The organism is Mesorhizobium sp. M0701, assembly GCF_040320365.1.
In the GTDB taxonomy this organism is placed as follows: domain Bacteria; phylum Pseudomonadota; class Alphaproteobacteria; order Rhizobiales; family Rhizobiaceae; genus Mesorhizobium.
On sequence record NZ_JAMYPO010000006.1, the window covers coordinates 109,429 to 220,549 of the forward strand.

The window sequence follows — 111,121 nt, forward strand, 5'->3', positions numbered from 1 at the left end:
GCGCGGTGAAGAATTCGCCGGCGCCGGCGGCGTAGGCGGCTGCCGGATCGCCTGGCGCGGCGGCTTCCAAAGCGGCAAGAGCGCTGTCGCGTTCGGCTACGATTTTTGCCTCAAACAGGGCCGCCGCTTCGGGAGCCGCGGCGCTGGGTAAAGCCAGCGGCAGGAGAAGAATGATGGCGCACGCCACCAGCCTGGAAAAACGCTTCATCGTGATCGCCCCTTTTGTCGCTCCGCAGTGGATCATACACGCATTTGGTTCGCTGCGCCTGTGGCCCTGTGGTTCACCCACAACAGTCGACGCTTCAATCAATCCGGCGGACGGTCTACACAAGGCAAACGATTGGGCGTCGCGTGTCGAACTATCCGCTTTCCTACAAACTGTCCTGGCTGCCACGCTTCCTCCGGCCTTCGCTCGATGGCGACGCGCGCGGCTTTGCGCCTGCGGCAGCGACCCTGATCGAGCCGCCGCCGGCACGGGTGGTGCGGTTGGCTTTCGTCGGCGATATCTCGGCGGTGGCCAATCGCAGCGCGCCGGACTGCGATCCGGCGATCGCGGCACTGCTTGCCTCGGCCGATCTGGTGGTCGGCAATTGCGAAAGCCCGGTGGTGGAGCGGCCGAGCGCTGTTTTGGGCACCAGGCTTGGTACGCACCACGCGATGAGCGAGCGGTTCCTTGCCGAGGCGCTGGCCGCCGCCGGCATTTCGCGTGAAAAACTGGTGCTGTCGCTGGCCAACAACCATGTGCTCGACCAGGGTATTGCCGGCTTCGACGAGACCGTCGCCGCGCTGGAGCAATTAGGCATCCGCACGATAGGCACTGCGGCTCCGGTCGAGCGGTTTGCGGTTGGTTCGCTGACCATCGGTCTTGCCGCCTTTACCTTGTGGCGCAATTCCGACGCGGCCCAGTTCGCGGGCCGAGTCTCGATGCAAGCCGATCCGACGCAATGGCCGCACGCTGCCGCTTCGGGTGTCGACCTCCTCTGCGCGGTGCCGCATTGGGATTGGGAATTCCGGCATTTTCCGCGTGCGAAGACGCGGGCACTGGCGCGGCTTCTGGCCGAACATGGCGTCGGCCTGATCGCCGGACATCATGCCCATGTCGTGCAGCCGATCGAGCGGATCGGTAAGACGCTCGTTGCCTATGGGCTCGGCGATTTCATCGGCACCGCCTTCGCGCGGCAGCCATGGCCCGGCCGCATCGGCGCCATTCTCGTCGTCGAGATCAGCGACGATCCCGGCACGCGCGGGGCCATCGCCGCCTACCGGCTGCATGCCTTCATGCGGCTGCGCGCCGGCGATCACGAGCGGCTGGTCCCGGTTGAAACGCTGGCGGGAAAATCCAGGCAAAGGGTTCTAGCCCGCCTCGATGCGGTCTTCGGTGCCGTGCGCTGACGCAGTCCACCAAACCGGCTATCATGCCCGGCGCGGGCAGGCTTGTGGCGGCGGGTGGGTGATGGAAACTGCGGATTTCATGCCGAGCGAAGCGGTGATCGCCGGCCTCAGGAAGAACATCGAGGCCTATGAGGCGCAACGAGCTTCGGCCCATCGCCGGACGCGCTGGCGGGTGCCGCTGTTCGTCGGATTGGTGCTGGTGTTCGTCGCGTTTGTCGCCTGGCTCTTCAACGGGGTTGCCGACCCCAACGAGCAGTGGGTCTCGACCCCGCATGTGTTTCTCTACATCGGCGGCTTCCTGGCGGCGATCCTGCTCTATTTCCAGGCGATCAAGCCGGCGCGCAAATTGCAGCAGTCGTTCCGCAGCACGCTGTTGCCGATCATCTTCGGCTTCATCGAGGAGATGCGGTATCGGCACAACGTCAAGCCGAATTCGTTCGACCGGCTGCCGCGCGAGATGGTTGGTCCGTTCAACCAGCAGTCTTTCGACGATGTTTTTTTTCCGGCCGTTATGAGGGGTTTCCGTTCGAGCTTTACGAAGCAGATCTCCGGGAAGGGACGGGCAAGAGCACGACGGCAGTGTTCAAGGGCGTCATCGTCGCCTTCGAGATGATCGTGCCGTTCCCCGGCACATTGGTGGCCGCGCGCCGGACCAACAAAGTCCTCGGCTTCTTCCGCGGCATCTTCGGCAGCAAGATGCAGGAACTATCCAGCGGCGTACCCGAACTCGACGCCGCCTACGAGTTCCGCACCGACAATATCGAGGCGGCGCGGCCGCTGGTGACCGGCCGGCTGGCGCAGGCACTCGAATGGCTTGGCGAAACATGGCCGAAGGAACCGGCACGCGTCGCGCTCAACGGCAGCGACGGCTTTCTGCTGCTTCCGCAGACGAAGAACTTCTTCGAGCTGCCGGACATCTCTGTGCCGCTCGACTATGCCAATCATGTCGCGCCGATGATCGCCGACATGGGCACGATCCTGGCGACCGCGGCGCTGGTGCGCAAGATTGGGGCGCAGGACGAGGAGGCGGGGTAGCGGCTAAAGCGCCTCGCGCTCGGACATCAGCAGTCGAAGCCGTAATTGTCGCGGAGATAGTCCGCGTCTTCCTTCGACATCTTCTTGAGCATCACACAGACGGTAAAGCTGCCCACCTGATGGCCGTTCTTGGTGTATCCCCAGTCCGAAATTTCGTCCCGGGTGAATTCGATCTCCTGGCCGGCGACGACGTTGTGCACTGCCTGCGGCTCGTTTGCTAAAATTCCGGCAAATCCGCTCGCCGTTCGGTGAAAGGGAATGATCCAGAAATGTTCCGTCGCGGTTCCGTCTTCGATCCTTACCTTCAATTTGAACGTGGCTGTTCCAGACGGCGGCGCCTCGGACAGGATCAGGAAGTCATCTAGGCTGGCGCGGGCCTGCTCAATCGCCGCCGCCATCTCCGGATCGTCCCTTGCCACACCGAGGACTCCCTTCTCACCGCTTTGGGCGTCGGCTGAGACCGGAGCAAACGCGAGTAGCAGGGCAATCGTGGCACGGATGGCAAGCTTCATGGTGCGGCTGCTTTCGACGCTTTCGCCAGAACGACTGTGATCATCATTTGCCGAACGTCTGATGGCAACTGGTTTTTGTCTCCATCAGGCGCTATTCCTGGGACAGTGGGGTGGGGCTATGTTCGAAGAACGCAAGGGGTTTCGCCTGTCGCGGCGGCTGCTGTTGGGTGCGGCGGTGGTCGGCGGGGCGATGCTGTGGGGCGGGACAACCGTGGCGCGGCTGGCGCGCGGTCCGTCGGGGCAGAAGAATTCCGGACGCATCGCCGACCTTGATGGAATTGACCTGGCGCAGAAGCCGCTGGAGGGCCCGCCAGCCTACGATCCGTCGCTGCCATGGCTGACCAAGGGCGGCGACATCAATGATGCCAGCGGCCTGTCGATGACGCCGGTCTACGGCGTTATCGAAGTCAGCGAGGAAGACCACATTGCGAGCGCGCTGGCCTTTGCCCGCACCAATGGCCTGAAAGTCTCGGTCGCAGCGGTGCGCCATTCGATGGGCGGACACGCTTTCGACGACAACGCACTGGTCCTCGACATGCGCAAGTTCAACAGGGTCAGCGTCGACCCGACGGCGAAGACGATCACCTTGCAGCCGGGCGCGCGCTGGCACGACATCCAGAACCTTTTGCACCCGCGCTTCGCGGTGAAGGCGATGCAGTCGACCGATATCTTTTCGGTCGGCGGCTCGCTGTCGGTCAACGCGCATGGCATGGACCACCAGGCCGGCTCGGTCGCCGGCTCGATCCGATCGATGCGGGTTATGCTGGCCGACGGTTCGGTGACGACCTGCTCACCGGCCGAAAATACCGAGCTGTTCCGCCACGTCGTCGGCGGCTACGGCCTGTTCGGCGTGGTGCTGGAGGCGACACTCGACATCGTCGACAACGCCGTCTACCGGACCTCGCGCGAGATCATCAAATCGGACGATTTCCCGACGTTCTTCGCCGAGGTTCTGGAGCCAAACAGGGCGATCGGTCTGTTTTATGGGCATCTGTCGACTGCGCCGGGCAATTTCCTCGAGGATATGATCGTCTACCGCTATGACAAGGTGGCCGACCAGCCGCCGGCCGACCAGCCGGCAATCGGTGAACCGGGTTCGGTCGGGCTCAAGCGGATGATCATCAACCTGGCGAAATGGGGCAGCCTGTTCCAGGAGCTGAAATGGTTCACCGAAAAGACGCTGGAGCCGCAATTCGAGAGCTGCACGGTGGCGCGGACGACGGCAATGGCCGAGGGCGAGGCCTGCCTCGTCACGCGCAACAATCCGATGCACGATTCAGTGCCCTATCTGTTCAACGATCTGCTCGATGAGACCGACATCCTGCACGAGTATTTCATCCCGCGGGCGGCCTATAACCCGTTCATCGCGGAAGCGCGCGAGATCCTGCGCAACCAGACCCTGCCGGTGCTCAACGCGTCGGTACGCATCGTCCACAAGGAGGATGTGGCGCTGAATTATGCGCCGGAGCCGGCCTATTCGCTGGTGCTCTACATCAATCAGCCGACAGACTCCGACGGCAATGCCAGGATGCGGGCGCTGACAAGGGCGCTGATCGACGTGACGATCAAGCATGGCGGGCGTTTTTTCCTGCCCTACCAGCTCCACTACACAGGCAAGGAACTGCTTGCCTCCTATCCGGAACTGCCGTCCTTCCTGGCGAAGAAGCTGCAATACGATCCGGGCGAGCTGTTTTCGTCGATTTTTTATCGCGCCGTCAAGGCACTGATCGGCACGGCCTGAAGCGGCGGCTACAGACCGTCAGGCAGCTTCGCCGCCAGCCAGTTCGCCGAACGCCTGGCGATGCCGATCGTTGCCGATGCGGCGCGGCCGAGATCGGTCTTGACCACGGCGTAGCCGGCCTTCGTGCGGTAGAGCAGGGCGCTGCCGCCATCGACCGCCGCTTCATAGGCGACCGGCCGGACGGCTTCCGTTTCCGTCGCCGTGGCCTGCGTTCCGACCGCAGCACTGGGCCGATGGCTCAGTTCCGGTGGCAGCGGGTCTGTCGCTGCGGTGCTGGCCGTCGTCAATTCAGGCTCGGAACCGGTCGCAGCGAGCTGCGATGACGAAGACGAGTTCTGTGTCCGGCAGATGCCGGAGACCAGCGGATAGTCGAAATTGCGCTCGTGCAGCATCTGGCTTTTCATCGCCGCTTCGCATTCGGCGATGGTCGACCATTTGGCAGGCGTCTCGCCGATATATTCGCAAAGCCTGGCGTCGCAATCGCAGCCGACGATGGTCATGGCGACAAGGGCGGTCTTGATCACGGTCGTGTCCCTCCGAGTTGCCTGGCACATGTGCGCAAGACAACGTGTCTACGGCATCATCAATCGTTGCGGAACAAGGCGGGATTTGGCCGCGATTGTGGAATGAGCGTGACGGAGCATCACGCAACGTCCTGCCGAGGCCGGCTGTGACCGAAAGGCCTCAGTAATCGTAGACATGCTCGAGCCTGGCGCCCGCCGTCATCAGCGCCGGCAGAACGATGTGCAGCTTGCGCACGGCGACGGTCAGGCCGGTGCGGCGCGTCGAAGGTTCCGCCGGAAGCGGGTAGCTGAACAAGGTGCGTGCACCTTCGGGAACATTGATCTCGTCATTGGAAAGCATGGTGACCATGATCTCGTCATTGCCGCCGATCTCGACGAAGGAGACGCCCTTGCCGATCAGGCGCGGGATCATGTCGGTGAACACCTGATAGCGTCTGGTGACGAAGATCGCGCCGTCGGCGCCGAGATCGCGCTCAAGCAAGGTGTCGGGTTCGTTGCGCGTCACCTCGCCGACCGGACCCTTGGCCCAGACATGAATATCGAGCAAGGCGGGATCGGTGGTGGCGGCGAGCGCCGACTTGATCAGATCGGCATAGCCCTGCTTGATCGTGTCGGCGAGGCCGAAAGCGAGCTTGCGTTCGCTGGTGCGGACGGCGCTGTCGTCCGCTGCCGGCTGGACGGCAAACAGGCCGGCACGCTTTTCGGCATAGGGAAACTGGTACCACGGCACCTGGTCGAGAAAACCGGCATAATCGGCCGCCACCTTGGCCTGGTAGATGTCGACGGCGGTGCGCTTGCCGGCTGTCGCTTCGGTGACGCGGCCGATCGTATTTTCATAGGCCCACTGGATGGCGTGCTCGATCGTGTGACTGGTGCCGATGACCACCAGCATCTGGTGGTTGTCGAGGTTGAACTTGTAGGTGGAGCTGGCGCGGATGACCATCGCATAGTCCTGCCAGAAGCGGCCGATATGGGAGAGATAGGGAAAACCGCTCGGCTGGTTCTTGTCGACGAAGCCGGCATATTCGCGGGCGGCGTAGACGATGGCCCATTCCGGATAGGTAAGAAAGGTCGATTCCTCCGGCCGCTGGTAGCCGGGAATCTCGGCACGGATCTTGTCGGCCAGCGCCTTTGGCGGGGCACCCTCGGCGACGCCCGGCAATGGCGTTGTGTCCAGCGACGGCGTCGTGAGAAAGCCGTAGGCCAGCCCGGCGATCGGGATCAACACGACAATGACGACGAGCCAGAGGATCGCCTTGATGATGCGCTTCAGCCAGCGGAACAGGAACATGGCCGGTCAGGCCGTGGCGAAATGGTCGTACACACGTTTCGACATCCAGAACCCGACGTAGACGGCGAAGCCGCCGATGACGATGTGCGGCAGGTTGGCGAAGAAGCGGGCCGGGAATTCGATGTCGTTCAGGGAGCGGAAGCCGTTGATGAAGATGCCGCCATCGAGGCAGCCGGAACCGGTGACCAGCCCGAGCACGCCGTCGAACAGATAGACCGAGCCGAACAGCTTGAAATAGAACACCGCCTGGCGGTGCGAGATGAAGGCGGCGGCCAGCGCCCAGACGCCGGAGAAGGCGTGCAGCAAATCATCATACCACTGCAGCGAGAACAGGCCGAACAGATTGCCGCCGGCATCGTTGAAGGCCGGCACATAGCCGATGGCAACAACACCGAAGAACAGGAAAGCATAGGCAACAGCAAGCTTTTGGATGAGCGTCATGAAATGTCCCCCTGCCGTCAGCCCTTTCAAACGGCCCCCGACGGCCAATGGATAGTAGCTGATTTTGGCGTGGGGTGAAGCGTCGCCGGCAAAATCGTCAGGCGGAGCCACAAAGACAGTCGGCGCCGGGATTTCTCCCAGCGCCTCCCTGTCAGATCAGGACACGGTCGCGGCAGCAACTCCCGAAAGATGTCGCGCCATGCCGGCCTTGATTTTGACGGTCCTGCCAGTCGCCGCCCGAGGGCAGCGTCCGTTCCGGACCACGCCGGTCTCCACTCTTGCGAGCTTTGCCCAGCGCGCCATCGAAGGTTTTTGCCGTCCTTCATGGCAGCATCGGTCCGCCGTCGGCGTTCGCACGCTTTCCGCGGCCCCGTAGGTCTCGGCTTCCATCCCTCCAACAGGCAAGCCTGTTCTCGTTCAGGGCCGTACGGGCCTCAGGAAATCCGCCGTTCCGCTTTGCCTTTCGGCGTGGCGATCGGTAGCCGCCTGAGATGGGTTTAATGTACGGGGGATAAGCGTTTGGCGAAACTGCCGCAAGCCTGTGAATAGCGGGATTATCGGGGACTGACCCTGCCAAAATAGCGACTTTCCGATCTCTGCCGCCGCCGGCCGGGATTTGCCGCCTCGATGCGGAAGCCGCATTGTCGGACATTCGATCTTGCCCCGCGGGCCGGCGCGGGCTTCAATGCCGGCAAATGATTGGAAGGCGTGTTCGATGGCCTTGGGGAGGCAGGCTTGAAGGTCGCGGTGGTTCTCAATCCGATCGCCGGCGGCGGCAGGCTCAAGCGGCATTGGCCCGAGGTTGCGGCTTCGCTGAAAAGACATTTCGGCGATTTCGAGCTGCGTGAAACGCAGGCCGAGGGCGATGCCGAACGGCTGGCGCTCGACCTTGCCGCCATCGGCTTCGAGCTGGTGATCGCGGCCGGCGGCGACGGCACCGCCAGCGAAGTCGCCGACGGGCTGCTGAAGGCTTTCCGGGAAAGCGGCCGGACGGCCGAACTCGGGCTGCTGCCTTGCGGCACCGGCATCGACTTCGCCCGCGGGCTCGGCCTGTCGAACAATGTCGATCTGACGCTGAAGCGGATTGCCGGGGCCAAGCCGCGCAAGGTCGATGCCGGCTGCATCAGCTATGTCGACGACCATGGCGCGCTGGCCAGCCGCCATTTCATCAACATCGCCAGCCTGGGGCTGTCCGGCGCCACCGACCGCGCGGTCAATGCCGACAAGCGCAAGGGCAAGGTTTCGGCCAAGGCGCTGTTCTACTGGCGCACGGTTTGGGAATTCCTCCGTTACCGCTTCCAGGACGTTGCGATCACCATCGACGACGGTGCCCCGGTCGAGGTGCGCATGGCGCTGGTGGCGGTGGCCAACGGCAAATTCTTCGGCGGCGGCATGATGATCGCGCCCGACGCCGAGCTTAACGATGGCGAGTTCGACATCGTCATCCTGCGCGCCGCCGGCAAGCTGAAGCTGATCTGGGACATCCGCCTGCTCTATGGCGGGCGGCACCGCAACCATCCTGCGATCACCATCCTGCGCGGCAAGAAAGTGGTTGTCGAGCCGCTCGGCGATGTGCAAAAGAACGCCGCGCTGATCGACATAGACGGCGAATCGCCGGGTCGCATACCAGCGACTTTCGAGATCCTGCCCGGCGCATTGACGCTGAGATATTGAATCAAGCTGTTAAGACTTTGATTCAGTTGACTGCGGCTCTGGTTCCGGCGATCTCTCCAATCGACTGAAATCGATTGATAATCCGGCCAATATCAACTTGCGAGTTTAGCCGGGAAACCGGGTGCGCGCAGGTCGGTGCCGACGGCATCCTCGAGCAGTTTCACGATCATCGTCGACCAGGCGCTGCCGCCATAGGCCTGCTTGCCTTGCCTGAAGATTGCGTCGACGCGCGAGGCAATCTCGAGCGGCACGCCGAATTTTTCACCCATGCCGAGGGCGAAGCCGAGATCCTTCAACGCCAGATCCATGGTGAAGCCGATGTCGTAGGAGCCGTTCAGCACCAGCTGGCTTTCGGTCTCATGGACGAAGCTGTTGCCGGAGGAGGCGACGATGGCGTGATAGGACTGGGCAAGGTCGAGCCCGCCCTTTTTGGCCAGCATCAGCGCTTCGCCGGCGGCGACCAGATGGATGAAGGCCAGCATGTTGGTGATGACCTTGATCACCGCCGCCGAGCCGACCGGACCCATCAGGAACGAGCGCGCGCACATCGCCTCGACGGCAGGGCGGTGGCGCGCATAAAGCGCTGCGTCGCCGCCGACCAGCGCGGTGATCTGTCCGACGGCTGCCAGATGCACGCCGCCGGTGACCGGGCATTCGAGCGTCTCGACGCCTCTTGCCGAGGCGAGGGATGCAAGGCGCACGATCTCGTCTTGGCTAGTGGTCGACATCTCGATCCAACTGCCGCCTGCGGGCAGGCCTTCGAGCAATCCGCCGGGGCCGGCCAGCACCGCCTCGCTGACTTTTGGCGAGGGCAGGCAGGTGATCGCATTGCCGGCGCGGCCAGCGGCATCAGCCGGGCTGTTGGCGGCATCGGCACCAAGCATCACCAGCCGCTCGACGGCCGCCTGGTCGCGGTCGAATACGGTGACGGCAAAGCCGTTGTGGATCAGGTTGGCGGCGAGCTGGCCGCCGAGATGGCCAAGACCGACGAAGGCATAGCTCTGACGCGCGCTCACGGCATCAACGGCGTCTGCAGCATCTGCAAATGCAGGTCCTTGCCGGTCCAGGGATGCGCCTCGCAGACGGCTTCGTCGAGTTCGACACCGAGGCCTGGCTCCTTCGACGGGATGACGTTGCCGTCCCGCCATTCGATCTTCTTCTTGAGCAGCTTCGCGTGAAAACCGTCCCACTGTTTCAGCGATTCCAGAATGAGGAAATTGGGCAGCGTCACCGCAAGCTGGATGTTGGCGGCGCCGACGATCGGTCCGCAGTAGCAGTGCGGCGCGACCTGGATGTGGTAGGCTTCGGCCATGGCGGCGATCTTTTTGGTTTCGAGAATGCCGCCGGAGCGGCCAAGGTCGGGCTGAAGAATGGTCGCCGCACGGTTCTCGATGACGCGGGCGAACTCAAATTTGGTTGTTAGCCGCTCGCCGGTGGCAATCGGGATCGAGGTCGCGCGGGCGACCTGCGCCATCACCTCGGGCATGTCGGGCGGCACCGGCTCCTCGAACCACAGCGGATCATAGGGCTCGATGGCGCGGGCGAGGCGCAGCGCGCCCGATGCGGTGAACTGGCCGTGCGTACCGAACAGGATGTCGGCCCTGGTGCCGACCGCCTCGCGGATCGCCTTGACCATACGGGCGGAGAGGTCGATGTCGACGAGGCGCGGCTGGTGGCCGTCGAAGGCGGTGTAGGGACCGGCCGGGTCGAGCTTGACCGCGTTAAAACCCTGCTCGACATATTCGAGCGCGCAGGCGGCGGCCAGATCGGGGTCGTTGTAGACGTTCTTGCCGCGGGCGTCCTCCGAATGGACGCTGCCGCTGTGCGGGTAGAGGTAGGTATAGGAACGCAGCGTTTCGTGAACCTGGCCGCCGAGCAGCTTGTAGACCGGCTTGCCGGCCTCCTTGCCGATAATGTCCCAGCAGGCGATTTCGAGCGCCGAAAAGCATCCCATCCCGGACACGTCGGGGCGCTGGGTGAAGCCGGACGAATAGGCGCGGCGGAAGAAATTCTCGACGTCGTGCGGATCGCGGCCGATCAGATAGCGTTCGGCCATGTCCTCAACCATTTTCGCCGTGACATGAGCCGAAAAGGTGGCGTTGTAAGCTTCGCCATAGCCGACGACGCCGCCATCGGTGGTGAGCTTGACGAAGATGAAATACTTGCCGCCGATGCCGGGCGGCGGATTGCCGACCACCCAGGTCTTGACGTCGGTGATTTTCATTTCTGATCCTCCAGAACCAGTTCGGCGCCCTTCCATCCGGTCATGATCGCGGCGGCGTTGGTGTTGCCGGTTATGTTGTCGGGAAAGATCGAGGCATCGATGACGCGCAACGCCTGGATGCCGTGCACCTTGAGGCGCGGATCGACGACGGCGCGCGCCGCGTCCGGCCCCATGCGGCAGGTCGAGACCGGGTGATAGACGGTGCCCGAGCGCTTCCTGAAATCCTGAATGAGATCCGCATCGGAGGTGATCGAGGGACCGGGCAAAACCTCTTCCTCGATAATCTCGGCCATCGCCGGCATCGAGGCGATCTTCCTGACGAATTTCACCGCCGCCAGCATTTCAGCGACGTCCGCCTCGGTCGAAAAGGCATTGGCGACGATTTTGGGATAATCGCGCGGATTGGCGGAACGGATCATGATTTCGCCGCGGCTCGACGGACGGCAATTGGACAGCCCGATGGAAAAGCCCGGCCATGGATCGGGCGTCAGGATCGGGCGTTCGCCGCTCTTCGGAATGACGGTCGAAAACGCCTGGAAATAGAGCTGCATGTTGGGCCGCGCCGCGGCCGGATCGGTGCGGAAGAAGCCGCCGGCATTGTTCATCGACAGCGACAGCGGGCCTGAGCGCAAAAACACGTATTGCATGCCGACCAGCAGCTTGCCCCACCATGGGTGCAGGATCTGGTTGAGCGTCGGCAGCCTGCCCTTGAAAGTGTAATTGATGCCGACATGGTCCTGCAGGTTTGCCCCGACATTCTCGTTGGCGTGAACGACAGGAATGCCCAGACCAGCAAGAAGCGCCGATGGACCGACACCGGAGAGCTGGAGAAGTTGGGGCGAATTGACCGAGCCGCCCGACAGGATGATCTCGCGGCCGGCGCGGGCGGTTTTCGTCTCTCCATTCTGGAGGTACTCGACACCGACGGCGCGTTTGCCCTCGAACAGGATTTTTGTCGCCAGCGCGTTGATCTCGACGCGGACGTTTTTGCGCTTCATCGCCGGGCGCAGGAAGGCGCGCGCCGCCGACATGCGGCGGCCGTTCCTGGTGGTGATCTGGTAGACGCCGGCGCCTTCCTGCGAGGCGCCGTTGAAATCCGGGTTGAGCGGCAGGCCGGCTTGGTTGACGGCGGCGAGATAGCGCTTGGTGAGCGGATGGACGGAGGTCGAGCAGTCGGTGACATGCAGCGGCCCGCCGACGCCGCGCCATTGGTCGGCGCCGGCCTGGTTATCCTCCAGCGCCTTGAAGGCGGGCAGCAGGTCATCGAAGCCCCAGCCGGGATTGCCGGCCGCTGCCCAAGCGTCGAAATCCTCGCGCGCGCCCCTGATCCAGACCATGGCGTTGATCGAGCTCGAGCCGCCGAGCAGCTTGCCGCGCGGCCAGTGGTCGGCATTGCCGGCCAGGCCGGGATCCGGCTCGGCCTTGTAGTTCCAGTTGACCGCCGGGTCGAAGAAGGTCTTGCCGTAGCCGAGCGGCATCTGCACGTAGAAGCGACGGTCGCTGCCGCCGGCCTCGAGCACCAGCACCGAGAAGCGGCCGGAAGCCGACAGCCTTTCGGCCAGGACCGAGCCGGCCGAACCGGAGCCAACGATGATGAAATCATAGGTCTGCATGGTGGCTGCGGCTGGCTCCGGAATTCGGCTCTAACCTAGGCTTAGGCGCGACGCGGCGTCGCCGGGTCTTCCGGCATCCGTTGTGAAAAAAGCGACCGGGGATATTCAGTCTGAATGTCAGCCTGTGCCTGCTGCCCGAGTTCAGTCGTGTTCGCGCCCATCCGGGTCGAACAGGGCCGCCGCCTCATTGGCTTCTTCCAGCAGGAAGGTGAACACGCTTGAGTAGGACTTGGTCGAACCGGACAGAGGATCATCACTCTCCCAGCGAAAGACCCCCCCGTCCGGATTCATGCCAATTAAATTCCTATTATCCCCGAGTGAACCAATAAAGAGAACATCGTCTGGTGCATTGCCTGGCCGTCTCTGTACATTCGGTTCCAGTATGGAGAAGGGTTGTTGACCCGCCTCCACCAAATTCGTGCGTGACCAGCTACGTCGCAGCCCATAGACGCTTATATAATTCGCAAACAGACCTATCCCGTTGTGGAGCATGAGAAAGCAACGGAAATTATCTGGGAGTCGACGCGAAATTTCAGACTCCATCTGCCCAATTCCGATGGCGTCAAGTGGTGCGTACAGCTGACGCAAATACGCTTGAGGCGCTCGATGTGGGGTATGGCCAATCCACTCGGTTCCATCCGGATAGGTCTTCTGCCCGAGGCGTTTCCATTTATCGACCAATGCTCGGATTTCTCTGTATGCACGAGCGTCTTCTTCGCTTGACCATTCTTCCTGCTTAGGCATTTCCTTAATAGGCTCCATTTACCCAGTTCGACGGGTCCGTAGGGTCTACCTTATCGAGCTCATCCATCGCATCCAAAGCTTTACCAAGTGGCTCTAGCGACCGGCCGGAAGCCGACAATCTTTCGGCCAGGACCGAACCGGCCGAACCGGAGCCAACGATGATGAAGTCACAGGTCTGCATGGGGGCTGCGGGCGGCTCCGGAATTCGGGTTCCTAACCTAGATTTGAGCGCGGCGCGGCGTCGCCGGGTCTTCCGGCATCCGATGTGAAAAAAGCGACTGGCAACTTCGTTTGAGTTTCGACTTTCAGCGCCAAGAAGATTGATGAAGACCTAACTTGCCCACGCATCGAGTTGATTGAGGACAGCAATGGCTGGATAGGATTTTCGGTTGGGATAAGCACGCCTGTAATAGGCATTCCAATAGCTTGTGGCCTTGCTGCGCATCGCACGCATTACGTCTCGGTTCTGTCGGACAAAACTGGCATAGGCTGAAGCGTCCAGATCAGGTACTGCGGCGTAGATGTCTTCGGCGATTTCGACGACATATTCGCCCAACAGCAGAACGACGAAGGCGATGCTCCAACTTTCATTCAGCGAAAGGATCACCCTGGCTGATCTCTGCCGCAAAAAGCCATCTGTCGATCGTGTCAGCAGACAATGCGACGGAAACGAAAAGCCGAGGTGATGCTCTCGCACGCTTGGTAGAAAATGTAACCGATCAGGAATATAGATGCCCGCTCCATCAGAAATGAGACGTCTGGACGGCGTCCGATAAGTGTCGTCGACAAAGGGCGCAGCTCGTCCTCCGCCACGGTGGCCAACGTGCTGACTGGGAAAGCTGACTTCGCAGCGCCCGAGAACGGCTTGCGTCGTGTGAAGTAATCCACGTTGTGCCTCTGACCAAAAGTTGAAAACGATCCGGCTTCATTTCGAAGTGCCTGCGCTTGCTCGACAAGCGATCCAAGCATTACAGGCGATGATCGGCAATCTGCTTGAAATCATAGCGCATGATCGGGCGGGCCGGCGTTCTGCGAGCGACGACCCTGAACCCGGCGCGCGCGAAGGTGGAGGCATATCCGCTGCCGGAAGCGCTCGGCGATACGTCCGCGTCGAAAGGATAGGCTTCGAGCGCAGGAGCATTTGCGCGCCTCGCGAGTTCCAGTGCCTCTGCTATCAGCTGGAATGTTACGCCCCGCCTGCGGTATCGTTTTCGCACGTACAGGCAGGACAAGGACCAGACCGGCGCATCATCCACACGCTTGAGCTGCCACAGCCGATCGAGCCAGGGCAGGGCATCTCGCGGCGTCACCCGGCACCACCCGACAGCCACATCGCCGTCGAAAGCAAGCAAACCCGGAGGCGGACCATGCTGGACGGCTTGCCGGAACGCTGCCTTGTTTTCCTCGCCGGGTCGCTTTCGATAAGAACTGCCGATCCGTCCGTACATACACCAACAGCGACTGCAGACGGCGCTGTCACCGAACAGGTCCTCGAGCGCCGGCCACAGATCGGGCGTTAATGGGCGAAAGCCAAGTTCCATGTCAGCCGTCATCCGCTACCTACCTTGCCCAGTCTAGCCTGAGCTACGCGTTAGTGCATCATAGGTTGCGGTCCATGCGGGTGATGTTCGAAACGGAGCCACTCAGCATCCCCGTCATGCACCAACTCAGCGCAGAAAACCGAGCACGGCCTCCATGAATTCGGCGGGGTACTCGACGTTCGACAAGTGAACCGCGGGCAGAACAACCAGTTTCGCGCCGGGCACCGTCGCCGCGATCAGCTCGCTATGGCTGGCGGCTGTCACAGTGTCGTGCCGGCCGGCGATCACCAGCGTTGGCCTGGAAATCAGCGCTATGGTTCGGCGAAGGTCCGCATCGCGAACCGCCGCGAACAAACCAGCCAAGCCTTGCCGGTCGATAGCCAGCAGCATGGCGCGAAATTCTTCGATGACGGGCCCGTTGGCCGCCAGCATTTTTTCAGGGAACCAGTTGCCCAGGAACATCTCGGCGATTTCGGACATATCCGGCGCCTGCAGCACGGCGGCAATCCGCTCGTCAAACTGCTTTGCCGGTCCGAGGTAGGATGAGGTGTTGCTCAGGATCAAGCGCTCGATCCGCTCGGGCGCGTGGATGCCGAGCCACTGCCCGACGAAGCCGCCCAACGACAGACCGAGGAAGTGTACGCGTTCAATGCCCAGGGTGTCGAGCAACTCGATCACGTCGCGGCCAAGCCGGTCGAGCGAATAAGCGCCGGCCGGAACGCTCGACCCTCCGTGGCCGCGAAAATCATAGCGCAGAACACGGAAATGGTTCGACAGCTCGTTGACCTGCATGTCCCACATCCGCAGTGTGGTGGCGATGGAATTCGACAGCATCAGCACGGGCTTCCCGGCGTCGCCGTCGATGCGGTAGGCGATGCGTGTGCCATCGCCGACGGTCACGAAATCCAGCTCATTCATGGTGAATACACCTTCCGGAGCGTTGAATGTGGCAAAGCCTAGCTGCGGCGCGCTTTTGATGATATTACAAAGATAGGACTATCTCTGTAATAAAAGCTGACATGGCCGAATTCACCCTGCACGACCTGCAATGCTTCGATGCCGTGGTCCGCTGCGGCGGCTTTCAGCCTGCGGCGGCCATGCTGCATCGCTCGCACCCGGCGGTGTTCGCAGCCGTTGCAAAGCTGGAGCGGCACCTCGATCTCGTTCTCCTGGATCGCAGCGGCTATCGCGTGCGCCCCACCGAGGCAGGGCTGTCGTTCCATCGCAGGGCACAATCGCTGCTGCGCGAGCTCGAGGGCTTGCGGCTTCATGCTGCTCAGCTGTCAATGGGCGAAGAAAGCGAGATCCATGTGGTGATCGGCGACCTTTGCCCGCGCCCGCAGGCATTGGGCATGCTCGGACGGTTCTTCGCCCAGTGTCCGGGCACACGCCTGCATCTGCACTTCGAGGCGGTGGGCGGCCCGTGGGAGCGCCTCTTCGATGACGAAGCCGATTTGATCCTGCACTGGATCGACAAGAGCGATCCGCGGGTGGAATGGATCGATCTGTGCAAGGTGCCCTTCGTCCCAGTAGTGGCGTCGGGCTTTCTGCCGGAGCGCATCAAGCACCCCATCACGCCGGATCAGATGCACGCGTTCACCCAATGTGTCATGCGCGACACGGCCCGCCATTCACCGCAACAAGACTACTTCATGATCGAGGGTGCGCCTCAATGCATGGTGGCCGATCAGGGCATGAAGAAGGAAATCATCCTGCAAGGCCTCGGATGGGGCCACATGCCCCGCTTCCTGATTGAGGAGGAACTGCGCGACGGACGCCTGCAATCCGTCGCCGGCCGTCATCTGCCAGGCCGCACCGAGGAGTTGGTGGTGGCGCGCCGCCGCGACCGGCCGCACGGGCCGATCTCGAACCGTCTGTGGGATTATATCGAGCAAGAGGCGCCGACGTTGCGCCGAGCGCTCGAACCCCGGCAACCTGTCCAGTAGGCGAAGCCAGGGCTCGGCGAGGCCGTTTAGCGGACGGCCGAACCAGCAGCCTTACCCGCTTAATTCGATTGCTGCATAAGCTGCAGCAGTGAACTGCATCCCATCGCTATTCCCGCTGTTTATGAGGCGGATTATTGATGTCGCAAGGAGTTGGCCATGAACCGCGCCGACCCCCGCCCAAGAGTGGTCCGAGCGGTCGGCATCCGCCCCGGCAGCGACGACGTAGTCTGGGACTAGCTTCATCTGCAATTCGAAGGACAAGACCATGAATATCGACCGTCGAACGTTCGGCATCGGCACCTTTAGTGCCGGTGCCCTGCTACTTTCCCCGATCAGCCTCTTTGGGAGCAACGCTGCGGCTATCGCCGCCCGGTCTCCGGCTTCGCTTGCGAGCGCCCACAGGTTCATGCTCGGCGACCTCGAGATCACAGCACTGAGCGACGGCTACCTCAATCTCGGCCTCGAACTCTTCCCTTCCGCAGATACGGCTGCCGCCGAAGCGCTGCTGGCAAAGGCATTCCTGCCAAAACCACTCCCGACCTCGGTCAATGCTTACCTTGTCACCAAAGGCGACAGACGGGTGCTGATCGATACCGGCACGGCATCGGCGATGGGGCCTATACTGGGACATATACCCGAGGCGCTCGCCGCCGCTGGCGTCAGGCCGGAAGAAATCGACACGGTAATCATCACCCACCTCCATCCCGACCATGCCAACGGCCTTGTCGGTATCGGCGGCAAGGCCGCCTTTCCGGCAGCGGAGGTCGTGGTTGCCGCGCCGGAATTCGCTTTCTGGCACGATGACGGGATCCTATCCAAGGCGCCCGACCAGATGAAGCCATACTTCGAAATAGCGCGCAAATCGCTGGTGCCTTACCATGGCAAGGTCCGGAAGATCGAAGGCGAAGTCGAGATCGCGCCCGGGATCAGGGCATTGCCTGCGCCCGGACACACGCCGGGGCATCTCGCGCTTCGAATTGGCTCTGGTGACGCCAACCTGCTGCTCTTCACTGACGTAATCCACGCCTCCGCGCTGCAATTTGCGCATCCGGAATGGGCAATCGCCTTCGACGTGGACCAGCAGGCCGCAATCGCCACACGCAAGAAGGTGCTCGACATGGTGTCGGCGGATGGCCTGCTCGTCGCAGGCATGCACCTGCCCTTTCCAGGCATCGGTCATGTTATTCGCGAGGGCAACGCCTATGCCTACGTCCCGACGCCCTGGCCCGCTTTGTGAAGCACGCCTATTGGTAAGCTTTCTTACCTCGGCCATGGAATGCAATCCTGCTGGTGCGCTCGTCTAGCTCCGCACAGCATCTTTTCAATACTGTCGACCGATAGCCGAACCTCAGGCCGCGACCTGTTCAGTGGCGCGTTGACCTGTCCGTGCCATGACGATACGGGATCGGGACAATCGGCTTCGAGAGGATTGGCCAAATGGTGCATTACGCGGACGGGCGGCCGATCGGCGATCTGACGCTGCGCACGCTGGCCATGCCTTCCGACGCCAATGCGGCAGGCGACATTTTTGGCGGCTGGGTGATGGCGCAGATGGATCTCGCCTGCGGCATCCGCGCCGCCGAGCGCGCCAAGGGCCGCGTGGTGACGGCGGCGGTGAAGGAAATGTCCTTCGCCAAGCCGATGAAGATCGGCGACACGCTGTGCATCTATACGCATGTCGAACGCGTCGGCCGCACCTCGATGACGCTCAAGGTCGAGGCCTGGGCGCAGCGCTATCTCTCCGACCTGATGGAGAAGGTCACCCATGCCGACTTCGTCATGGTGGCGCTGGACGGCGAAGGCAAGCCGAAGGCGGTTCCGGCCGAAGGCTGACCCGGCCTGATTCCAGAAGACGGATTTAAACAGCCGTCTCTCCCGCGCGGGGGATGCGGACAGCGATCCCGCGTGGTCTTTGGCTAACGGGTTCCCGCATGCGCGCCTGCAGCGCGACCGACGGGATCTTGGGAGGAAAGACAATGCGTCAACACATGCTGAACGCTGCCCTGGCGGGTGCCTTTGCAGCCTTGCTCTGCCTGTCGTCCGCAAGCGCTTTTGCCGAGGTCAAAAAAGGCGATCCAGGCGCCACCTGCACGTCGGAAAACCGCACCATCAACGGGCAGGCGGCCAAGTGCGAGATCTGCTCGGCGACGAAATGCGACACCAGCGGCACGACGGTGAGCAATTGCCGCAAGGAGACGACCACGACCTGCACAATTGGCGGCAGGGTGGTCAGTCCCAACCCGAAATGGAACCGGATCGAGAAGCTGCCGAAGAGCAAGATGCAGTTACAGCAGTAGCGCTCATCCGAGGCTCCCCGACAGGTTCAAACCCTTGCAGCGCAAGGGTTCAGCTGTGCATGGCGTCGAACTTCTCGCGCGCAGCCTTGACGCGCTGGGTGTTCTTGCGCGCCCATTCGCCGAGCGCATCGACCGGCACCAGCAGTTCGTAGCCAAGATCGGTCAATTCGTAGTCGACCCGCGGCGGGATGGTCGGGAACACGGTGCGGGTGACGAAGCCGTCGCGCTCGAGCCCGCGCAAGGTCGTGGTCAGCATCTTTTGCGAAATGCCGCCGACGGCGCTGCGCAACTCGTTGAAACGCAGCGGCCCGTTGCCAAGCTTGCCGACCACGAGCACCGTCCATTTGTCGCCGACGCGCTGCAGGATTTCCGAGATGGCGCGGCAGTCCTCGGTGCGGTGCGGGTGCCTTGGTAACAAAAAAGTGCCTCCTTGCACATTGAGCGGCCAGTTACTCATATAGCTCAGGTATCTAAACGATACCAGTATTCCCGTAAGGAGAGCCCCCTCTATGTCAAAACCCAAAATCGCCATCATCATTGGTTCAACCCGCGCGGCCCGCTTTGCCGACGTCCCGACCCAATGGATTGCCAAGATAGCCAAGTCGCACGCCGACATCGACGTTGAAGTCGTCGACCTGCGCGATTTCCCGCTGCCGTTCTTCGATGAGGTCGCATCCTCCGCCTGGGTGCCGTCGCAGAACGAAGTGGCGCAGCGCTGGCAAAAGAAGGTCGCCGGATTCGACGGCTTCATCTTCACCGCCGCGGAATACAATCATGGCCCGACGGCCGTGCTGAAGAACGCCATCGACTACGCCGCCAACGAGTGGAACAAGAAGCCGGCCGGCTTCGTCGGCTATGGCAGCGTCGGTGGCGCGCGCGCGGTCGAGCAGCTGAGGCTGCATGCGGTCGAGTTGCAGATGGCGCCGGTGAAGTCCGCCGTACACATCGCCTGGGCCGATTTCCTTGCCGTCAAGCAAGGCGACAAGAAGCTCGATGAGTTCGAGCACCTCAACCAGGCGGCAACCGCGCTGGTCAACGACATTGCATGGTGGGCCAGGGTGCTGAAGACGGCGCGTCAGGCCGATGCCGTCGCCGAGGAAGTCAAGGCGGCCTGAGCACAGGTTCGAGCAGTCCTCCCAAGGATTAATTCTCCCAAGCGTTGGGGCGGCGCACGCGCCGCCCCTTTTGTTCACACGGCATGGGCGTCCTGCGCTTGCCGTGGTCTGATGATGCAATCGGCAAGGCGGTCCATCTCATTCAGCTCGTCGGCGTGATGCTGGCCCCACTGGCAAAGTGCCAGCAGGATCGGCTCGAGGCTGAGGCCGAGCCGCGTCGCCGAATATTCGACGCGCGAAGGTATCTCGGCAAAGATCTCGCGGCGGACGAGGCCGTGCTCTTCCATTTCGCGAAGCTGCTGGATCAGCACTTTCTGGGTGATATCGGGCATCAGCGCCTGCAGCGCCGACAGCCGCCGGGGCGCGTCGAAGAGATGGTACAGGATGACCGCCTTCCAGCGGCCCGAAATCACTTTCAGCGCGCGCTCCGCCGGCAGCGTCGGCAGTCTCTTGATCAGCTTGGCCATGGTCACCTCCCGGTCAGCAGCGGACAAATCGGTGTGTAGTCGAAGCCAGGCAGATAGTGGCAAACAGCGGCCGATGCCAACAGCGATCGGTGCATGCGATGAGAGCCATTCAACTGAGCCGCTTCGGCGGGCCCGACGTTCTCGACGTAGTCGCGGTGCCGAAGCCTGAGCCGCAAGCCGGCGAGGTCTTGGTCCGCGTTCATGCGGCCGGGGTGAATTTCTTCGAAGTGCTGATGCGCGCGGATCGCTATGCGGTGACGCCGCAACTGCCGATGATCCCTGGCGTCGAGGCCGCCGGGATCGTGGAGGCGCTTGGGCAGGGGGTGGACGCTTCCTTGCTCGGCACGCGCGTCGCCGCGCCGTTGTTCGCCTCGAGCCGCCCGTTTGGCGGCTATGCCGAGTATGTGACGATCGACGCAAGCCTGGCCGTGCCCTTGCCGGATTCGCTCTCGTTCGAAAACGCGACGGCATTGATGGTGCAAGGACTGACGGCATTGTATCTATCGCGGCAAAGCCCGCCGGCCGGCAGATCGGTGCTGGTCGCCGCTGCCGCGGGCGGCGTCGGTTCGTTGCTCGTCCAGCTTGCCAAGCGCGCCGGCGCAAGCCGTGTCATCGCGGCAGCCGGCAGCAAGGCCAAGCTCGACCTTGCTTTGTCGCTGGGAGCCGATGCTGCCGTCGACTACAGCAACACGGATTGGCCGGTGCACGTCCGGGCAGCGACAGACGGCGCCGGCGTCGACATCATCTACGACATTGTCGGCGGCCCGCTGACGGCGGTTGCGCTGGAGGCTCTGGCACCTCGCGGAGAGTTGGTGTTTGCAGCACTTGGCAGATACGCGCTCGGCGCCCCGGAGATGGAGGCGATGATCGGCCGCAACCAGTCGCTGAAGGGTTTTGCCCTGCTGCCGTTGCTGTCTACGGACGGGCTCCGTGACGGCCTTTTGAAGCTTTTCGATCTGGCCGCTGGTGGTCAGCTTGTGGTGACCAAAGGTGGCCGCTTCCCGCTCGACCAGGCCAGCCACGCACATCGCCTGCTGGAGGACCGCGGCGCGACCGGCAAAGTCGTCTTGATACCTTAGTAGGTGCTCCGCAAGGATCCGGGATTGTGCCGTACAGGCCGTCAGCGAACCCGGTAGAACGGATTTGGCAGCAGGAACAGCTTCTCGGCATGCCCGCCGAACAGGTCGGATGGCTGGTCACCGACATTGGCAATTATCGTGTAGCCGGCCTTTTCGATTTCGGCCCTTATGGGTGCCTTGAAATCTGCGGCGGAGCCGTATTTGGCCCCAGGCTGGACCATGTAAAGGTGCTCGTAGCCGGCATAGCCGGCCGACTGCAGGTTCTGTTCGGTTGCCTGACGCTGGTCCTCCGGACGTCCGGTGATGAAGAACACCGCGACTTTCGCCGTTCGCGCCTGCCGGAAAACCTCCAGCACGGCGTCGATGGCCGGATCCTTCGCAAGCTGATCCCAGGCGGCCCAGCCACAGGGACCATCGATTGCGATGTCGCAGGGGCCGCCGATCGGGCGGCCGAAATTGTCACGTGTGATCACTTCCCAGTTGGCCAAAGCCGTCTCGTCGATATCGAGCACCAGTGCGGGGCGAGGCACCTCCATTGCGCGCTTGATGACCCAGTCGCCTGCCTGCTTCGCCACAGCGGCAAGGTCGCGGTCATAGTCGCCGGAATCATGATAATTGGCAGCCGCCAGCATCGCATCGCCGACATTGGCTGGCTGGGACGGGCTTGTGAGAAGGAGCGAGTCGGAACGTGCCGGCGCAGGAACATTTGTGCCAATCATCAGCACGATTGCCCCGGCACGCGCAATTCTATTCCAACCAATCGCCCGCATCACGAGACTTTGCTGTCACGAGAAGTCGGCTGTCAAGCGAGGTCTTCCAAAGGTAGTGTCTCAGTTTGAAATTTGAAATATGCGAAAGCGCCTATCCCGGTTTGCTCGCCTAGGCGAAACCGCCTATGTGCTCAGCGGAAAGCATGGAAGGCACCCAATGTCAGATCCGATTCAGTTGCTACCATTCGCCTTGTTGACAGTCCTCACAGCAATCCCCGCGTGGGTGCTGTTTGGGCGACTAAGAATGTCTCGGGCGTGGGTGCTTCTCTCTGTGGTCCCGTTGGGAATGATAATCATTCTCTGGGTCGTCGCGTATAAGCGCTGGCCAATTCAGGAGGCAGCAATTGCCCACCGGACCTAAAGGCCAGAAGCGCCCCGCCGATGTGATCGGCAACGCCGTCCGCGTCATGCGCATGCAAGACTCCTGCGAGGAAGTCGTGCTTCGGTGGCCAGGCACGCCGCCACCGCCTGACTACGATGGACCGTCGTCTTAATTTCAAACTGAGACACTACCCTTCCACAGGTCCTCGAGACCGCGACGCTGAATTGGACATTCCAGATGCCGAATGTCTCTATGGGTTGCTGCACGCTACACGATTTCCGCCGTCGCGGTCTTTGCCTCCAAACAGGTGACGCACCGCCGGAACCGCCGGTCGAAATGCGTCACCCGAAAATCATGGCCGTCACGCGCTTTGCCGTGCCCTACGCCGCCTGAACGATCTCGACCAGTTCAACGTCGAACACGAGATCGCGCCCGGCCAACCGATGATTGCCGTCGAGCTTGACGCTGGTGTCGTCCACGCCGACGACTGTTACCGGCATCGGGCGCCCTTCCGGGGTTCTGACCTGCAGTCGAGCGCCGATATCGACATTGATGTTGTCTGGTACGCGGGCGCGGTCGACGGTCATGACCGCTTCGGGGCGGTGGGGGCCATAGGCGGCGTCGGCGGGAATGGTGACGGTGCTTTTCGCGCCCACCTCCATACCCTCGACATGGGTTTCGAGACCGGCGATCACTTGTCCTTCACCCAACGTGAATTGCAGCGGTTCGTTGCCGGAAGAATCGAACTGAGTGCCGTCAGCCAGGCGGCCATTGTAATTGATGCGCACGGTGTCGCCATTCTTGGCCTGTGTCATGATAGCCATCCTTTGAAAGTTTCGAGGGGCCGGCCAGAGCTCACGGTCCCGTCCTCGATCATCCACACACTTAGGTGCGCGGCGCGAAACGCTAAAACTAGGGACCTGGCTGCCGATGTAAACCCCGATTGCGCGACGCCGGCATGACCCGCCGGCGTTCGTCGCCTTCGGCAGCAGTGCACCGGTCTAGCAGTCATGCCGGCTCAGCCCATCCAGGCGGCGTGCAAATGGCGGCTAGATCAGGTTATGGCCGCCATCGATGCGGATCGTCTCGCCGGTCGTGAAGTCGCTTTCCATGAGGTAGAGGTAGGCGGCGGCGACGTCCGCAGCGGTCGGAATTTTTCTCGATGGCAACCGGGCAGCCATGTCGGCAAAGAAGCTGGATTTGGCTTCTCCAACAATGTCCCACATCGGTGTATCGACCCATCCGGGCGACACGACATTGACGCGCGTCGGGGCCAGTTCGAGCGCCAGGGCGCGGGCGAAGTAGCTGAATGAACCGGCAATCGCGGAGACGACCGAGCCTCCCGGCACCGGCGGCCGATCCTTATTTATTCCCGAGGTGAAGGTCATCGAGCCGCCGGCTTTCAGGGTGCGCACAGCATGCTTGGAGAGCATGACAGCGCCAATCAGCTTGTTATCGACGAAGCCTCGCACAGCCTCCATGTCGGTACTGCCGATCGGATCGCCGGGCGGCAGTGTTCCGGCGGTCGATACGAGGTGATCGAAGGGACCGACCTCGTCGAACAGGCGAGCGACGTCCGCTTCGTCGGTCATGTCGGCGACCACGCTGGTCACGCGGCCCGCATTGAGCGTCCGTTCGGCAGCCAGCAGTTTCTCGGGCGAGCGTCCGACGATCACGACCTTCGCTCCGCCGTTGAGAGCAGCTTCCGCGACGCCGAGACCGATGCCGGAACTACCGCCGACGACGATGACTTTCCTGTCCACGAGCGATGTCATGAGGGTTCTCCGTTCGTTGCGATTGCGGTGAGGGTCAGGCCTTGCCGGCATAGGCGGCTTCGAGGTCGGCGATGATGATCTTGCGCATCCCGTACATCGCCTGCCGGACGCGGTTGGCCTTTTCGCGATCCGGATCGGCACTGAGCCGCGGCAGGATTTCCGGGATGACCTGCCAGTAGACGCCGTATCTGTCGGTGAGCCAGCCGCAGGGTTGTGCCTTGCCGCCGCCGGCGGTGAGCGCCTCATAGTAGTAGTCGGTCTCGGCCTGGTCCCTGGTCTCGATGTAAAGCGAGAGCCGCTCGTTGAAGGGCGGCTGCGGCCCGGCATTGAGCGCAGTAAGGTGCAGTCCTTCGAGCTCGAAATCGAAGGTGGCATGCGGGACCGTCTTGTTGGTTCCGGACACCCAGTCGGTGTATTCGATGGTCTGGAGCGCTTTGCTGTTCTTGAAGACCGAGAGATAGAAATCGCGGGCTTGCTCCGCGTCGGTGTTGAACCAGAGGAATGGGTGGATGGTGGCCATGTCCGTTCTCCATTAATTCCTTGCGACAGCGATCTTTGGCGAAGAGCCTGTCCGCTGTTGCTTTCGTTCAGGCTAGCGGTGGTCCGACGGCCGATAGACCGAACCGTCCCAGTCGCGGGCAAACCCGAGGTCTTCGAGCCGGCGGGTCGAGAAGCGTGCAATCTGCCGCCCGGTCCGGCGCCGGCTGCTCGAGGCGAAAATGCGGCCGGCCATGCCGGTCAGGACGTCGACGATGGGTTCAACTCGTTTGGCGTTCATGGTGCTCTCCCAGAGTGGCGGCAGTTTTGGTTTCAGCAGTTGCCCCGCGACTTTCGTCAGCGAGAGTATCAGTCACATCAAACTCGCCTTTTGCAGCGGCGGTGAATGACTGATTACGCGAGCAAACATGCCGGCTTCTGGCCTGGACGACAAACGACTTATCGGCGACAATCTATGAGCATCACTCACACGTACAGGTATCGATCCATGCCCCGGAAGCTGCCTCCCCTCACCACTTTGCCAAGTTTCGAGGCCGCGGCGCGCCTGTTGAGTTTCTCCAAGGCGGCAGAGGAACTTCATGTCACCCACGGTGCGATCAGCCGGGCGATCAAGAATCTTGAGGATCAGCTCGGTGTGCAGCTGTTCGAGCGCGGTACGCGTTCGGTGAGTCTGACAGCCGTTGGCGAGCCCTATGCGCGGGCGGTGCGCGAGGCGCTCGCCCAGTTGGCCACCGCCACCGCGGCAGCAACAGCCCGCTATTCGAGCTCGACATTGAACGTCAGCACCTCCGATGGCTTCGCGGGCAGATGGCTGGTGCCGCGCCTCTATCGCTTTCACCGTGCGCATGGCGACGTCGATGTGCGGGTTTCGACAAGCGGGAAGCTGACCAACTTCCTCGGCGACGGCATCGATGTCGCCGTCCGTTATGGCAACGGAAACTATCCGGGGCTCACGTCAGAGTTCCTCACCGGCGAGGAGGTGTTTCCAGTGTGCAGCCCAAAGCTTCTTGAGGGTGCACATCCGCTCCGCACGCCTCAGGACCTCAAACACCACACGCTGATCCGCGACAGCTTTCCGATCGACTGGGCGACCTGGCTAGCAAGCGCCGGGGTCGAGGGCGTGGACCCGCAGAGCGGGATTACCTTCGACTCTGCCACCTTTGCCATGGAGTCGGCCGCACAAGGCGAGGGGGTGGTGCTCGGCCGGACCATGCTCGTTGCGGCCGACCTTGCCGCCGGGCGACTCGTCCGCCCCTTCGGCCACGCCCTGAAATCCCCCTCCAGCTTCTATTTCGTCTACCCGCCAGAGGCGATCCGTCAGCGCAAAGTCAAGGCTTTTCGGGATTGGCTGCTCTCAGAAGTCACGCCGCAAATGGACTGACGGGAAGGCCGAGAGAACAGGATCGTCTATATCGCGCAGTCACCATCGGCCCGCCCGAAACGCGGTGACGATCCAGGCACGCGAGTTGAAAAGCACACCGTCCGCGGTCAAATGCGCGTCGAGCAGATCGCGCAACCGCCGCAGCGCCGCGTCGACATCCACATCCGCGCGGGCGAGCGGATCCTTGACCAGTTGCAGGCCAAGCAAAGCGTCATAGGCCGCATCGACATCCTGGCCGTAGAAGACCGGCTCATGCACTTCGGCAAAGTCGACCGAAACAAAACCGGATGCACGCAAGATTTCCGCGGTGATGGCGGGGTCGCCAAGCGAAAACGGGGTGGCGGCGCCCCTCGATATGGCGGTCCCCGGCGCAATTGCCCGCTGAATGGCAGTTGCCCATTCGTTACGGTCCTGGCATTGCCATACCATCCACACAAGACGTGCCCCTGGTCGCATCGCCCGGGCGATATTGGCGAACGCCGCCGCCGGATCGGCAAAGAACATCACTCCAAATCGACTAATGCACAGATCGAAGCGGGCAGGCGGAAATACCAGCAATTGCGCATCGCCGCGCTCAAAGGCGACGTTTCGCAATCCCTCTTTCGCGCTACACTTCCGGGCGATCTCGAGCATCTGCGCCGATACGTCCACGCCGAGCACGCTGCCTTCCACCGCGACACGGGCAGCATCACGAGAGGATTGTCCCGAACCGCATCCGATATCGAGCACGCGATCGCGCGTTCCCACCTTGACCGCAGCCCTGAAGACCTCGTTGTGCCGTCGCAGTTCGGCGTCGTAAAACGCAGCGCAGTTCAGCACCATCGCACGCCTGCCTGGAGATGATAGGCCGGCAGCATTTCCGGCCGCTCTGCCCTGATCTTTTCGCGTCGGGCCACCCCCGAACTGTCAGCCGCGCCGCGCCGCCTCGATCGCTGCAACGTCGATTTTCTTCATCTCCATCATCGCCTCGAATGCGCGCTTTGCTTCATCGCCGCCGGCGGCCATCGCTTCGGTCAGCACGCGCGGCGTGATTTGCCAGGAGATGCCCCATTTGTCCTTGCACCAGCCGCAGGCACTTTCCTGGCCGCCATTGCCGACGATGGCGTTCCAATAGCGGTCGGTCTCCTGCTGATCGTCGGTGGCGATCTGGAAGGAGAAGGCTTCGTTGTGTTTAAACGCGGGCCCGCCATTGAGGCCGAGACAGGGGATGCCGGCGACCGTGAACTCGACCGTCAGCACGTCGCCTGCCTTGCCGGACGGGTAGTCGCTGGGAGCGCGGTGGACGGATTTCACCGAACTGTCGGGAAAAATCTCGGAATAGAAGCGGGCCGCAGCCTCGGCGTCCTTGTCGTACCAAAGGCAGATCGTGTTCTTGGCGATTGTCATTGCTGGTCCCTTTGCTTTCGAAATCAATCTGGGCTTTTGAAATCAACCCGGGTTTTTCACAGCTGGCCTCGGCGTTGCACCGGACATGGAAATGCGCTCGTGCCATCGACGTTCCGACAGCAGCAGCTGCCCGGAATAAGGTACCACGGCTGGTGCTTTCAGGACCAGATGCGGGCAGTGACTCGAACCGGCGATCGTCCGCCTGGTCCGACTGGCGGCCTCACTCTTTGCGTAGGGCAGCGCCGCTTTGCTCAAGGTCGCGCTGGCTTTCCGTTGGCGCGCCGTTGCCTCAGAAGGCGCATGAGCAAGTTCCGTCTGTCCTTGCGCGGGACGAGTTCGATATCGCTGACAAGTTTTGCCCCGCCCTTGTGCCGCTCCAATGTGATCTTGCGGCTATGGAAGGCCTCCAGCTCGGCGCGGTGCGCTACGCTTATGATGGTGACCTTCGGCAATTCGCGAATAATCATCTCCATCATCTTGTCCTGGCTCTTCTCATCGAGTGCCGACGTTGCCTCGTCCAGCACGATGATATCGGGGCGGTGCAGCAGAAGACGCGCGAAGGCGAGGCGCTGCTTTTCGCCACCCGACAAGATCTGGTCCCATGGCGCGTCCTCCTCGATCCGGTCGTTGAGGTAGTCGAGTCCCACCTTGTCGAGGGCAGCCTTGATCTTATCCAGCGTCCAGTTGTCGGCGGCGCCTGGATAGGCGACAGCGCGGCGAAGCGTCCCGGTCGGGATGTAGGGCCGTTGCGGCAACATAAACAACCGTCTGTCGGCGCGGATGTTGACGCTGCCGCTACCCCATGGCCACAGACCCGCGACGGCCCGCACCAGCGTACTCTTGCCCGAGCCGGATTCGCCGGCGACGAGCACCCGCTCGCCTGGTTCGATCACGACCTCGGTTTCCTTGACCACGGCGGTGCCGTCGTCGAGCGACACGGAGAGATTGTTCAGGCTGAGCATCGCATCGCCGCCGGTCTCGCCGCGCTTTATGCGTCCCAGCGTGTTGCTCTGTTCCGCCCGCTCGAGCCCGTCGAGCGACATCATCAGCGAGGCGATGCGCCGTGCACAGGCGTTCCAATCGGCGAGACGGGGATAGTTGTCGACCAGCCATCCGAACGCGCCCTGCACGATGGCAAAGGCCGAGGCAGCCTGCATGACCTGTCCAAGTGTCATGCTGCCTTCGAGGAACTTTGGAGCGCAAAGCAAGACCGGCACGACAGGCGCAAGCAGGCTCGACCCCTGAGACACCAGCGCCGTGCGCATGTGCTGACCTGCAAGGAGCGCCCATTGCCTGAGCACATGGGCAAATGTCTTGTCCACGCCGCTGCGCTCCTCCTCCTCGCCGCCGAGCAATGCGATGCTCTCGCCGTTTTCCCGCACGCGCGTCAGCGTGTAGCGGAACTCGGCTTCCGCCTGATTTTTTCCCTCGGAGAGGTGGACGAAATGGCGGCCAATGACCGCCATCGAAGTGGACGTGATCGCGGAATAGAGCACTGCGGTGATGACCAGGAAGCCGGGAACGGTGACGGTCGAACCTGCAATCGTCAGGGTCAGGGCGCCGCCGATCGTCCAGAGCACCACGATGAAGGTCGAGGCCGACAGAAATGCGACGATGACACCGGCGATGAAATCGACGGGCGATTCGGTGGCAATCCGCAAATCCTCGGCGATGCGGGCTTCGGGGTTGCTATGATCGCCGCCGACGAGGTTCAGCTGATAGTAGCGGCCGCTTGCGAGCCAGCGCGCGATGACCGCGGTGGTGAGCCAGGAACGCCAGCGGCGCTGTATCCTCATGCGAAAAAAGACTTGTGCCACCACAAGGCTGGCGCTTCCGAGCACGAGTGGCACGAAAACGGCGCTCAGCCAATATACGGTGTGGGCATTGCGTTGCTCAATGGCGTCGAAAATTGCGCGATTCCAGACATTGATCCCATACTGGAAGCCGACATTGGTGACGATCAGACCCAACAGCCCGATCGTCAACGGCCAGGCGACCTTGTCGCCACTGCCGCCCCAGTAACCGCGCGCGCTGATCCAGAAGCGCTTGAGCAGGTATCTCTTGCGCGCCCGCTCGGCCTCTTCAGGTGTCAGCTCAGGATCGGGTTCGGTGACATCCGGCGGCGCGGGCTCGCCGACGACCTCGGACGCGACTTCGACAGGCGATTGTTTCTCGTGGCGCGACTTCTCGGCATCGCGCGATTGGGCGCCGTCAACCGATTTCAGCTTAAATTTAGCCTCGGGCATCCGGCGATAACGGCTTAAAAATCAGAAGGTTTCATAGCGTCCGCTCGAGATCCCAGATGCCAACAACGCCAAGGCTTCTCAGCTGTTCCGGTGCTCGCAGCAGCCTATGGTCGTTCTCGATGACAGGCTTTGATCGTTGCGGGGCAGACCGCCGAGCGTCGGCTGCGGGTCAGTCTGCAACAAAGCATCACCTGCTGCGATCTCGACAATTCGCTTCAGGCTCTCAAGATTTGTCCGCATGCTGCATTCGAAGAGGCTGGACGCAAGCGGCGCGAGAAGTGCCATCGGCCGAGTCAACAGGATCGAGGAGGAGAGGTCATCTCGATTGCGATTGCGAGCATCTGCTGCCCAGCCGGACCGCGCCAGCCCCGAATTCCGGAACAAGGGTGCGATTTTGCCGTTGAGCCAGAAACCGGAAGCGACCCGCATGTCCGAATTGCCGAATGAAGAGATCGAAGGGCGGCTGAACGCCCAGCGCGAGACTCTGGCGCTGGTCGTTGCGCTGCTTGCCAGCAAGGATACGGCACCCGAGCGAATATGGGCCGAACTGGAGGCCCGTTTTCAGTTTCAGAACAGTCAGGAGGACCCTGGCGTCCTGCCAAGCCGCGCATTCGCCATCGAAGCTGCGAAGATGCGGGAGTTCAAGCTGATCGCCGAAGAGGCGCAGGCGCGCAATGCGGAATGGAACGGCAGGGACAAGCCACAGGGCGCCAGCTGAAACCCCGGAGAGTGGATGCAGGACCGGCTATGACTGAGCAAGCGTCAGCTTTGCTGCAAAAGTGTACGTGCCAACTCTTGCCATTCCTCGTCAAGCGTTAAGGTCGACGGCGCCGCGTTGCTGCGGCGATACCAATATTCCGCATTCGACTGGTCGCCTTCCTTGCGGTGGAGATAGGCATGCACGTGCATGCCCGCCGTATCGTCGCGCTGCTGCGCGCACTCGTGCGCCTTAGCCCAATCGCCCTTTGCATCCCACCACAGCCCCTGCAGGGCAGGGCTCAAGCCGGCTGGCGGCTGTGGTTTTGCAATCGAATCCCTGAAGGCTTGCAGATCCATTTTTCCACCTCGGTAACATGCAGAGCGCCGATAATACCCGCACCGGCAGCCGACCGAAAGCGTGCTTTGGGCGGGATGACCGGAATGGGGGGACGTCCGATAACCGCGCGGCCGGAGGCTTGATTCGATGACGTGCATGAAATAGTGCGCGCCACGACACCATGATGCCTGAGACAACGAGGATGAGTAGCGAGCCGATGACAGCCTCAGACAAGCCGCGCCAATTCTACCACGGCACCCGGGCCGACCTTAAACCGGGAGACCTGATCGAAGCCGGTTACAGCTCCAATTACGGGGCGCGAAAGCAGGCAGCCTGGGTCAATCTAACCGGCACTCTGGATGCGGCTATCTGGGGTGCAGAACTGGCCGCCGGTGACGGACGCGAAAGGATCTACATCGTGGAACCAACCGGCCCGATCATGGACGACCCCAATCTTACGGACAAGAAATTTCCCGGCAATCCGACGCAGTCCTATCGCACCCGCGAGCCGCTCAGGATCACCGGCGAGGTCACCGAGTGGCAGGGCCACTCGCCCGAGCGGCTGAAAGAGATGAAGGACCATCTCGAACGGCTGAAGGCACAAGGCATCGAGGCAATCGATTGATCGCTGAGTCCTGCGATTGCCAAGCTTGGCTCTGACCTACGGTCGGCGGCAGTCCCCGCGAAATACGGCTCCACGTCCGCAATGGGTCCGCGAGTTGTCGTTGCTTGCAGGGCTGGAGAGCGGATGCTCCTTTTCATCTCGTCGCGAACGTGATGATCTCTGGGCTCGAAGGGCCAAGTGGTCTGCCGTCAAAGCCGCCGAATTGCTGTTCGATCCGTAGCCCCGCGTTCCCCAGCAGGCTCGATAAGGCGTCCGTCTCGAGGAATCGCAAGGTGCTGCGACTAACTTGCGGAAGGCTCGGATGCTTTCCGCCGAACCTGTGGGTGAATGTCACCGTCTGTCCATCGAACGGCGTGATCACCTCTGTTGTGATCTGCACCAGCGACCCGTCAGGCAGCTCAACGACCACCGCATTTTCGGGTGTCCAGTGCTCCCACGCCCGCACCGAAGGGTTCCGCGTTTCGAACGCGAAGCATCCGCCTGGCACAAGGGCGTGTCGGACAGCCGCCATGAAATCCCTCAGGTCTTCGTCGCTGACAAGGGCCTGGAATGCGTGCCCCGTCATCACAATGAGATCAAACTCGGCTGTCCAGCCGGCCGATTGGAGATCGCCGAGAACCCATTCGATATCCGCGCGCGTTCGTGCGCGATCCAACACGCCGGGTGCTGGGTCGATGCCGCAGAGCCGCCCTGAATGTCCGGCCAGGCGTGCCTCGTGAAGGAGGGTGCCCGCTCCACATCCGACGTCAAGCACCGCGTCTGCTGTTAGAATGCGGGGCAGGTAGAAATCATAGTCGTCGCGCGCAGATCTCGGGTGCCAGGCATCGTAGACGGCAGCGAGATATGGGTCGGCGAAAAGGTGGTCGACCATAGGCGGTATTCCCAATCAACTTTGACTGTGCGAGCGGTGTCGCCGCGAGCATATAGCCCATAAATCGCGTCGATCGTTACCGCACCACCTCGCGGTGGCGGCCGGGCAGGCGGGTGGCGATGAGCTTGTCGATGCGGCGGCCGTCGAGGTCGACGACCTCGAAGCGCCAGCCTTGCGCGTCGACACATTCGCCGGTCGCCGGCAGATGGTGCAAATGCGACAGCACATAGCCGGCGACGGTTTCGTAATCGCGGCTCTCAGGTAGGTCGATGCCGAGGACCTCTGCCATCTCGTCGGCCTGCATATAGCCGGCGAGCAGCCATGAGCCGTCCTCGCGCTTGACCGCGTTTTCCTCGTCGCCGGCATCGAGGTCGGAACGGAAGACGCCGGTGATCGCTTCCAGAATGTCGGCCGGGGTGACGATGCCTTCGAAATGGCCGTATTCGTCATGCACCAGCGCCATCGGCACGTCCGATTCCTTCAGCGTCGCAAGCACGTCCAGCGCGTCGGCCTGGTCATGCACGATTGGCGCGGCGCGCACGTGCCGGCGCGGGTCGAGAGCGCGGCCGCCGAGCATTGCGGCCAGCACGTCGCGGGTCTGGACGACGCCGATCATGGCGTCGACGCCGCCGTCGCCGGCCGGCAGGCGCGAATGCTGGGTGTCCATCAGCAGCTTCCTGATGGCCGCCTCATCGGCTTGCAGATTGATCCAGTCGACCTCGGTGCGCGGCGTCATCACCGCGCGCACGGCACGGTCGCCGAGCCGCATGACGCCGGCGATCATCCGCCGTTCGTCGGATTCGATGGTGCCGTGGTGCTCGGCTTCGGCGACCAGCATCTTGATCTCCTCGTCGGTGACCTTATCCTCGCTCTGACCGCGCTGGCCAAGCAGCCACAGGAGGGCGCGGCCGGAAAAATCGAGCAGGAAGACCAGCGGCGCCGAGACGCTGGCGAGGATGGTCATTGCCGGCGCGACCCTGACGGCTACCCGTTCGGGGTCGCGCAATGCGATCTGCTTGGGCACCAGTTCGCCGATGATCAGCGAGCCATAGGTGATGAGGGCGACGACGATGCCGACGCCGAGCGGATCGGCGAGGCTTTCGCGGATGCCGGCCGACGCCAGGGAGGTGGCCAGCCGCTCGCCGAGCGTGGCGCCGGAAAAGGCACCGGACAAGACGCCGACCAAAGTGATGCCGATCTGCACCGAGGACAGGAATTTTCCCGGATTGGCGCCGAGCGCCAGGGCCCGGCCGGCGCCCTTGACGTTGCGGTCGATCATCGTCTTGAGGCGCGCCGGCCGCGACGAGACGATGGCGAGTTCGGACATCGACAGAAGGCCGTTCACGCAGATGAGGACGACCACGATGGCAATTTCAGCATAAAGCATGCCGGGTCCATAGCATTGCCGCGCGGTTTTCGAAAATAGGACGGTCGCGCTTTTTAAATTTAGCGAGCCGGGCAATCAGGCGGCACCCATGCCGCATCCCAGGGCGGCGCGGAAAAATGCTCGATCAGGGCGTCGACGACGACGCGCACCTTTGGCGCGAGATTGCGTGTTACCGGCCAGATGGCATGCACCAAGGTGTTTTCGACAAGACAGTCCGACAGAACCATTTCGAGCTCGCCGCGCCTGATGCTGTCGGCCGTCAGCCATGTCGGCAGGTAGACGATGCCGCAGCCGGCCAGTACCGCATCGAGCATCGGTTCGCCGTGGCCGAGCACCAGCCGCGCCTTGGGCACGAATTTTTCGAGACGGCCGTCGACATGCCTGACGGTCCAGGGATGGACCGTGCCGTCGCGGCCGTAGCCGATGAGGCTGTGCCTGGCCAGGTCCTCCATCGATTGCGGCCTGCCATGGGCGTCGAGATAGGCGGGGGCGGCGCAGATGGCCGAACGTTGGGCATAGATGCGGCGCGCGGCGATCGACAAGCTGTCGTCGAGGTCGCCCATGCGCACCGCCAGGTCGATGCCTTCCTCGATCAGGTCGACGCGCCGGTCGTTGAACGAGATTTCCATCGTCAGGTCCGGGAATTTTTTGGAAATGTCGAACAGAACCGGGGCGACGCACCGCCGGCCGAAGGCCAAAGGCAGGTCGACGCGCAGCCGCCCGGAAGGCACCTGCTTGCGCGAAGCCAGCAGTGACTGCGCGGCTTCGATCTCGGCCAGTGCCCTGACGCAGGCTTCGTAATAGCTCAGGCCCTCGCTGGTCGGGCTGAGGCTGCGGGTGGTGCGGTTGAGCAGGCGGACGCCCAATCGCTGTTCCAGCTGCGCGATCGACTTGCCGACCGCCGATTTGGTGACATGCAGCCGTGCGCCAGCGCCGGTGAAGCTGCCGGCCTCCACCGCGTGAACGAATGCGACGATGCCTTGCAAATTGGCCGATTCCAATGAAGCGCTCCTATTGTAGAGTTTTGCTCCTTAATCTGTTGCAGAACATGCCACATGGAAGCACTTTTCTCCATAGTGAAACGGCGTAAATGTCTCGCGCAATCATCAACCACGGAGCGCGAACCAAATGAGCACCGAAAACAGATCCTGGCAGATGAACGGTTTCGGCCTGTCCAGGTTGAAGCCGGCTGGTGGAAAGCTGCCCCAACCCGGGCCGCATGATCTTCTGGTACGCGTCACAGCGGTATCGCTGAATTACAAGGACAGGATGATCGTCGATGGCGTGTTGATACCGGACCTCAGCTTTCCGTTCGTGCCGACATCGGACGCGGTAGGCGAAGTAGTCGCCACCGGCAGCGAAGTCAGCCGCTTCGGCATCGGGCAGCGCGTGCTCGGCCAGGTGATCGCCGACTGGCCGGACGGCGACGCCCCGCCGGTGCTGCACAAGCATACGCTTGGTTCGTCACTGCCCGGCATGCTGTCCGAGCATGTGCTTTTTCATGAGGATGCCGCCGTGGCGGCGCCGCCGTCGCTCAGCGACGTCGAGGCATCGACGCTGCCGATTGCGGCGCTGACGGCGTGGTTCGCGCTGGTCGAGGCGGCCAAGCCGATCCCGGGCGAAACCGTTCTCATCCAGGGCACCGGCGGTGTGTCGCTGTTTGCGCTGCAGTTCGCCGCCGCCTTCGGCCTGCGCGCCATCGTCACCTCGAGCAGCGACGAGAAGCTCGAACGGGCGAAGGCGCTCGGCGCCTGGCAAGGGATAAACTATCGCAGCCCGACGGCGTGGGACGAGGCCGCGCGCGAGCTGACAAACGGGGCCGGCGTCAGCCATGTGCTGGAAATGGTCGGCGGCGACAATGCGCGGCGTTCGCTCAATGCGCTGGGCGCCGACGGCCGGCTGTCGCTCATCGGCCTTCTCGGCAGCATGGAGCTCAGTTTCCCGATCATTCCGTTCCTGCGCAACCGGATCGTCGTACAAGGCATATCGATCGGCCACCGCCGCGCTTTCGAGCGAATGAACCAGGCGATCGAGACGCTTGCCATCAAGCCGGTGATCGACAAGGTGTTTGGCTTCGACGAGGTGCCGCAGGCATTTGAGCGTCTGGAGACAGGACCGTTCGGCAAGATCGTGATCACCGTGCCCTGAACCCGTCGGGACGAAATGGCTGTCAGACGGGAAGGCCGATTGCGCGCCTACGGCAGTTGCAGCAGGACCCCGATGATGGCCTTGCCGTCGGTGAAATAGGGATCGCCTTCGCCGTTGCGCCCGGTCTTCGTGGCGCCGACGCCTGGTATCTCGCTGGTCGAGATCAGCATGCCGGCGGCGGAGAGGTCGCGCATCAGCCCGTCGCGCTCGGCGTCGATGTCGGGGCCGATATGATGGGTGATCGCGCCGGTGTCATGGCTGAGGCCGACGCCGCGGTCAAAGCTTGCAGAGCCAAGCCAAAGCGGCCGGCCGTCGTCTCCGGTCGCATCGGTCTGCCAGAAGCGGACGTGGTGGCGCCGATCGGCGCTGTCGCCGACCGGCTTTTCGAAGGCTAGGTCCTGGGCGCGGCCTTCGAACAGCAGCCGGCTGACCGGCGCGTCGGGATAGGGGCGGTTAAACAGCACGCTTTCGCCGATCTCGATCGCCGTCTTCAGCGTGATCGCGTCTGCCGTATCCCAGCCGGCGACGGCAAAAGCATGGACAAGCTCCTTCTTCATGCCGACCAGGCCGACATTGATCGGATCGCCCGGAATGCCTTGCGGCGTGTGCGTCACCATCTCGAATTGCTGATTGCGAAAATTGCGGTCCCGTAACGTCCAGAACTCAGGCGCGGCGAAATAGGCGAGCGAAAGATAAGCGGCACAGCATGCCACCAGCCAGGTCGTTGCACGTCGTCGAAGGCTTCGTTGGCTCAAGAGGCACCACCCAAGCGTCTGCGCACCATCTTAACCGGCGCAGCAAGTCTTGGGCAGGGGCTGCAATCAGCGGCAGGCGCGATAGCCGTTCTTGCGGTTCTTGATGTCGAAATGGAAATGGTTGCGGTGGTCGTAGTTGTAGCCGGGGCCGAGCACGGTGGTGAAATACTGGCAGCCATCGGCGCGGACATTGTTGAGGAAGCCGCGCGTGCGGAAGGCGAACAGGCCGGGCTTGCGGACGTCGATGTCGTCGCCATTGTTAAGCTCGATGCTCATCACGTCGAGCGCATTGCCCTTGCCGTGTTCCGACAAAACACCTTCGCCGGCAATCCTGCGGCAGGAATAGCTCGAGCCCTGGTGGATGGTCTTGACGCCTGAGAAATAGCGCCAGCGGGCCGACGGCACGAGTTCGTTCCTGGTCCAGCCGGCAAAGGTGGCGGCCATGTCGCAGGTCAGCGTCGCGGCCGGCTTCATCTCGACACTGCCGATGGCCGAGACCTTGACCGGATAGTCGATGCCGCACTGGCCTTCATGGATCGGTGCAACGTCGGTGTAGACGACGCCGAGGCGTTTCAGCTCCTTTCGGCAATCGATCTCTGTGGCCGGCATCTGTTCGGCCGGCGACATCGGGTTGTCCAGGCGCGGATAGGCGGCCGTCATAAAGGGATTGGACGGGACGAGGCGCTGCATACCCGAATATTGCGGCCCGGAATCTTGCGCGCCGGAATATTGCGGGTCGGAATTGGGCGGGACGGCAGCGGTCTGGCTGCCGACATCGACGGCCGGCTGCAGCGACAGCACGCTGCCGGTATTGCAGGCGGAGACCCCCGCAATGGCAAGCAGGGCGGCAAGCCTGCCGGCTATGCGCGCGCATTCTGTGTGCCGCACAGCGGCAAGCGCAGCGCGAAATAGCCCGGCCATCGGAAGGGTTCCTGTCCCTAGATGGCACAGACTCTAAACCTGAAGAGTAAAGGAAAAATCAGCGGCGCCGTTCACGCCTGCGGCCAAATTGCGGCGCCCCCATAGGCAAGGTCATTGGCAAAACGTGCCGCCATTGCGGCGCGGTTCGAGATCGAAGTGGAGATGCAGCGAATGATCGGCATCGCTGCCGGGGCCAAGCACGGTCTTGAACGGCCCGCAGGCCGCCTTGCGCACTGTATCCAGGAATTTCGCGTCCTTTTCCGGCGGCGCGGGGCCGACATCGATCTCCTTCCCGTCCGAAAGCTTGAAGCTGGCGATATCGAGCGCGTTGCCGAAGGCGTGCTCCGACAATTTGCCGCCGCCATTGCGCGACCGGCAGACAAAGGCGGAGGCCTGGCCGATCGATTTAATATCCGCGCCGAACTCGGCCTTTGCGGCAGGCTGGATGACCGAAGCAGCAAAGCGTGCGGCCGCTTCCGCCATCTGGCAATTCAGCTCGGGCTCCGGGCCGATGGCGATGGATTTGCCGAGCGTCCTCAGCACGATCGGGTAGGGGATCGAGCAACCGACCGCCGTATCATGCTCGGGCTTGCGCTCCTCGAAATCGACGCCCATTGATTTCAGCCGCCTGCGGCAGGCCAATTCCTCGGCCGGCATTTCTTTCCCGGCAATGGCGGCCGATCGAGGATCAGGAAGGATTTTTTGCTCCGCCTTCTCGTCTGCCTCGGCCGGGATTGGTGGCGCGCCTGGTGGGCTTGCCGGCGGCTCAGCCCGTGCCGGCTTTTCGGGCGGCTGCGGTGCAATCGCCGGCGGCTCCGGAGCATCCTCCGGGCGCGGTTCGGGGACCGGGATCTCGGTTGGTGGGGGCGGAGTGACTTGCTGGTTGAGCTGCGGAACCGGTGCAGTTTGCGGTAGGTCGGGTGCCTTGGCTAAAACGGGTCCCGCCAGCGGCGTAGCCGCAACGGCCAGCAGCAATCTGCCCAATCTGAAAAAGCCAAACGCCGCCATTACATCGCAACGGCCAGAATGCAGGGAAGTTGCCTTGAGCGAGGGGGCCGCCGATCACAATCGGTAACCGCGCCGTCACGCGCCGATCGCTTCCAGGCCTTCCTCGAGCCAGTCCGCCAGCAGCGGCATGCCGAGCAGATATTTTGCCGTGCGCTTGTTGGCGCGCTCGCGGGCGGCGGACAGCGCGTCCGTCCATTCCGTCGCGTCATAGTCGCCGCGGCCGACCCAGGCCAACGCAATCAGTTCAGCCGCTTCGTCGACATTGAGATCATCGATCAGCTCGCGCAGTTCTTCTTCGGTGAGATCTTCGGAGCTTTCCTCGGCAAGGCCGTCATGATGGTGGTTGTCGTGCGCGTTGCCGTCGAGCTCTACCTCGTGCTCGGCGCCATCGGCATAGTCTTCGTTGACGGCGGCGCTGAGCGCCTTCGCCTTCAGGATGAACAGGCGCACGGTGTCGGGACCGATCGAAAGCTCCCAGTCTCGTTCAACGCGTTGCTGCACCGGCCGTCTCCCTGCTTCGTGCTCGGTCGGCCCGATGATAGCGGATTTGCAGCGCTCGTCACATTATCTTGCGCGGCGGCGTTGATCGTGAAGCATGATTTCCGATGCCCTCTCTTCCCGGGATAAGATGGCCTTGCTGGGAGAGATCGCGGTTTTGAGATAGGATGACGTTTTCCGGGACGAAACGGCGTTGGCCCGGCGTTAGTGTTGCATTGTCAGGTTCAAAGGAGAATTCGATGCGCAGACGATTGCTGATTTATGCCATGGCCATCGCCGCCCTGCCGCTGATTGCGGCTCCGGCGTTTTCGGCTGGTGAAGGCGGGGGAGGTGGCGGTGGCGGCGGCAATGGCGGCGGCCAGTCCCAGTGCAAGAAGGGGGAGGCGTGGGACAAGAAACAGAAGAAATGCGTCTCCCCGAAGCAAGGCATGCTGGACGACGACAGCATCTACGATGCCGGTCGCGCGCTGGCGATGGATGGACGCTACGACGAGGCGATCGCCGTGCTCAGCCTCGCCGCCAACAAGCAGGACCCGCGCATCCTCAATTATCTCGGCTATTCGCACCGCCATTCCGGCCGCGTCACCGTCGGCCTCGGCTATTACGAGGAAGCGCTGCGCATCGACCCGAATTACACGCTGGTGCGCGAATATCTCGGCGAGGCGCACCTGCAGATCGGCGATCTTGCCGGCGCCCAGGAACAGCTCCGCGAGATCGAGAAGCGCACGGGCAAGGGGTCTCGCGAATACGGCATGCTGTCGGAGCAGATCGATCATTTTATGAGGAGCTGATCCTCCGGAACGCTCCTCATAACCGGCTGTGAGCGATCGCAGCCGGTTTTTTGCTGTGCTGCACATGTTGGCCACAACCGAGATTTGGCATCACGGTACACGATACGATCTTGGAAACCCCCGCTTGACGTGGGGTCAGCCGCGCAATCGGTGGATGATTTTTCAAAATCCGACTTTTTGGACGTGAAAAACCCGCGAAGATTGCTATATCTTGCAAGATTGTGGTGAGACGGTTCCGTTAGCGAGGCTGCCGGACCGTTTTCTTTTTGTACCATCGACAAGGTCGCTCCCGATTGCGGGGGCGGCGGCAGGAAAGGTCAGGCATTATGAACAAGGTCCCGATGACAGGCGAGGGGTTCGCGTCATTGAAGGAAGAACTGCGCTGGCGCCAGCAACAGGAGCGGCCGCGTATCATCGAGGCGATTTCCGAAGCGCGCTCGCATGGCGACCTCTCCGAAAATGCCGAATATCACGCGGCAAAAGAGGCACAGAGCCTCAATGAGGGCCGGGTCAACGAACTCGAGGACCTGATCGCGCGGGCCGAGGTGATCGACGTCACCAAGCTCAGCGGCGACAAGGTCAAGTTCGGCGCCACCGTGGTGCTGGTCGACGAGGATACCGAGGAGAAAAAGACCTACCAGATCGTCGGCGACCAGGAAGCGGACGTGAAATCCGGCCGCATCTCGATCTCCTCGCCGATCGCGCGCGCCCTGATCGGCAAGGAAGTCGGCGACGCCATCGAGGTCAACGCACCGGGCGGCGCCAGGGGCTACGAGATCGTCCAGGTGCAGTTCATCTAGGGATTGGCGCTGCTCTGCCTTCTCCCCCTGTGGGAGAAGGTGGCCTCGCGAAGCGAGGTCGGATGAGGGGTGTTCCAGCTTGGCTCCCTCCGCACTCCGTCCAACACCCCTCATCCGTCTCGGCGCTTCGCGCCGATCCACCTTCTCCCACAAGGGGAGAAGGGAAGGGGGCAGCGCTGACCTTCCGATTGAATTGATTGAGCAAATCAGCGGCCACCGGCCTGATCAAGCGTCTGGCGCTCCACAAGCCTCTCGGCTTCCGCCATCACCTCCGGCGGGGTGACGCTGTCACCGGGCCTGGCCAGCAGCGTCGATGAGAATGGTCCGCGCGGGCCGGTCAGGCCGGGCTCGGTAGCGAGGAATATCGCCACCGTCGGCAGGCCGAAAGCGCTGGCGAGATGGGTCAGGCCGGTGTCGGCGCCGATGACCAGCGTCGAGCCGCCGATGACGGCGGCGATCTCGGCTAGCGACGACCTGGGAACCACCACGGTCTGCGAAACGGCACCGGCGATCGCCTCGGCAACCGCCTGTTCCCGGTCGTTCGACCAGGTGGTGACCGGCGTCATCCCCTTGTCCACCAGCAGGCGGGCGGTTTCGATCCAGTCATCGACCGGCCATTTCTTGTCCTCGCGGCTGGTGCCATGCAGCAGGAAGGCGGTCTTTTCACCGACAAGAATCGATCTTCCGGCCGGCGGCACGATGCCCGATTCAAGCCGGGAAAAATCCGGCTCGTAGCCGAGCGCCAGCCCGAACAGGCGTCTCGTGCGCTCGATGGCGTGCAGGCCGCGCGGCACGGCGAAGCGATGGCCATAAAACAGGCTTGCCGAAGGCTCGCGGGCGCTCGACCGATCGAACCCGGCGATCGGTGCTGCCGTCAGCCGCGCCACCAGCGCCGATTTCAGCAAGCCTTGTGCATCGAGGACGAGGTCGTAGCGGCAATCGCGCAAGGCCCGGCGCAAGCCGACCACTTCCCGCCATGTGCCGGGCTCGAGCAGCTTCCTGCGCCAGCGCCGGATCGCCACGCTGTGGATGGTTTGGATGGCTGGATGCAGCGCCACGATGCCGGCAAATGCCTCTTCGACACACCAGTCGAAGGAGATATCCGGCCGAGCGCGGCGCGCGTCCTCGATCGCCGGGAAGGTGTGGATGACGTCGCCCATGGACGATGTCTTGACGATCAGCACTTTCATGCGGCGGCCGGCATTTCCAGCAGCCGCTCCGCCGCCGCCACGACGCGTTCGACCTCCAGCGTCTTCAGGCAGTTGAGATGACCGAGCGGGCAGATTTTTTTGTGGCAGGGCGAACAGGACAGGCCGAGCCAGACCAGTTCGCGGCGCTCGGCGAGCGGCGGCGTGTTCTGCGGCGAGGTCGAGCCGTAGACGGCGACGACCGGCGTGCCGACGGCGGCGGCGACATGCATCAGCCCGCTGTCGTTGGAGACGGCGAGCCTCGCCGCCGCGATCAGGTCGATGGCATCCTCGAGCCGCGTCTGGCCGGCAAGATCGACGGCGCCCGGAGCCAGCGCGGCGATTTCCGCCGTCACCTCAGCGTCGTTCTTCGACCCGAACAGCGCGACGCCAAACCCTTTCGCCATCATCTCGCGGGCAAGGCCGGCATAGTGTTCGCTCGGCCAGCGCTTGGCCGGGCCGAATTCTGCGCCGGGCATGACTGCCACGAATTTCGCCGCCGTCAGCCCGAAACGGCTGAGCAGTGCCGCCTGGCTGGCTTGATCGACGGCGAGCTTCGGCGCCTGGAAGGCGCCACCACGGGCAAGGCTGAAATAGGCCTGCGCGGTGCGCCGTTTCAGGCGATCGGGCAACGGCACGATGTCGGTCAGCAGCCCGTAACGCATTTCCTTGAGATGGCCGACACGGCGCGGAATGCCGGCAAAGAACGGGATCAGCGCCGACTTCCAGCTTCCCGGCAGGACAAAGGCCGTGTCGTAGCGGCCGCGCAGCAGGCGGCCGAAGCGCCTTCGGATGCGGAATTCGAACGCGCCGGATTGCAGCGGCAGGTCGATCTGCTGGCGGATTTCGGGCATGCGCTTGACCAGCGGTGCTGCCCAGGCCGGCGCCAGCACGTCGATGGCGGCATCCGGATGAAGCTCCCTCAGCGCCTGGAACAGGCACTGCGCCATCACCATGTCGCCCACCCAGCGTGGGCCGATCACGAGGATCGTTGGGCTTTCAGCCATTCGACATAGTCTCTAACGCCGGTTTCCACTGTGCGGAACTGGCCATTGTAACCGGCTGCGCGCAAGCGGGACATATCAGCTTGCGTAAAGCTCTGGTAGTTGCCCTTGAGGTGGTCGGGAAACTCGATGAATTCGATCTGGCCTTGGCCGAGCGTATCGATCACCGTTTCGGCAATGGCGCGGAACGGCTGGGCCTTGCCGGTGCCGCAGTTGAAGATGCCGCTCGAGCCGCGTTTCCACAGCCACAGATTGACGTCGGCGACATCGCCGACATGGATGAAGTCGCGGCTCTGCTCGCCGGGCCCGAAACCACCATAGGCGCCGAACAGTTTCGGGTTCTGGCCTTGCTCGACCTGGTTGAACAGATGGAAGGCGACAGAGGCCATGGCGCCCTTATGCGCCTCGCGCGGTCCATAGACGTTGAAATAACGCAGGCCCGCGACCGGCGAGTGATCGGTATCGAAAACGGTGCGGCGGACATAGTCGTCGAACAGTTTTTTCGAATAGGCATAGACGTTCAGCGGCCGTTCGCATTGCGGCTCCTCGCGGAACTCGGCGCCGCTGCCATAGACCGAAGCGGAGGAGGCATAGAGGAACGGCACGCGCAGGGCCAGGCAGGCGTGCAGCAGGCGCTTCGAATAGGCGTAGTTGACCTCCATCATGAACTTGCCGTTCCATTCGGTGGTGGTCGAGCAGGCGCCCTGGTGGAAGACCGCCTCGATGCGGCCGAGGTCACCGGCCTCCATCCGCGCCAGAAAATCGTCCTTGTCGAGATAATCGGCGATCTCGAGATCGGCGAGGTTGGCGATCTTGTGGCCGTCGGTGAGGTCGTCGACGACGAGGATGTCGCTGAAACCGTCGGCGTTGAGCGCGGCGACGATGTTGGAACCGATCATGCCGGCGCCGCCCGTGACGATGATCATGAAAGCCTCTGGTCTCGCTTGTCGATTCCGGCCCTTATAGGGGAGGTCGATAGGGCTGTCGATAAAGCAGCAGAGAGCAATTGCTTCGGGTGGATGCAGTTCCAACTTCTGGCGGAGACATCGATTATCTAGTCGGCGCCGCCCCTCACCTGCCTGCCGGCATCCTCTCCCCGTATAGTGACGGGGAGAGGGGCGCTCTCGTCGACGGTTTCGCCGATCGCCAACATTACAGACGAGCGCTGAGATCGCGGGCAAGCCCCCCTTCTCCCCGTCACTACACGGGGAGAAGGTGCCGGCAGGCGGATGAGGGGCGGCGCCGACGCCTGCAAGAAGGGCAAGGGGGCGATTGCCCTGCGCCACAGTGAGGCCGCAAAGTTGCCGCTTCAGTCGATTCGCTACCCGGTGAGATCGTCAGGGACAAAGAATGCCGTCAACCGAACTGCTTGTCGCCTTTTTCGCCACCACGGCGATCTTCGCCTATATCCCCGGCCCCGCCATGCTCTATGCCGCCGCGCAAACCATGGCGCGCGGCCGCTGGTCCGGCCTGATGGCGGCGCTCGGCATCCATCTCGGCGGCTACGTTCATGTCTTCGCCGCCGCCGTCGGCCTGTCGGTGCTTTTCCATGCCGTGCCGGTGCTTTACATGGCGGTCAAGCTGGTCGGCGCGCTGTATCTGATCTGGCTCGGTGTTTCGCTGTTTCGCGCCAAGGCGCAAGGCGACGTTGTCTTGCCGGGAATTCAGCCGAAATCCGCCCGCCGCGCCTTTTTCGAGAGCATTGCCGTCGAGGTGCTCAACCCAAAAACGGCGATTTTCTTCATGGCGTTCCTGCCGCAATTCATCGATGCCTCGGCAGCGTTTCCGGTCTGGGTGCAGTTCGTTGTGCTTGGAACAATCGTCAATTTGATGTTCTCGTCGGCCGACATTGTTTGCGTGATACTGGCCGGCGCGGTGATCGCCAGGCTGCGGCGCTCGAGCCGGGCGCAGCGCCTGATGCGGCGCGCCGGCGGCGCGGTGCTTGTCGGACTGGGCGTGCATGTCGCGTTGCAGAAAAGCTGACGCACTGTCTCGCCGCGGCGATCGGTCGAAGGCCTGCCGTTGCGTCGGCTGAAATTGCGGTATATCGGCATCGCCATGAACGGCCGGCCCTGCCCATCGAATCCCCCGTCACTGAAAATCGGCTCTCCCACGCGTTGACATGATCAAGCTGCCCTCTCCCGAACCTCTTCACCGCGCCATTTCGCGCTTCGGCGGCGCCACCGTGCTGGTGGTCGGCGATTTCATCCTCGACCGTTTCGTCAACGGCGTGATCGAGCGCATTTCGCCGGAAGCGCCGATCCCCGTGCTGCACGGGCGCGGCGAAACGCTGGCGATGGGCGGCGCCGGCAATGTCGTCGCCAACATCGTTTCGCTCGGCGCTGCCGTCATACCGGTCTCGGTGATCGGCGCTGACGAGGCCGGCAAGAACCTCGTGCGCATGCTCGGCGAATTTGGCGTCGACACCGGCGGGCTGGCGCAGGATGCCGATCGCATGACGTCGTCCAAAAGCCGCTTCAGCGCGCTCAACCAGCAGGTGCTGCGTTTCGACGAAGAGGAAATCAAGCCGCTGGGCGATGCCGAGCGCGCGACATTGGTCGGGCATTTTCGCGAAGCGCTGGCACGCGCCGACATCGTCATCCTGTCCGACTATGGCAAGGGCGTGCTGCTCGACGGCGTCGCCGGCGAGCTGATCTCGATCTGTCGGCAAGCGGGCAAGCCGGTGCTGGTCGACCCGAAGGGCCGCGACTATGCGCGTTATGCCGGCGCGACGGCAATCACGCCCAACCGCAAGGAACTCGGCGAGGCGGTCGGCCGCGCAGTGTTTGCCGATGACGAAATCGAGGCGGCGGCACGCCAGCTGATTTCGGCGCACGGTTTCGATTTCGTCGTCGCGACGCGCAGCGAAAAGGGCATGAGCGTCATCGGTGCGGACGACGCCCGCCATATCGCCACGCAGGCGCGCGAAGTGTTCGACGTTTCGGGCGCCGGCGACACGGTAATCGCGACCTTCGCGCTGGCTCTTGCAGCAGGGGCTGATCGTGTCATGGCCGGATCGATCGCCAACGCCGCCGGCGGTGTTGTCGTCGGCAAGCGCGGCACGGCGCGGCTGACGATCGAGGAACTCACCGGTGCGCTGTTTCGCTCGCATGGTCCGGTCGCCCACCTGGATGCGATCCTCGATGCCGCCGCCGCTGCGCGGCTGGTGGCGGGCTGGAAAGACGAGGGCTTGAGCGTCGGCTTCACCAATGGCTGTTTCGATATCCTGCATGCCGGCCATGTCAGCCTGTTGCATGCGGCGCGCAGCCAGTGCGACCGGCTGGTGCTCGGCCTCAACAGCGATGCCTCGGTGCGCCGGCTGAAAGGGCCGGGGCGCCCGGTCAACGACCAGCATGACCGGGCCTGCGTGCTGGCAGCACTTGCCTCGGTCGACGCCGTCGTCATCTTCGAGGAGGATACGCCGCTTTCGCTGATCGAGGCGCTGAGCCCCGACATACTGGTCAAGGGCGCCGACTATACGGTCGATCAGGTGGTTGGCGCCGATGTCGTGCAGAAGGCCGGCGGGCGCGTCGTGCTGGTCGACCTCGTCGCCGGCAAGAGCACGACCGGCACTATCGGCAGATTGCGCGCCGGGAACTGAGGGTTTCATGTCCGAACTGAACGATTACCTGGCCCGCTCGGCGGCCGCGATTTCGGCGATGGTCGAGCGCGACCTGACCAGCGAGATGGAGCGGGCCGTGAGCGCCGTCGTCGCCGCGCTTTCGCAGGGCAAGGCGCTGCTGATAGCCGGCAATGGCGGTTCGGCCAGCGACGCCATCCACATCGCCGGCGAGCTGGTCGGCCGCTTCCTCAGGGAGCGCAAGGCCTACAACGTCATCGCGCTGCCGGCCAACGCGGCGGTGCTGACCGCCTGGGGCAATGATTATGGCTTCGGCACGGTGTTTGCGCGCCAGGTCGAGGCGCATGGTTCGGCGGGCGCCGTGCTGCTCGCCATCTCGACCAGCGGCAATTCGCCAAGCATCCTCGCCGCCGCCCAACAGGCGCGCATGATGGGCATGACGGTGGTCAGCCTGACCGGCGACACCGGCGGCAAGCTGAAGCCGCTCTCCGACATCCTGCTCAACGTACCCTCGACCTCGACGCCGATCATCCAGCAGGGGCATTTGTGCCTCTACCACCATTTGTGCGAAATGGTCGAAACACGCCTCTGCGACGCAGGGTGATCCTCGAACTCTCAGGACCTGGGTTCCTCGCCCTCCGCGAGGCGGCCGGAGAGGGGGCTTCGTAGAGCGCGGTTCCCCTCTCCGTCTCGGCTTCGCCGAGATACCTCTCCCCACTTTCGTGGGGCGAGGAACCCAAGCTGGCATGAAGCCGCATTCTAACGCTGAAGGCGCAATTTTGTTCTTGCTTTGTGCCGGCAGCTATGCTAATAATTTGGGTATGGTGATGATTTCCACCGACGATCCCGCCCGCCGAGGCGGGTTTTTTGTTTCGGGTTTTTGTTTCGCAGCCGCTTTGCTGGTCTCTCAGGCCGAAAACGCCACCAGCCCTTCGTCCTTGACTCGGCGGATGGTCAGCGCGGTTCGCACCGTATCGACATTGGGGGCCGAGGCCAGTTCCTCGATGACGAAGGTCTGGAAGGTGCCGAGATCGCTCGCCACACAATGCAGCAGGAAATCGGACTCGCCCGACACCATCCAGGCGTCGCGCACGATCGGCCAGCCGCGGGTGCGCTCGGCGAAGGTCTTGAGTTCGGCGTCGGCCTGGTGATGCAGGCCGATCAGACAGAAGGCGACGACGTCGAGGCCGAGCGCCGGAGCGTTGAGCAAAGCGCGGTAGCCGCGGATGATGCCGGCCTCTTCCAGCCGCCTGACGCGGCGCAGGCACGGCGGCGCCGAAATGCCGACGCGGCTCGACAGTTCGACATTGGTCATGCGTCCGTCCTGCTGAAGCTCGCGCAGGATCTTCCAGTCGATGGCATCGAGATCGGCCTTGATCGGCATGGTGGCTTCCGTGGTGACGCGAAAGAATCTTTCGCGACTTTGTAATTAAACGACTTTGCTGTCTATTCCATCCGCTGGATCGAGGATTTTCGCATCATCTTGCTGCGGGTTGCTTGTCGCCGTCGCCGGCGCCGAAGCTTTCCGGGGACGAACGGCAACTTGCCTTGCTGGCGTCGCAGGCAACACTTACATTACGCGCAACAATCGACGAGAGTTCATGCCACAATCCATGGCTGCTCCCCGCAGAGGTTTTTCATGATCACCAAGCATGCGCCTGTTCTCATCATCGGCTCCGGCCCCGCCGGCTATACGGCGGCGATCTATGCCGCTCGCGCCATGCTCAAGCCGATGCTGGTCGCCGGCCTGCAGCAGGGCGGGCAACTGATGATCACCACCGATGTCGAAAACTATCCGGGCTTCGCCGAACCGATCCAGGGTCCATGGCTGATGAGCGAGATGCTCAGGCAGGCCGAGCATGTCGGCACCGACATCGTCAACGACATCATCACCGAGGTCGACCTCAACGTGCGGCCGTTCCGCGCCAAGGGCGATTCCGGCACGATCTATACCGCCGACGCGCTGATCATCGCCACCGGCGCCCAGGCCAAATGGCTGGGCATCCCGAGCGAACACACCTTTATGGGATTTGGCGTCTCGGCCTGCGCCACCTGCGACGGCTTCTTCTACCGCGGCAAGGACGTCGCGGTGATCGGCGGCGGCAATTCGGCGGTGGAGGAAGCGCTCTATCTCTCCAACCTGGCCAAGAGCGTCACCGTCATCCACAGGCGCAGCGATTTCCGCGCCGAGCGCATCCTGCGCGAGCGGCTGCTGCGGAAAGACAATGTCCGCATCATCTGGGACACGGTGGTCGACGAGATCACCGGCAGGCCCGGCAAGGCGCCGCTGCCGCCGTCGGTCGAAGGGCTGAAGCTGCGCAACGTGGTGACCGGGCAGGAGATGCATCTGGTGGTCGACGGCGTGTTCGTGGCGATCGGCCACGCGCCGGCGGTCGAGCTGTTTGCCGGCAAGCTGAAGCAGAAGCCGAACGGCTATCTGTGGACGGCGCCGGATTCGACCCGCACCGACATGCCGGGCGTGTTCGCCGCCGGCGACGTGACCGACGACATCTACCGCCAGGCGGTGACGGCGGCCGGGCTCGGCTGCATGGCCGCGCTCGAGGCGGAAAAATATCTGGCGGGGATCGAGGTTCACCGCGAAGCGGCGGAGTGATTGTTCGATAAGCGGCTGAGAAAAGCCGCGCAAAAGCCTGATTTTTCATTCAGACGCCGAAAACAGGCGGACGCCAGAAAACAGGACGAGGGGAAATCATGGCGTTGGATTGGGACAAGCTACGCGTGTTTCACGCCGCGGCGGAAGCGGGGTCGTTCACCCATGCCGCGGAAACACTGCATTTGTCGCAATCGGCGATCTCGCGGCAGGTCAGCGCGCTCGAGCATGACGTCGGCGTGCCGTTGTTCAATCGCCACGCCCGCGGCCTGGTGCTAACCGAGCAGGGCGAGATGCTGTTCCGCACGGCGCACGACGTGCTGATGAAGCTCGAAACCATCAAGTCGCGACTGACCGAAACCAAGGACCGGCCCTCCGGCGTGCTCAGGGTGACGACCACGGTCGGCCTCGGCGCCGGCTGGCTGACCGAGCGCGTGCAAGAGTTCATCGAGCTCTATCCCGAGGTCAGCCTGCAGCTCATCCTGGCCAATGAGGAGCTCGATCTCACGATGCGCCAGGCCGACTGCGCCATCCGGCTGCGCCAGCCGCAGCAGCCCGACCTCATCCAGCGTCGCCTGTTCACCGTGCATTTTCATCTCTACGCGGCGCCATCCTATGTAAACAAATACGGCAAGCCGAATTCGATCGCCGAGCTGAAAACCCATCGCATCGTCACCTTCGGCGTGCCGGTGCCGGCGCATCTGTCGGAACTGAACTGGCTGGAGACGGTCGGCGATTTCGAAGGCGGGCAAAGGGTGCCGACGCTGCAGATCAACGACATATTGTCGATCAAGCGGGCGGTGCAGGGCGGCGCCGGCATCGCCATGCTGCCGGATTACGTGGTCAGCAAGGATTCCGGACTGGTGCAGTTGCTGCCCGAGACCGAAGTGCCGTCCTTCGATACCTACTTCGCCTATCCCGACGCGATGAAGAACCAGGCGAAGCTGCATGTCTTCCGCGATTTCATCATCGCCAAGGCGCGCAGCTGGTCGTTTTAGTTTCTAGATTCTGTCGACAAGGTATCCTTTTTGCCGTGATCGCCCAAGTAGACGGCACCATACGGGTTGAATTTGAAGTCGTCTTCTTCGTACGCTTCGATGGGTAGCAGTATCCCATTGTTACGGACTAAACTCAGCCCGACGCCTTCGGTAAACATCTCATCGGCAACACGGTCGATTATCGAGCTGAGCACCAGCTCATCGTCGGAAAGACTCCTTGGCGCGAAGACCTCTGGCAGACCGACGAGATGGAAACCGACGCTACAGAGGAACTTTCCGTCACTTAACGGCCGCTTGCTGAAGGCAAGGCGGCAAGTACGGGCTAAACTCGGGCCGTCCTCGGCGTTTTCCGCATCACGGCCAAGTTGTTTCCATCGAGCCGCACCGTGCGCAATGCCAGCACTCTCGCCTTTTGCGGCAATAGCATCACTGTTCAGCGCATGCACGATTAAGCGAAGGGCGATTGCCGACGTCCCAACGGTACTTTCGATATCCATATGGGGACCAAGTACATAAATCACGCAACCGTGCTCATGGACGGCCGCTTGGTCCTCTTTAGTCCGTCCCCCCTTATGTACCCGATCCCAAGACACATCGAACGACTCAACCATGCGATCATCCGGCGCGTCCTGCGAAAAGTGCGTATCAATTTCAAACCCCGGGGCGAAATTGTCGATTGCCGACTGAACTGAGCGACACAGCTCAGAATATCCACCCTGCCTTCCCAGCATGCAGAGCACATGGCGTGGCTGAAATTCTGAAAAGCTCATTTATGTCGACCCTACAACACTCCAAAGAGCGATCGGCGAAAGCGTCCTTCTCCCCGTCACTATAACGGAGAAGATAGCGGCAGCCAGAAGGGGCAGCACCAGCCTTTTTGTCTGATGTCGTACTTGGTCTGCGATTGCTAATGCATGTCGCGCAAAAGCGTGCAGCGGTTTTGCGATAACGACATGCATCAAACAAGAACCTAAAGCGCGTCGCATCAGGTCGGTCGAACGCAACGCGCTTTAGGAACGCGTATCCGCCAGCGTGCTGGCGCCGTAGCGCAAACCGTCGACCAGCAGGGCAACCATGCGCCGCGCCTGGGCGGGGCCGCCGCCATGTGCCGGCATGGCAAGGCTGGCGGCCGCCCCCAACAGGTCGCCCGGCTCGATATCGGCGCGCACCTCGCCGGCCGCGGCCGCTGCCTCCAGCAATGTTTGGAGCGCGGGCCGGAGCCGTTGGTTGAAATAGGCAGGCAAAGTGTCGAAGGCCGGATTGCCTGAGTACAAGGCTGCCGCGAGGCCGCGTTTTGCCGTGATGAAATCCACATAGCGCTGCATCCACAGGGCCAGCGCTTCACCGGGCTCATGCTTTCTGGCCAGGATCGGCGCGGCGTCCGCACAGGCGTCAACCTCGTTGCGGAAGACGGCCACGATCAGGTCCGAGCGCTGTGGAAAATGGCGGTAGACGGTGCCGACGCCGACGCCAGCCTTTTCCGCGATCTCTCGCACCGGAGCCTCCACGCCGGAGGTCGCGAACACCGCCATGGCCGCCCGGAGCAACGCGTCGATGTTGCGCCGTGCGTCGGCGCGCACGTGCCGATCCGAGCGGTCGCGGGGTTCCAGACCATCGCCTTGATCCGTTTTGCCGTTCGGCGTGTTTTCGCCCATCAAATTACCTCTTGCAAACGGAACCTTGTTCCGGATATATGTGGAACGTGGTTCCGCTTGACTTGTATCTAGCACGGCAAACCGGTGTTGGCCACACATCGGTGCAAAAAAGGAGATTACCATGCAGGACAAACCCGTCGCCCTGGTCACCGGGGCCAACAAGGGCATCGGTCTTCAGATCGCCAAGGACCTCGCGGCGAACGGCCTTACCGTGCTCGTAGGATCGCGCAGGCTCGAGCATGCCGAGGCAGCCGCAAATAGCATCGGAGAGGATGCCCACGCCCTGCAGCTGGACGTCACCGACCAGGCGTCGATCGCCGCCGCGGCAGAGCGCATCCGCATCGAACTCGGCCGCCTCGACGTGCTGGTGAACAATGCCGGCATCTCCCATGCGGGAAAGCCCGGCACGTCGTTCGAGGAGATCATCAACTCGGGCCGCCCGAGTGTTGCCTCTCTCGACGACGTACGCGCGGTGTTCGAGACGAACGTGTTTGGCATCGTCGCCGTCACGCAAGCGATGCTGCGGCTCCTTCGTGAGGCGCCGGCGGCGCGTATCGTCAACGTTTCGAGCGGCGCCGGCTCGCTGACATTGAACGCGGATCCGGCCTTTCCGTACCGCACGTCGTTTGGCGCCGTCTACAACCCGTCGAAGACGGCCGTCAACGCGATGACGCTCGCCTTCGCCATCGAGCTCGAGGAGACCGGCATCAAGGTCAACGCTGCCTGCCCGGGCTACACCGCGACGGAGCTGAACAACTTCGAAGGTTCGCGCACCGTCGAACAGGCCGCGCGGGAGCCGGTGCGCCTCGCGCTTCTCGACGCGAACGGTCCGACGGGCACGTTCTCGAACGAGGACGGCCCGCTGCCGTGGTGACGTTGCCTTGGAGCCTGCTTCAGCCGCGCCAAGGTGTCAGGCGGGGCAGCCAGCCTGGTACGGCACGGCGGTAGGCCTCGTATTCGTCGCCGTAGCGGCGGGCAAGCGTCGGTTCCTCATATAGTCTCACGAAGGAGATCATGGCGGCCGCGGCGATGACTAGGCCGTAGACTCATTAGCGCGAAGCCATAGCCTGATCGAAGCGAGCTGGATCATGGCGAGGAAGTTGGCAGCCAGCTTGTCGTAGCGGGTGGCGACGCGACGGAAGTGCTTCAGCTTGGAGAAGAACCGCTCGATCAGGTTGCGCTCGCGATAGAGCCGCTTGCTGAAGCAGGGTTTCCACTCCGGTTGCGCTTGGCCGGGATGTTCGGCGTGGCACCCTGCTGCTGGATCAGCTCCCGGATGCGGTCGGCATCATAGGCCTTGTCCGCCAGCACGATGGCGCGCGGACCGAGGTGGTCGAGGAATGTATCGACGATCTGCCCGTCATGGGCTTGCCCTGCTGTCAGGCCGAGCCGGATCGGCAGCCCGCACGCATCGACGACCACGTGGATCTTGGTCGTGAGCCCGCCTCGGGAGCGGCCGAGACATTGATCTGCATCCCCTTTTTTCCTGTCGCAGCCTGCTGGTGCGCCCGGATAGAAGTGCTGTCGATCATCTGGATTTCACCGTCATGCGCGGCACTGACAGCGTCCATGAGCCGATGCCACACGCCTGCTTTTCGCCATCGCACGAAGCGGTTGTAACAGGTCGTGCGCGGTCCATAACGCTCCGGCAGGTCGCGCCACGGTGCGCCTGATCGTAGCACCCGAAGATGCCGTTCAGCACGCGGCGGTCGTCCACGCGCGGCACGCCTCGCGGCTTGTTGGCAGGAGCGGTTGGATCACGCGCCATTCGAAGTCGGTCAGATCATATCGGCTCATACAGCCGCTGAATCACATCAGCGACGATATTGAAAGGCCGGCTTCAGGGTGCCTGCTGTTCTGAGAAGGGAAGCGCTATGTCGTGCTCCAGCAGTGTAACCTTATAATGGTTGAGATATGACCACAGAGCGTTGCGAAGATCATTCAGTTCGTCGTAACCCGGCGAACCTCGCCCGACTTCCTTGCAGGCCAGATCCGCTCGCTGACACAGAATATAAAGGCTGTCACCCTGAACGAGAACGCCGGGGAAGGCCCGACCAGGATGCCGCATGACAGCGGCATTGGTCTTGTCCGATAGTATCTCGACGTTCTCGCTACGCATCAGTGTCTCGCGGATCGGCTTGCTGCACCGTCAGAGCATGAGCCCGCTCACTCCGCAACCCTTTATGGGTTCACGACCTAGATAGGCGGCGACCGTCCAGCTCGAAAACAGCAATGCCTGGCCGAGGACGATCGACAGCACGGCGACGTACATCGGATTGCGGACGTGGCGGCAGATGCCACCGACGACCAGCCTCTCGGTCGGCGCGACCGGGGCGGGGGTACCCAGGCCCTCCAGGGCAAACCGGGCAAAGGCGTGCAGCAGTATGGCTGTGCCGGCGACAACCAGCAGCCAGCCCACAGGAACGAAACCGGGCAGTCGCGACCAGGGCAGGCGATAGCGATCGGTCAGCAGCCAGGGCAACAGTCCGGCGACCACGCCGGGCGCTACAGCAAGGAAGATGACGCTGCCGGCGATCGCCGAAGTGGCTCGCATATAGCTCTCCTTACGGGCGCGGCCTTGAACGGTCTCCTGCAACGCGCTTCAGGTCTTGTCCGGCATGTAACCCAAACCGCTGCACCCTCAGGTCAAGCTCGATGGCGGGCTTTTGGGCGGCATGCACCAGCAAGGTCTGGCTGCCGAAAAAACAAACGCGTGCTGCACGATTCCACGTCATCCTGCGTTTTTCGATTTTCCGAGCAGGAATCGCTGCTGATTCGCGGCCGTGGATCGATTTTTGCCTTGCCGCAGGCTGTATTTCAGCGATTCAACTGGTCCTATTGCGCTTCGGGACGGATTAGACCACAGCCGGCGCCTTTTTGCATGTGAGTGTTGCAAAATAGATGCTTGTTTCTTGGGCATGAAGAGCACATATATAGATCATCTCCTGAGCGCGTTCTCCTCCCATTAGCGCTCTCGAGTGTTCCCCTCTGGAGGTTAGCCCTAACAGGCACTTCCAATCAAACTCAGCCGGGTCTTCATTGATCCGGCTTTTTTGTTGCCCGAAACCAACACATCGCCAGAAAATCGACCGGAACGGTCGCGTAACAGTGACATGTAACCTCGGGTAACATGCCGCGGGCGCGCCAAATCGATTAAGCAGAGTACAGGACGCGGTGTGGCTCGTCCGGGGGATGGGGGCATCACTCGGACGACCCGGGCTCAGGCAGCTACCGCGTCCGAACCTTCCTCCGCCAAAACACCGGCGGCAAGCATGCGGCGGACCTGCCGTTTCGCCTCCCACGAAGACGGTCCGCAAGAAACGGCGCCCGAATGATCCGGGCGCCGTTTCCTGTTGGGCCGCAAAGGCAGCTCAGGCGGCCTTGCCGTTGGCGTTCAGCGCTTCGTCGGCCAACCGCCCGGTGAGTTCGGCCATGTGGTCGAAGACGGCCCGGTAGCTGGCGACACCCGCCGTGGCCGAGCGCAGCTCGATGATGAGGTCGCCGATCTCGGCTTGCGGCATGGTCGCCTCGACGACGTCCCATCCGGGCCAGTCGGGCCGCGCGTCGTAGCCGAGGATCTGGCCGCGCCGCTGCGGGATCAGCGCAATGATCTTCGACGTCGCGTCGGACGGCGTGACGATCTCGACCTTCATCACCGGCTCGAGCAGCACCGGCGAGCACGCGGCCATGCCTTCTTTCATCGCCAGCTTCGCTGCCATCTGGAAGGCCATGTCGGAGGAATCGACCGCATGGTAGGAGCCGTCGGAAAGGTTGACGGCAACATCGACGACCGGGAAGCCGAGCGGCCCGGACTTCAGGTAGTCACGCACGCCGGTCTCGACCGACTGGATGTAGGTCTTCGGCACGACGCCGCCGGTGATCGTATCGGTGAACTGGAAGCCTGACCCGCGCGGCAGCGGTTTGATCTCAATCACGACGTCGCCGAACTGGCCGTGGCCGCCTGATTGTTTCTTGTGGCGGCCGCGCTGCTGCGTCGCTTTGCGGATCGTCTCGCGGTAGGGCACGGCCGGCACATGGCCTTCGACCGGGATCTGGTTCTTGCCTTCCAGCCGCTCGCGCACGACGCGCAGATGCATCTCGCCATGGCCGGACAGCACGGTTTCGGCCGAATCCTGGTTGTGATGCAGGTTGAGTGAGGGATCTTCCTCGGCCAGGCGCTGGATGGCCGCCGACATCTTGACCTCGTCCTTGCGCTCTTTCGGCCGCAGCGCGAAGGCGAAGACCGGTTGCGGCGGCGCCAGCGTGACCAGCGGCTGGATGCCGCCCTTGGTCGAGCTCAGCGTCTGGCCGGTCCTGACGGCGTCCAGCTTGCCGAGCGCGACCGTGTCGCCGGCCTTGGCCGAAGTCAGCTTGACCTGGTCCTTGCCGAGCATCTTGTAGATGCCGGAGACCTTTGCCGTTTCGCCATTGGAAAGGAACAGCTCGGCGGCGTCGGCGACCTGGCCGGACAGGATGCGCGACACAGACAGCTTGCCGCCATGCGCGGTGTGGATGGTCTTCATCACCTGGACCACGGTGGCATTGCCATCGGGAGCGCCGAGGCGCTGGCGCGTCGCCTCGATGTCGGGTGCGTCGTGACGGATCGCCTTCAACAGGCGCAGCACGCCATTGCCCTTCTCGGCGGTGCCGATCAGCACCGGCGTCACCATGCCGTCGCGCAGGTCGGCGGCAAGATCGTCGAAGATCGCATCCTTCGGCGGTTCGATCTCGTCCAGCAATTGCTCCATCAGCCGGTCGTCATGGTCGGCGAGCGTCTCCAGCATGGAAAAGCGCGCCTCGAGCTCGCGCGCCTTGTCGTCGCTCGGGATCTGGGCGACCTCGCTCTCGGCATATTCGCGGTAGATGTAGGCACGCTCCAGAGCGAGGTCGATCGAGCCGATGACGACGCCGTCCTTGCGCAGCGGGATCTGGCGCAGCAGTAATGGCACCGAGCTTGCCGGCTGCAGCATCTTCAGCGTGTCGCGCACACCTGCTATCGCCTTGTCGACCTTGTTCAGGAACAGCATGCGCGGCACGCCGAGCTCGTCGAGCTTGCGCATGATCAGCTGCAGGGCAGGGATCTTCTTCTCGTCGGCCTCGGCAACGACCACGGCGACGTCGCAGGCGGCCAGCACCGGCTCGGCTTCGAAGGAGAATTCGATGGAGCCGGGACAATCGACGAAGGTGAACGGCTCGCCCATGAAATCGGTGGTGGCGAAGGTCGCCTCGACGCTCATGCCGTGAGCGCGCGCCTCGGGCGAATGATCGGAAACGGTATTTCCGGACGAAACGGGATTCTGGCGGGGAATGGCGCCTGTACGGGCGAGTATGGCTTCGAGAAGTGTCGTCTTACCGCTTGCGAAGGGACCGACTATGGCAATGCATTTCGGTCCCGTGCGTCGTCCTCCGGCGCGAGTACCCATGGCTGACCTCCACTCAGGCGTTTCCCTGTAAGCGGCGGCCGGCCTGTCGGCCGTCGCGGGCGAGGCTTTTTTCAATTTGCCACCTACCCAAAGGGCATCGTCCCACGGGCAGGCCGGGAGGGCAAGGGATTTGAGGTTGAAGGGATTTGAAGTTGAGGCCGGTTCAGCCGGTGCCGGTTCGGCGCGACGCCAGTGGCGTTGCGTCCACGCGCTGCACCGCCACCGTCTCGGCAAAGCGCGCGAGCAACGGATTGAACAGGTCCGCACGCTCCCAGAAAGGCGCATGCCCGGCGCCGGCGATGATGTGGCAATGCTCCCACAGCGAGCCGTATGCGAGTGTCTCAAAATAGCCGAGCCGGACGAACGGATCGTTCTCGCCATTGACGATAGCGACCGGAAACGCGGCTTGCTCGACCACCTGTCTCTGGTCGGCGCCCTTGCCGGTGAGCATGCCGCGCGTCACCGCGGCGCGCAGCCGGCCGTCGGTGCGCAGGATGGCTTGGCGAAAGGACGGATCGGCGGTGTCGCCGAAACACAGCGTCTCGAAGCGCTCGGCATCGCGTTCGGAATACGTCTTTTTGGACGCCAGCAGCATGTCCCAATGCGCGTGGAAGCCGCGCAGCATGCCGAAAGGACCCTTCGATACCGGCGGCGCGCCGGTCAGCATCAGCCCGCCGACGGCGCGGTGAAAACTCGCGAGTTCGATTGCCACGTGCCCGCCAAGCGACCAGCCGAAGACGACGGCGCGGCCGATGCCCAAGGCATTGAGGAGCTGAGCCGCCGATTGGGCAAGGCCGGCGATGGTGTAGTCCGTCGCCGGATTGCGGGCGTCCGACGATTCGCCATGGCCGGGCAGGTCGAAAGCAATCAACCGATGGGCAGCGGCCAACGGGCTGTCGAACTGGCGGGCGAATACGGCGCGCGAACTGCCCGAGCCGTGGATCAGGACAAGCGGGATGCCGGGTCCCGACGACTGGCTGAGGCGCAAATCCGCTTGCGGCGTGCGGATCGTGCGGTGGGAAACGGCCATATCTGGTTTGGACCTTGGGATTGTCTCCAGGTCAACATCGCATGCCGAGGTCACCATGTTGTTTAGAACGGTGGTTAAGAAATGATTTCTCGGCTTGCGCCGGGTATGATGAACGAATCCACCACAGCTAACCCCCGGAGCCTGATGATGGAATCCACGCTCGACCTTCTCGTCTCGATCAGCAGCATCGCGACGCTCGGCCAATATGCCTGGTCGATGCGCGCGCATTTCCAGTCGCAGACCATGTCTCAAGGCGCGATGATCATTTCGGCCGTCGTGGTCGGCACGGCGCTGTTCTTTCTTGCGCTGCTGTGGATCGAGCGGCAGCCGGTGGCGGCGAAGATCGGCGGGCTCGCCATCGAACTGGCAAGCTCGGCGCTGTTCTGGTGGGCGATCTCGGTCTCCCGCAAGGCGGGGCTGCGGTTCGCATTCGATCCTGACAATCCCGACAGCCTGGTGACCGAAGGCCCTTATCTCCATGTCCGGCATCCGTTCTACACGTCCTACATCATCTTCTGGATCGGATGGGGTATCGCGACCTGGTCGGTCTGGGCGGTGGTGCCGGTCGCCGGCATCGTTACGATCTACGTGATCGCAGCCTTGGACGAAGAGCGAAAATTTTCGCGGACAAGGTTGGCCGATGCCTACGACGCTTACCGCACGCGGACCGGTCTGTTCTGGCCGCGTTTTGCCCGCAGCCGGCAGGAGATGCAGCCGGCATCGGACGAAAGTGGTAGGGTCTAAGACACTGGATTGAATCGAGGACTTGCGACGATGAAGATTATTGCCTGCGGCAGCGTGCCGACGATTGTTGCGCCGGAAAAATACTTCACTGGCCGGGTTTTGCAGACGCCGATCATCGAGAAAGAGGCACCGGCGCGGCTCAGAGCCACGCTGGTCAGCTTCGAGCCCGGCGCCCGCACCCACTGGCACACGCATCCGCTTGGCCAGACGCTCTATGTCACGTCCGGTGCCGGTCTCGTGCAAAGCTGGGGCGGGCCGCTGCAGGAGATCAGGGCCGGCGACGTCATCTCCTTTGCGGCCGGCGAAAAGCATTGGCACGGCGCCGCGCCCAAATCGGCGATGACCCACATCGCCATGCAGGAGGCGCTCGAGGGTGTGCATGTCGATTGGCTGGAGAAGGTGAACGACGAGCAGTATGGCGGCTGAAACGTCTCAGACCAGCGCGGCGGTAAAGCGCTGGATGCGGGTGCAGGCCTCTTCGAGCAGAGCCTCCGACGTGGCGTAGGAGATGCGGAAGTTCGGGCCGAGGCCAAAGGCCGAGCCGAAAACAACCGCCACGCCCTCGGCCTCGAGCAGTTCCGAACAGAAGGTTTCGTCGCTGTCGATCACCTTGCCGCTCTTGGTCTTCCTGCCGATCAGCTGGGCACAGGAGGGATAGACGTAGAACGCACCCTCCGGCGATGGGCAGGTGATGCCGCGCGCCTGGTTGAGCATCGAGACGACGAGATCGCGCCGGCCCTGGAAGATCGCCTTGTTCTTCGGGATGAAATCCTGCGGGCCGTTCAGCGCTTCGACCGCCGCCCATTGGGCGATGGTGCAGGCGCCGGAGGTCTGCTGGCCCTGGATCATGTCCATCGCCTTGATCAGCGGCACCGGGCCTGCCGCGTAGCCGATGCGCCAGCCGGTCATGGCATAGGCCTTCGACACGCCGTTCATCGTCAGCGTGCGCTCATAGAGCTTAGGCTCGACCTCGGCGATGGTCTTGAAGACGAAGTCGCCATAGGTCAGGTGCTCGTACATGTCGTCGGTCAGCACCCAGACATGGGGATGCTTCAACAGCACGTCGGCCAGGCTCTTGAGTTCCGCTTCGGTGTAGGCTGCGCCCGAAGGGTTCGACGGCGAGTTCATCAACAGCCATTTGGTGCGCGGCGTGATCGCCTTTTCCAGCACGGCCGCCGTCAGCTTGAAGCCGTTGTCGATCGAGGTGTCGGCAAAGGCCGAGGTGCCGCCGCAGATCGCCACCATTTCGGGATAACTCACCCAGTAGGGCCGCGGGATGATCACTTCGTCGCCGGGGTTCAGCGTCGCCATGAAGGCGTTGAACAGGATCTGCTTGCCGCCGGTGCCGACGATGGTCTGCTCCGGCCGGTAGTCGAGATTGTTCTCGCGCTTGAATTTTTTTGCGATCGCATCGCGCAGCGGCACGATGCCGGATACCGGCGGATACTTCGTCTCGCCGCGGCGGATGGCCTCGATCGCGGCGTTCTTGATGTTGTCGGGGGTGTCGAAGTCCGGCTCGCCGGCGCCCAGCCCGATCACGTCGCGGCCGGCGTTTTTCAGCTCGCGCGCCTTCTGCGTCACCGCGATGGTCGCGGAAGGCTTTACGCGGGAAAGGACGTCGGCAAGAAAGGCCATGACAGATATCTCCAGAAAAGACCGGCGGGCGAAGGCGCCGCGGCGCCTCTCATGTCGCATCATCTGGTCAAGCGCAAGCCCAGCGCAGGCATTGTCGAATGAGCCAGCGCGCAATGCTGGAAACAATAAATTCACCAACGATCGGTAAAAGCTAGAACGGCAGGGACCGTAGCCGGTCCGCCAGTCTCGCACAGCGAGGAACCGTGACGCGCAGCATCGGGCTTGCCCATATCATCCGCCATGATGACGGCACCGCCAGCGGTGTCTGGGGGGTCTATACGCTGCAAAGCGCGTTCCAGCCGATCTTCGCCTTCAACAAGGGCAAGCTTTCCGTCGTCGCGTTCGAGGGGCTGATCCGGCCGTTCCGCGAAGGCGAGCCGCAGCCGCCAATGAGTTTCTTCAACAGCTGTCCGGCGGTCGACCGCCTGCATATCGAGGCGCTGACACGGACGCTGCACCTTCTGAACGCCGGCGCCTGCCTGCCGCGAGACGCCTCCATCTTCATCAATTTCGATCCATCGGTGTTCACCGATCGCAGCATCGCCGACAAGGCGCTGCGCGACATGCGGCTGGTGCTGCACGAGGCCGACATCGATCCGCGCCGCGTCGTCTGCGAGGTCACCGAGCAGAAATCGGCGTCGCAGGAAACGCTCTACAATTTCGTCGAGGCGCTCAGGGGCAATGGTTTGCGCATTGCCGTCGACGATTACGGCGCGGACGAATCCGACATCAATCGCATCAAGGAACTCAGGCCAGACATCGTCAAGTTCGACGCCGACTGGATCATGACGCTGATGGAGTCCGGTGCCGGCTTCGCCTTGCTGACCGCTATGGTGACAAGCTTCGAAGAGCAAGGCATCCGTACGGTATTCGAGGGCATCGAGACGGGCTGGCAGCTCGAGCTCGCCGAAAAGTCGGGCGCCTCGATGGTGCAAGGCTTCGTGCTGGCACGCCCCGAGCTTGCACCGACCAGCTTTCACGTCTTCGACAAAGCCGGGCAAGCATCAGCGGTGTCGCCCGATAAGGACAAAGTTCCCGCGGCCGTTTCGCCATCGCGGCGGCCGATGCGGGCTTTCGGGCGCAGGGTGGTATCGTGACCGGGCGGGCCGACATGCGGCGCAAGGTCGGCGAAGCGATCTTTGCCGACGAGGTCGGCATCGAATATGGCGTCTACGGCGCATTCCGGCTGAGGAGCGCCTACCAGCCGGTCTTCGCGCCGCGCGGCAGGTTTCTCGCCGCCGTCGCGGTCGAGGGACTGATCGAGCCGCATCGTGCAGGCAGGCCGGTGGCGCCGCAAATCTTCTTCGAAGGTGTGCCGGCAGCGGATCGGCTGTTTGTCGAAACCATGTGCCGGGTGCTGCATTTGCGCAACTTCCGCAACATCGGCGTCGACGGGCTCGACCTCTTCTTCAACTACAATCCGCTGATCAACGATGACCCCGCACGGGCGCTGGCCGAAATCAGGCTGATGACCAGGCATCTGGCGGATTTCGGCCTGCATCCCGGCATGCTGGTCTGCGAGATTACCGAGCAGGCGGCCGGCGACAAGGTGCTTGTCAGCCTGGCGCGCGAGATGCGGCGCGACGGCGTCCGCATCGCCATCGACGATTTCGGCACCGGGCATTCGACCGAAGAAAGGGTAGCGCTGGTGCAGCCCGACATCGTCAAGATCGACGGCACCTGGTTCGCAGAATTCTGCCGCCATGCCGCCGCCGAGCGGTTTTTCCGGCCGCTAGTTTCGACGCTGCACGACCGTGGCGCCAAGGTGCTGGTCGAAGGCGTCGAGAACGCCACGCATCTGCGCGTCGCGCTGGATGGCGGCGTCGACCTGCTGCAGGGCTTTTACCTTGCCCGGCCGGCGCTGGCCGGTACGCTGTTCGACGAGGAGCCGCTGTCGATCGACAGGCTGCTTGGCAGGGACAACAACGTCATCCCCCTATTCGGCTAGGATATGTCGAGATTCAAGTGATGCCGGCCTGCGAACGGCGGTTTCCTGCGCTTCCGGTGCTCACGTACCCAAAGTACGCTCCGCTCCGGTTCTCGGAACCCACCCTTCTCGGCTCGGCCTGACTTGAATCTCGATATATCCTGAAATGCATCAGCGGCGCTGATGGTTACGCCAAAACAAATCACTGGATGAAGCCGCCGCTGCCGCGATAGAGGCTGGATCAAGCCCTGAGACGGGTGGTTGCGAGCAAGGGGGAGCACCGATGATACTCTATGGAATGATCGACAGCGGCAATTGCTACAAGCCGCGCCTGTTGATGGCCAAGCTCGGCATCGCTTTCACCAATGTCGAGGTCAGCTCGCATACCGGCGACACGCGCAAACCCGACTATGTCGCGAAAAATCCGAACGCCATGGTGCCGCTGCTCGAACTCGACGACGGCCGCCGGCTGGCCGAATCCAATGCCATCCTGCTTTATCTCGCCGAAGGCACGCGGTTTCTGCCGGCGGACAAATACGAACGTGCGCTGGCCTATCAGTGGCTGTTCTTCGAGCAATACAGCCACGAGCCTTATATCGCCGTGCGCAGGGCGCTGCTGACCTTCCCTGAAAGAACCAACGATGCGACGCCGGAGCGGCTGGCGGTGACGCTGGAGCGCGGCAACAAGGCGCTTGGCGTCATGGACAAGCACCTGGCCGGGAGCACGTACTTTGCCGGCAATGTGCTCAGCGTCGCCGACATCGCGCTCTATGCCTATACGCACACGGCCGAGACGGGCGGGTTTCAGCTCGACGCCTATCCGGCGGTGGCCGCCTGGCTGAAAAGGGTCGAGGCCGACCCGGGGCATGTGCCGCTGGAGTGGGTGGGTTGAGTGCAACTCGCCGACTTTGCTGAGCAACGTTGACAATTGGCGAAAGCTTCGGCGAAAGCGTCCTTCTCCCCGTCACTATACGGGGAGAAGGAGCTGTATCGCCGGTTTCGCCAATTGTCGGCGTTTAAAATCCAGACAGCAAAAAGGCGGGACAAAATCCCGCCTTCCCATGCTTGGTAGCCTGATCGGGAGCGTTTTGGCCGGGCCGGCAGCAATCTGCTGCTTCGGCTTGTCGGGGTCTTTCGCTCCGGCGCGCTTCTCGCGCGACCGCCAGTACATCCGTGACTTGCCGCGCGCCCCGGGCAATCGCCCGGCGCGCGCCATTCGCAAAATCAGGCTGCCTTGCTCAGAGATCCAGCGGACGACTTGCCAGTGCGGCGGTCCTGCTCGATCTCGAAGTTGATCTTCTGGCCTTCCACCAGGGTCGACAGTCCAGCACGCTCGACTGCGGAGATGTGAACGAAAACGTCCGCGCCGCCGCTGTCAGGCTGAATGAAGCCGAAACCCTTGGTGGAATTAAACCACTTGACCGTACCTGTTGCCATTTCGATAGTCCTTTACGTTTGCTTTAGTTTGACTGGACCGAAATCCAGCCGGTTTGTATCGAGATTTTGGAGATAGAACGTCAGCAAACGCGAAGATCGCGAGGCCCGGATCGATCGGCCGAAATATCAATGGACGGCATATAATATGCTTTCGCGCAAAAAACAAGACGGGGCGGAAAATGGCGCCGCGGCAACGCTGCCCAACGGCCGCCCCAATCGCGTGAGAGCGTCGTCGCTGCGCGCCTGACCCGGGAGGATCGCGTCGGCTTCGGGCGCGACCGGGTTTTGGGGAGAGGGACATGAAAATCGTTCTGCTTGCCGCTTGCCTGACGCTGGTGGCCGCCGAGGCGCAGGCGAGCTCGCGCTACGACCCGACCCGCATGAGCTGCGGCAAGGTGCAGGCGACGATCGCGCGCGAGGGTGCGGTCATCCTGCGCTACAGATCGGCGCGCGTGCCGGGGCTGGCGCTCTACGACCGTTACGTGCGGAGCCAGCAATTCTGCGACATCGGCGAGGTCAGGGCGCGGGCCTCGGTGCCGAGCGCCGATACGAATTCATGCACCGTCTACAAATGCAAGCGGGTGGAAATCGATCGGCGCTTCCGCCGGCGCCTGCTTCCGGATTAGAGTGGGACGAAATGGTGCGCCGGGTGCCGGCCTCGCCTGAATATCAGCACACCTAAAACCCGAACGACACCTGCGCCGGCGGCGGCGGGCCGACGCGTACGCCTTCCATGGCCAGCATCTTTTCCTTGGTGGCCGAGCCGCCAGGGGCCGAAAAGCCGCCGATCTTGCCGCCGGCGGCAAGGATGCGGTGACAGGGGATGACCAGCGGCACCGGGTTGGCGCCGAGTGCGGCGCCCGTCTCACGTGCCAGCCCGGCATGGCCGGCCCGTTTGGCCAGTTCGCCATAGGTGGTGGTTTCGCCGAAGGCGAGCTTTCGCGCCGCGTCATAGATCGCCAGGCGGAACTCGTCGACGCCGCTGAGATCGACCGGCACGCCGGAGAAATCGACGTCATCGCCGGCGGCGTAGGCCTTGATCGACGCGATCAGCTCGGCAACCCATTGCGGTTCGGGCTTCGCAGGCTGCTCGGCGGCGGCATGGCGCAGCAGCCGGCGCTCGACCGCGTCGCGGTTGCGCTGCGGCAGGCAGAGCCGGGTCAGCCCGGCTTCGCTCCAGGCGATGCCCATGAAGCCGAGCACGGTTTCGAAGACCGCGTGGCCGGCGGTGGCATGAGAGGCGTCCATGGCGTGCTCCTTTCCGGAATCCTTCGAAGTACAAATCCAGAACAATATCGCATTTCCCGGCCCGGCTCGCCACCCGAAAACCGCCGGCTACCGCGGATTGCCCGGGGAAAGATGCTGGTGTAAGGACTTCTTAACACCCGACGAACCGGACCCGAGCGCCGCTTGCCAGCAAAATTCCTCTTTCCCGTCGTTGCGGCGGTGTTGGCCGTGGCCGCTCTCAGCGGTTGCACCTCGACTTCGCCGGTGACCCCGACGCCGGCCTTCACCGAAAATACGGCCAATACCGATGCCGGCTTTACGTTGGCGCTGCCCGATACAGTTTCGGTGCTGCCGGAGCCGTCCGGCGTCGCCCAGACGGCTGCGCTGCCGATCGAGCCGGCCGCCGCGTTTGCCGGGCCGACGCCGCTGGCGGCAACCACCCCCGCCGTCATGACCACCAATGCCCAGCCAGCCATCGCGACGGCCGCTGTCGCCATGCCGGTCACCGAACAGACCGCCGCTATGCCCGGCGTTCAGCCGGTCTCCTACACGGTGCCGCAGAACCCGGCCGTTCTGGCCGCGACCGACCCCACTGAAGGCCAGTCGAACGCCCGCGGCCGCAGCGAGATCGAGCGGCTGATCGAGAAATATTCCGCGCTCTACCAGGTGCCGGTCGATCTGGTGCGCAGTGTCGTCAACCGCGAGAGCACCTTCAACCCGAAAGCCTATAATCACGGCCATTGGGGGCTGATGCAGATCAAGCACGCGACGGCGCGCGGCATGGGCTATGACGGCCCGGCGAGCGGCCTGTTCGACGCCGAGACCAACCTGAAATACGCAGTGAAATATCTGCGCGGCGCCTGGCTGGTCTCGGGCGGCAACCCCAAGCGCGCCGACCGGCTATACCAGAGCGGCTATTATTACGACGCCAAGCGCAAGGGGCTGCTCGGAGAAACCGGCCTCGGCAGCGACAGCTTGCGGCGCCGCATGCAGCCCGATGCCTGAGCCGCGTCCGCCGGCGCCAAACGACATCCGCCTGCGCAAGATCCTCGACGACACGCTTTTTCCGCCGCGCTGGCCCGAAGGTTTTTTCATGCGCGGCTTCGAAGCCGCCGATGCGCTCGCTTTGCACACGCTTTTGGCCGCGGTGTTCGACGACGGCGCCGATGGGCCGTTCGACCAATGGTGGCCGCGTATTTCGGCCGACGCGGAGTTCGATCCCGTTTTGTGTTTCCTGGTTATCGACGGCAAGGGCCGGCTGGCGGGCGCGGCGCTCTGCTGGGCGACGGGGTTCGTCAAGGATCTTGCCGTCCATCCCGAGGCGCGGAGCAACGGCATTGCCGAAGCGCTGATGCGGCACGCGTTTGCGGTGTTTCGTGCGAGGGGTGCTGCGCATGTCGATCTCAAGACCAATACGGTGGGGAACGCGGCTGCGGTCAGGCTCTATCAACGGCTGGGGATGGTCGAGGTGGATTGGGCGGGGTGAGAGGTCGGGGCAAGCGGGCGCTCGACCGTAGAAGTCGGCGCCGCCCCTCATCCGGCTGCCGCCACCTTCTCCCCGTACAGTGACGGGTAGAAGGGGCTGGCCGCAACGCCGGCACGCCCTCTGCCGCGCCGGAGATTGGCGAAACCGTCGGCGAAGGCACCTTTCTCCCCGTCACTATACGGGGAGAAATGCCCGGCAGGGCAGTGAGGGGCGGCGCAGACCTCATGTGATTTGACGCTGCGGCGCGCTGACCTACTCTCGAATGCCGAACCGAGGAGACGAGCGATGCAGTCACGTTTCAACCGGCGCGTCACGCTGGCAGCGGCGGTGGTCCTTGCCGCTGCCACCGCAGCTATGCCCATCACGGCTGGTCGTGGACGCAGGACGGGTTTTTCGAACTCCGGGGCAGGATCACGGCCATCTATATCGGCAACCCGCACGCCACGCTGGATGTCGACACCGAGGGAGCGGTCTGGCGGGTGGAGATGGCGCCGCCGTCCCGCACGATCGCCGCCGGCTTCTCGGAGGAGGTCGCCAAGGTCGGCGACGAGGTGACCGCGATCGGCCATCGCTCGCGCGACGAGAGCGAAAAACGCATGAAGGCGGTCCGCGTCATCGTCGGCGGCAAGACCTATGACGTCTATCCCGAGCGCGTGCCGCCGGCCTGAATGGACGGGTTTTTCGCCGGCATCGAGCAACTCGCTTTGGTGCGGGGACTGAAGGCCTCGTTCGTCGCCTATCCCGTAGTCAATGCGCTGCACATCATGTCGATCGGCGCGCTGCTGACCAGCGCCTGGCTCATTGACCTCAGGATCATCGGCGCCTTCCGTTCGCTGCCGCAGGCGGCGTTCGTGGCGCTGCTGCGCCGTACCGGATTTGCCGCGTTCGGCGGTGCGCTGGTCACCGCGCAAAAAGGCGGTGAGGAACCGGCCGGCAGAGTCGCGGCCATGCTGGCGGTGCTCTCGCTGGTGCTGTGGACGCCCGTGCTTTTCGCCGGACGGTTTATCGGTTTTCTCGGACTGAACCGGGCGTCAGCGCTGGTCTTCCCACCGCAGGGAGATAAGCTCGCTGCAAACGCAGGGAGATCGTCATGAACAAGGAAATCGTCGAAGTGCCGGTGCTGTCGGCGGCCGTACGCGCCCTGGGCGTGCCGTTGTCGCTGGTGACTAAAGGTGCGGGGCTGGTCTTCGTGTCCGGCACGCCGCCGCTCGATATTTCGACCGGCAAGCTGATCAAGGGCGACATCGAGGTGCAGACCGAGGCATCGCTTGTGGCGCTGAAGCACTGCCTGGAAGCGGCGGGTACCTCGCTCGACAACGTCCTGATGGTGCGCATCTACGCCGCCAACTCCGGCTTCTACAACGCGATCAACCGGGTCTATGCCAACTATTTCAGCGTCAACCCGCCGGCGCGCAGCTTCGTGCCGGTGGCGTCATGGCCGATGGAGTTTGATATCGAGATCGAGTGCGTGGCGGTGGCGGGCTAGATGAGGCTCAATGCGCGGAGAGGACCATTTCATTGGCACGGCATCGGCGAGTCGGGCTTGTCTATTTCGGGCTTACGGGAGAGTTCGGTTTTGGGCTTACGGGAGTGCCGGGCACGGCAGCGGGCGCGCCTGGCTGGTCGGTCTTCTTTTTTGCTTCTCGCATCTCGATCTCCAATGCCAAGATGCGATCTTGCGCCTGCCGAATATCGCTTTGAACGGTAGTTTGCGCGGCAAGCGTAAAAGATTGAACGCCTGCGTATAGTGACCATGCAGTCAATAGAAGGGCCAGTATTCCGATAAATCCTCCAAATGTATACAGATCTAAAAGTGTCTTCGTTGATCGAAGTTGGTTTTTTGCATCGGTAAGTACCGGGCCGATTGAGCTTTGGGCGGGGCCATTTGATGTGGCTTCATCCAGATAATTATCAAGGGTCTTGCGCTTATTCTTCGAAGAAGGAAAGGGCGGCTGAACCTCAATAGCGTCTCTGACCCAAGCAGGAAGTGGTGTTAGGTTCGGTGGGTTCTTCCAGCTTAGTTTCGTAAATTCGAAATAGACAAAACCCTCGTCTGCCCTGAGTACATATTCATTATTCGTAAAATTGTGGAGAGGTATCGATAGCCTTCCTTGGAATCCTGGATCAACTAGCGGCCCAGTACCCACAAGGAAGCCGCGATACACGTCGCGTATCATCAAATTAAATCGTCCGGCAATGTAATTTGGCATTCTGAACTCAGGCTTTAATGTCAAATAATAGAGAGAATTTGGCTTTATCACCACTTCATCTCTTACTTTGTGTCCATCCGTAAATTTGCTTGGGTCTTTTGATAGATAAAATCTCTGAACGTCACCGTTGTTGTCTCTATATCGGACTGTTCCTTCAAGAGAAACGAGTAGCGTCGCTGGCTTTTTAAGATCGTCTATGTCAAATGGCTCTATCATCCCGGTTGTAATCGCGTAGCTTGCGAGATGCCCCGAATGAAGCAGAGCAGGTGGGATATCCTCGTATGGATCGCGATCAGCGAGAACGGCATAACGCTCTGCAGCGGCGGGAAGGCTTCCCGATGCAAAATCTCTGACAGCTTTTTGAAAAACATCAAGGTTAACAAGCATTGGCTAATCTCATATTTTTTCTCCCGCCAATATTTCTAACGATTTTTATCGCATCGAAACCAAGGTAGTCAATTTTACGACCGATGCTAAGCTCGATGCTTTCAACAAATCTTCTGGCGGTGTCACCGGGGGATTTTTCGATGTAGTCCAAATGATTGAGAACTATATGTGTAGGATTGTTCGCTTCTATCGCGCTACGAACGAGCTCGGCGTCAAATCGTCCAACTCTCCGTAGGCGATTTGTAGCTGAAGTGCGCTCCTCAAAGTTCTTTGGAAGATGGGCCTCGGCTGCAAGCGTTGGCCAGTCGATTTCGTCGTATAGCGGACCGGAATTGCCGCCAACTCGAATCGGAAATGTACGAATAGCCATTATAACCTGATCTACATCGGTTGGGCTTAGGCCGCTTTCAGAGAGAAATGCGGACGCGGTAGTATCCCTACTAGTCGAGAAAGGAAAATATGGGCTGTGCCACAAGGAAAGCCCAAACCCCTGCGTTCCCTCAATCACGATTCTTTGGTCGTTTTGCAGTAGGCGCCTGAGAATACTCGTAGTTGATTCAACAGAAAAATGCTTCAGGTAAGGATGATCTCTGGCTAACTGATGATCTGCCCGCCTCGCCATTCTATCACGAAGCGCTGCGCCGGTTCCCGATGCCGTCGACCCTATTCGGCTTACCAGTCCCTCTTGTTCCTCATCTTTCCTATGATCGGGAGTTATAACAGTTGCGCGGCCGTCAATGATAAGACGATCTGGAGAAATGTTGAGGCCTTCTACTTCCCTTTCCAGTATTTCTGGATCAATTAAGCTACCAGGTGGCAAAACGATAAGGGCGCTAGACAACAATGCAGATGCTGGTATTTGCCTAAGTACCCATTTTGTACCATCGTCAGCAATGCCGGTATGGCCCGAATTCGTGCCACCAACTCTTACTACAGCCGAAGCGCCGGTGGCGCGGGCAAACTCTAAAGCGACTTTGCCTTTGCCCTCAGATCCGAATTGGCCTCCAACGACGACTGAAACGGGCACGATTTTCTCCTACGACTAGGGTGAGAATGGCTGTTTAGTGTCCGCCATTCAAGTTCCACGAGCCCAGTTGTCGGTCTGAATCTATCGAAGAGGCGCCTAAGCAAAATACTCCTGGAGCGGCCGCACTTCCAAACTCCCCGCCCTCAGCGCAGCAATCGCCTCAGCCACCGCAGCCGCTCCCGACAGCGTCGTGTAATACGGCACTTTCTGCATCAGCGTCGCGCGACGCAGCGACTTGGAGTCCGACACCGCCTTCTGGCCGTCCGTGGTGTTGAAGACGATCTGCACCTGGCGATTGCGGATGGCGTCCTCGATGTGGGGGCGGCCTTCCAGCACCTTGTTTATCTTTTCGGCGACGACGCCGTTCTCGGCGAGGAAGCGGGCAGTGCCTGAGGTGGCGAGCACCTTGAAGCCTTGGCCCGCGAGACGCTTGACCGCCGGCAATATGCCTTTCTTGTCGTCGTCGCGCACCGAGACGAACAGCGTGCCCGCGCGGGGGAGATCAACACCCGCCCCCAGCTGGCTCTTGGCGAAGGCCAGCGCGAAGTCGCGGTCGAGGCCCATGACCTCGCCGGTCGAGCGCATTTCCGGGCCGAGCAGGATGTCGACGCCGGGGAAGCGGGCGAAGGGGAACACGGCTTCCTTGACGGCGATGTGGCCGGGATTGCGTGGGTCGGGCATGGCGCCGTAATGGGCGAAGGCGTCTTCCAGGCTTTCGCCGGCCATGATGCGGGCCGCAATCTTTGCAATCGGCCGGCCAATGGTCTTGGCGACGAAGGGCACGGTGCGTGATGCGCGCGGGTTGACCTCCAGCACATAGACCGTGCCGTCCTTGATCGCGTATTGCACGTTCATCAGCCCGCCGACATTGAGCGCGCGGGCGAGGGCTGCCGTCTGGCGCTCCAGCTCGTCGACGAGCTCGGAGGGCAGCGAATGCACCGGCAGCGAACAGGCCGAGTCGCCCGAATGGATGCCGGCCTCCTCGATGTGCTCCAATATGCCGGAGACGTAGGTCGACCTGCCGTCGCAAAGGCAATCGACGTCGACCTCGATGGCGCCCGACAGATAGGTGTCGAACAAAAGCGGGTTCTTGCCGAGCAGCGTGTTGATCTGGCCGGTCTTGTCGTTGGGGTATTTCTGCTTGATGTCCTCCGGCACCAGGCCGGGCACGGTGTCGAGCAAATAGGATTGCAGCATGCTCTCGTCGTGGATGATCTGCATGGCGCGGCCGCCGAGCACGTAGGACGGGCGCACCACCAGCGGGAAGCCGAGCTCGCCGGCGACGAGGCGGGCCTGCTCGACCGAATAGGCAATGCCGTTCTTCGGCTGGCTGAGGCCGAGTCTGTGCAACAGCTTCTGGAAGCGGTCGCGGTCCTCGGCGAGATCGATCATATCGGGCGAGGTGCCGAGGATCGGGATACCGGCCTTCTCCAGCGCATCCGCCAGCTTCAGCGGAGTCTGGCCGCCGAACTGGACGATGACGCCGACGAGCTCGCCGGACGCCTGCTCGGCGCGCAGGATCTCCAACACGTCCTCCGGCGTGAGCGGCTCGAAATAGAGCCGGTCGGAGGTGTCGTAGTCGGTCGACACGGTCTCGGGATTGCAGTTGATCATGATCGCCTCGAAGCCGGCGTCGCGCAGCGCAAAGGCGGCATGGCAGCAGCAATAGTCGAACTCGATGCCCTGGCCGATGCGGTTGGGGCCGCCGCCGAGGATGACGACCTTTTTGCGCGATGAGACCTGCGCCTCGTTGGCGAGCGCGCCGGCAAAGGGGACCTCATAGGTCGAATACATGTAGGCGGTGGGCGAAGCGAACTCGGCGGCGCAGGTGTCGATGCGTTTGTAAACCGGATGAACGTCGAGTTTTTCGCGGATCTTCTGGATTTCGTCGACGTCTTTCCTGACCAGCGACGCGAGGCGGGCATCGGAAAAACCCATCGCCTTCAACATGCGCAGATTGGCGGCGTCCCCGGGGATGCCGTGTTCGCGGATGCGCGCTTCCATGTCGAGAATGCCGGCGATCTGCTCGAGGAACCACGGGTCGATCTTGCACATTGCGTGCACGTCTTCCAGGGAGGTGCCCATGCGGATCGCCTGCGCCACCATGCGCAGCCGGTCCGGCGTCGGCGTGCCCAGCGCGGCGCGGATGGCGTTGCGGTCGTCGACGTGGCTGGCGGCCGTGCTGCCATGGCCGATGCCGGGGATCTCGATCTCGTCCAGCCCGGTCAGGCCGGTTTCCAGCCCGCGCAGCGCCTTCTGCAGCGACTCCTGGAAAGTGCGGCCGATGGCCATGACCTCGCCGACCGACTTCATCGAGGTGGTCAGCACCGGCTCGGCGCCGGGAAACTTCTCGAAGGCAAAGCGCGGGATTTTGGTGACGACATAGTCGATCGACGGCTCGAACGAGGCCGGCGTGGCGCCGCCGGTGATGTCGTTCTCGAGCTCGTCCAGCGTGTAGCCGACGGCGAGCTTGGCGGCGATCTTGGCGATCGGAAAACCCGTCGCCTTGGAGGCGAGCGCGGACGAGCGCGAGACGCGCGGGTTCATCTCGATCACGACCAGGCGGCCGTCGGCCGGGTTGACGGCGAACTGCACGTTGGAGCCGCCGGTCTCGACGCCGATCTCGCGCAGCACCGCGATCGAGGCGTTGCGCATCATCTGGTATTCTTTGTCGGTCAGCGTCAGCGCCGGGGCGACGGTGATCGAATCGCCGGTATGCACGCCCATCGGGTCGATGTTTTCGATCGAGCAGACGATGATGCAGTTGTCGGCCTTGTCGCGGACAACCTCCATCTCATACTCTTTCCAGCCGAGCACGCTCTCCTCGATCAGCACTTCGGTGGTCGGCGAGGCGTCGAGGCCGGACTGGACGATCTCGTAGAATTCGGCGCGGTTGTAGGCGATGCCGCCGCCGGTGCCGCCCATGGTGAAGGACGGGCGGATAATTGCGGGCAGGCCGACATGGTCGAGCGCTTGTGCTGCGATCGCCATGGCATGGCTGATATAGCGCTGCTTGCGGTCACCCTCGCCGAGGTTCCAGCGGGTTTCCAGCGCGTCGAGCGCGGCATCGAGATTTTCGGGCTTCTCGGCCTTCAACTCGGCGCGCTCGGCCTCGTGCGTCTTGCGGTCGGCGTTCTTGACGTCGGTGGCGTTGGCCAGCATCGACTTCGGCGTTTCCAGGCCGATCTTGTTCATCGCCTCGCGAAACAAAGCGCGGTCCTCGGCCTTGTCGATGGCGGTGGCGTCGGCGCCGATCATCTCTACTTGATAGCGTTCGAGCACGCCCATGCGGCGCAGCGACAGCGCGGTGTTGAGCGCGGTCTGGCCGCCCATGGTCGGCAGCAGCGCGTCGGGCCGCTCCTTGGCGATGATCTTGGCCACTACTTCGGGCGTGATCGGCTCGATATAGGTGGCGTCGGCCAGCTCCGGATCGGTCATGATGGTGGCCGGATTGGAGTTGACCAGGATGACGCGAAAACCCTCTTCCTTCAGCGCCTTGCAGGCCTGGGTGCCGGAATAGTCGAACTCGCAGGCCTGGCCGATGACGATGGGGCCGGCCCCGATGATCAGGATCGACTTGATGTCGGTGCGTCTTGGCATATCGAAGGTCCGTTCGGCAGGCGGCTTGCACGAAAAACCGGACGGGAAGACCCGGCCGGTTGTGCTCGCGATTCTGGTATCAGGCTAGGAGGGCCTTATAGGGAAGAGTTTTGCCGGATGTAACCCCCTAAAATGGCAGTAGGGCAGTAGGGCAGTAGGGCAGTAGGGCAGTAGGGCAGTAGGGCAGTAGGGCAGTAGGGCAGAGGTTCGAGCGCCTTTGAACCTATTCCCCTACTGCCCTACTCCCTTACCACTATCCCCCAACGCCAAAGCATCCGTGATCTCGAAGCGTTCGGAAGCACCGACGCGGATGATGTTGAGGCTGCCCTCGCGGGTGAAGCGGAATTCGCCGGGTGCGTCCGCACCGGCCGGCTTGCCGGCCTGGAAGCTGATGATGCGCGTGCCGCCATCGGGCCAGGTCACGGTCACGTCGGTCTTGTCGCCGGTGCGCACCACGCCTGCCTTGCAGCTGGTCATCGGCTGGCCGAGATAGCGCGCGCAGGGGATGGCGTTGCCGGCACCGGGTACCGGTGTCCCCGGCGGCTGAAGCCGCGCAACGGTCTGTGCGTCGGCCGGGGGCGCCGCGTTGGCCGCGCCGAAATTCTGGACGGGACCCACTGCCGCGGGCGGCGATCCATCAACCTGTCCAGTCGTGGGGTTTCCACCGGCCAGGGCCAGGCGGTAAGCATCCTCGATCGCCACCCTGCCGATCGCGTCAGGGGAATTCAGCGGCGTTTCGGGAGCGGTCGCGCCGAGGCGCGTTGTCAGGTCGGGCAGCGGCTGAGGCGCAGGGTTCTCCGCACTGGCCGCCACCTGGGGTGTCACTTGCCGGGGATTGATAGGGTCGAGGTAGCGTGCGGGCGCCCATCCGCTCATCTTCGGGTCATCAATGTCTTCAACCTTGCACCATTTGTAGCCGCTGACGTCGCCGCAGCCGAGATTTTTCACGCTCGAACCACTCGGCAGCCGCGCCTCGATCTTGCCCATGGCAGACGCCGTGGCGCGCACGTTCAGGAGATCATCCGGAGCGAGACCCGTCACAATCGAGATGATGGGCTCCGGCTCCTGACCGTTGGCCGGCAACTCCGCCAGGATCAGCGGAGCGGCAACCATCGCAAGCAGCGTCGTCGGGAGTGTTACTGTGCGCCTAATCATCTGCCATGGGCGGTAGGTTCAATTGCCGAAGGCGCGGCCAGGCACGAAAGCGCCATCGCACGCCAGCCGGTTTTTATAGGCGACGAGACGGCGCTGTGTAAGCCCGAAAAGGTGCCGCGTGTTGAATCGCGACAGGCCACTTCCGTGAACTAACAGCCGGCAAAATATTGCACATTTCATGTAAATATGCACTCTCTCAAGTAAGGTTGAGGAGGGCAATATGGTCGACCTTGAAATATTTGCGCAGGTGGAAAACATAGTTCGCCAGCGTATCAAGAAAACGCGCGCCGAGATTGAGGCTTCACTTGGTCACATCGCCAACGGCAATCCGCTGGCCGCCGAACAGACCCTCTCCAGGCGCCTCGACAGGTTGCAGGTAAAGGCGTCGCTCAGCCGCACCGAAGCGGAGATGATATCGGCAGCGATCGACATGAGGTCTGCCGGGGAAAGAAAGGCCGCCGCCAAGCAGCCAGGGCCGGAGGCAATTCTCGGCCCAACGCTCGATTTCATCGGGGTCGCATTCCTCGAGCGTGGGCGCCGTGCTGCCGATGCGGTTGGCCGCGTTGCCTTTCTCAACGGCAATCCGCAAGGATCGGGTTTTCTGGTCGGGCCAAGGTTGTTCCTCACAAACAACCATGTGATTTCGTCGCCGGCGGATTCCCGGCGCTTCCAGGTCCAGTTCGATTATGAGCAGGACGGTGCAAATGCCGTGCGTACGCCGACGACGTTCCTGTTCGATCCTGAATCCTGTTTCGTGAGCGATAGCATAGAGGGTCTGGACTATACGCTGATCGGGGTTGGCGAGCGGCGTTCCGGTCCAAAGGAACTGGGGGAGTTCGGTTTTATCTCGCTGTCGGATGCGCGCGACAAGCATATGCTCGGCGAAATCGCCAACATCGTCCAGCATCCCGATGGCCGCTTCAAGGAACTGGTGTTGCGTGAAAACCGGCTGGTGGCCCGCGACGAAACGGTACAAGTCCTGCACTATGTCGCCGACACCGAACAGGGTTCTTCCGGCTCCCCGGTCTTCAACAATGAATGGGAACCTATCGCCCTGCACCATTGGGCCGGCCCGTTCCACGAGGTGACGGGCATAGGTGGCTATGCGCTTGCGCGCGAGATCAACGAAGGCATACGGATCAGCGCCATCGTTGACCATCTGGGTGCTAGAAAGTCCAAGCTGCCGGGCTCCTCGGCATCGGCGGTTTCGCAAGCTCTGGCGATTTGGGCCGACATGCCGCGCATGATGGACGAGACAGTTCGGCTGAACGCCGATATTCGCGAAGATGTGCCGGACAAGCCGGTGCAGCGGCCGGAACCGGATCGCAATCCGCCGGCGACGAGACACAATGCCGATGGCTCGGTCACCTGGACTTTTCCCATCGAGATAAATGTCCGGGCGCCGCTGATCGACCGCGACGGAGGCGATGCGAGACGAAACGACGGCAAAGGCCCGGCAAGCGAACCCGGGAAGGTGGCCATCGCCGAGGCCGCGGGTTGGAAAACAGAGGATTTCGACGATCGTGGAGGGTATGAGCCCGGCTTCATACCGGGCTTTGTCCTGGCAATGCCGACGGTTGCCAATTCACCCTACCGGTTGGCCAAAAACCTTCTTGCCAAACCGGGAGAGGACCCACACGAATTGCGCTACCATCATTTTTCGATCTTGATGAACGCCGATCGCAGGCTTGCCTTCGTCACCGCCTGCAATATCGATGGATCCCGCACCAAGGCAGTCAATCGTGAGGACAAGACGGTCATCGACAACCCGTCGCTTGTCGAATTGGGGGTGGAGTCGATTTCCGGTTCGGAAGCCAGCGATGCTTTCCGGCCGGATCGGCGCATCGACCTTGGCGAGCAGATGAACCAGGAATTCTATTCGAGCCAGAATGTGCCTGGATTTCCCGTCGCAAAATCCAAGGAACGAATCGCTCGAATGTTCCAGAAGGGCCATATTACACTTCGCGGCGACCCCGCATGGGGCGTCGATCAGGAGGCGGTCGCGGCAGAACGCGACACGTTCTTTTATACCAACGCTGCGCCGCAAGTCGGCTTCTTCAATCAAGGAAGCTCGCTTAACCATCCCGGCTCCAAAGGGAAGTTGAGATGGCGCGCGGTAGAAACCTATGTGCTGCGCAACGCCTACACGACGCGAGGCCGTGTCACGGTGTTTGCCGGGCCAGTGTTCGGCGAGGACGATCCTCCCTACCGCTTCGACAGCCATGTTCCGCTGAAGTTCTGGAAGATCGCGCTGTGGTCCGATCAAGCTGGCCTGCGCGCCATCGCGCTGCTGGCGGACCAGAAGCCGGTTCTGGAAGTGATGCCCGAAGCGTTCGGCGAGCGTGCCGAGGCATTCGATGACCCGCTTGAAATTGCCAGGGTATCGGAGTTCCTTTCGACGGTGGCCGAGATTGAAGAGCTGACCGGCCTGAACTTTGGCCAGCAGGTGCGCGACGCCGACATTCGGGCCGGTTCCGAATCCGCCCCAGCACAGACTTTCAACCCAACGCAACTAGCGCCCAAGACGTCACGGCCAAAGCCTTCGGCGACCAAGACTTCGACGTCCAAGACTTCGACGTCCAAGACTTCGGCGGCCAGCGCCCGACGTCCTGCCAAGCGATCGAAGCGATCGGCGTCTGACGACTGAAGATTGGACCGGTGGCGACTTCTGCCGCTCGAAGGCGGTCTTCCGTTCAGCTGGGCATGAGCAAGCTCAGCCTGGCATGAGCAAGCTCAGCCTGGGATGAGCAAGCTCAGCCCGGCATGAAGCCGGTGCGCAGCGCGTGAGCCCATTCGGGCCGTCCCGCCTGCTCGGCCTGATACGCCGCCGCCTCATGGTCATAGTCGACGGCGATGGATTCGAAACGATCGGGATGCAAGTCGACGATGCCGTAGCGGGCGTGCGGCGAACCCTGTTCGGAGACATGCGCCGGCGGGGTTGAATCGTCATAGGCGGGGCAGCCGATGCTGCCCGGGTTGAAGATGACCGGACCGCCGGGAATGCGGACCAGCTCGCTGCGATGGCTGTGGCCGCAAAGCATGATGCGGCAGGCGGGATCGATCGCGCCGAGGCGCCGCTGGATTGCGACCAGCGGCGCGCGCACCAGCCGGCCGTCGACGATCGCGTCAGTCAGGTATTTTTCGTCGTGGTCGGGCCGGGCGTGGAAGGCGAGTATGCCGGGCGCCACCTCCAGCGTGACGGGCAGCGCAAATAGCGCCTCGCGTTGGCCTGCGGTCAGCCGTTCCTGCGCGTAGCGGTCGGACGGCCACATGGTCTCGTCGGCGGTGTCGCGGGCAACGCGGCGGTCGTGGTTGCCGCGCACCGTCGGCAGGTCGAGCGTCTCGAGCCGCTCCATGGTCTCGCGCGGCCAGAGCGGGCCGGAAACGCAATCGCCGAGATTGACGATGAGGTCGGCGCCGCCGCGCTGCCGCAGATCATTGAGCACGGCGTCGAGCGCCAGGACATTGCCGTGGATGTCGGCGAGGACGGCAATGCGCATGGCAGGCTCCGTTAATTGGAATGGCTGGAGGGCGGGTGAAGCTACTTTGCTCGCCTCGCGAGGCGGGCGAGAGCGGAACCCAGCTTCGGGTCGTTCAGGCGCGGACTTCGATCTCGTGGCCGCCGACCGCCGGCAACGATGCGTCGCCGGCCGCGGCAATAACACTGTCGAGCAGGCCCGGGAAGCGGCGGTCGAGATCGTCACGGCGCAGCGTGATCAGCCGGCTGGTTCCAACCGCCTCGGTGCGGGTGACGCCGGCCTCACGCAGCTTGGCCAAATGGTAGCTCAGATTGGTCTTCGAGCAGAGATCGAGGAACCGGCTGCAATTCAGCGGCACGCCCTCTTTGCTGGCGAGATAGCGCACGATGGCCAGTCGCGTCGGGTCGCCGAGCACGGCAAGCACGTTCGGCAGGCTGATCTGGTCGGCGGTGGGATGGGGCAAGGTCATGCCCAGGAATTAAGCACATTCGGAGCCGATTTCAACGCATCTCCTCTCGTGGCTAATGGACACATAGTTTCGTCCCGTCGCCCCGTACTGACACCGGGCTGTCAGGATGGTTCGGCTATTTTGCAGCGGCTTTATTGACATCATGCCCTGTTATGTCCAATTGTTCAATAACCTTTGAACTAAGGAAATTGCCATGGATAAGCGCCTCATCTGGCTTGCGCTCGGATCGTTCACGATTTCGACCGAAGGTTTCGTCATCTCCAGCCTTTTGCCCGACATTGCAAAGGATGCCGCCATCTCCGTTCCGCTCACCGGCACGCTGATCACCGCGTTTGCGCTCGCCTATGCGATCGGCACGCCGATCCTGGCAACGCTGACCGGCGAATGGGACCGGCGCCGCGTCATCCTGTGGACGCTGGTGTTCTTCGTGTTGGGCAACGTCGCCGCGGCGCTGAGCTCCTCCTTCGAATTGCTGTTGATCGCGCGCATCGTCATGGCGCTGTCGTCAGGCTTGTTCGCGGCGACCGCACAGGGAACGGCCGTTGCGCTTGTCGACGATCATCACCGCGCCCGCGCCATTGCCGTGGTCGTCGGCGGCACTACGGTTGCGGTCGCGGTCGGAGCACCGCTCGGCGCGCTCGTTGCGACGGTTGCCGGCTGGCGCGGCACCTTCTTTGCCATTGCCGGCCTTGGTGCGCTCGCCGGCGCGATCCTGTGGTACCGGCTGCCGCGCGGCATCGTCGGCACCAGGCTGCCGCTCCGGATGCGGCTGGCAGCGGCACTTCGGCCCGGCGTCATGCCTATCCTGGTGACGACCATCCTGGCGCTGATCGGCGCCTTCACCGTCTTTGCCTTTGTCGCGCCGCTCGCCATCGAAGGCGGCGGACTGAGCCCGATCGCGCTTCCCGGAATGCTGCTCGCTTTCGGCGTTGGCGCGGTCATCGGCAATATCGGCGGCGGTCAGGCCGCCGACCGTTTCGGCGCGACGCGCACCGTCTGCTGGTCGCTGGCGCTGAGTGCTGCCATGCTGGTCACGTTTTCGCTGATCCCGATGTTCCTGCCGCGCGGGATCGCCGGGCCGGCGCTCATGGCCATGATGGTGCCGTGGGGCATCGTCGGCTGGGCGTTCCCGCCGGCGCAGGCTAGCCGTATCATCAAGCTGGCGCCCGATGCCGCGCCCATCGTGCTATCGCTGAACGCTTCGGCGCTCTATCTCGGCGTGGCACTGGGTGCCGTGGTCGGCGCCGCGGTGCTGCGCTATGGCGCACCGGCCGACCTCGGTGTGGTCGCGGCGGCATTCCCGATCATTGGTCTGGGCGTGGTGCTGGCGGGCCATCTGGCGGCGCGTCCGGTGGCGATGCCGGCCGAATAAGGCTTGTTAGCGGAGCTTGGCTGCCCGCCGCCGATAATTCAAGTCGCGGCGGGCGGTGCGTCAAAATCCAGCGCGGCGATTTCGTCCAGCGCCGAATTCTGGGAAGTTGCCGGAAGCGACCTCGCCGACGTTCCGCAAGAAATCGTCGTGACCGCCGACGATCTGGTCGATGCAGCGCTGGTTGGCCTGGCAAAGGGTGAAGCATTCACGGCACCGGGTCTTGCCGATATTGCCGGGGTGGATGCCTTTCTTGGCGTCCGGCAAGGCTTCTTCGGCAGTCTTCTGGCGGGCAAGCCGGCGGCGCGTTACGCTGCCTGACATGGCTAAAGACTGATCTTACGCTGTCCGCCACATCGGGATGATCGAGGCGGCCAGCAGCAGGCCAAGCATGATGTTGAGCATGCGCCACTGCCGCTCGGTTCGCAGCAACCGGGCGAGCAGCGTGCCCGCCACGCACCACGCCGCCAGCGATAGGGCCGCTGCAAGACCGAAGACCGTGCCGAGCAGCACGGCGAGCTGCAGCGGCCCGTTGGCGAGCGCGGCAAAGGATGCCGCCGCTCCCAGCCCCATGGCCCAGCCCTTTGGGTTCATCCATTGCAGGCCGGCGCCGCCCAAAAAGCTGTTCGGCTTTGCCATGGCCACGTCCAGATTGGGCGGACCGCTGCGGCCGATCTTGAGGGCAAGCCACGTCAGATAGAGGGTACCGGCCATTTTCATTGCCAGTTGCAGCGAAGGAGCGGCGGCCAGCAGACCGGCGAGCCCGGCAGCACCTGCCGCAGCCACCGTGGCCAGGCCGGCCGCACTCCCGGCCATCAGCGGGATAGAGCGGCGAAAGCCGAACTGCGCGCCGGACGCCGTCGATAAGGTCGTCGCCATGCCGGGCGTTGAGGTTGAGACCAGCGCGAACAGGACGAGGGGAAGGACGGTTTCAAACATGCTGCTTCCTTTGAAGCCCGCACGGTAGGCTGTTCGGCTCATCAGTAAATGCAATGTTTGCTATGACACGCATTAGCAAATATAATAGCTGGATGCTCCGCAACCTCGATACTGCCCTGGTTCGAACCTTCGTCACCGTTGCCGACAAGGCCAGCATGACGGCGGCGGCCAACGCGCTGCATTTGACGCAGGGTGCCGTCAGCCAGCAGATCAAGCGTTTGGAAGAGGTTCTCGGCTGCAGCCTGTTCGATCGCGATCGGCGCGGATTGCGATTGACCCGCTCCGGCGAGCGATTGTTCGGCAAGGGCAAGCGCCTGCTTTCCCTCAATGACGAGATCCTGGCGGAGATGGCGGGCGATGCGGTTGCCGGTCAGGTGCGGCTTGGCGTGCCGTACGACCTTGTCGGCACCTTGCTTGCGCCAGTGCTGAAGGCCTATGCCGAGGCCTATCCGCAGGTCGAGATCTCGCTTGTCTGTGCTTCGTCGCCAGAGTTGGCCGCAGCCTTGGCGACCGGCACGATAGAGCTCGCGGTGATCGAGGAGCCGATCGGTCGGTCGGCCGGTGAATGCCTTGTTGTTGATCGGCTGGTCTGGGTCGGCGCCAAAGGCGGCGCCGCCCGCGGCAAGCGGCCCTTGCCGGTTTCGATGGTCGCCGAGACCTGTGCGTTCCGCCCGGTGGTGCTGGAGGCGCTCAACGAGCATGGGCTGGAATGGCGCACCGTATTCGAAAACGGCAGCATCGACGCGACGACGGCGACGGTGCGTTCGGACTTGGCCGTCACCACCTGGTTGGCGTCGACCGTGCCTGTCGACCTCGACATTTTGGCCAACGATCCGGAGCTGCCGTTATTGCCGAATTTTTCGATCAATCTGCATTTGCCGAAGCACGACGTCGCGCCGGCTGCACTGGCATTCGCGGGCCACCTCCGCGATGGGTTGGCACGGCGACGAGAGGCGGCTTAAAAACAGCAAAAAGGACGGCCAGTGTTCAGCCGTCCTTGATCGCCCCGCGGCATCTACTTCCAGTTCTTGCGCCGCTCGATCTCGGCTTCGGACGGCTGCTCCGTGGCAAATGACCCGGTCTTGATCTCGCCGGAGCGTTCATAGCTCGCCATGAGGACGCCGGTGGTCGATGCCTGCGAACGGGTCAGCTTGAAGGCGGCAGGTATCGTGCCGCTGCCGAACAGTTTTTTGCCCTTGCCCAGCACCAGCGGGAAGATCAGCAAGCTGATCTCGTCGATCAGGTCATTGGCGAGCAAGGTCTGGATCAGCTCGCTCGATCCCTGAATGAGCAGGTCGGGGCCGTCCTCCTGCTTCATCCGGCGCAACGTCGCCACGACATCGCTGCCGAGCGGCTGGCTGTTTTGCCAGGACAGCGACTCCGGCCTGTGCGTCGCCACATATTTGGTGACGGCGTTGAAGCTGTCGGCGATCGGATCATTCTTCTGATAAGGCCAGTGGGCGGCGAAGATGTCGTAAGTCTTGCGGCCGAGAAGCAGCGCGAACGGTTTTGAAAACGTCTCGCCCATCGCGGCGCCCATCACATCGTCCCAGTAGTGAAACGTCCAGCCGCCGAATTTGAAGCCGCCGACAGGGTCCTCTTGCGGGCCGCCGGGCGCCTGCATGACGCCGTCGAGGCTGACGAATGTTGCGGCGATGATCTTCCTCATTGGAGCTCCCTTTCCCTGATCCGTGCCGTCATGGCCGGAGTTCGAGCCAAGGACGGGCGAACGGACATTTATCCGACAGCGGCCGGCAAATTTCCAGGGTTGGAAGGGCGGATGACTGCCGACCTGGTTGCGTCGGCTTGGAGAAGAGAAACGCTCAGCCCAGACCGACGACCGTATCGTAGAGCAGCTTGAAGTTGAGCACCAGGATGAGCCCGGCGACCACCCAGGCCAGCACGGCAACAGCGCGGGAAATGGCGAAATTGCCCATCTTGCGCTTGTCCGAGACGAACTGCACCAGCGGTACGACAGCGAAGGGGAGCTGCATCGACAGGATTACCTGGCTGAAGACCAGCAACTGGCCGGTTCCCTTCTCGCCATAGAGCGCGGTGACCACCACCACCGGGATGATGGCGATGCCGCGCGTCAGCAGGCGGCGCGCCCATTGCGGGATGCGCAGCCGCAAGAACCCTTCCATCACGATCTGGCCGGCGAGCGTCGCCGTCACCGTCGAGTTCAGGCCGGAGGCGAGCAGCGCTACGGCAAACAGGATGGAAGCGATGCCGAGGCCAAGCAGCGGCGACAAAAGCTCGAAGGCCTGGCCGATCTCGGCAACGTCATGATGACCGGTGCCGTGGAACGCCACCGCCGACACGATCAGGATGGAAGCATTGACGAACAACGCCAGTATCAGCGCGATGGTCGAGTCGGTCGTCGCCCATTTGATGGCGTCGCGCTTACCGCGATCGGTGCGCTCATAGGCGCGGGTCTGCACGATCGAGGAATGCAGATAGAGATTGTGCGGCATCACCGTGGCGCCGATGATGCCGATGGCGATGTAGAGCATGGCCGGATTGGTGACGATCTCGGACGACGGCACGAACATCGCGTGCAGGATGGAGCCGACCGGCGGGGCGGCGGCAAAGATCTGAATGGCGAAGCAGCCGAAGATGATAATCAAAAGCGCTATGATGAAGGCCTCGAGGAAACGGAAGCCCTTGTTCATCAGCAACAGCAGCAGGAAGGCATCAAGCGCGGTGATGATGGCGCCGCCGATCAGCGGAATGCCGAACAGCAGTTGCAAGGCGATCGCCGTGCCAATGACCTCGGCCAGGTCGCAGGCGATGATGGCCAGTTCGCAAGCGACCCAAAGCATGAAATTGACCGGTCGCGGATAATAGGCGCGGCACGCCTGCGCAAGGTCGCGGCCGGTGGCGATGCCGAGCCGGGCGGCGAGTGCCTGCAGCAGGATCGCCATCAGGTTCGACAACATGATGATGAAAAGCAGTGTGTAGCCGAATTGGGCCCCGCCGGCGAGGTCGGTCGCCCAATTGCCCGGATCCATATAGCCGACCGAAACCATGTAGCCCGGCCCCATGAAGGCGAACAGCCGGCGAAGCCAGATCCCCGAGTGCGGCACCGTGATCGTTGCGTTGACTTCGCGAAGGCTGGGCTGCTCGTCGTCCTCCGGGCGGGCAAATCGCCACATGGACCGGGGGGCTGAGGTGGCTTCGGCTTCCGACATGAAATGGCTTTCCACTGGGACGATCGATGTTGTCTCCTTATCTATGCCACGGCTGAACATTATGCAATATGCTATATTTCATTGTCTGAGCTTTTCTTGTGGCCGCTTGGCCGTGCGGCCGGAACGGCAGTGAACGCCGGTTGCGCCGGCCACCGAATGGAAATAAACGGCCAGAACCAATAGGGTTCCGTGTTATGACCGCAATGTCGATTCAAACTGCCGGGAGGAGCGCGTATTGGCGCTGAAGAAAAGACCGGTTCCTCGCGAAAAGCCGCTGCCTGACGCAGAAATCCACTCGGAAGGCTTCAGGCAGACGCGTGAAGCGCGCCGCAGCGCGCTGGTCGAGGATTATGTCGAGCTCATCGCCGACCTAATCGAGGATGGCAACGAGGCGCGCCAGGTCGATATCGCGGCACGGCTCGGCGTCGCTCAGCCGACGGTGGCGAAAATGCTGACGCGGCTGTGCGCCGACGGGCTGGTCTCCCGGAAGCCTTATCGCGGCGTGTTCCTGACCGATGCCGGCCGCAAGGTTGCGGAAGAGAGCCGCATTCGCCACCAGACGGTCGAGGCCTTCCTGCGCTCGCTCGGGGTCAGCGCCGAGACGGCGCGCATCGACGCCGAGGGCATCGAGCATCACGTCAGCGCCGAGACGCTCGAAGCCTTTCGCAAGGCAATAATCGCCGCCCGCTGAAAAGCACGGCCAGCGTATCTCTTCGCGCGACTCGCTTCCCACGAGCACGGTGAACGGCACAGACCTTGCGATGTCTCGGCCAGAGCAGGCAAGCCTCAGCAAGCATTTTGTTCGCACGAAAAATACTGTGACTTGGCGTAACCGTTGAGATAATTGTTGTCGTGTCCGATCGAACCGGGACACGGCCCGATCGGCCCGAAAATTGCATCACGGGGGTTGCCATGCTCTGGAAGGGCCGTCGTCAGAGTGACAATGTCGAGGACGAGCGCGGCCAGAGCGGCGGGCTTGGCGGCGGGCCGGGGCAGTTTCGCATCCCGATCGGCGGTCGCGCCGGCGGCGGCGGCATGTCGGGCATTATCATCGTAGGGTTGATTTTCCTGGCAGGGTGGTATTTCGGCTTCGACCCGAGTCAGATCCTCGATAACAGCGGCTTGCAGCCCGGCGGCGGCCAGATCACTGACAATAGCGGCGAGCAAGGCGGCGGCACCGGTGCGCCGGCATCCGACGAGATGAAGCAGTTCGTGTCGACCGTGCTGGCCGAGACCGAGGATACCTGGACTGGTATTTTCCAGTCCGAGGGCCTGACCTATCAAGATCCAAAACTGGTCCTGTTCAGCGGCCAGATTCGCTCCGCCTGCGGTTCTGCCTCGTCAGCGGCCGGACCATTCTACTGTCCCAACGATCGCAAGGTCTATCTCGACACCACCTTCTTCCAGCAACTCGATCAGCAGTTCGGTGCCTCAGGCGATTTCGCACAGGCCTATGTGATTGCGCATGAGGTCGGCCATCACGTGCAGAACCTGGTCGGCATCCTGCCCAAATTCAACCAGATGCGGCAGAGCATGGGCGAAGCGGACGCCAACCACATGTCGGTGCAGGTCGAGCTCCAGGCCGACTGCTTTGCCGGCATTTGGGCACATTTCACCGGCCAGAAGGGCATTTTGGAGCAGGGCGACATGGCGGAGGCACTGAACGCCGCCAAGCAGATCGGCGACGACACGCTGCAGAAGAAGATGCAGGGCTACGTCGTGCCGGAAAGCTTCAACCACGGAACGTCGCAGCAGCGGCAGACCTGGCTCGCGCGAGGCTTCCAGAACGGCAAGCTTTCGGACTGCGACACGTTCAACAACCCGATCTGAGCCGACGGTTTTCTCGTAATCCGAGAGACTGGATCGCAGTCAGGGGATGTCAGGATGAAAACACTCTGCCCGTTCCCTCATTGTTCCCAACGATGTGCTCGCCTATAAGGTGTGTTCCCGTTCGCTCGGGCGGCCCGAGGAGATACCATCATGATAGACCCCAAAACCGCCAGGCGGGGCCTTGCGCTTGTTTTCACCACCCTGCTGCTCGACATCATCGGCTTCGGCATCATTATGCCGGTGCTGCCGGCCTATCTCAGGGAATTGACCGGCGTCGGCATCAGTGAGGCGGCTATCGAGGGCGGCTGGCTGTTCTTCGTCTATGCGGCGATGCAGTTCGTTTTCGCACCAGTGATGGGCGGGTTGAGCGACCGGTTCGGGCGGCGGCCAATTCTGCTCGCCTCGGTGCTGACGTTCGCTATCGACAATCTGATCTGCGCTATCGCCTGGTCCTATCCGATGCTGTTCATCGGCCGCGTGCTGGCCGGCATTTCCGGCGCCAGTTATTCCACGACGTCGGCGTTCATTGCCGATATCTCGACCGACGAAAATCGTGCGAAGAATTTCGGGCTGCTCGGCATTGCTTTCGGCGTCGGCTTCGTCATAGGGCCGGTTCTGGGCGGGTTGCTCGGCACGTTCGGGCCGCGTGTGCCGTTCTATTTCGCTGCCGGGCTTGCTTTCGCAAACTTTCTGATCGCGCTGTTTCTGTTGCCGGAAACACTTGATAACAAGCACCGTCGCCGCTTCGAGTGGAAACGCGCGAACCCGGTCGGCACGCTCGTCCAGATGCGCAACTACGAAGGTATCGCCTGGATCGGACTTGTCTTCTTTCTGATGACGCTGGGGCACATGATGTATCCTGCGGTCTGGTCGTTCGTCTCCAGTTATCGCTATGGCTGGAGCGAACAACAGATCGGCTTCTCGCTCGGCGCTTTCGGCCTGTGCGGGGCGATCGTCATGGCGACAGTCCTGCCGCGCGTGATCCCTAAGCTTGGCGAGTGGAAGACGGCGGTAATCGGTCTGGCATTTACCGCACTCAGCGCCTTCGGCTACGCCGTCGCGTCACAAGGCTGGATGATCTATGCAGTGATCGTCGTCGGATGTCTCGAGGCGTTGGCCGACCCGCCGCTCAGAAGCCTGGCGGCCGCCAAGGTGCCACCTTCCGCCCAGGGCGAACTCCAGGGCGCGATGACCTCGATCTTCTCGATCACCTCGATCATCACACCGCTGCTTTATACGGCGATCTTTTCCTGGTTCACGGGGCCGAACGCGCCCGTGGTTTTCGGCGGTGCACCGTATCTGCTCGGCGCGATTTTCCTCACGCTGGCGCTCGTCGTCTTCGTCACCAGGGTGGCCAAGCCGACGCCGAAGGAAGTCAAACGCATGCACGCGCAGGAAGTGGTGACGGACGGGGCTTGATCGGCGCCGGGAGCCCGGCCGGTGCCGTCAGTCAAATCCGTTTTTACGCAATGCGCTAAACACGCTCGGCCAGTGCCGGCTCGCCGCGCTTTTCGCGGATCAAGTTGACGAAGCGGCGAAACAGATAGTGCGAATCCTGCGGGCCGGGCGAGGCTTCGGGATGATGCTGGACCGAGAAGACCGGCCTGCCGGTGAGCGCAATGCCGCAATTCGAACCGTCGAACAGCGAGACATGCGTTTCCTCGACGCCGCTCGGCAATGAGTCGGCGTCGACGGCAAAGCCATGGTTCATCGAGACGATCTCGACCTTGCCGGTGGTGTGGTCCTTGACCGGATGATTGGCGCCGTGGTGACCCTGATGCATTTTTGCGGTCTTGCCGCCCAGCGCCAGCGCCAGCATCTGGTGGCCGAGGCAGATGCCGAAAAGCGGGATTTCGGTCTTCAACAGATCCTGGATGACCGGAACGGCGTAGTCGCCGGTGGCTTCCGGATCGCCAGGGCCGTTGGATAGAAAAATGCCGTCGGGCCGCATCGCCAGGATCTCCTCGGCGCCGGTTTTTGCCGGCACCACAGTGACCTTGGCGCCGAGGCCGGCCAGCAGGCGCAATATGTTGCGCTTGACGCCGTAGTCGACGGCAACGACGTGCATCGACGGATCAGCCTGTTCGCCAAAGCCCTCGTTCCAGACCCAGGGCGTCTCGCGCCAGACCGAGGACTGGCCGGAGGTCACCTCCTTGGCGAGATCAAGCCCGATAAGCCCTGACCATGCGGCGGCGCGCCGCTTGAGGTCATCGACCTCGAAGATACCGTCGGGCGCGTGCGCGATGACGGCATTAGGCATGCCCTTTTCGCGGATCAGCGCGGTCAGCGCCCGCGTGTCGATGCCTGAAAGTGCGACGATGCCGCGCTTCTTCAGCCACTGGTCGAGACCGGTTCCGGCGCGGTAATTCGACGGGTTGGTGACATCGGCCTTGAACACGGCGCCGACGGCGCCAGCGCGGGCCAGCGGGTTGAGGTCCTCGATGTCTTCGTCATTGGTGCCGATATTGCCGATATGCGGAAAGGTGAAAGTGACGATCTGGCCGGCATAGGATGGGTCGGTGAGTATCTCCTGGTAGCCGGTCAGCGCGGTGTTGAAGCAGACCTCGGCGACGGCGGAGCCGGTGGCGCCCAGACCGCGGCCCTCTATGACAGTGCCGTCGGCCAGCACCAGCAGGGCTGTCGGCCTCTCGCTGGCCCAAGGGGGGGTCGACGCGGCTGTCATCGTTGCCATGGCGGCACTCCTAAAGGTTGCGCCCTCAGTCGGCGCAACAAAAGGCGCGAAGCGGCGATCTCACAGCCTCGGCGCGCTAAGTTTTCATTTGTGCCTGTCGTTGCCCAAAACCGCTACGCATTTTTGGGCGACGTGCACTAGAATTCAATTCATGCAAGGCCCAGTACATAGGGGAAGGCGCCAAGGCGGTCAATGATGCCGCGCCGCGCGAGCCTAGATTTATTTCGTCGAATAATATCAGCGGTTTGCCGGACGCTATCGAGTTTGCCTTGAGCTATCGGCACGACTATTGTCCGCGGCATTCGAAGGAGAAAGCACCATGCGAGGCAAAATCGCCGAATCCCTGAAGAGTGCGATGAAGGCGCAGGACAAGCGCCGGCTGCCGACATTGCGGCTGATCCAGGCGGCCATTCATGATCGCGACATCGCCAATCGCGGCGCCGGCAAGGAGCCGGCCAGCGACGACGAAATCCTGCAGATCCTGGCCAAGATGGTGAAGCAGCGCGAAGAATCGGCCAAGGCGTTCGATGACGGCAAGCGGCCGGAGCTTGCAGCGCAGGAGCGCGACGAGATGGCCATCATCCGCGACTTCCTGCCGACGCAACTGGGTCAGGCCGAGACGGAAAGCGCCGTCCGTTCCGCCATCGCCGAGACCGGCGCCAGCGGCGTCAAGGATATGGGCAAGGTGATGGCGGCGCTCAAGGAGAAATACGCCGGTCAGATGGATTTTTCCAAGGCGAGCGGCATCGTCAAGAGCCTGCTTCAGTAAGCCGCCGAAGGCCCTTGCCGTCGCGCCAGCAATCCGGCAGCCAAAAGCTCGCGCCCGTGATCGAACTCGTTAAACCGGCACTTGAACACCTGCCGTCCTACAAGGCGGCCCTCGAGCGCGGCTGGTCGCCGGACAATGTGCGGCTGCTCGACGCGACGCTCGAGCAGCTTGCGGCTATCGAAAAGGATCCAGCGACTTTCCTTGGCGATCTCGACGATTCCGATGGCAAGGGACCGCCGATCACCTTGCCCGACGGTTCGACGGTGCCGCGGCTGCCCGGATTCCGGCGCTGGATCTGGGACGGGGAAGTCGCAGGCTCAATCGGCCTGCGCTGGCAGCACGGCACCGCGGCGCTGCCGTCGCATGTGCTCGGCCACATCGGCTATGCGGTGGTGCCGTGGAAACGGGGACGCGGCTATGCGACCGAGGCGCTGCGGCTGATGCTGGTGGAGGCGAGGGCGGTTGGCCTGCCCTTCGTCGAAATCACCTGCAAGCCTCACAATGTGCCCTCGCAGATGGTCGTTCTGGCCAATGGCGGCCGGCTCGTCGGGCGTTTCTTCGAGGACGCCGCCTATGGCGGCGCGGAAAGCCTGCGCTACCGGATCGATCTGTAGCCCTATTCGGCGGCAGCCGGCAGCGGCGGCGCAGCCCGGCTTCGCCATTCCCAGACATGCGAGGCAAGCGCAACCGCGACCGCGACCAGCATGGCGATCGCGCCAACCACCGGCAGGCTGCGATAGCCATAGCCGGCATTGAGCATCGCCGCGCCGAGCGATGCGGCGAGCGCGATGCCGACATTGAAGCCCGACGGGATGAGCGACGAGGCAAGGTTGGAGGCGTCCGCGGTCCAGGTCAGGATGCGGGTCTGGATCGGCGTGCCGATGGCAAAGTTGAGGCCGCCCCAGACGAAGATCGCTATCACCATCGGCAGCGGGTAAGGGGTGACAGCGTAGATCAAGGCGAGCATTGCCGCCTGCAGGAAAAGCATGGCGATGAGCGACGGCATCAGCTTCCAGTCGGCGAGCCGCCCGCCGACGAAGACGCCGATCGTTGCGCCGACCCCATTGAGCAGGAGCACCCAAGGTATCCATTTCTCGTCGAGGCCTGTGACCTCAAGCAGCGTCGGCGTGATGTAGGTGAACAGGCCGAACTGGCCGATCATCAGCATCAGCATAATAATGAGCGAGGTCCAGACCTGCTGGCGTGCGAGCACGCGGACCTCGCTTCCAAGGCTCGCCGACGGGCTCGACGATCCCGTCTTGCGCGGCAGCAGGGCGCCGATTGCCGTGAAGGCCACCACACCGAGCGCGCACATCACCCAGAATGTCGCACGCCATCCCCAGATGTTGCCGATTGCCGTGCCGGCCGGAACGCCGATTACGTTCGATACGGTGAGGCCGGACAGGATCAGCGCCACCGCCATGCCGCGCTGGTCTTCGCGCACGAGGCCGACGGCCACCACCATGGCAACGCCGAAATAGGCGCCATGCGCCACGGCCACCGCTATCCGCAACAGCAGCATCGAAGCGAAGTCGGGCGTCAGCGCGCAGGCGGCCTGGCCGATGGTGAAGGCTGCAGTCAGTCCAAGCAGCAGGGCCTTGCGGGAGAACCTTTTGGTGGCGAGCGCCAGCAGCGGGCCGCCGACTGCAATGCCGCCGGCATAGCCGGAAACGAGATAGCCGGCGGTCGGGATCGCGACGCCAAGGCCCTCCGCCACCTGCGGCAGCACGCCGGCGATGACGAATTCGGTGGTGCCGAAGGCAAAGGCGGCAATGAACAGGGCAATGAGGGGGAGCATGGCGGAAAGGCGATCCTCGGATAAGGTCGCCTCAAACCACGGATGAGGGCAGTGGGCAATCCAGAAATTGTCGACGCCGCTTTAGCTTTTCTTGATCGCCGGTCAGGCGCCCGCCGCGGAGGCAAGAGCTAGGCGGCTGCCTTCCTTCCATAAGGAATTTTCAGCCACGCTCGCTCGTGAAGATAGTAGAGCAGCGACTTGGTGACGACCTCGGTCAGGCCGATGGCCGCGGCGAGCTTGATGCTTCCGGTCACGACGAGCGAAATGATCATCGTGTCGATGGTGCCGGTGACGCGCCAGGAAAGCGCTTTGGCGAAGCTGCGGGAATGGGTGTCCATCGACTTTCCTTCCGGTAGATGCGGCGATCTTTAGCCGACAGACAGGAGGTGGCGCAAAGATAATTTTTTGCGCATTGGCCAACAGCAATTTTCTAGGCGATGTTCTGAAGCTACCCGGCCTGTGGTTGCAATCTATCCGGCCTTCAGCCGCGAACCGGTGAGCAGGCCGCGCTCTTCAAGTACGGGATAGGCCATCGAGGCGAGCAGCGAGTTGATCTGCTTGAGGTCGCGAATGGTGTCGAGATGGATCGAACTGGTCTCGACGCTCTTGGGGGTGCCGTCGCGCAGCCGCACGAAATGGCTCTGGCTGGTTTCCTTCTCGCGGTCGCGCAGCCGGTCCTTTTCCAGCACCAACTGGCGAGCGGTCTCCGGATCGCGGGACACCAGCACGTTGAAGGCAAGCCTGGCATTGGCAAGCACCAAGGCATGGAAGGCGCAAAGCTCGCGCCAGCCTTCCGGCGTGAACTCCAGCCCACGCTCGAATTTCTTCTTCACGTGGACCAGCATATTGCGCACGATGATGTCGCCGACCTGCTCCAGCTTGACGCAGGCGCCGATCAGCTCCTGGCAACGCAGCGCCTCGTCCTCGCTCAACGGGTTCTTGGTGACCCTGGCCAGATAGAGCTTGATCGCAGCGTGCTTCCTGTCGACACGGTCGTCGAGTGCGGCCAGCGCGCCGATCTTGTCGTCATCGGCGCTCTCATAGAGCTCGATGATCCGTTTCAGCATGATCTCGACCGTTTCGCAGACCCGCACCACCTCGCGGGTGGCGTTGGCCATTGCCTGGCTCGGCACATCAAGCGCACTTTCGTTGAGCGCCGAAAGCTCGACGACGTCGAGCGCGTTGGCGGCCTGGGGCTTGGTGCCCAACGCCACGATCCTTTCCGAGGCGCGATAGACCAGGCTCGCCAGCGGTAGGCCGGCGATCAGGATCAGGATGTTGAAGACAATGTGGGCATTGACGATCTGCTCGGGCACCGTGCTGCCCAAGAAGGCGACCGGCGGCTTGAACGTCAGGAACAGGATCAGCATGATCAGCGAACCCATGCCGCGCATCAGGAGATTGCCGATCGGCACGATACGAACGCCGGGCTCTGCGTTGCGGGTTAGAAGCGGCGCGATGATCGAAGAGCCGAGATTGACACCGAGCACCAGCACGATGCCGAGTTCGGGCGGGATGAAGCCGCGGCCGGCCAGCGTCACCATCAGCAGCACCGCGGCGATCGAGGAATGGAACAGCCAGGTGACCAACGCCGCCAGAAGATAGGCGGTGACCGGATCGCCGGAGAAGTAATCGACGATGAGCGGCATCAGCGTGCTCTGGCGCAGTGGCTCCGACGCCTGGCCGATCATCTCCAGCGACAGAAGCAGCAGGCCGATGCCGACCAGGATGCGGCCGAACTGGCGCCAGTCGCGCCGCTCGGTGGCCATGAACATGACGGTGCCGGCGACCAAGCAGATCGGCACCAGCAGCGACAGATCGAAGGTGAGCAGCTTGACCACCAGTGCCGAGCCGATCTCGGCGCCGCGCACCGCAAGCTGGCCCGACATGCCGCTGACAATACCGGAGCCGGCGAATGAGCCGACCAGCAAGGTGACGGCGGTCGAGCTTTGCAGCGCGACAGCCAGGCCGCAGCCGGCCAGAACCGCCATGAACGGATTGCGCATTGTGGCGCGCAGTTTGTGGCGCAGCACATCGCCATAGGCGCGCTCGACGCCGGTCTTCACCAAACGGGTGGCAAACAGCATCAATGCGACCGCACCGGCAAGGTGCAGCAAAACGACAGAGCCACTCATGCCCGACCCCGCAACCCAACAGATGCCAGCGACGCGGGCGCCGTGACGTCAAGGGTGCAAAAGTGGGCGCGAATCGTGGACATTGCAGACGTTGATATTACTCCGATTTATTTTAGCCGAATAATAAATTTTGCCCGGTTCCGACGCCTGTTGGCACGCGACGGAGCGTGTCGGAAATGGATGGCTGACAAAATGGTTGCATAGACTGCGGAGTTGCGGCGGGTCATGCGTCCATTCCCGGACGCCCGCTTTAAAGGTAACGCTGAATTAGTCGTTCTAAACGTAGGAAATCATTACGAAAACGTAATCTCGGTGTTCAGTTTCGGTTCATCCTCCCGGCTCTATTCCGTAGGCATCGACAACCAAGGAGTACCCGCCATGAAACGTATCGTTCTTTCCGCCATTGCCTTCTCGATGCTGGCTGCAACCACCTGGCAGGGCCAGACTGCACCTCTGAACACACCAAACGCGTCGCAGTCGAACTACAGCCAGGTCGACTGGCAAAGGCCCGGCAGGCATGTCGACGTGAACAAGCGCGTCGTAGTGAAGAAAAAGATCGTCGTGAAGCGCAGCCATTGGCGCAACGGCCAGAGATATTCCAGCTGGAAGCGTCACCAGCCGATCCGCGACTATCGCCACTATGGCCTGCGCCGTCCGGGTCCCGGGCAGGAATGGATCCGGGTCGGCAACGACTATCTGCTGGTCAGCGTTCTCTCCGGCCTGATCTTCGGCGCCATCGCCGCGCAGTGAGCCCGGAACGGCTGACCGCGCTGCGTCGGTTTAGATCGAGAAGGCGGCCCGCGGGCCGCCTTCTCTTTTTGGCCTGTGAAAACCGGGTATGATCGCCATTAGGAGTCGTCGGGCTTCGACCGTGTGATTATATGGAGGCTAAACGAGCTGTCCCCCATGCGCTTTCCGCCTGCTTTCCTCGACGAGATCCGCGACCGCGTGCCGATTTCTTCGGTGATCGGCCAGCGCGTCGCGTGGGACAGGAAGAAGACTAACGCGCCGCGCGGCGACTATTGGGCGTGCTGTCCCTTCCATGGCGAGAAGAGCCCGTCCTTCCACTGCGAGGACAAGAAGGGCCGCTACCATTGCTTCGGCTGCTCGGTTTCGGGCGACCATTTCAAGTTCCTGACCGAACTTGACGGGATGAGCTTTCCTGAAGCGGTCGAGAAGATCGCCGACATGGCCGGCGTGCCGATGCCGGTTCGCGATGCCCAGGAGGAGCGGCGCGAAAAGGAACGCGCCAGCCTGACTGACGTCATGGAGATGGCGACGGCGTTCTTCCAGGAACGGCTGCAGGGACCGGAAGGGGCAAAGGCCCGCGCCTATCTGCGCGACCGAGGGCTGACACCGGCGACGCAGCAGTCTTTCCGCCTCGGCTATGCCCCCGACAGCCGCAATGCGCTGAAGGAGCATCTTGCCGCCAGGGGTGTCCCCAAGGCCGACATCGAGGCGTGCGGGCTGGTGCGCCATGGCGACGACGTCCCGGTTTCCTACGATTGGTTCCGCGACCGCGTCATGTTCCCGATCCCGGATTCCAGGGGCAAGATCATCGCCTTCGGAGGGCGGGCACTGGCGCCGGATGCGCTGGCCAAATATATGAACTCGCCCGATACGGAGCTCTTCCACAAGGGCAACGTGCTCTACAATTTCGCCCGTGCGCGGCAAGCACTGGGAAAGGGGACGCTGGCCAAGGCCGGCACCGTCATTGCCGTCGAAGGCTACATGGATGTGATCGCGCTGGCGCAGGCCGGCTTCGAAAACGTGGTGGCGCCGCTCGGCACCGCGTTGACTGAAAACCAGCTCGAACTTCTATGGCGCATGGCTGGCGAGCCGGTGCTGTGCTTCGACGGCGACCAGGCCGGGTTGAAGGCAGCGTGGCGCGCCGCCGACATGGCGCTGCCGGCGGTCCAGGCAGGCCGCTCCGTGCGCTTCGCCCTGCTGCCGGAGGGCAAGGATCCCGACGATCTGGTCAAGGGTGACGGGCCGGATGCGTTCCGCGCCGTGCTTTCCGAGGCACGGCCGCTGGCCGACCTCTTGTGGATGCGCGAGACCGCCGGCGGCATCTTCGACACGCCGGAACGGCGGGCGGAGCTCGAAAAGACGCTACGCGAACTGACCAGCCGCATCCGCGACGAGAGCCTTCGCTATCACTACCAACAGGAAATGCGCGAGCGCGTGCAGAGCTTCTTCGGTGCCCAGCGCGGACGCCAGGGACGTCAGGACGGACGGCCAGGTGAGCGCTTCCCGGGCAGGGTCTCAGCACCCGGCGGACAGTTTGCACGTGGCGGCAATGCCGGTGGGCGCACCGCGATCACCGAAAGCCTCGGCCGCTCGGCGCTGGTCAAACGCGGCGGCGAGGGCATGTCGGTGCGCGAGGCGACGATCATTGCGGCCCTCGTCAACCATCCCGTGCTGATCGACGAGAATTTCGCCCATGTCGAGTTCCTCGATCTCGCCAATTCCGATCTGAAGCGGCTGCATGCGGCCATCCTCGACGCCATGGCGCACGATATGGCCAACAACCGCGAGGCTGTAATCGCGACGATCGAGCGGGCCGGCTGCGGTGAGATCTGGCAGCGCGCGGTGGCGCTGATCAAACGTGCGCGGCAATGGCCGGCGCTGGAAACGGCAGCACTCGACGATGCTCGCGATGCGTTCAGCCAAGCTCTCCACTTGCAGCGCAGCGCGCGCACCTTACATAAGGAGCTGAAGCAGGCGGAAGCAGCGCTCGCCAGCGATCCCACGGACGAAAATTACCGGCACCTGGTCGAAATCCAGGCGCAATTTCGCGATGTGCAGGCAACGGAAGCGCTGATCGAAGGGTTTGGCGTATCGTCGGGCAGAGCTGGGCGCGTTTAGATCGAAGCCTCCAGAAGACTGAAATGTAAGGACGTGCTTGCGCGTTGAATCAAGCGTGCGGTGCTCTAAGTCGGGTAATTGATTCGCTTTTTTCATGCGAATCATGCGAGAGGCGCTTGACCTTCCGGCAGAATGGCGGAATCAGGTCGATTCGAAACGTTAACCCGCCCCGGCATCGACGGGAATGCAGCGATGTAAGGTACTGATCACTGGACAGGCAGTCAGCTTGCCACAGATATCAGGGTTAATCTGGACTTAACGAGAGATGCAGTTACTGGCCCGGTAAAGCGCGTTCTGGAAGGAGCGCATCCAATTTGACCGGACCGGCAGCTTACGCGGCTTTGATACTCAGCCGCTTGGAGAAAATAAAGACTATGGCGACAAAAGAAAAGGAAGAAGTCGAGACCGAACGCGAGGCCGCGACCGATGGCCCTCTGCTCGACCTTTCCGACGATGCTGTCAAGAAGATGATCAAGGCCGCCAAGAAGCGCGGTTATGTCACCATGGACGAGCTGAATTCGGTGCTGCCCTCGGAGGAAGTGACCTCCGAGCAGATCGAGGACACGATGGCCATGCTTTCCGACATGGGCATCAACGTGGTCGAGGACGACGAGCAGGGCGAGGAGCCCGAAGCCGCCGATACCGCCGCTGACGCCGAGGAAGACGCCAACGAGCTGGCCGAGCAGACCGGCACTGCCGTCGCCGCCACCACGACCAAGAAAGAGCCGACCGACCGAACCGACGATCCGGTCCGCATGTATCTGCGCGAGATGGGCTCAGTCGAGCTTCTGTCGCGCGAGGGCGAAATCGCGATCGCCAAGCGCATCGAGGCCGGCCGCGAGACGATGATCGCGGGCCTTTGCGAAAGCCCGCTGACTTTCCAGGCCATCATCATCTGGCGTGACGAGCTCAACGAATCGAAGATCCTGCTGCGCGAGATCATCGACCTCGAGGCGACCTATGCCGGGCCGGAGGCCAAGCAGGCGCCGGTTGTCGAGCGTATCGAGGAAGCCAAGACCGAGGAAAAGTCGCGCCGTTCGCGCGAGGACGAGGACGACATCACCAATGTCGGCGGCGACACCCGTGGCCTGGTGGACGACGACGAGGAAGACGATGACGAGGCGAGCCTGTCGCTGGCGGCCATGGAAGCGGAACTGCGCCCGCAGGTGATGGAGACGCTCGACGTCATTGCCGACACCTACAAGAAACTGCGCAAGCTGCAGGACCAGCAGGTCGAGAACCGGCTGGCTGCCGCGGGCACGCTGTCGCCCAGCCAGGACCGCCGGCTGAAGGAATTGAAGGACCAGCTGATCAAGGCGGTGAAGTCGCTGTCCTTGAACACGGCGCGCATCGAGGCGCTGGTCGAGCAGCTCTACGACATCAACAAGCGCCTGGTGCAGAACGAAGGCAAGCTGCTCAGGCTGGCCGAAAGCTATGGCGTGCGCCGCGAGGAATTCCTCAAGGAATATCAGGGCTCGGAGCTCGATCCGAACTGGACGCGCTCGATCGGCAATTTGACTTCGCGCGGCTGGAAGGAATTCACCAAGAACGAGAAGGACGCCATCCGCGACCTGCGCGCCGAGATCCAGAACCTCGCCACCGAGACGGCGATTTCGATCCAGGAATTCCGCAAGATCGTCAACCAGGTGCAGAAGGGCGAGCGCGAAGCCGCGATCGCCAAGAAGGAAATGGTCGAGGCCAATCTGCGCCTCGTCATCTCCATCGCCAAGAAATACACCAATCGCGGCCTGCAGTTCCTCGACCTGATCCAGGAAGGCAATATCGGCCTGATGAAGGCGGTCGACAAATTCGAATACCGCCGCGGCTACAAGTTCTCGACCTACGCGACATGGTGGATACGGCAGGCGATCACCCGTTCGATCGCCGACCAGGCGCGCACCATCCGCATTCCGGTGCACATGATCGAAACGATCAACAAGATCGTGCGCACCTCGCGCCAGATGCTGCATGAGATCGGCCGTGAGCCGACGCCGGAAGAACTGGCGGAAAAGCTCGCCATGCCGCTGGAAAAAGTGCGCAAGGTGCTGAAGATCGCCAAGGAGCCGATCTCGCTCGAAACGCCGGTCGGCGACGAGGAGGATTCGCATCTTGGCGACTTCATCGAGGACAAGATGGCGATCCTGCCGATCGACGCGGCGATCCAGGCCAATTTGCGCGAGACGACGACGCGCGTATTGGCCTCGCTGACGCCGCGCGAAGAGCGCGTGCTCAGAATGCGCTTCGGCATCGGCATGAACACCGACCACACGCTTGAAGAGGTCGGCCAGCAGTTCTCGGTCACCCGCGAGCGCATCCGCCAGATCGAAGCCAAGGCGCTGCGCAAGCTCAAGCACCCGAGCCGGTCGCGCAAGCTCAGAAGCTTCCTCGACAGCTGAGGCCGGGTGACGGATAAGCAGTTTCAAGGGCGCCGGTGGCGCCCTTTTCCGTTTGGGCACAGGCGATCACGATTGAACGCGCCGCTCTTGCGTGTCGTGCCCTACGAGAGGATAATTCCGCGACGGACGCATTCTCTGGGCGACAAACCCGGATGCCCGCCCCGGCAGTTGGACGCCGTGCTCCGTGGCACCGGAGGGAGGTGTGGCATGACAACTTACATCGTGCTGATCAACTGGACGGAGCAAGGCGCCAAAAACGTGCGCGAATCGCCGAAGCGGCTCGATGCCGCCAAGAAGCTGCTGGGAGACATGGGCGGGTCCTTCAAGGCATTTTATCTCACCATGGGGGATTGCGACATGGTGGCCGTGCTCGAAGCGCCCGACGATGCCGTCCTGGCTCGTTTCTCGTTAATGCTGGCGACGGCTGGCAACGTCAGGACTCGGACGCTCAAGGCTTTCCCGGAGGATGCCTATCGCGAGATCATCACCTCGCTCGGCTGAGCCGCGGCGCCTGAAGCGCGTCGCGCTGAACGGCCTTTGCGACGCGCTTAAGCTCTTCTTTTTATGCATGTCGTTATCGTAAAACCGCTGCGTACCCTTTGGGCGACCTGGATCAGCGAAACCGGCCATTCCGCCGGTATCGTGTCACGTTGCGGCGCAACGGCATTTCTCGGATAATCCGTGCGTGTCCTCTGGTGCCGTTTCGAAAGATGAGCAAGCCTCTGCTGACCGTCTGGTATAATACGCGCTGTCCGGTCTGTGATGCCGGTATCAGCCGGCAGAAGCGGCGGCTGATCGAGGCGGTCAAGGCCGGGCGGATCGAATTTCGCGACATCAATGCCGAACCGGCGGCGCTGGCCGGATACGGCATCGGGCTGGAGGACATCCGGCGCCGGCTGCATGCGATCGACGCCGACGGCAAATTGCTGGCCGGCGCCGATGTTGCCATTGCTGTATGGCGGACGACGCCCGGCGAAGGCTGGCTCGCAACGCTGTTCGGCAATCCCGGCGCACTGCCGTTGACGCGCTATGGCTATGATCGCTTTGCCGATCTGCTCTATGCCTGGAACCGGCGCAAAGGCCGCTGGTAACGGGTATTATTCGCTCCGCACCGAAAGGTCCGGAGATTGTTTCCAGGCCTTTCGCGTGCCCTGCTATCGAGCCACGGGCTCGCAAAGCCAGCCAACGATACGGCGCACCGCCGGCAGCACCAGCAGCAGCGTCGGAAAGGCCACCAGCCAGGACAGGCCCCAAGCCGTCAGCCAAGTGGCCAGCATGTCGGGCTGGAAGCCAAGGCTTTTCAGTGTCGAGATGAACGACACGATGAACGTCATCAGCAACGACAGCACCAGCGGGCCGAGCACGGCGGCATAGCGCGCAGGCAGCTTGCTGCGGGGGGTTTTCATGGTCATTTGGATTTCCCTGAAGCATCCGGTTCGTCGCCTTGCATCCATTCGCCGGTATTGTCGGCGTAACTGCCCGGAACGACCGGGGTGGATGCGTTGCTTCACAGACGCTTACGGAGCGGCCTTCGGCCCTCATGCACCCTCTAGCTGCCCTCGCTGGCGAAATCAATCCTGCTGGTGCCATTTTCAGATACATCGTAAGATATATCTTGACTCGACCGTGGCGGGCACTTAGTTGAGATATATCGTAAGACATAACTCAAGGAGCAGACAATGCACAAAGACAATCATTTCGAGCATCATCGTTTTGGCGAACACGCCGAGCGCGTTTTCATGCATATGGCCGGCAAGTTCGGTGGGCGCGGCGGCTTTGGTCCGTTCGGGCATGGCATGAGAGGCGGCGGACGCGGCGGGCCGGGCGACATGTTCCGCGCCGGGCGCATGCTGGCCGACGGCGATCTCAAGCTGATCACGCTGTCGCTGCTGGCCGAGGCGCCGCGGCACGGCTATGACATCATCAAGGCGCTGGAGGAGCGCACCAGCGGCTTCTACAGCCCGAGCCCCGGCGTGGTCTACCCGACGCTGACCTTCCTGGAAGAGGCCGGCTACGCCGTTTCTACGGCGGAAGGCAACAAGAAGGTGTTTTCAATCACCGAGGCTGGGCAGGCGCACCTCAACGAAAATCGCGAGATGATCGACCACGTGCTCGAACATCTCGAGCGCTTCGGCCGCAAGATGGCGAAGGCGCGCGACTGGTTCGGCTGGAACGATGACGGCGACGGTGGCCGGCGCGGCCGCGGCCGCTCGGAAAAGCGCGACGAGTTTCGCGCCGTGCGCCACCGGCTGCGCGCCGCGCTCGGCGAAATCGTCGATGCGCCTGAAGCAAAGCAGGCCGAGGCAATCAGCATATTGGAAGCTGCCGCAGAGGCGTTGGAAGCGTTGTCGCGCGACTGACCTCTGAGTGCCAAGCCAGCTGCGGCCCTTGCCCGCTCGGCCAAGGACCGGTACTGAAAATCATCCTGCACCGCGCTATGTGGTGCAGGATGATTGCCGTTGGAGGATACCCCATGTCTTTTCTGAAGCGTCTTTTCGGCGGAGGCAACGAAGCCGCCGAGCCAAAGACAGCGGCGCCGGCAAAGCAGATCGAGCACAAGGGATTTTTGATCAGCGCCACGCCCTACAAGGCGGAGGGCCAGTACCAGACCTGCGGCGTGGTTTCGAAGGAGATCGACGGCGTGATGAAGGAGCACAAATTCATCCGCGCCGACCGCTTTGCCGGGCTTGATGACGCTGTCGACATCTCGATCAAAAAGGGCATCCAGCTGGTCGACGAGCAAGGCGAGAAGATCTTCGGATAGATCGGCTACTACAGCCTTGGGTCGATTGGCTCGCTTTCCAACGCCAGCACGGCGAAGACACACTCGTGAACCCGGCGTAGCGGCTGCTTGGCGACAAATCGCGTTAGCGCTTCGTGGCCAAGCGCGAACTCTCTGAGCGCCAGGCTGCGCTTGCCGGCCAGGCCGCGTTCTCGGAGGCGGACGAGATTGTCGGGCGCGTCATATTCGGGACCATAGATGATGCGCAAATATTCCGGGCCGCGGACCTTCAGCGCCGGCTGGATGAGCCCCTTCTTGCCACGGCTGACGAAGTCGCATGGTTTGACCACCATGCCTTCGCCGCCTGAGCCAGTCAGCGCTTCCCACCAGGCGACGGCCTCGGCACACGCGCTGCCGTCGGCCAGATCAACCATACGCCATCGAGTCGGCGTGACCACGCCGCCACGGGCAGCCAGACGGTCCGCGAGCGACATGTGCCAGACATGGTCCTGGTCAAACCAAACACGTCCCTCGCTGGCCAGCAGGTGGAAAGGCGCGGCCTTAAGGTCCTCGACGCCCGAAACTGGCCATACGTAGGGTGCCCAGGCGGTGGCGTATTTGGCTGCGCGGACGGCCCGGTCTTCAAGGCGTGCGTTCAGGCCGGCTGCATCGACGCCGCGCGCCATCGCACGGGCCAGCGCCTCGCTGCTGGCCTTGAGACCGGCGGCAGAGGATGTGGCCACAGGCGCATACTGGCTTTCGATCAGACTGCCGGCCTTGGCCGACCAAGGCATTATCTCGGCGTCCAGCAGCAGCCAGTCGCTGTTCAATTCCTTCCACAGATCCGCCGCGTCGACCTCGGTGCGAAGACGGGCGAGCAGGTCCTCCGTCATGGCAGTGTCATTGAAAAAGGAGCGTCCGGTGCGGGTCCAGATTGCGCCGGTTTCGTCGCCAGGGACCCCGAAGCGGCTGCGTGCCGCCTGCGCGTTCCGGCAGAGCGCGATCACTGCCCGCGAACCCATGTGCTTCTCCTCGCACACGATCTGCGCAACGCCGCGCTCGCGGAAGTAAGCGAAGGCATCCTCCGGACGTTCCAGCCAGCCGTCCTGGCTGCTGGTCTCGGACGGCGACATGGTCGGCGGCAGATAGATCAGCCATTGCGGCGAGAGCGCGAAGCGGCTCATCACCTCCAGTGCTGCCGACGCGTTCTCCTCGGCCACGACAATCCGGCCCCTCAGTCCGGTCTCGATCCAACGGCGACCGGAGACATCCTGATAATCGAGCACGCCGTCGGCGTCGGCCTGTGCCGATTTACCGGGACCGGACCCGCCCAGCGGACGTATCGGCTCCGACCAGGTCTCGATTGCCGACACCTCGACCAGTTCGCGTTCCGGCCAGCGCAAGGCCGTCAGCTTGCCGCCAAATACGCATCCGGTGTCGATGCACAGGGTGTTGTTGACCCATTCGGCCGATAGCGTGGGCGTATGTCCATAGATAATGGCCGTCTTGCCACGATAGGCCGCAGCCCAGTCGGCACGGACGGGCAGCCCGAACTCGTCGGTCTCGCCTGTGGTCTCGCCGTACAGAGCGAACTCGCGCACAGCGCCGGAACCGCGTCCGATCATCTCTTCCTTGAGGCCGGCATGGGCGACGGCGAGGCCTCCGCCATCGAGCCAGACATGGCTGCGCAGGCCGTCGAGAAAGGCCGGCAGCGCCTCGCGCAGGCCTCGGTCCTGTGCATTTAGCTGATCGACAGTCTGCTGGAGGCCGTGAGCGACCGTGACCTTGCGGCCTTCTAGCCAGCGGCTGAGTTTGCGTTCATGGTTGCCCTGGACACAGTAAGCCGTTCCAGCCGCGACCATGCTCATGGCAATGCGGAGTACGTTGGGCGAGTTGGGGCCGCGATCGACGAGGTCGCCGACAAAGACGATCTTGCGGCCCTCTGGTGGAACCACGGTGACCGTTCGGTCGCCCTGATGCTCAGACCAGACGATGCTGTAGCCCAATCGAGCGAGCAGGATATGAAGCTCATCCGAACAGCCGTGGATGTCGCCAATGATATCGAACGGGCCATGGTCGTCGCGCTTATCGGTCCACAGCGGCTGTCGCGACACCTCGGCCGCGTCGATGCTGGCCTCGCTGGTAAGCTTCCAGACTTGGCGGAAGCCCTCGCGTTGGAGGCCGCCAAGACCCTTGCGGATCTCGGTTGTCATGCGCTGGGCGACCCCGGCGCCGAACGGCCGGTCGGCTCGCACCGCATTGCGTGCGACGCACACCTCGACGCCTGGATCGAGGACCACGGCGACCGGCAAAGCGTGCCACTTGCGCGCCAGCTCAATCCAGGCCTTGCGGTCGGCGGCTCGCACATTGGTGGCGTCGATGACGGCCAGCCTGCGGTGTTTGAGCCGCTTGCCGGCTATTTCGCGAACCAGGTCGAAGGCATCCGCAGAGACGTCCTGGTCGGTTTCGTCGTCGGAGATCAGCGCCCGGCACTGGTCCGAGGAGATAATCTCGGTCGTCAGGAAATGCTTGGCGGCGAAAGTCGACTTGCCCGATCCGGTCGAGCCGATCAGCACGACGAGGGCGAAGTCAGGAATGGTGAGGTTGGTCTTATCGGGTTCTCTCATCGGGTGAACACCGCCATCTGTGTGGGGGCGCCGAGGGTCGGGTCCTCGGCTCCGATACCGCTGAAGGTGGCTGCATAGCCATAGATCTCGGTGATTTTGGCCGCCCAGGCTTGGAACTGAGCCCGGCTCCATTCGAAACGGTGATCGGGATGGCGAAATGCGCCAGGGACCAGTCTTGGAAACAGAGCGTTGTAGTCCGCATTCGGAGTGGTCACGATGACGGATTTGGGCGCCGTCTCACCGAAAACGATGCGTTCGACCAGGGGCAGCCTGTCCTCGTCGAGATGCTCGATGACCTCGACCAGAACGGCGACGTCGGCTGCGGCCCAACGGCTGTCCCGGTAGGTCAGCGATCCATGCAGCAGCGTGACCCGGGCCTCGGGCGGCCCGCCTAATTCGTTCAGCTTGAGACGCTTTGCGGCCCATTCCAGTTCGCGCGCCGCCGGATCCAGACCGAACAGCTTGTGGATCCATCGCTCGCGCACCAGCCTGTCGAGCAGCTTACCTTCACCGCATCCCAGATCCGCAACCGTGGTTCCTCCCGTCGCCCGAATGGCGTGGACAACTGCGTCCATGCGCAGATCGTTGAGCCGGATAGGCGTCTCAAGCGCTTCCTCGGGCGTGGCGCGCAACTCGGCAGGTCGTGCCTCGCCAGACGTCTCGGGAGCCAGCCGCTCCAGGGCGATGCGGGTCAAGGCCCTGCGATTGCCCAGATAGCGGCGCACGATCAGGTCTTTGGCCGGATGATTTTCCAGCCAGCCTTCGCCTTTGGACAGCAGCTTGTCGATCTCTGCTTCGCCGACCCAATAATGCTTGGCATCGTCCATCACCGGGATCAGCACGTAGAGGTGGTTCAACAAGGCGCTGAGCCGGCCCGTGCCGGTCAGCTTCAGATGGCCGTATCGGGGCTCGCCTGCAACACCCCCGATTCCTTCGATTGGCGTCAGATCGACTGTCCAGCCCAAGGGTTCGAACAAACTTCGAACCAGAACCTCACCGCCGCGCATTGGCAGTGGCGTAACCACGGCTTCCAGCGGCAGTTCGCTGTCGGCCAGTTCCTGGCGCTCCTTCGATATACCGGTCATCGCCGTCCGCAGCATTTTATTCAGCGCCACCGACAGGAAGGATGATGCTGCGTAAGGCCGGTCGTTCACATATTGGTCAAGCAGGCCCTCTGCCTGGCCCTTGCCCCGCACCAGGCCCACAGGATCGACATCGAGCAGGAGTGCAGCCTCGCAACGCTCTTCGGTTGCCTCGGGATAGAACAGCCACGCCTTGCCGAAAGACAGGTCGGTCTCGTGCAGACGATCCGGATGCTTGTGCAGCAAGAAGCCGAGATCGGTGGCCGGACGGTGCGTTGTGGCAACGGAAAGGAACATCCGCGACCGATAGCGCAGACAAGCGGAATAACCAATGGCGGTTGTGTGGCCCACCACAATAGGTTGTCGCCAACGACAACAAGGGCAGGCGCCGGGCGCCTGCCCTTGTACAATTCAGACGATGCTGACGCTTTACGCCGCGGTGGCGACGCGCTCGGCATTACCGGTCGCGGCCACAATGGCGTCGACCTTTGTCGAGGCCTTGGCCAGCGCTGCTGCCACCGCATCGGCGCCCATGCCGACTCCTTCGATGCGGATGACCTCGACATCGGTCATGCCGAGGAAGCCAAGCACGCTGCGCAGGTAGGGAATGGCGTGATCGAACTGCACGGCCGCACCTTCGGAATAGATGCCGCCCGAAGCCAGTACGATGTAGACCTTCTTGCCGGTGACGAGCCCCTTGGGGCCGTTCTCGCCATAGGCAAAGCTCTTGCCGGAACGGGCAATGTGATCGACCCAGGACTTCAGCGTCGAGGAGATGTTGAAGTTGATGAAGCCGGTGGCGAGAATCACCGAATCGGCGGCGAACAGTTCGTCCAGCACGACATCGGAGACGCCAACGACTTCAGCCTGGCGCGAGGTGCGCGCTTCGGCCGGCGTGTAGATGCCGGTCGCATAATCGGCATCGATATGCGGCAGCGGGTTGGCGACGAGGTCGCGGGCGACAAGCTTGGCCGAGGGATTGGCGGCAAGCAGCTTTTCGGCGAGTTCGGTGGCGATGCGGGTCGAGTGCGAGGCGGCGCCGCGTGGGCTGGATGTGACAAGAAGGATCGACATGATGGGTCTCCAGGGTTGGATTAAAATCTCCCGGCAAATATGTGTGCGCAGACCCATTTGAAAAACTGGTATATTTTGTATATGATCCATCTAAATTGTGGATTGAACGATGCAGCCTAACCCGACCCTTGACCAACTGCAGATCCTGGTTGCGGTGGCCGACACCGGCTCCTTCTCGGCTGCCGGGCGCAAATTGAATCGCGCGCAATCGGTGATCAGCTACGCCATCGCCAACCTCGAAGCGCAGCTCGGGCTGAAGCTGTTCGAGCGCGAGGGCACGCGTGAACCGCAACTGACCGATGTCGGCAAAGCGACGCTGGAAGATGCGCGGCGCATGGTCGGCGTGCTGCAACGCATCCGCTCGCGTGTCGACGGATACCGGCAGGGATTGGAGGCGGAAGTTACGCTGTCGGTCGACGTGACGCTACCGTCGCCGGTGCTGGTTCGGGTGCTAAAGGCATTCGAGGCGCAGTTCCCGGCCGTGACGCTGCGTCTGCATATCGGCTCGCTTGGCCTTATCCTCGATCATGTTGTCGGCGGACAGGCCGATCTCGGCATCGGGGGGCTTCTGGGTGAGACGGACGTGAATCTGCTTCGCATCGGCTTCTTCTCCCTGGTGCCAGCCGCAGCGCCTGATCACCCCCTGGCGCTGCTGCCTAGACCAGTGGCGCTAGAGGATGTCCGCGAACACATCCAACTGGTCGTCTCGGACCAGTCCGAGCGTACGCGCGGGCGTGACTATGGCGTCTTCGCCTACCGCACCTGGCGGCTGACGGATGTGCGCACCAAGCACGTGCTGATGCGCGAGGGGCTGGGCTGGGGCGGGCTGCCGCGATGGCTGATTGCCGATGATCTGGCGACCGGCCGGCTCGTCGAACTCGATCTCGAGCCTTACAGCGAAGTCCGCTCGCCGCTCTATGCCATGCACCGCGCCGATCGCAGCCCGAAACCGGCGGCCGCCTGGCTGATCGACCAGTTCAAGCGCCAGCTAGGCTGTTTCAACGAGTTCGAACCGGGTGAGATACCTGAGGAGGAGCCGGAGACAGGCCGTCGATCAGCGCCATGAGAACGGCGCGATAGTCCTCGATCGATGCTCCAGTTTCGATGGCGAGCGCTGCGCGGTCGAAGGCGGCTGCGAGCACCGCGGTCAGTGCTTCCACAGGCAGTCTCGTCATGGAGTGCGAGCGCATCGCGGTAACAAGGCCTTCGCGCAGCGAACGGTTGCCATGGCGATTGTCGATCGCATCCATGGCGGCGCGGCCGAGCACGGCCGGGCCGTCAAGCAGCAAGAGCCGCGTACGGCCGGGCGCACGCATGGCAGCCAGATAGGCATCCGAGCCGGCAATCAGCGCATCGCGGGCAAATAGCGAAGGCGGCGACGCGCGTTCGATCTCTTCCGAGACGGCTTGCGCCTCCTGTTCGACCACAGCGGCAAACAACGCCTGCTTGTCGGCAAAGTGATGATAGAGCGCGCCGCGCGTGACGCCGGCAGCGGCGGCGATCTCGGGTGTGCCGGTCTCGGCATAGGACTTTTCGGTGAACAGTTTGCGAGCCGCGGCGATGAGCTCGGCGCGTGTCGCGGCGGTGCGATCACGGTTGGAGCGACGAGCGGATCCTTGTTGCATACATGCAGCCTGTATGTTAATTCCATTTACCTGCAGACTGTATGTTATTTGCCGGGAGAAGGAAAGATGAGGACGACGAGCTATTATCCGGTGCTGATGACGAGCGACGTTGCCGGCACGGCAGCCTTTTATGTTGCGCATTTCGGCTTCAAGCCGCTGTTTGAGGCCGACTGGTACGTGCATCTGCGCTCGGCCGAAGACCGTCGCGTCAACCTCGGCATCGTCCAGGGCGATCATGAGACGATCCCGGAGGAAGGGCGGGGCCGCACATCTGGCCTGCTGATCAATTTCGAGGTCAGGGATCCGGATGTCATCTATGAGCGGATCACCGCCGTTGGCCTGCCGATCCTGCGAACGCTACGCGACGAACCCTTCGGCCAGCGCCATTTCATCACCAGGGATCCCAACGGCGTGCTGATCGACGTGATCAGGCCGATCCCGCCGAGCCCAGAATTTATGGCGCAATATGCGCAGGGTGCTGCGGCGCGCTAACTCGCCCGCGCCAACGGCATCACGGTGACCTGAGTAATGCCGGAGCGGCGCACCACCGTGCACAGTGTCTCGCGGCCGATTCGCTCGGCGTCGAGCATGCGCACCAGATCGTCGACGCCGGTGACCGGGCGGCCGTCGATGGCGGCAATAATGTCGCCTTCCCTGAGGCCGGCTTTGGCCGCCGGGCTGTTCTTTTCGACGGTGCGCAGGCGCACCGCCGTGCTGCTCGATACTTGCGACAAAAGAGCTGCGCGGCGCGGCAGGTTGGTGGTGTCGGCGGAAACGCCGATGAAGGCACGGCGCACACGGCCGAAGCGGATGATTTCCGAGATGACGAAATTGGCGGTGTTGGAGGCAACCGCGAAGGCGATGCCTTGCGCACCGTGGATCATCGCGGTGTTAACGCCGATCACCTCGCCGGCCGAGGACACCAGCGGGCCGCCGGAATTGCCGGGGTTGAGCGCGGCGTCGGTCTGGATGACGTCGTCGATCAGCCGGCCGGTGGAGGCGCGCATCGAGCGGCCGAGTGCCGAGACGACGCCAGTGGTGACGGTCCATTCGAAGCCGAGCGGATTGCCGATGGCAATTGCAATCTGGCCGCGCCTCAAACGCTTGGAATCGCCAAGCGGCGCAACATCGGCAAAGTTGCCGTCGGCGCGCACCAGCGCAATGTCGGTGTCGGGATCGCGGCCGAGCACGCGGCCTTCCCTGGAGGCGCCGTCCGGCATTGACACGCGCACGCTGCGCGCATCGCCGACGACGTGGAAGTTGGTGACGACCAGCCCGTCCTGCGCGATGACGAAGCCGGAGCCATGGCCGCCCGGGCCACCGATGCGCTCGATGCGGCAGACGGCGGGCCCGATGCGGTCGACGGCATCGGCGACCGTCGCCGAATAGGCATCGAGAAGGGCATCGTCATATTGCAATTGCTGGGCGGGCAGGGCCATCCGAGGGCTCCGTTTGGAACAAGATGAACAATGCCTATATGTGCGGAGCGGCCGGACCGGCCGCGACCTGACCAGATGGCCAGTCACATGCCCAAACTAGCCGTCAGGCGAGTATCCGCCAACGTCCTGCCGGGCGATATCTGGGTCACGAAGAACCCAGGAGATAAATCATGAGCGATTTCAATCTGAGCACGTTTTCCGACGCCATTGCCGACATCGCGGCAGCCGCGGCACCAGCGACGGCCAGCTTCGCGACGCACCACCGGACGTCAACTGCTTTCCACTGGCGGGACGGCTATTTCGTCACTGCCGAGGAGGCGGTCGAGGCCGGCGAGGAGATCGAGCTGACGTTTTCTTCGGGCGAAGCCGTCAAGGCGGAACTGGTCGGCCGCGACCCGTCCACCGGCACGGCCGTTTTGAAACCGGCCGGCGCGCCGGGCGCCCCGTCACTGGTAAAGGCGGATGCGGTGCGGCCGGGCAATCTGGCGGTCGTGGCGGGCAATAGCGACGGCACCTCGCTCGCTACCTTCGGCACGGTCGGCGAGGTCGGCCCGGCCTGGCGTTCAATGCGCGGCGGCACGATCGACCGGCGCATCAACCTTGCCGTCAATGCCGGCGGCCGTTTCGAGGGTGGCCCTGTGCTCGACGCCAAGGGTGGACTGATCGGCATGCTGCTGTTCGGGCCACGCCGGCGGGCGCTGGTCATGCCTTACGAAACGATCGAGCGGGCAGTCACGACGCTGCGCGAGAAGGGCCATGTGGCGCGCGGCTATCTTGGCGCCGGCCTGCATCCGGTCCGCAATGGTGATACACAGGGCGCCATGGTGATGAGCCTCGACGATAACGGGCCGGCGAAATCAGCCGGTCTCAGTCTCGGCGACATCATCGTGTCGTGGAACGCGGAGACGGTGCATGGCCCGCGCGAGCTGATCCGCAAGCTCGGGCCGGACAGCGCCGGTGCCTTGGTCACACTCGGCGTGGTGCGCGGCGGCGAGAACCGTGAGGTTTCCCTGACCATCGGTGAAAAGCCACTGAGCTGAGGGATAGATGGTAAGCGGCGAGGTCGCTGGCAGACGGCTGACGGTGCTGATCGCGCTCGGTGACGTCGAGCGCGCGCGAAGTCTGTCCGCCGTTCTCGCCGCGACCGATGATCTGCGGCCGGTTCTGGCCGGCGAAGTCGACGGGCGTGAGGCGGCGGATGTCGCCATCGTCGATGATCATGGGCTACAAGGCGGGCTCGTCGACGCGGCTATGCCTCGCGTGCTGCTATCGTCGCGAGCGGCCCGCGAACGGCCGGCCGATACAGTGTTTGCCGTGCTGCCCGTGCAAGCGGACGAGTTGCTGATCGCCGCCGCCGCGCGGCTCGCGGCTGCGGGCTACCGGATTTCGCGCGACAGCCATGCTCTATCCGATCGGCATCACGATTTGACCTTCCATGAC

Annotated in this window: 114 protein-coding genes and 5 pseudogenes (2 of these 119 running past the window's edge); 54 read left to right on the plus strand and 65 right to left on the minus strand. The window is 62.8% G+C overall.

The features are described from left to right. On the minus strand, positions 1–208 hold the 5' end (the start) of the coding sequence (locus tag NKI24_RS08335) for a hypothetical protein (protein WP_352744396.1). Its footprint begins 1,046 nt before the window's first position; only the first 208 of its 1,254 coding nucleotides appear in the window; its start codon is at positions 206–208; its stop codon lies off the left edge, out of view. Positions 209–351: 143 nt separating this feature from the next. Here NKI24_RS08335 and NKI24_RS08340 point away from each other — a divergent pair, with 143 nt between their 5' ends. Beyond that, positions 352–1,392: a CapA family protein gene (locus NKI24_RS08340; protein WP_352744398.1), complete on the plus strand. Its 1,041-nt coding sequence runs from the start codon at positions 352–354 to the stop codon at positions 1,390–1,392. 61 nt (positions 1,393–1,453) lie between these two features. Continuing rightward, positions 1,454–2,427 (plus strand): annotated as a pseudogene (locus tag NKI24_RS08345) (hypothetical protein). 26 nt (positions 2,428–2,453) lie between these two features. On the opposite strand, the gene NKI24_RS08350 reads toward NKI24_RS08345, so the two are convergent. Further along, positions 2,454–2,939, minus strand: coding sequence for a YegJ family protein (locus NKI24_RS08350; protein ID WP_352744400.1), 486 nt, complete (start codon positions 2,937–2,939; stop codon positions 2,454–2,456). Positions 2,940–3,057: 118 nt separating this feature from the next. Between NKI24_RS08350 and NKI24_RS08355 the strand changes: the two genes are divergently transcribed. Beyond that, positions 3,058–4,680: an FAD-binding oxidoreductase gene (locus NKI24_RS08355; RefSeq protein ID WP_352744403.1), complete on the plus strand. Its 1,623-nt coding sequence runs from the start codon at positions 3,058–3,060 to the stop codon at positions 4,678–4,680. Between the two features lie 8 nt (positions 4,681–4,688). On the opposite strand, the gene NKI24_RS08360 is transcribed toward NKI24_RS08355, so the two are convergent. The 3 genes from NKI24_RS08360 to NKI24_RS08370 form a co-directional block, all read right to left on the minus strand. After that, on the minus strand, positions 4,689–5,204 hold the full coding sequence (locus NKI24_RS08360) for a hypothetical protein (protein ID WP_352744406.1): 516 nt from the start codon (positions 5,202–5,204) through the stop codon (positions 4,689–4,691). 160 nt (positions 5,205–5,364) lie between these two features. Then, positions 5,365–6,495 (minus strand): hypothetical protein, encoded by a 1,131-nt coding sequence (locus NKI24_RS08365; protein WP_352743250.1) that lies wholly within the window; start codon positions 6,493–6,495, stop codon positions 5,365–5,367. A 6-nt stretch (positions 6,496–6,501) separates the two neighbouring features. After that, entirely contained in the window at positions 6,502–6,936 is a 435-nt protein-coding gene (locus NKI24_RS08370) for a DUF4383 domain-containing protein (protein ID WP_352744409.1), read from the minus strand. Between the two features lie 735 nt (positions 6,937–7,671). Between NKI24_RS08370 and NKI24_RS08375 the strand changes: the two genes are divergently transcribed. Then, entirely contained in the window at positions 7,672–8,610 is a 939-nt protein-coding gene (locus tag NKI24_RS08375; RefSeq protein ID WP_352450476.1) for a diacylglycerol/lipid kinase family protein, read from the plus strand. A 92-nt stretch (positions 8,611–8,702) separates the two neighbouring features. Here NKI24_RS08375 and NKI24_RS08380 read toward each other — a convergent pair whose 3' ends face one another. From NKI24_RS08380 to NKI24_RS08410, 7 genes are all read right to left on the minus strand, one after another. Beyond that, positions 8,703–9,626 (minus strand): NAD(P)-dependent oxidoreductase, encoded by a 924-nt coding sequence (locus NKI24_RS08380; protein ID WP_352705278.1) that lies wholly within the window; start codon positions 9,624–9,626, stop codon positions 8,703–8,705. Beyond that, a complete protein-coding gene (locus NKI24_RS08385) occupies positions 9,623–10,834 on the minus strand; it encodes a mandelate racemase/muconate lactonizing enzyme family protein (RefSeq protein ID WP_352744413.1) in 1,212 nt (403 codons plus the stop codon). The genes NKI24_RS08380 and NKI24_RS08385 overlap by 4 nt, the downstream gene beginning before the upstream one ends. Beyond that, positions 10,831–12,447 carry a GMC family oxidoreductase gene (locus NKI24_RS08390; protein WP_352744416.1) on the minus strand — a complete coding sequence of 539 codons (1,617 nt, stop codon included), beginning with the start codon at positions 12,445–12,447 and terminating at the stop codon, positions 10,831–10,833. Before NKI24_RS08390 ends, NKI24_RS08385 begins: the two co-directional genes overlap by 4 nt. Before the next feature lie 141 nt (positions 12,448–12,588). Next, a complete protein-coding gene (locus NKI24_RS08395; protein ID WP_352744419.1) occupies positions 12,589–13,191 on the minus strand; it encodes an SMI1/KNR4 family protein in 603 nt (200 codons plus the stop codon). A 331-nt stretch (positions 13,192–13,522) separates the two neighbouring features. Beyond that, positions 13,523–13,798 carry a hypothetical protein gene (locus NKI24_RS08400; protein WP_352744422.1) on the minus strand — a complete coding sequence of 92 codons (276 nt, stop codon included), beginning with the start codon at positions 13,796–13,798 and terminating at the stop codon, positions 13,523–13,525. A 361-nt stretch (positions 13,799–14,159) separates the two neighbouring features. Next, positions 14,160–14,744 carry a GNAT family N-acetyltransferase gene (locus NKI24_RS08405; protein ID WP_352744425.1) on the minus strand — a complete coding sequence of 195 codons (585 nt, stop codon included), beginning with the start codon at positions 14,742–14,744 and terminating at the stop codon, positions 14,160–14,162. A gap of 114 nt (positions 14,745–14,858) precedes the next feature. Then, a complete protein-coding gene (locus NKI24_RS08410; RefSeq protein WP_352744428.1) occupies positions 14,859–15,650 on the minus strand; it encodes an alpha/beta fold hydrolase in 792 nt (263 codons plus the stop codon). A 101-nt stretch (positions 15,651–15,751) separates the two neighbouring features. On the opposite strand from NKI24_RS08410, the gene NKI24_RS08415 reads away from it, so the two are divergent. The 4 genes from NKI24_RS08415 to NKI24_RS08430 all read left to right on the plus strand — a co-directional run bounded on the left by NKI24_RS08415 (position 15,752) and on the right by NKI24_RS08430 (position 18,975). Further along, entirely contained in the window at positions 15,752–16,678 is a 927-nt protein-coding gene (locus NKI24_RS08415) for a LysR family transcriptional regulator (protein ID WP_352450469.1), read from the plus strand. 265 nt (positions 16,679–16,943) lie between these two features. After that, positions 16,944–17,915, plus strand: a complete 972-nt coding sequence (locus tag NKI24_RS08420; protein ID WP_352450468.1) for an MBL fold metallo-hydrolase — start codon at positions 16,944–16,946, stop codon at positions 17,913–17,915. 200 nt (positions 17,916–18,115) lie between these two features. Beyond that, the gene (locus NKI24_RS08425) at positions 18,116–18,511 is read left to right on the plus strand and encodes an acyl-CoA thioesterase (RefSeq protein ID WP_023678380.1); all 396 of its coding nucleotides are present in this window, start codon (positions 18,116–18,118) and stop codon (positions 18,509–18,511) included. A gap of 143 nt (positions 18,512–18,654) precedes the next feature. Further along, a complete protein-coding gene (locus tag NKI24_RS08430) occupies positions 18,655–18,975 on the plus strand; it encodes a hypothetical protein (RefSeq protein WP_352450467.1) in 321 nt (106 codons plus the stop codon). Between the two features lie 49 nt (positions 18,976–19,024). Here the strand turns inward: NKI24_RS08430 and NKI24_RS08435 are convergent, their stop codons facing one another. Further along, positions 19,025–19,393, minus strand: a complete 369-nt coding sequence (locus tag NKI24_RS08435; RefSeq protein WP_352450465.1) for a winged helix-turn-helix transcriptional regulator — start codon at positions 19,391–19,393, stop codon at positions 19,025–19,027. 91 nt (positions 19,394–19,484) lie between these two features. Between NKI24_RS08435 and NKI24_RS08440 the strand changes: the two genes are divergently transcribed. Then, entirely contained in the window at positions 19,485–20,090 is a 606-nt protein-coding gene (locus tag NKI24_RS08440; protein ID WP_023678377.1) for an NADPH-dependent FMN reductase, read from the plus strand. Between the two features lie 74 nt (positions 20,091–20,164). Here NKI24_RS08440 and NKI24_RS08445 read toward each other — a convergent pair whose 3' ends face one another. After that, positions 20,165–20,557: a winged helix-turn-helix transcriptional regulator gene (locus NKI24_RS08445; protein ID WP_352683518.1), complete on the minus strand. Its 393-nt coding sequence runs from the start codon at positions 20,555–20,557 to the stop codon at positions 20,165–20,167. Positions 20,558–20,655: 98 nt separating this feature from the next. Between NKI24_RS08445 and NKI24_RS08450 the strand changes: the two genes are divergently transcribed. After that, entirely contained in the window at positions 20,656–21,636 is a 981-nt protein-coding gene (locus NKI24_RS08450; protein WP_352744433.1) for a quinone oxidoreductase family protein, read from the plus strand. Between the two features lie 41 nt (positions 21,637–21,677). Here the strand turns inward: NKI24_RS08450 and NKI24_RS08455 are convergent, their stop codons facing one another. The 5 genes from NKI24_RS08455 to NKI24_RS08475 all read right to left on the minus strand — a co-directional run bounded on the left by NKI24_RS08455 (position 21,678) and on the right by NKI24_RS08475 (position 25,281). Beyond that, complete coding sequence (locus NKI24_RS08455) at positions 21,678–22,268, minus strand: HAD family acid phosphatase (RefSeq protein ID WP_352744436.1); 591 nt, start codon at positions 22,266–22,268, stop codon at positions 21,678–21,680. Positions 22,269–23,108: 840 nt separating this feature from the next. Beyond that, positions 23,109–23,543, minus strand: a complete 435-nt coding sequence (locus NKI24_RS08460) for an FKBP-type peptidyl-prolyl cis-trans isomerase (protein ID WP_352744439.1) — start codon at positions 23,541–23,543, stop codon at positions 23,109–23,111. Positions 23,544–23,777: 234 nt separating this feature from the next. Beyond that, positions 23,778–24,503 carry an SDR family oxidoreductase gene (locus tag NKI24_RS08465; RefSeq protein ID WP_352586823.1) on the minus strand — a complete coding sequence of 242 codons (726 nt, stop codon included), beginning with the start codon at positions 24,501–24,503 and terminating at the stop codon, positions 23,778–23,780. Positions 24,504–24,537: 34 nt separating this feature from the next. Then, positions 24,538–25,023: a VOC family protein gene (locus NKI24_RS08470; RefSeq protein ID WP_352450460.1), complete on the minus strand. Its 486-nt coding sequence runs from the start codon at positions 25,021–25,023 to the stop codon at positions 24,538–24,540. A 72-nt stretch (positions 25,024–25,095) separates the two neighbouring features. Next, entirely contained in the window at positions 25,096–25,281 is a 186-nt protein-coding gene (locus NKI24_RS08475; protein WP_352450459.1) for a DUF1127 domain-containing protein, read from the minus strand. A 207-nt stretch (positions 25,282–25,488) separates the two neighbouring features. Between NKI24_RS08475 and gcvA the strand changes: the two genes are divergently transcribed. Further along, a complete protein-coding gene (gcvA, locus tag NKI24_RS08480) occupies positions 25,489–26,382 on the plus strand; it encodes a transcriptional regulator GcvA (RefSeq protein WP_352450458.1) in 894 nt (297 codons plus the stop codon). Between the two features lie 39 nt (positions 26,383–26,421). On the opposite strand, the gene NKI24_RS08485 is transcribed toward gcvA, so the two are convergent. The 4 genes from NKI24_RS08485 to NKI24_RS08500 all read right to left on the minus strand — a co-directional run bounded on the left by NKI24_RS08485 (position 26,422) and on the right by NKI24_RS08500 (position 30,443). Beyond that, on the minus strand, positions 26,422–27,204 hold the full coding sequence (locus tag NKI24_RS08485) for a class I SAM-dependent methyltransferase (protein WP_352450457.1): 783 nt from the start codon (positions 27,202–27,204) through the stop codon (positions 26,422–26,424). 84 nt (positions 27,205–27,288) lie between these two features. Continuing rightward, entirely contained in the window at positions 27,289–27,762 is a 474-nt protein-coding gene (locus NKI24_RS08490) for a VOC family protein (protein ID WP_352450557.1), read from the minus strand. 257 nt (positions 27,763–28,019) lie between these two features. Next, entirely contained in the window at positions 28,020–30,014 is a 1,995-nt protein-coding gene (locus NKI24_RS08495) for an ABC transporter ATP-binding protein/permease (RefSeq protein ID WP_352744443.1), read from the minus strand. Between the two features lie 78 nt (positions 30,015–30,092). Continuing rightward, the gene (locus NKI24_RS08500; RefSeq protein WP_352450455.1) at positions 30,093–30,443 is read right to left on the minus strand and encodes a hypothetical protein; all 351 of its coding nucleotides are present in this window, start codon (positions 30,441–30,443) and stop codon (positions 30,093–30,095) included. On the opposite strand from NKI24_RS08500, the gene NKI24_RS08505 reads away from it, so the two are divergent. Continuing rightward, entirely contained in the window at positions 30,442–30,732 is a 291-nt protein-coding gene (locus NKI24_RS08505; RefSeq protein ID WP_352450454.1) for a hypothetical protein, read from the plus strand. The two genes, NKI24_RS08500 and NKI24_RS08505, sit on opposite strands and share 2 nt — an antisense overlap. A 44-nt stretch (positions 30,733–30,776) precedes the next feature. On the opposite strand, the gene NKI24_RS08510 is transcribed toward NKI24_RS08505, so the two are convergent. Further along, a complete protein-coding gene (locus NKI24_RS08510) occupies positions 30,777–31,070 on the minus strand; it encodes a hypothetical protein (RefSeq protein WP_352645009.1) in 294 nt (97 codons plus the stop codon). Between the two features lie 197 nt (positions 31,071–31,267). Between NKI24_RS08510 and arr the strand changes: the two genes are divergently transcribed. Then, positions 31,268–31,675: an NAD(+)--rifampin ADP-ribosyltransferase gene (gene arr, locus NKI24_RS08515; protein WP_502901437.1), complete on the plus strand. Its 408-nt coding sequence runs from the start codon at positions 31,268–31,270 to the stop codon at positions 31,673–31,675. A gap of 133 nt (positions 31,676–31,808) precedes the next feature. On the opposite strand, the gene NKI24_RS08520 is transcribed toward arr, so the two are convergent. From NKI24_RS08520 to NKI24_RS08530, 3 genes are all read right to left on the minus strand, one after another. Next, positions 31,809–32,546: a class I SAM-dependent DNA methyltransferase gene (locus NKI24_RS08520; protein WP_352744451.1), complete on the minus strand. Its 738-nt coding sequence runs from the start codon at positions 32,544–32,546 to the stop codon at positions 31,809–31,811. Positions 32,547–32,622: 76 nt separating this feature from the next. After that, positions 32,623–33,933 (minus strand): hemolysin family protein, encoded by a 1,311-nt coding sequence (locus NKI24_RS08525; RefSeq protein WP_352744454.1) that lies wholly within the window; start codon positions 33,931–33,933, stop codon positions 32,623–32,625. A gap of 59 nt (positions 33,934–33,992) precedes the next feature. Next, positions 33,993–34,934, minus strand: coding sequence for a LysR family transcriptional regulator (locus NKI24_RS08530; protein ID WP_352744457.1), 942 nt, complete (start codon positions 34,932–34,934; stop codon positions 33,993–33,995). A gap of 127 nt (positions 34,935–35,061) precedes the next feature. Here NKI24_RS08530 and NKI24_RS08535 point away from each other — a divergent pair, with 127 nt between their 5' ends. Beyond that, on the plus strand, positions 35,062–36,081 hold the full coding sequence (locus NKI24_RS08535; RefSeq protein WP_352744460.1) for a zinc-dependent alcohol dehydrogenase family protein: 1,020 nt from the start codon (positions 35,062–35,064) through the stop codon (positions 36,079–36,081). A gap of 47 nt (positions 36,082–36,128) precedes the next feature. On the opposite strand, the gene NKI24_RS08540 is transcribed toward NKI24_RS08535, so the two are convergent. The 4 genes from NKI24_RS08540 to NKI24_RS08555 all read right to left on the minus strand — a co-directional run bounded on the left by NKI24_RS08540 (position 36,129) and on the right by NKI24_RS08555 (position 39,266). Next, on the minus strand, positions 36,129–36,836 hold the full coding sequence (locus NKI24_RS08540; protein WP_352705314.1) for an LssY C-terminal domain-containing protein: 708 nt from the start codon (positions 36,834–36,836) through the stop codon (positions 36,129–36,131). A 66-nt stretch (positions 36,837–36,902) separates the two neighbouring features. Next, positions 36,903–37,757, minus strand: coding sequence for an extensin-like domain-containing protein (locus NKI24_RS08545; protein ID WP_352697615.1), 855 nt, complete (start codon positions 37,755–37,757; stop codon positions 36,903–36,905). Positions 37,758–37,868: 111 nt separating this feature from the next. Further along, positions 37,869–38,741: an extensin-like domain-containing protein gene (locus NKI24_RS08550; RefSeq protein ID WP_502900816.1), complete on the minus strand. Its 873-nt coding sequence runs from the start codon at positions 38,739–38,741 to the stop codon at positions 37,869–37,871. 99 nt (positions 38,742–38,840) lie between these two features. After that, positions 38,841–39,266, minus strand: a complete 426-nt coding sequence (locus tag NKI24_RS08555; protein WP_023678354.1) for a DUF3775 domain-containing protein — start codon at positions 39,264–39,266, stop codon at positions 38,841–38,843. A gap of 236 nt (positions 39,267–39,502) precedes the next feature. Between NKI24_RS08555 and NKI24_RS08560 the strand changes: the two genes are divergently transcribed. Together NKI24_RS08560 and greA are read left to right on the plus strand one after the other, a co-directional pair. Next, positions 39,503–40,054 carry a tetratricopeptide repeat protein gene (locus NKI24_RS08560; RefSeq protein ID WP_352744464.1) on the plus strand — a complete coding sequence of 184 codons (552 nt, stop codon included), beginning with the start codon at positions 39,503–39,505 and terminating at the stop codon, positions 40,052–40,054. Between the two features lie 326 nt (positions 40,055–40,380). Continuing rightward, on the plus strand, positions 40,381–40,854 hold the full coding sequence (gene greA, locus NKI24_RS08565; protein ID WP_023719113.1) for a transcription elongation factor GreA: 474 nt from the start codon (positions 40,381–40,383) through the stop codon (positions 40,852–40,854). A gap of 206 nt (positions 40,855–41,060) precedes the next feature. Here greA and waaC read toward each other — a convergent pair whose 3' ends face one another. From waaC to rfaD, 3 genes are read right to left on the minus strand one after another with little or no spacing between them, the layout of a single operon-like run. Further along, positions 41,061–42,044, minus strand: a complete 984-nt coding sequence (gene waaC / locus NKI24_RS08570; protein ID WP_352744466.1) for a lipopolysaccharide heptosyltransferase I — start codon at positions 42,042–42,044, stop codon at positions 41,061–41,063. Beyond that, positions 42,041–43,048, minus strand: coding sequence for a lipopolysaccharide heptosyltransferase II (waaF, locus tag NKI24_RS08575; RefSeq protein ID WP_352743205.1), 1,008 nt, complete (start codon positions 43,046–43,048; stop codon positions 42,041–42,043). Before waaF ends, waaC begins: the two co-directional genes overlap by 4 nt. Continuing rightward, a complete protein-coding gene (rfaD, locus tag NKI24_RS08580) occupies positions 43,021–43,971 on the minus strand; it encodes an ADP-glyceromanno-heptose 6-epimerase (RefSeq protein ID WP_352744469.1) in 951 nt (316 codons plus the stop codon). Before rfaD ends, waaF begins: the two co-directional genes overlap by 28 nt. A 424-nt stretch (positions 43,972–44,395) precedes the next feature. Between rfaD and NKI24_RS08585 the strand changes: the two genes are divergently transcribed. The 3 genes from NKI24_RS08585 to NKI24_RS08595 all read left to right on the plus strand — a co-directional run bounded on the left by NKI24_RS08585 (position 44,396) and on the right by NKI24_RS08595 (position 47,229). Beyond that, positions 44,396–45,028 carry a LysE family translocator gene (locus tag NKI24_RS08585; protein WP_352683840.1) on the plus strand — a complete coding sequence of 211 codons (633 nt, stop codon included), beginning with the start codon at positions 44,396–44,398 and terminating at the stop codon, positions 45,026–45,028. Positions 45,029–45,167: 139 nt separating this feature from the next. After that, positions 45,168–46,646 (plus strand): D-glycero-beta-D-manno-heptose-7-phosphate kinase, encoded by a 1,479-nt coding sequence (gene rfaE1 / locus NKI24_RS08590; RefSeq protein WP_352743201.1) that lies wholly within the window; start codon positions 45,168–45,170, stop codon positions 46,644–46,646. Positions 46,647–46,653: 7 nt separating this feature from the next. Continuing rightward, entirely contained in the window at positions 46,654–47,229 is a 576-nt protein-coding gene (locus NKI24_RS08595) for a D-sedoheptulose-7-phosphate isomerase (protein WP_352744472.1), read from the plus strand. Positions 47,230–47,532: 303 nt separating this feature from the next. Here NKI24_RS08595 and NKI24_RS08600 read toward each other — a convergent pair whose 3' ends face one another. After that, on the minus strand, positions 47,533–48,009 hold the full coding sequence (locus NKI24_RS08600; RefSeq protein WP_023678347.1) for an Lrp/AsnC family transcriptional regulator: 477 nt from the start codon (positions 48,007–48,009) through the stop codon (positions 47,533–47,535). Positions 48,010–48,264: 255 nt separating this feature from the next. Between NKI24_RS08600 and trxB the strand changes: the two genes are divergently transcribed. Both trxB and NKI24_RS08610 read left to right on the plus strand, forming a co-directional pair. Continuing rightward, positions 48,265–49,239 (plus strand): thioredoxin-disulfide reductase, encoded by a 975-nt coding sequence (gene trxB / locus NKI24_RS08605; RefSeq protein ID WP_352469805.1) that lies wholly within the window; start codon positions 48,265–48,267, stop codon positions 49,237–49,239. 98 nt (positions 49,240–49,337) lie between these two features. Next, on the plus strand, positions 49,338–50,234 hold the full coding sequence (locus NKI24_RS08610) for a LysR family transcriptional regulator (protein WP_023678345.1): 897 nt from the start codon (positions 49,338–49,340) through the stop codon (positions 50,232–50,234). Here NKI24_RS08610 and NKI24_RS08615 read toward each other — a convergent pair. Continuing rightward, a complete protein-coding gene (locus NKI24_RS08615; protein ID WP_352683556.1) occupies positions 50,231–51,004 on the minus strand; it encodes a hypothetical protein in 774 nt (257 codons plus the stop codon). The genes NKI24_RS08610 and NKI24_RS08615 overlap by 4 nt on opposite strands. 240 nt (positions 51,005–51,244) lie before the next feature. After that, entirely contained in the window at positions 51,245–51,889 is a 645-nt protein-coding gene (locus tag NKI24_RS08620; RefSeq protein ID WP_352744475.1) for a TetR/AcrR family transcriptional regulator, read from the minus strand. Positions 51,890–52,010: 121 nt separating this feature from the next. Between NKI24_RS08620 and NKI24_RS08625 the strand changes: the two genes are divergently transcribed. Further along, a complete protein-coding gene (locus NKI24_RS08625) occupies positions 52,011–52,763 on the plus strand; it encodes an SDR family oxidoreductase (protein WP_352744478.1) in 753 nt (250 codons plus the stop codon). A 19-nt stretch (positions 52,764–52,782) separates the two neighbouring features. Here the strand turns inward: NKI24_RS08625 and NKI24_RS08630 are convergent. From NKI24_RS08630 to NKI24_RS08645, 4 genes and pseudogenes are all read right to left on the minus strand, one after another. Further along, positions 52,783–52,923: pseudogene (locus NKI24_RS08630) on the minus strand (isoprenylcysteine carboxyl methyltransferase); the annotation flags it as partial. Beyond that, positions 52,923–53,686: pseudogene (locus tag NKI24_RS08635) on the minus strand (IS5 family transposase). The pseudogenes NKI24_RS08630 and NKI24_RS08635, both read right to left, overlap by 1 nt. A gap of 43 nt (positions 53,687–53,729) precedes the next feature. After that, entirely contained in the window at positions 53,730–54,008 is a 279-nt protein-coding gene (locus tag NKI24_RS08640; RefSeq protein ID WP_352458679.1) for a DUF6959 family protein, read from the minus strand. A gap of 81 nt (positions 54,009–54,089) precedes the next feature. Further along, positions 54,090–54,443: pseudogene (locus NKI24_RS08645) on the minus strand (methyltransferase family protein); the annotation flags it as partial. A 101-nt stretch (positions 54,444–54,544) separates the two neighbouring features. Here NKI24_RS08645 and NKI24_RS08650 point away from each other — a divergent pair. Then, positions 54,545–54,748: a hypothetical protein gene (locus NKI24_RS08650; protein ID WP_352744481.1), complete on the plus strand. Its 204-nt coding sequence runs from the start codon at positions 54,545–54,547 to the stop codon at positions 54,746–54,748. A gap of 512 nt (positions 54,749–55,260) precedes the next feature. On the opposite strand, the gene NKI24_RS08655 is transcribed toward NKI24_RS08650, so the two are convergent. Further along, the gene (locus tag NKI24_RS08655; RefSeq protein ID WP_352744483.1) at positions 55,261–57,312 is read right to left on the minus strand and encodes an elongation factor G; all 2,052 of its coding nucleotides are present in this window, start codon (positions 57,310–57,312) and stop codon (positions 55,261–55,263) included. 163 nt (positions 57,313–57,475) lie between these two features. Then, positions 57,476–58,342, minus strand: a complete 867-nt coding sequence (locus NKI24_RS08660; RefSeq protein WP_352744485.1) for an alpha/beta fold hydrolase — start codon at positions 58,340–58,342, stop codon at positions 57,476–57,478. A gap of 144 nt (positions 58,343–58,486) precedes the next feature. Between NKI24_RS08660 and NKI24_RS08665 the strand changes: the two genes are divergently transcribed. Both NKI24_RS08665 and NKI24_RS08670 read left to right on the plus strand, forming a co-directional pair. Further along, positions 58,487–59,086, plus strand: a complete 600-nt coding sequence (locus NKI24_RS08665) for a methyltransferase family protein (RefSeq protein WP_352450428.1) — start codon at positions 58,487–58,489, stop codon at positions 59,084–59,086. Between the two features lie 30 nt (positions 59,087–59,116). Next, positions 59,117–59,512 carry a (R)-mandelonitrile lyase gene (locus tag NKI24_RS08670; protein WP_023678338.1) on the plus strand — a complete coding sequence of 132 codons (396 nt, stop codon included), beginning with the start codon at positions 59,117–59,119 and terminating at the stop codon, positions 59,510–59,512. Between the two features lie 6 nt (positions 59,513–59,518). Here the strand turns inward: NKI24_RS08670 and NKI24_RS08675 are convergent, their stop codons facing one another. After that, positions 59,519–60,721, minus strand: coding sequence for a pyridoxal phosphate-dependent aminotransferase (locus NKI24_RS08675; protein WP_352705346.1), 1,203 nt, complete (start codon positions 60,719–60,721; stop codon positions 59,519–59,521). A gap of 203 nt (positions 60,722–60,924) precedes the next feature. On the opposite strand from NKI24_RS08675, the gene NKI24_RS08680 reads away from it, so the two are divergent. From NKI24_RS08680 to NKI24_RS08690, 3 genes are all read left to right on the plus strand, one after another. Further along, a complete protein-coding gene (locus NKI24_RS08680) occupies positions 60,925–61,818 on the plus strand; it encodes an EAL domain-containing protein (protein ID WP_352744487.1) in 894 nt (297 codons plus the stop codon). Beyond that, complete coding sequence (locus NKI24_RS08685) at positions 61,815–62,669, plus strand: EAL domain-containing protein (protein ID WP_023678335.1); 855 nt, start codon at positions 61,815–61,817, stop codon at positions 62,667–62,669. The genes NKI24_RS08680 and NKI24_RS08685 overlap by 4 nt, the downstream gene beginning before the upstream one ends. A 262-nt stretch (positions 62,670–62,931) precedes the next feature. Continuing rightward, positions 62,932–63,540, plus strand: coding sequence for a glutathione S-transferase family protein (locus tag NKI24_RS08690; RefSeq protein ID WP_352744490.1), 609 nt, complete (start codon positions 62,932–62,934; stop codon positions 63,538–63,540). 332 nt (positions 63,541–63,872) lie between these two features. Here NKI24_RS08690 and NKI24_RS08695 read toward each other — a convergent pair whose 3' ends face one another. Next, complete coding sequence (locus tag NKI24_RS08695; RefSeq protein WP_023678332.1) at positions 63,873–64,085, minus strand: cold-shock protein; 213 nt, start codon at positions 64,083–64,085, stop codon at positions 63,873–63,875. 299 nt (positions 64,086–64,384) lie between these two features. On the opposite strand from NKI24_RS08695, the gene NKI24_RS08700 reads away from it, so the two are divergent. Then, a complete protein-coding gene (locus NKI24_RS08700; RefSeq protein ID WP_352744492.1) occupies positions 64,385–64,711 on the plus strand; it encodes a hypothetical protein in 327 nt (108 codons plus the stop codon). Between the two features lie 52 nt (positions 64,712–64,763). Here the strand turns inward: NKI24_RS08700 and NKI24_RS08705 are convergent, their stop codons facing one another. After that, positions 64,764–65,333, minus strand: a complete 570-nt coding sequence (locus tag NKI24_RS08705) for a methylated-DNA--[protein]-cysteine S-methyltransferase (protein ID WP_352744494.1) — start codon at positions 65,331–65,333, stop codon at positions 64,764–64,766. Positions 65,334–65,495: 162 nt separating this feature from the next. On the opposite strand from NKI24_RS08705, the gene NKI24_RS08710 reads away from it, so the two are divergent. From NKI24_RS08710 to NKI24_RS08730, 5 genes and pseudogenes are all read left to right on the plus strand, one after another. Next, positions 65,496–66,317, plus strand: a complete 822-nt coding sequence (locus NKI24_RS08710; RefSeq protein WP_352744497.1) for a transglycosylase SLT domain-containing protein — start codon at positions 65,496–65,498, stop codon at positions 66,315–66,317. After that, positions 66,310–66,798 carry a GNAT family N-acetyltransferase gene (locus tag NKI24_RS08715; protein WP_352744499.1) on the plus strand — a complete coding sequence of 163 codons (489 nt, stop codon included), beginning with the start codon at positions 66,310–66,312 and terminating at the stop codon, positions 66,796–66,798. Before NKI24_RS08710 ends, NKI24_RS08715 begins: the two co-directional genes overlap by 8 nt. Before the next feature lie 285 nt (positions 66,799–67,083). Beyond that, positions 67,084–67,466 (plus strand): annotated as a pseudogene (locus NKI24_RS08720) (DUF6152 family protein). Further along, a complete protein-coding gene (locus NKI24_RS08725) occupies positions 67,467–67,892 on the plus strand; it encodes a hypothetical protein (RefSeq protein WP_352744502.1) in 426 nt (141 codons plus the stop codon). It abuts the pseudogene before it with no gap. Beyond that, complete coding sequence (locus NKI24_RS08730) at positions 67,889–68,284, plus strand: RidA family protein (protein WP_352744505.1); 396 nt, start codon at positions 67,889–67,891, stop codon at positions 68,282–68,284. Before NKI24_RS08725 ends, NKI24_RS08730 begins: the two co-directional genes overlap by 4 nt. 61 nt (positions 68,285–68,345) lie before the next feature. On the opposite strand, the gene NKI24_RS08735 is transcribed toward NKI24_RS08730, so the two are convergent. From NKI24_RS08735 to NKI24_RS08750, 4 genes are all read right to left on the minus strand, one after another. Further along, positions 68,346–69,395, minus strand: coding sequence for a dCTP deaminase domain-containing protein (locus NKI24_RS08735; RefSeq protein WP_352744508.1), 1,050 nt, complete (start codon positions 69,393–69,395; stop codon positions 68,346–68,348). Beyond that, the gene (locus tag NKI24_RS08740) at positions 69,385–70,422 is read right to left on the minus strand and encodes an adenylosuccinate synthetase (protein WP_352744511.1); all 1,038 of its coding nucleotides are present in this window, start codon (positions 70,420–70,422) and stop codon (positions 69,385–69,387) included. Before NKI24_RS08740 ends, NKI24_RS08735 begins: the two co-directional genes overlap by 11 nt. A gap of 96 nt (positions 70,423–70,518) precedes the next feature. Next, positions 70,519–74,022 (minus strand): carbamoyl-phosphate synthase large subunit, encoded by a 3,504-nt coding sequence (carB, locus tag NKI24_RS08745; protein ID WP_352744513.1) that lies wholly within the window; start codon positions 74,020–74,022, stop codon positions 70,519–70,521. A 231-nt stretch (positions 74,023–74,253) separates the two neighbouring features. Then, entirely contained in the window at positions 74,254–75,135 is an 882-nt protein-coding gene (locus NKI24_RS08750) for an SH3 domain-containing protein (RefSeq protein ID WP_352744516.1), read from the minus strand. A gap of 262 nt (positions 75,136–75,397) precedes the next feature. On the opposite strand from NKI24_RS08750, the gene NKI24_RS08755 reads away from it, so the two are divergent. After that, the gene (locus tag NKI24_RS08755) at positions 75,398–77,824 is read left to right on the plus strand and encodes a DNA/RNA non-specific endonuclease (RefSeq protein ID WP_352744519.1); all 2,427 of its coding nucleotides are present in this window, start codon (positions 75,398–75,400) and stop codon (positions 77,822–77,824) included. Between the two features lie 106 nt (positions 77,825–77,930). Here the strand turns inward: NKI24_RS08755 and NKI24_RS08760 are convergent, their stop codons facing one another. After that, the gene (locus tag NKI24_RS08760; RefSeq protein WP_352744522.1) at positions 77,931–78,677 is read right to left on the minus strand and encodes a metallophosphoesterase family protein; all 747 of its coding nucleotides are present in this window, start codon (positions 78,675–78,677) and stop codon (positions 77,931–77,933) included. 94 nt (positions 78,678–78,771) lie between these two features. After that, positions 78,772–79,125, minus strand: coding sequence for an ArsR/SmtB family transcription factor (locus NKI24_RS08765; protein WP_352457526.1), 354 nt, complete (start codon positions 79,123–79,125; stop codon positions 78,772–78,774). Between the two features lie 193 nt (positions 79,126–79,318). Between NKI24_RS08765 and NKI24_RS08770 the strand changes: the two genes are divergently transcribed. After that, positions 79,319–80,497 carry an MFS transporter gene (locus NKI24_RS08770; RefSeq protein ID WP_352744526.1) on the plus strand — a complete coding sequence of 393 codons (1,179 nt, stop codon included), beginning with the start codon at positions 79,319–79,321 and terminating at the stop codon, positions 80,495–80,497. A gap of 3 nt (positions 80,498–80,500) precedes the next feature. Further along, positions 80,501–80,815, plus strand: a complete 315-nt coding sequence (locus NKI24_RS08775; RefSeq protein ID WP_352450707.1) for a hypothetical protein — start codon at positions 80,501–80,503, stop codon at positions 80,813–80,815. Positions 80,816–80,833: 18 nt separating this feature from the next. On the opposite strand, the gene NKI24_RS08780 is transcribed toward NKI24_RS08775, so the two are convergent. Further along, positions 80,834–81,433 (minus strand): LysE family translocator, encoded by a 600-nt coding sequence (locus NKI24_RS08780; RefSeq protein ID WP_352450708.1) that lies wholly within the window; start codon positions 81,431–81,433, stop codon positions 80,834–80,836. Between the two features lie 92 nt (positions 81,434–81,525). Here NKI24_RS08780 and NKI24_RS08785 point away from each other — a divergent pair, with 92 nt between their 5' ends. Then, a complete protein-coding gene (locus NKI24_RS08785) occupies positions 81,526–82,395 on the plus strand; it encodes a LysR family transcriptional regulator (protein ID WP_352744529.1) in 870 nt (289 codons plus the stop codon). Between the two features lie 53 nt (positions 82,396–82,448). Here NKI24_RS08785 and NKI24_RS08790 read toward each other — a convergent pair whose 3' ends face one another. Both NKI24_RS08790 and NKI24_RS08795 read right to left on the minus strand, forming a co-directional pair. Next, positions 82,449–83,102: a dihydrofolate reductase family protein gene (locus NKI24_RS08790; protein ID WP_352744532.1), complete on the minus strand. Its 654-nt coding sequence runs from the start codon at positions 83,100–83,102 to the stop codon at positions 82,449–82,451. 154 nt (positions 83,103–83,256) lie between these two features. Continuing rightward, positions 83,257–84,624: an Nramp family divalent metal transporter gene (locus tag NKI24_RS08795; RefSeq protein ID WP_352683793.1), complete on the minus strand. Its 1,368-nt coding sequence runs from the start codon at positions 84,622–84,624 to the stop codon at positions 83,257–83,259. Positions 84,625–84,859: 235 nt separating this feature from the next. On the opposite strand from NKI24_RS08795, the gene mntR reads away from it, so the two are divergent. The 3 genes from mntR (at position 84,860) to NKI24_RS08810 (ending at position 87,873) form a co-directional block, all read left to right on the plus strand. Continuing rightward, the gene (gene mntR, locus NKI24_RS08800) at positions 84,860–85,315 is read left to right on the plus strand and encodes a manganese-binding transcriptional regulator MntR (RefSeq protein ID WP_023678308.1); all 456 of its coding nucleotides are present in this window, start codon (positions 84,860–84,862) and stop codon (positions 85,313–85,315) included. A 221-nt stretch (positions 85,316–85,536) separates the two neighbouring features. Further along, positions 85,537–86,454, plus strand: coding sequence for a KPN_02809 family neutral zinc metallopeptidase (gene ypfJ, locus NKI24_RS08805; RefSeq protein ID WP_352450712.1), 918 nt, complete (start codon positions 85,537–85,539; stop codon positions 86,452–86,454). A gap of 150 nt (positions 86,455–86,604) precedes the next feature. Continuing rightward, positions 86,605–87,873: a TCR/Tet family MFS transporter gene (locus NKI24_RS08810; protein ID WP_352744536.1), complete on the plus strand. Its 1,269-nt coding sequence runs from the start codon at positions 86,605–86,607 to the stop codon at positions 87,871–87,873. Positions 87,874–87,928: 55 nt separating this feature from the next. Here the strand turns inward: NKI24_RS08810 and carA are convergent, their stop codons facing one another. Further along, positions 87,929–89,146 carry a glutamine-hydrolyzing carbamoyl-phosphate synthase small subunit gene (carA, locus tag NKI24_RS08815; protein ID WP_352744538.1) on the minus strand — a complete coding sequence of 406 codons (1,218 nt, stop codon included), beginning with the start codon at positions 89,144–89,146 and terminating at the stop codon, positions 87,929–87,931. A 319-nt stretch (positions 89,147–89,465) separates the two neighbouring features. On the opposite strand from carA, the gene NKI24_RS08820 reads away from it, so the two are divergent. Together NKI24_RS08820 and NKI24_RS08825 are read left to right on the plus strand one after the other, a co-directional pair. Beyond that, positions 89,466–89,915, plus strand: coding sequence for a GatB/YqeY domain-containing protein (locus tag NKI24_RS08820; protein WP_023678304.1), 450 nt, complete (start codon positions 89,466–89,468; stop codon positions 89,913–89,915). 56 nt (positions 89,916–89,971) lie between these two features. Beyond that, positions 89,972–90,529, plus strand: coding sequence for a GNAT family N-acetyltransferase (locus NKI24_RS08825; RefSeq protein ID WP_352744541.1), 558 nt, complete (start codon positions 89,972–89,974; stop codon positions 90,527–90,529). Positions 90,530–90,531: 2 nt separating this feature from the next. Here the strand turns inward: NKI24_RS08825 and NKI24_RS08830 are convergent, their stop codons facing one another. The 3 genes from NKI24_RS08830 to NKI24_RS08840 form a co-directional block, all read right to left on the minus strand. Continuing rightward, positions 90,532–91,713 carry an MFS transporter gene (locus NKI24_RS08830; protein ID WP_352744543.1) on the minus strand — a complete coding sequence of 394 codons (1,182 nt, stop codon included), beginning with the start codon at positions 91,711–91,713 and terminating at the stop codon, positions 90,532–90,534. Between the two features lie 128 nt (positions 91,714–91,841). Then, entirely contained in the window at positions 91,842–92,051 is a 210-nt protein-coding gene (locus tag NKI24_RS08835; RefSeq protein WP_023678301.1) for a DUF2061 domain-containing protein, read from the minus strand. A gap of 132 nt (positions 92,052–92,183) precedes the next feature. Next, positions 92,184–93,848, minus strand: a complete 1,665-nt coding sequence (locus NKI24_RS08840) for a Na/Pi cotransporter family protein (protein ID WP_352450717.1) — start codon at positions 93,846–93,848, stop codon at positions 92,184–92,186. 378 nt (positions 93,849–94,226) lie between these two features. Between NKI24_RS08840 and NKI24_RS08845 the strand changes: the two genes are divergently transcribed. The 5 genes from NKI24_RS08845 (at position 94,227) to NKI24_RS08865 (ending at position 100,203) form a co-directional block, all read left to right on the plus strand. After that, positions 94,227–94,598 carry an RcnB family protein gene (locus tag NKI24_RS08845; RefSeq protein WP_352450718.1) on the plus strand — a complete coding sequence of 124 codons (372 nt, stop codon included), beginning with the start codon at positions 94,227–94,229 and terminating at the stop codon, positions 94,596–94,598. Positions 94,599–94,754: 156 nt separating this feature from the next. Further along, complete coding sequence (gene dnaG / locus NKI24_RS08850) at positions 94,755–96,716, plus strand: DNA primase (RefSeq protein WP_352450719.1); 1,962 nt, start codon at positions 94,755–94,757, stop codon at positions 96,714–96,716. Positions 96,717–97,090: 374 nt separating this feature from the next. Then, the gene (gene rpoD / locus NKI24_RS08855; protein WP_023678297.1) at positions 97,091–99,112 is read left to right on the plus strand and encodes an RNA polymerase sigma factor RpoD; all 2,022 of its coding nucleotides are present in this window, start codon (positions 97,091–97,093) and stop codon (positions 99,110–99,112) included. A gap of 207 nt (positions 99,113–99,319) precedes the next feature. Next, positions 99,320–99,613: a GYD domain-containing protein gene (locus NKI24_RS08860; protein WP_352450720.1), complete on the plus strand. Its 294-nt coding sequence runs from the start codon at positions 99,320–99,322 to the stop codon at positions 99,611–99,613. A 209-nt stretch (positions 99,614–99,822) separates the two neighbouring features. Continuing rightward, complete coding sequence (locus NKI24_RS08865; RefSeq protein WP_352450721.1) at positions 99,823–100,203, plus strand: thiol-disulfide oxidoreductase DCC family protein; 381 nt, start codon at positions 99,823–99,825, stop codon at positions 100,201–100,203. A 63-nt stretch (positions 100,204–100,266) separates the two neighbouring features. Here the strand turns inward: NKI24_RS08865 and NKI24_RS08870 are convergent, their stop codons facing one another. Continuing rightward, entirely contained in the window at positions 100,267–100,524 is a 258-nt protein-coding gene (locus NKI24_RS08870; RefSeq protein ID WP_031212108.1) for a DUF2798 domain-containing protein, read from the minus strand. A 267-nt stretch (positions 100,525–100,791) separates the two neighbouring features. Here NKI24_RS08870 and NKI24_RS08875 point away from each other — a divergent pair, with 267 nt between their 5' ends. Together NKI24_RS08875 and NKI24_RS08880 are read left to right on the plus strand one after the other, a co-directional pair. Then, positions 100,792–101,472 (plus strand): PadR family transcriptional regulator, encoded by a 681-nt coding sequence (locus NKI24_RS08875; RefSeq protein ID WP_352744547.1) that lies wholly within the window; start codon positions 100,792–100,794, stop codon positions 101,470–101,472. A 113-nt stretch (positions 101,473–101,585) separates the two neighbouring features. Further along, positions 101,586–101,876: an HlyU family transcriptional regulator gene (locus NKI24_RS08880; protein WP_023678291.1), complete on the plus strand. Its 291-nt coding sequence runs from the start codon at positions 101,586–101,588 to the stop codon at positions 101,874–101,876. 8 nt (positions 101,877–101,884) lie between these two features. Here NKI24_RS08880 and NKI24_RS08885 read toward each other — a convergent pair whose 3' ends face one another. The 3 genes from NKI24_RS08885 to NKI24_RS08895 form a co-directional block, all read right to left on the minus strand. After that, entirely contained in the window at positions 101,885–104,461 is a 2,577-nt protein-coding gene (locus tag NKI24_RS08885; RefSeq protein WP_352450724.1) for a polynucleotide kinase-phosphatase, read from the minus strand. Next, on the minus strand, positions 104,458–105,840 hold the full coding sequence (locus NKI24_RS08890; protein WP_352744550.1) for a 3' terminal RNA ribose 2'-O-methyltransferase Hen1: 1,383 nt from the start codon (positions 105,838–105,840) through the stop codon (positions 104,458–104,460). Before NKI24_RS08890 ends, NKI24_RS08885 begins: the two co-directional genes overlap by 4 nt. A gap of 132 nt (positions 105,841–105,972) precedes the next feature. After that, positions 105,973–106,617 carry an FMN-dependent NADH-azoreductase gene (locus NKI24_RS08895; protein ID WP_352705392.1) on the minus strand — a complete coding sequence of 215 codons (645 nt, stop codon included), beginning with the start codon at positions 106,615–106,617 and terminating at the stop codon, positions 105,973–105,975. Positions 106,618–106,726: 109 nt separating this feature from the next. Here NKI24_RS08895 and NKI24_RS08900 point away from each other — a divergent pair, with 109 nt between their 5' ends. Continuing rightward, entirely contained in the window at positions 106,727–107,683 is a 957-nt protein-coding gene (locus tag NKI24_RS08900; RefSeq protein WP_352744553.1) for a LysR family transcriptional regulator, read from the plus strand. On the opposite strand, the gene NKI24_RS08905 is transcribed toward NKI24_RS08900, so the two are convergent. After that, complete coding sequence (locus tag NKI24_RS08905) at positions 107,616–108,242, minus strand: TetR/AcrR family transcriptional regulator (RefSeq protein ID WP_352450727.1); 627 nt, start codon at positions 108,240–108,242, stop codon at positions 107,616–107,618. The two genes, NKI24_RS08900 and NKI24_RS08905, sit on opposite strands and share 68 nt — an antisense overlap. Before the next feature lie 66 nt (positions 108,243–108,308). Here NKI24_RS08905 and NKI24_RS08910 point away from each other — a divergent pair, with 66 nt between their 5' ends. Continuing rightward, the gene (locus tag NKI24_RS08910) at positions 108,309–108,734 is read left to right on the plus strand and encodes a VOC family protein (RefSeq protein ID WP_352450728.1); all 426 of its coding nucleotides are present in this window, start codon (positions 108,309–108,311) and stop codon (positions 108,732–108,734) included. Here NKI24_RS08910 and NKI24_RS08915 read toward each other — a convergent pair. Beyond that, on the minus strand, positions 108,731–109,681 hold the full coding sequence (locus NKI24_RS08915) for a S1C family serine protease (protein WP_023678284.1): 951 nt from the start codon (positions 109,679–109,681) through the stop codon (positions 108,731–108,733). The two genes, NKI24_RS08910 and NKI24_RS08915, sit on opposite strands and share 4 nt — an antisense overlap. 170 nt (positions 109,682–109,851) lie before the next feature. Here NKI24_RS08915 and NKI24_RS08920 point away from each other — a divergent pair, with 170 nt between their 5' ends. Together NKI24_RS08920 and NKI24_RS08925 are read left to right on the plus strand one after the other, a co-directional pair. Beyond that, positions 109,852–110,721: a S1C family serine protease gene (locus NKI24_RS08920; protein WP_023678283.1), complete on the plus strand. Its 870-nt coding sequence runs from the start codon at positions 109,852–109,854 to the stop codon at positions 110,719–110,721. A 7-nt stretch (positions 110,722–110,728) separates the two neighbouring features. Then, positions 110,729–111,121, plus strand: partial view of a helix-turn-helix transcriptional regulator gene (locus tag NKI24_RS08925; protein ID WP_352450729.1) — the 5' portion only. The gene runs 243 nt beyond the window's last position; the window shows 393 of its 636 coding nt (coding positions 1–393); it begins with the start codon at positions 110,729–110,731; its stop codon lies beyond the right edge, outside the window.

Bases quoted from the DNA above. Each gene is read 5' to 3' on its own strand.
- NKI24_RS08350 (WP_352744400.1), bottom strand. From the start codon at position 2,939: ATGAAGCTTGCCATCCGTGCCACGATTGCCCTGCTACTCGCGTTTGCT.
- NKI24_RS08535 (WP_352744460.1), top strand. From the start codon at position 35,062: ATGAGCACCGAAAACAGATCCTGGCAGATGAACGGTTTCGGCCTGTCC.
- NKI24_RS08425 (WP_023678380.1), top strand. From the start codon at position 18,116: ATGGTGCATTACGCGGACGGGCGGCCGATCGGCGATCTGACGCTGCGC.
- NKI24_RS08595 (WP_352744472.1), top strand. From the start codon at position 46,654: ATGTCCGAACTGAACGATTACCTGGCCCGCTCGGCGGCCGCGATTTCG.
- NKI24_RS08500 (WP_352450455.1), bottom strand. From the start codon at position 30,443: ATGCGGGTCGCTTCCGGTTTCTGGCTCAACGGCAAAATCGCACCCTTG.
- NKI24_RS08390 (WP_352744416.1), bottom strand. From the start codon at position 12,447: ATGCAGACCTATGATTTCATCATCGTTGGCTCCGGTTCGGCCGGCTCG.
- rfaE1 (WP_352743201.1), top strand. From the start codon at position 45,168: ATGATCAAGCTGCCCTCTCCCGAACCTCTTCACCGCGCCATTTCGCGC.
- NKI24_RS08845 (WP_352450718.1), top strand. From the start codon at position 94,227: ATGAAACGTATCGTTCTTTCCGCCATTGCCTTCTCGATGCTGGCTGCA.
- NKI24_RS08840 (WP_352450717.1), bottom strand. From the start codon at position 93,848: ATGAGTGGCTCTGTCGTTTTGCTGCACCTTGCCGGTGCGGTCGCATTG.
- NKI24_RS08525 (WP_352744454.1), bottom strand. From the start codon at position 33,933: ATGCTTTATGCTGAAATTGCCATCGTGGTCGTCCTCATCTGCGTGAAC.
- NKI24_RS08650 (WP_352744481.1), top strand. From the start codon at position 54,545: ATGGCGGGCTTTTGGGCGGCATGCACCAGCAAGGTCTGGCTGCCGAAA.
- NKI24_RS08370 (WP_352744409.1), bottom strand. From the start codon at position 6,936: ATGACGCTCATCCAAAAGCTTGCTGTTGCCTATGCTTTCCTGTTCTTC.
- NKI24_RS08625 (WP_352744478.1), top strand. From the start codon at position 52,011: ATGCAGGACAAACCCGTCGCCCTGGTCACCGGGGCCAACAAGGGCATC.
- NKI24_RS08780 (WP_352450708.1), bottom strand. From the start codon at position 81,433: ATGTTTGAAACCGTCCTTCCCCTCGTCCTGTTCGCGCTGGTCTCAACC.
- NKI24_RS08585 (WP_352683840.1), top strand. From the start codon at position 44,396: ATGCCGTCAACCGAACTGCTTGTCGCCTTTTTCGCCACCACGGCGATC.
- NKI24_RS08725 (WP_352744502.1), top strand. From the start codon at position 67,467: ATGGACGGGTTTTTCGCCGGCATCGAGCAACTCGCTTTGGTGCGGGGA.
- NKI24_RS08475 (WP_352450459.1), bottom strand. From the start codon at position 25,281: ATGAACGCCAAACGAGTTGAACCCATCGTCGACGTCCTGACCGGCATG.
- NKI24_RS08770 (WP_352744526.1), top strand. From the start codon at position 79,319: ATGGATAAGCGCCTCATCTGGCTTGCGCTCGGATCGTTCACGATTTCG.
- NKI24_RS08415 (WP_352450469.1), top strand. From the start codon at position 15,752: ATGGCCGAATTCACCCTGCACGACCTGCAATGCTTCGATGCCGTGGTC.
- NKI24_RS08705 (WP_352744494.1), bottom strand. From the start codon at position 65,333: ATGGACGCCTCTCATGCCACCGCCGGCCACGCGGTCTTCGAAACCGTG.
- NKI24_RS08735 (WP_352744508.1), bottom strand. From the start codon at position 69,395: ATGCTTGTTAACCTTGATGTTTTTCAAAAAGCTGTCAGAGATTTTGCA.
- NKI24_RS08470 (WP_352450460.1), bottom strand. From the start codon at position 25,023: ATGGCCACCATCCACCCATTCCTCTGGTTCAACACCGACGCGGAGCAA.
- NKI24_RS08675 (WP_352705346.1), bottom strand. From the start codon at position 60,721: ATGGCCTTTCTTGCCGACGTCCTTTCCCGCGTAAAGCCTTCCGCGACC.
- waaF (WP_352743205.1), bottom strand. From the start codon at position 43,048: ATGGCTGAAAGCCCAACGATCCTCGTGATCGGCCCACGCTGGGTGGGC.
- rpoD (WP_023678297.1), top strand. From the start codon at position 97,091: ATGGCGACAAAAGAAAAGGAAGAAGTCGAGACCGAACGCGAGGCCGCG.
- NKI24_RS08670 (WP_023678338.1), top strand. From the start codon at position 59,117: ATGAAGATTATTGCCTGCGGCAGCGTGCCGACGATTGTTGCGCCGGAA.
- carB (WP_352744513.1), bottom strand. From the start codon at position 74,022: ATGCCAAGACGCACCGACATCAAGTCGATCCTGATCATCGGGGCCGGC.
- NKI24_RS08355 (WP_352744403.1), top strand. From the start codon at position 3,058: ATGTTCGAAGAACGCAAGGGGTTTCGCCTGTCGCGGCGGCTGCTGTTG.
- NKI24_RS08545 (WP_352697615.1), bottom strand. From the start codon at position 37,757: ATGGCCGGGCTATTTCGCGCTGCGCTTGCCGCTGTGCGGCACACAGAA.
- NKI24_RS08730 (WP_352744505.1), top strand. From the start codon at position 67,889: ATGAACAAGGAAATCGTCGAAGTGCCGGTGCTGTCGGCGGCCGTACGC.
- NKI24_RS08520 (WP_352744451.1), bottom strand. From the start codon at position 32,546: ATGGTCGACCACCTTTTCGCCGACCCATATCTCGCTGCCGTCTACGAT.
- rfaD (WP_352744469.1), bottom strand. From the start codon at position 43,971: ATGATCATCGTCACGGGCGGCGCCGGCATGATCGGTTCCAACATCGTC.
- NKI24_RS08365 (WP_352743250.1), bottom strand. From the start codon at position 6,495: ATGTTCCTGTTCCGCTGGCTGAAGCGCATCATCAAGGCGATCCTCTGG.
- NKI24_RS08485 (WP_352450457.1), bottom strand. From the start codon at position 27,204: ATGGTGCTGAACTGCGCTGCGTTTTACGACGCCGAACTGCGACGGCAC.
- NKI24_RS08505 (WP_352450454.1), top strand. From the start codon at position 30,442: ATGTCCGAATTGCCGAATGAAGAGATCGAAGGGCGGCTGAACGCCCAG.
- trxB (WP_352469805.1), top strand. From the start codon at position 48,265: ATGATCACCAAGCATGCGCCTGTTCTCATCATCGGCTCCGGCCCCGCC.
- NKI24_RS08880 (WP_023678291.1), top strand. From the start codon at position 101,586: ATGTCTTTTCTGAAGCGTCTTTTCGGCGGAGGCAACGAAGCCGCCGAG.
- NKI24_RS08465 (WP_352586823.1), bottom strand. From the start codon at position 24,503: ATGACATCGCTCGTGGACAGGAAAGTCATCGTCGTCGGCGGTAGTTCC.
- ypfJ (WP_352450712.1), top strand. From the start codon at position 85,537: ATGCTCTGGAAGGGCCGTCGTCAGAGTGACAATGTCGAGGACGAGCGC.
- NKI24_RS08915 (WP_023678284.1), bottom strand. From the start codon at position 109,681: ATGGCCCTGCCCGCCCAGCAATTGCAATATGACGATGCCCTTCTCGAT.
- NKI24_RS08430 (WP_352450467.1), top strand. From the start codon at position 18,655: ATGCGTCAACACATGCTGAACGCTGCCCTGGCGGGTGCCTTTGCAGCC.
- NKI24_RS08510 (WP_352645009.1), bottom strand. From the start codon at position 31,070: ATGGATCTGCAAGCCTTCAGGGATTCGATTGCAAAACCACAGCCGCCA.
- NKI24_RS08450 (WP_352744433.1), top strand. From the start codon at position 20,656: ATGAGAGCCATTCAACTGAGCCGCTTCGGCGGGCCCGACGTTCTCGAC.
- NKI24_RS08865 (WP_352450721.1), top strand. From the start codon at position 99,823: ATGAGCAAGCCTCTGCTGACCGTCTGGTATAATACGCGCTGTCCGGTC.
- NKI24_RS08835 (WP_023678301.1), bottom strand. From the start codon at position 92,051: ATGGACACCCATTCCCGCAGCTTCGCCAAAGCGCTTTCCTGGCGCGTC.
- NKI24_RS08620 (WP_352744475.1), bottom strand. From the start codon at position 51,889: ATGGGCGAAAACACGCCGAACGGCAAAACGGATCAAGGCGATGGTCTG.
- NKI24_RS08895 (WP_352705392.1), bottom strand. From the start codon at position 106,617: ATGTCGATCCTTCTTGTCACATCCAGCCCACGCGGCGCCGCCTCGCAC.
- NKI24_RS08610 (WP_023678345.1), top strand. From the start codon at position 49,338: ATGGCGTTGGATTGGGACAAGCTACGCGTGTTTCACGCCGCGGCGGAA.
- NKI24_RS08655 (WP_352744483.1), bottom strand. From the start codon at position 57,312: ATGGGTACTCGCGCCGGAGGACGACGCACGGGACCGAAATGCATTGCC.
- NKI24_RS08640 (WP_352458679.1), bottom strand. From the start codon at position 54,008: ATGCGTAGCGAGAACGTCGAGATACTATCGGACAAGACCAATGCCGCT.
- NKI24_RS08795 (WP_352683793.1), bottom strand. From the start codon at position 84,624: ATGTCGGAAGCCGAAGCCACCTCAGCCCCCCGGTCCATGTGGCGATTT.
- NKI24_RS08395 (WP_352744419.1), bottom strand. From the start codon at position 13,191: ATGCCTAAGCAGGAAGAATGGTCAAGCGAAGAAGACGCTCGTGCATAC.
- NKI24_RS08900 (WP_352744553.1), top strand. From the start codon at position 106,727: ATGCAGCCTAACCCGACCCTTGACCAACTGCAGATCCTGGTTGCGGTG.
- waaC (WP_352744466.1), bottom strand. From the start codon at position 42,044: ATGAAAGTGCTGATCGTCAAGACATCGTCCATGGGCGACGTCATCCAC.
- NKI24_RS08765 (WP_352457526.1), bottom strand. From the start codon at position 79,125: ATGACCTTGCCCCATCCCACCGCCGACCAGATCAGCCTGCCGAACGTG.
- NKI24_RS08715 (WP_352744499.1), top strand. From the start codon at position 66,310: ATGCCTGAGCCGCGTCCGCCGGCGCCAAACGACATCCGCCTGCGCAAG.
- arr (WP_502901437.1), top strand. From the start codon at position 31,268: ATGACAGCCTCAGACAAGCCGCGCCAATTCTACCACGGCACCCGGGCC.
- carA (WP_352744538.1), bottom strand. From the start codon at position 89,146: ATGGCAACGATGACAGCCGCGTCGACCCCCCCTTGGGCCAGCGAGAGG.
- NKI24_RS08460 (WP_352744439.1), bottom strand. From the start codon at position 23,543: ATGACACAGGCCAAGAATGGCGACACCGTGCGCATCAATTACAATGGC.
- NKI24_RS08870 (WP_031212108.1), bottom strand. From the start codon at position 100,524: ATGACCATGAAAACCCCCCGCAGCAAGCTGCCTGCGCGCTATGCCGCC.
- NKI24_RS08440 (WP_023678377.1), top strand. From the start codon at position 19,485: ATGTCAAAACCCAAAATCGCCATCATCATTGGTTCAACCCGCGCGGCC.
- greA (WP_023719113.1), top strand. From the start codon at position 40,381: ATGAACAAGGTCCCGATGACAGGCGAGGGGTTCGCGTCATTGAAGGAA.
- NKI24_RS08615 (WP_352683556.1), bottom strand. From the start codon at position 51,004: ATGAGCTTTTCAGAATTTCAGCCACGCCATGTGCTCTGCATGCTGGGA.
- NKI24_RS08820 (WP_023678304.1), top strand. From the start codon at position 89,466: ATGCGAGGCAAAATCGCCGAATCCCTGAAGAGTGCGATGAAGGCGCAG.
- NKI24_RS08600 (WP_023678347.1), bottom strand. From the start codon at position 48,009: ATGCCGATCAAGGCCGATCTCGATGCCATCGACTGGAAGATCCTGCGC.
- NKI24_RS08665 (WP_352450428.1), top strand. From the start codon at position 58,487: ATGATGGAATCCACGCTCGACCTTCTCGTCTCGATCAGCAGCATCGCG.
- NKI24_RS08890 (WP_352744550.1), bottom strand. From the start codon at position 105,840: ATGTTCCTTTCCGTTGCCACAACGCACCGTCCGGCCACCGATCTCGGC.
- NKI24_RS08695 (WP_023678332.1), bottom strand. From the start codon at position 64,085: ATGGCAACAGGTACGGTCAAGTGGTTTAATTCCACCAAGGGTTTCGGC.
- NKI24_RS08410 (WP_352744428.1), bottom strand. From the start codon at position 15,650: ATGAATGAGCTGGATTTCGTGACCGTCGGCGATGGCACACGCATCGCC.
- NKI24_RS08660 (WP_352744485.1), bottom strand. From the start codon at position 58,342: ATGGCCGTTTCCCACCGCACGATCCGCACGCCGCAAGCGGATTTGCGC.
- NKI24_RS08750 (WP_352744516.1), bottom strand. From the start codon at position 75,135: ATGGTTGCCGCTCCGCTGATCCTGGCGGAGTTGCCGGCCAACGGTCAG.
- NKI24_RS08690 (WP_352744490.1), top strand. From the start codon at position 62,932: ATGATACTCTATGGAATGATCGACAGCGGCAATTGCTACAAGCCGCGC.
- NKI24_RS08875 (WP_352744547.1), top strand. From the start codon at position 100,792: ATGCACAAAGACAATCATTTCGAGCATCATCGTTTTGGCGAACACGCC.
- NKI24_RS08700 (WP_352744492.1), top strand. From the start codon at position 64,385: ATGAAAATCGTTCTGCTTGCCGCTTGCCTGACGCTGGTGGCCGCCGAG.
- NKI24_RS08830 (WP_352744543.1), bottom strand. From the start codon at position 91,713: ATGCTCCCCCTCATTGCCCTGTTCATTGCCGCCTTTGCCTTCGGCACC.
- NKI24_RS08920 (WP_023678283.1), top strand. From the start codon at position 109,852: ATGAGCGATTTCAATCTGAGCACGTTTTCCGACGCCATTGCCGACATC.
- NKI24_RS08910 (WP_352450728.1), top strand. From the start codon at position 108,309: ATGAGGACGACGAGCTATTATCCGGTGCTGATGACGAGCGACGTTGCC.
- NKI24_RS08790 (WP_352744532.1), bottom strand. From the start codon at position 83,102: ATGAGGAAGATCATCGCCGCAACATTCGTCAGCCTCGACGGCGTCATG.
- NKI24_RS08785 (WP_352744529.1), top strand. From the start codon at position 81,526: ATGCTCCGCAACCTCGATACTGCCCTGGTTCGAACCTTCGTCACCGTT.
- NKI24_RS08905 (WP_352450727.1), bottom strand. From the start codon at position 108,242: ATGCAACAAGGATCCGCTCGTCGCTCCAACCGTGATCGCACCGCCGCG.
- NKI24_RS08455 (WP_352744436.1), bottom strand. From the start codon at position 22,268: ATGCTGGCGGCTGCCAATTATCATGATTCCGGCGACTATGACCGCGAC.
- NKI24_RS08405 (WP_352744425.1), bottom strand. From the start codon at position 14,744: ATGACGGCTGACATGGAACTTGGCTTTCGCCCATTAACGCCCGATCTG.
- gcvA (WP_352450458.1), top strand. From the start codon at position 25,489: ATGCCCCGGAAGCTGCCTCCCCTCACCACTTTGCCAAGTTTCGAGGCC.
- NKI24_RS08385 (WP_352744413.1), bottom strand. From the start codon at position 10,834: ATGAAAATCACCGACGTCAAGACCTGGGTGGTCGGCAATCCGCCGCCC.
- dnaG (WP_352450719.1), top strand. From the start codon at position 94,755: ATGCGCTTTCCGCCTGCTTTCCTCGACGAGATCCGCGACCGCGTGCCG.
- NKI24_RS08560 (WP_352744464.1), top strand. From the start codon at position 39,503: ATGCGCAGACGATTGCTGATTTATGCCATGGCCATCGCCGCCCTGCCG.
- NKI24_RS08860 (WP_352450720.1), top strand. From the start codon at position 99,320: ATGACAACTTACATCGTGCTGATCAACTGGACGGAGCAAGGCGCCAAA.
- NKI24_RS08885 (WP_352450724.1), bottom strand. From the start codon at position 104,461: ATGAGAGAACCCGATAAGACCAACCTCACCATTCCTGACTTCGCCCTC.
- NKI24_RS08445 (WP_352683518.1), bottom strand. From the start codon at position 20,557: ATGGCCAAGCTGATCAAGAGACTGCCGACGCTGCCGGCGGAGCGCGCG.
- NKI24_RS08495 (WP_352744443.1), bottom strand. From the start codon at position 30,014: ATGCCCGAGGCTAAATTTAAGCTGAAATCGGTTGACGGCGCCCAATCG.
- NKI24_RS08755 (WP_352744519.1), top strand. From the start codon at position 75,398: ATGGTCGACCTTGAAATATTTGCGCAGGTGGAAAACATAGTTCGCCAG.
- NKI24_RS08420 (WP_352450468.1), top strand. From the start codon at position 16,944: ATGAATATCGACCGTCGAACGTTCGGCATCGGCACCTTTAGTGCCGGT.
- NKI24_RS08810 (WP_352744536.1), top strand. From the start codon at position 86,605: ATGATAGACCCCAAAACCGCCAGGCGGGGCCTTGCGCTTGTTTTCACC.
- NKI24_RS08760 (WP_352744522.1), bottom strand. From the start codon at position 78,677: ATGCGCATTGCCGTCCTCGCCGACATCCACGGCAATGTCCTGGCGCTC.